General features: G+C 52.2%; 82 protein-coding genes, 8 tRNA genes, 1 other RNA gene and 2 pseudogenes. 79 read left to right on the top strand and 14 right to left on the bottom strand.

Annotated features, from left to right (window positions below; all coding sequences use genetic code 11):
- Nucleotides 1–34: 34 nt before the first annotated feature.
- The 7 genes from JET16_RS24755 to JET16_RS24725 all read left to right on the top strand — a co-directional run bounded on the left by JET16_RS24755 (nucleotide 35) and on the right by JET16_RS24725 (nucleotide 648).
- Nucleotides 35–111 (top strand) — tRNA-Met (locus JET16_RS24755).
- A 10-nt stretch (nucleotides 112–121) separates the two neighbouring features.
- Nucleotides 122–197 (top strand) — tRNA-Val (locus tag JET16_RS24750).
- A 4-nt stretch (nucleotides 198–201) separates the two neighbouring features.
- Nucleotides 202–278, top strand: a tRNA-Met gene (locus JET16_RS24745).
- A 22-nt stretch (nucleotides 279–300) separates the two neighbouring features.
- Nucleotides 301–377, top strand: a tRNA-Asp gene (locus tag JET16_RS24740).
- Nucleotides 378–389: 12 nt separating this feature from the next.
- Nucleotides 390–465 (top strand) — tRNA-Phe (locus tag JET16_RS24735).
- Nucleotides 466–482: 17 nt separating this feature from the next.
- A tRNA-Tyr gene (locus tag JET16_RS24730) sits at nucleotides 483–568 on the top strand.
- A gap of 4 nt (nucleotides 569–572) precedes the next feature.
- Nucleotides 573–648, top strand: a tRNA-Lys gene (locus tag JET16_RS24725).
- A gap of 69 nt (nucleotides 649–717) precedes the next feature.
- Here JET16_RS24725 and JET16_RS24720 read toward each other — a convergent pair.
- Complete coding sequence (locus JET16_RS24720) at nucleotides 718–1,284, bottom strand: beta-class carbonic anhydrase (protein WP_199621589.1); 567 nt, start codon at nucleotides 1,282–1,284, stop codon at nucleotides 718–720.
- Nucleotides 1,285–1,377: 93 nt separating this feature from the next.
- The gene (locus tag JET16_RS24715; RefSeq protein WP_199621587.1) at nucleotides 1,378–2,607 is read right to left on the bottom strand and encodes a nickel-dependent lactate racemase family protein; all 1,230 of its coding nucleotides are present in this window, start codon (nucleotides 2,605–2,607) and stop codon (nucleotides 1,378–1,380) included.
- 94 nt (nucleotides 2,608–2,701) lie between these two features.
- Between JET16_RS24715 and JET16_RS24710 the strand changes: the two genes are divergently transcribed.
- From JET16_RS24710 to JET16_RS24570, 29 genes are all read left to right on the top strand, one after another.
- A complete protein-coding gene (locus tag JET16_RS24710; protein WP_199621604.1) occupies nucleotides 2,702–3,640 on the top strand; it encodes an MraY family glycosyltransferase in 939 nt (312 codons plus the stop codon).
- Between the two features lie 51 nt (nucleotides 3,641–3,691).
- Complete coding sequence (locus JET16_RS24705; protein ID WP_199621584.1) at nucleotides 3,692–4,732, top strand: PucR family transcriptional regulator; 1,041 nt, start codon at nucleotides 3,692–3,694, stop codon at nucleotides 4,730–4,732.
- 90 nt (nucleotides 4,733–4,822) lie between these two features.
- Nucleotides 4,823–5,941: an ABC transporter ATP-binding protein gene (locus JET16_RS24700; RefSeq protein ID WP_199621583.1), complete on the top strand. Its 1,119-nt coding sequence runs from the start codon at nucleotides 4,823–4,825 to the stop codon at nucleotides 5,939–5,941.
- A 325-nt stretch (nucleotides 5,942–6,266) separates the two neighbouring features.
- A complete protein-coding gene (locus JET16_RS24695; RefSeq protein WP_199621582.1) occupies nucleotides 6,267–6,974 on the top strand; it encodes a pirin family protein in 708 nt (235 codons plus the stop codon).
- A 93-nt stretch (nucleotides 6,975–7,067) separates the two neighbouring features.
- Complete coding sequence (gene hprK / locus JET16_RS24690; RefSeq protein WP_199621581.1) at nucleotides 7,068–8,006, top strand: HPr(Ser) kinase/phosphatase; 939 nt, start codon at nucleotides 7,068–7,070, stop codon at nucleotides 8,004–8,006.
- A gap of 10 nt (nucleotides 8,007–8,016) precedes the next feature.
- Nucleotides 8,017–9,057 carry a prolipoprotein diacylglyceryl transferase gene (gene lgt / locus JET16_RS24685; protein ID WP_199621580.1) on the top strand — a complete coding sequence of 347 codons (1,041 nt, stop codon included), beginning with the start codon at nucleotides 8,017–8,019 and terminating at the stop codon, nucleotides 9,055–9,057.
- A complete protein-coding gene (gene ppaX / locus JET16_RS24680) occupies nucleotides 9,035–9,694 on the top strand; it encodes a pyrophosphatase PpaX (RefSeq protein WP_199621578.1) in 660 nt (219 codons plus the stop codon). The genes lgt and ppaX overlap by 23 nt, the downstream gene beginning before the upstream one ends.
- 8 nt (nucleotides 9,695–9,702) lie before the next feature.
- The gene (locus tag JET16_RS24675; protein ID WP_407673189.1) at nucleotides 9,703–10,182 is read left to right on the top strand and encodes an acyltransferase; all 480 of its coding nucleotides are present in this window, start codon (nucleotides 9,703–9,705) and stop codon (nucleotides 10,180–10,182) included.
- A gap of 161 nt (nucleotides 10,183–10,343) precedes the next feature.
- Nucleotides 10,344–11,552: an ATP phosphoribosyltransferase regulatory subunit gene (locus JET16_RS24670; protein ID WP_199621574.1), complete on the top strand. Its 1,209-nt coding sequence runs from the start codon at nucleotides 10,344–10,346 to the stop codon at nucleotides 11,550–11,552.
- Nucleotides 11,553–11,603: 51 nt separating this feature from the next.
- Complete coding sequence (gene hisG / locus JET16_RS24665) at nucleotides 11,604–12,212, top strand: ATP phosphoribosyltransferase (RefSeq protein WP_407673188.1); 609 nt, start codon at nucleotides 11,604–11,606, stop codon at nucleotides 12,210–12,212.
- A 28-nt stretch (nucleotides 12,213–12,240) separates the two neighbouring features.
- On the top strand, nucleotides 12,241–13,530 hold the full coding sequence (gene hisD, locus JET16_RS24660) for a histidinol dehydrogenase (protein ID WP_199621602.1): 1,290 nt from the start codon (nucleotides 12,241–12,243) through the stop codon (nucleotides 13,528–13,530).
- 5 nt (nucleotides 13,531–13,535) lie between these two features.
- Entirely contained in the window at nucleotides 13,536–14,132 is a 597-nt protein-coding gene (gene hisB, locus JET16_RS24655) for an imidazoleglycerol-phosphate dehydratase HisB (protein ID WP_325176775.1), read from the top strand.
- Nucleotides 14,133–14,140: 8 nt separating this feature from the next.
- On the top strand, nucleotides 14,141–14,773 hold the full coding sequence (gene hisH / locus JET16_RS24650) for an imidazole glycerol phosphate synthase subunit HisH (RefSeq protein ID WP_199621570.1): 633 nt from the start codon (nucleotides 14,141–14,143) through the stop codon (nucleotides 14,771–14,773).
- A gap of 6 nt (nucleotides 14,774–14,779) precedes the next feature.
- Nucleotides 14,780–15,544, top strand: a complete 765-nt coding sequence (hisA, locus tag JET16_RS24645; protein WP_199621569.1) for a phosphoribosylformimino-5-aminoimidazole carboxamide ribotide isomerase — start codon at nucleotides 14,780–14,782, stop codon at nucleotides 15,542–15,544.
- A gap of 36 nt (nucleotides 15,545–15,580) precedes the next feature.
- A complete protein-coding gene (hisF, locus tag JET16_RS24640; protein WP_199621568.1) occupies nucleotides 15,581–16,339 on the top strand; it encodes an imidazole glycerol phosphate synthase subunit HisF in 759 nt (252 codons plus the stop codon).
- A complete protein-coding gene (gene hisIE / locus JET16_RS24635; protein ID WP_199621566.1) occupies nucleotides 16,336–17,025 on the top strand; it encodes a bifunctional phosphoribosyl-AMP cyclohydrolase/phosphoribosyl-ATP diphosphatase HisIE in 690 nt (229 codons plus the stop codon). Before hisF ends, hisIE begins: the two co-directional genes overlap by 4 nt.
- 799 nt (nucleotides 17,026–17,824) lie before the next feature.
- A complete protein-coding gene (hisJ, locus tag JET16_RS24630) occupies nucleotides 17,825–18,634 on the top strand; it encodes a histidinol-phosphatase HisJ (RefSeq protein ID WP_199621564.1) in 810 nt (269 codons plus the stop codon).
- A 53-nt stretch (nucleotides 18,635–18,687) separates the two neighbouring features.
- The gene (locus JET16_RS24625; RefSeq protein ID WP_233532220.1) at nucleotides 18,688–19,629 is read left to right on the top strand and encodes a ribose-phosphate diphosphokinase; all 942 of its coding nucleotides are present in this window, start codon (nucleotides 18,688–18,690) and stop codon (nucleotides 19,627–19,629) included.
- Between the two features lie 89 nt (nucleotides 19,630–19,718).
- A complete protein-coding gene (locus tag JET16_RS24620) occupies nucleotides 19,719–21,461 on the top strand; it encodes a tetratricopeptide repeat protein (protein WP_407673187.1) in 1,743 nt (580 codons plus the stop codon).
- Nucleotides 21,462–21,531: 70 nt separating this feature from the next.
- Complete coding sequence (gene trxB, locus JET16_RS24615; protein ID WP_199621562.1) at nucleotides 21,532–22,485, top strand: thioredoxin-disulfide reductase; 954 nt, start codon at nucleotides 21,532–21,534, stop codon at nucleotides 22,483–22,485.
- 165 nt (nucleotides 22,486–22,650) lie between these two features.
- Nucleotides 22,651–22,932 (top strand): hypothetical protein, encoded by a 282-nt coding sequence (locus JET16_RS24610; RefSeq protein ID WP_199621560.1) that lies wholly within the window; start codon nucleotides 22,651–22,653, stop codon nucleotides 22,930–22,932.
- Nucleotides 22,933–22,997: 65 nt separating this feature from the next.
- The gene (locus JET16_RS24605) at nucleotides 22,998–23,330 is read left to right on the top strand and encodes a hypothetical protein (RefSeq protein WP_199621557.1); all 333 of its coding nucleotides are present in this window, start codon (nucleotides 22,998–23,000) and stop codon (nucleotides 23,328–23,330) included.
- 459 nt (nucleotides 23,331–23,789) lie between these two features.
- Nucleotides 23,790–24,746 (top strand): ROK family glucokinase, encoded by a 957-nt coding sequence (locus JET16_RS24600; RefSeq protein ID WP_199621554.1) that lies wholly within the window; start codon nucleotides 23,790–23,792, stop codon nucleotides 24,744–24,746.
- A 40-nt stretch (nucleotides 24,747–24,786) separates the two neighbouring features.
- A complete protein-coding gene (gene rapZ / locus JET16_RS24595) occupies nucleotides 24,787–25,674 on the top strand; it encodes an RNase adapter RapZ (RefSeq protein ID WP_199621552.1) in 888 nt (295 codons plus the stop codon).
- Nucleotides 25,675–25,688: 14 nt separating this feature from the next.
- Complete coding sequence (locus JET16_RS24590) at nucleotides 25,689–26,684, top strand: gluconeogenesis factor YvcK family protein (protein WP_199621550.1); 996 nt, start codon at nucleotides 25,689–25,691, stop codon at nucleotides 26,682–26,684.
- Between the two features lie 6 nt (nucleotides 26,685–26,690).
- Entirely contained in the window at nucleotides 26,691–27,626 is a 936-nt protein-coding gene (gene whiA / locus JET16_RS24585; RefSeq protein ID WP_199621549.1) for a DNA-binding protein WhiA, read from the top strand.
- 101 nt (nucleotides 27,627–27,727) lie between these two features.
- Entirely contained in the window at nucleotides 27,728–27,997 is a 270-nt protein-coding gene (locus JET16_RS24580) for an HPr family phosphocarrier protein (RefSeq protein ID WP_199621548.1), read from the top strand.
- A 174-nt stretch (nucleotides 27,998–28,171) separates the two neighbouring features.
- On the top strand, nucleotides 28,172–28,960 hold the full coding sequence (map, locus tag JET16_RS24575; RefSeq protein ID WP_199621547.1) for a type I methionyl aminopeptidase: 789 nt from the start codon (nucleotides 28,172–28,174) through the stop codon (nucleotides 28,958–28,960).
- Nucleotides 28,961–29,042: 82 nt separating this feature from the next.
- A complete protein-coding gene (locus JET16_RS24570) occupies nucleotides 29,043–29,801 on the top strand; it encodes an SIMPL domain-containing protein (protein ID WP_199621546.1) in 759 nt (252 codons plus the stop codon).
- Nucleotides 29,802–29,912: 111 nt separating this feature from the next.
- Here JET16_RS24570 and clpP read toward each other — a convergent pair whose 3' ends face one another.
- Both clpP and JET16_RS24560 read right to left on the bottom strand, forming a co-directional pair.
- Nucleotides 29,913–30,527: an ATP-dependent Clp endopeptidase proteolytic subunit ClpP gene (gene clpP, locus JET16_RS24565; RefSeq protein WP_267908749.1), complete on the bottom strand. Its 615-nt coding sequence runs from the start codon at nucleotides 30,525–30,527 to the stop codon at nucleotides 29,913–29,915.
- 125 nt (nucleotides 30,528–30,652) lie between these two features.
- Nucleotides 30,653–30,727 (bottom strand) — tRNA-Arg (locus tag JET16_RS24560).
- 295 nt (nucleotides 30,728–31,022) lie between these two features.
- Here JET16_RS24560 and JET16_RS24555 point away from each other — a divergent pair.
- The 13 genes from JET16_RS24555 to JET16_RS24495 all read left to right on the top strand — a co-directional run bounded on the left by JET16_RS24555 (nucleotide 31,023) and on the right by JET16_RS24495 (nucleotide 45,009).
- Nucleotides 31,023–32,072, top strand: coding sequence for a sugar-binding transcriptional regulator (locus JET16_RS24555; protein ID WP_199621541.1), 1,050 nt, complete (start codon nucleotides 31,023–31,025; stop codon nucleotides 32,070–32,072).
- Nucleotides 32,073–32,154: 82 nt separating this feature from the next.
- The gene (gene gap, locus JET16_RS24550) at nucleotides 32,155–33,159 is read left to right on the top strand and encodes a type I glyceraldehyde-3-phosphate dehydrogenase (protein ID WP_199621540.1); all 1,005 of its coding nucleotides are present in this window, start codon (nucleotides 32,155–32,157) and stop codon (nucleotides 33,157–33,159) included.
- Between the two features lie 105 nt (nucleotides 33,160–33,264).
- Entirely contained in the window at nucleotides 33,265–34,452 is a 1,188-nt protein-coding gene (locus JET16_RS24545; RefSeq protein WP_199621538.1) for a phosphoglycerate kinase, read from the top strand.
- A gap of 32 nt (nucleotides 34,453–34,484) precedes the next feature.
- A complete protein-coding gene (gene tpiA, locus JET16_RS24540) occupies nucleotides 34,485–35,246 on the top strand; it encodes a triose-phosphate isomerase (protein ID WP_325176774.1) in 762 nt (253 codons plus the stop codon).
- Nucleotides 35,243–36,793 carry a 2,3-bisphosphoglycerate-independent phosphoglycerate mutase gene (gene gpmI, locus JET16_RS24535; RefSeq protein ID WP_199621535.1) on the top strand — a complete coding sequence of 517 codons (1,551 nt, stop codon included), beginning with the start codon at nucleotides 35,243–35,245 and terminating at the stop codon, nucleotides 36,791–36,793. Before tpiA ends, gpmI begins: the two co-directional genes overlap by 4 nt.
- A gap of 235 nt (nucleotides 36,794–37,028) precedes the next feature.
- Nucleotides 37,029–38,315, top strand: coding sequence for a phosphopyruvate hydratase (gene eno / locus JET16_RS24530; protein ID WP_199621534.1), 1,287 nt, complete (start codon nucleotides 37,029–37,031; stop codon nucleotides 38,313–38,315).
- Nucleotides 38,316–38,354: 39 nt separating this feature from the next.
- Nucleotides 38,355–39,053, top strand: a complete 699-nt coding sequence (locus JET16_RS24525) for a M50 family metallopeptidase (RefSeq protein WP_199621533.1) — start codon at nucleotides 38,355–38,357, stop codon at nucleotides 39,051–39,053.
- A gap of 126 nt (nucleotides 39,054–39,179) precedes the next feature.
- Nucleotides 39,180–39,566, top strand: a complete 387-nt coding sequence (locus JET16_RS24520) for a hypothetical protein (protein ID WP_199621532.1) — start codon at nucleotides 39,180–39,182, stop codon at nucleotides 39,564–39,566.
- A gap of 457 nt (nucleotides 39,567–40,023) precedes the next feature.
- Nucleotides 40,024–40,266, top strand: coding sequence for a preprotein translocase subunit SecG (secG, locus tag JET16_RS24515; RefSeq protein ID WP_325176773.1), 243 nt, complete (start codon nucleotides 40,024–40,026; stop codon nucleotides 40,264–40,266).
- Between the two features lie 256 nt (nucleotides 40,267–40,522).
- On the top strand, nucleotides 40,523–43,138 hold the full coding sequence (gene rnr / locus JET16_RS24510) for a ribonuclease R (protein ID WP_199621526.1): 2,616 nt from the start codon (nucleotides 40,523–40,525) through the stop codon (nucleotides 43,136–43,138).
- A gap of 367 nt (nucleotides 43,139–43,505) precedes the next feature.
- Nucleotides 43,506–43,985, top strand: coding sequence for an SsrA-binding protein SmpB (smpB, locus tag JET16_RS24505; protein ID WP_199621523.1), 480 nt, complete (start codon nucleotides 43,506–43,508; stop codon nucleotides 43,983–43,985).
- A gap of 106 nt (nucleotides 43,986–44,091) precedes the next feature.
- Nucleotides 44,092–44,457: a transfer-messenger RNA gene (ssrA, locus tag JET16_RS24500) on the top strand.
- Nucleotides 44,458–44,805: 348 nt separating this feature from the next.
- Nucleotides 44,806–45,009: a DUF1657 domain-containing protein gene (locus JET16_RS24495; protein WP_199621520.1), complete on the top strand. Its 204-nt coding sequence runs from the start codon at nucleotides 44,806–44,808 to the stop codon at nucleotides 45,007–45,009.
- A 40-nt stretch (nucleotides 45,010–45,049) separates the two neighbouring features.
- Here the strand turns inward: JET16_RS24495 and JET16_RS24490 are convergent, their stop codons facing one another.
- Nucleotides 45,050–45,400, bottom strand: a complete 351-nt coding sequence (locus tag JET16_RS24490; RefSeq protein WP_199621518.1) for a DUF4363 family protein — start codon at nucleotides 45,398–45,400, stop codon at nucleotides 45,050–45,052.
- A 105-nt stretch (nucleotides 45,401–45,505) separates the two neighbouring features.
- Here JET16_RS24490 and JET16_RS24485 point away from each other — a divergent pair, with 105 nt between their 5' ends.
- From JET16_RS24485 to wrbA, 6 genes are all read left to right on the top strand, one after another.
- Nucleotides 45,506–46,369 carry a DUF421 domain-containing protein gene (locus JET16_RS24485; protein WP_199621515.1) on the top strand — a complete coding sequence of 288 codons (864 nt, stop codon included), beginning with the start codon at nucleotides 45,506–45,508 and terminating at the stop codon, nucleotides 46,367–46,369.
- Between the two features lie 320 nt (nucleotides 46,370–46,689).
- Entirely contained in the window at nucleotides 46,690–46,890 is a 201-nt protein-coding gene (locus JET16_RS30975) for a hypothetical protein (protein WP_325176772.1), read from the top strand.
- The gene (locus tag JET16_RS24480) at nucleotides 46,827–47,447 is read left to right on the top strand and encodes a pirin family protein (protein WP_325176771.1); all 621 of its coding nucleotides are present in this window, start codon (nucleotides 46,827–46,829) and stop codon (nucleotides 47,445–47,447) included. Before JET16_RS30975 ends, JET16_RS24480 begins: the two co-directional genes overlap by 64 nt.
- A gap of 40 nt (nucleotides 47,448–47,487) precedes the next feature.
- Nucleotides 47,488–47,937: a MarR family winged helix-turn-helix transcriptional regulator gene (locus JET16_RS24475; RefSeq protein WP_199621512.1), complete on the top strand. Its 450-nt coding sequence runs from the start codon at nucleotides 47,488–47,490 to the stop codon at nucleotides 47,935–47,937.
- Between the two features lie 30 nt (nucleotides 47,938–47,967).
- Nucleotides 47,968–48,324 (top strand): DoxX family protein, encoded by a 357-nt coding sequence (locus tag JET16_RS24470; protein WP_199621507.1) that lies wholly within the window; start codon nucleotides 47,968–47,970, stop codon nucleotides 48,322–48,324.
- Nucleotides 48,325–48,378: 54 nt separating this feature from the next.
- A complete protein-coding gene (wrbA, locus tag JET16_RS24465; protein WP_199621504.1) occupies nucleotides 48,379–49,053 on the top strand; it encodes an NAD(P)H:quinone oxidoreductase in 675 nt (224 codons plus the stop codon).
- A gap of 224 nt (nucleotides 49,054–49,277) precedes the next feature.
- Here wrbA and JET16_RS24460 read toward each other — a convergent pair whose 3' ends face one another.
- The 5 genes from JET16_RS24460 to JET16_RS24440 all read right to left on the bottom strand — a co-directional run bounded on the left by JET16_RS24460 (nucleotide 49,278) and on the right by JET16_RS24440 (nucleotide 53,876).
- The gene (locus JET16_RS24460) at nucleotides 49,278–49,994 is read right to left on the bottom strand and encodes an ABC transporter ATP-binding protein (RefSeq protein WP_199621503.1); all 717 of its coding nucleotides are present in this window, start codon (nucleotides 49,992–49,994) and stop codon (nucleotides 49,278–49,280) included.
- On the bottom strand, nucleotides 49,988–50,758 hold the full coding sequence (locus JET16_RS24455) for an ABC transporter ATP-binding protein (protein ID WP_199621502.1): 771 nt from the start codon (nucleotides 50,756–50,758) through the stop codon (nucleotides 49,988–49,990). Before JET16_RS24455 ends, JET16_RS24460 begins: the two co-directional genes overlap by 7 nt.
- A gap of 2 nt (nucleotides 50,759–50,760) precedes the next feature.
- Nucleotides 50,761–51,729, bottom strand: coding sequence for a branched-chain amino acid ABC transporter permease (locus JET16_RS24450; protein ID WP_199621501.1), 969 nt, complete (start codon nucleotides 51,727–51,729; stop codon nucleotides 50,761–50,763).
- 15 nt (nucleotides 51,730–51,744) lie between these two features.
- A complete protein-coding gene (locus tag JET16_RS24445) occupies nucleotides 51,745–52,608 on the bottom strand; it encodes a branched-chain amino acid ABC transporter permease (RefSeq protein WP_199621500.1) in 864 nt (287 codons plus the stop codon).
- A gap of 107 nt (nucleotides 52,609–52,715) precedes the next feature.
- A complete protein-coding gene (locus JET16_RS24440; protein WP_199621499.1) occupies nucleotides 52,716–53,876 on the bottom strand; it encodes an ABC transporter substrate-binding protein in 1,161 nt (386 codons plus the stop codon).
- A gap of 475 nt (nucleotides 53,877–54,351) precedes the next feature.
- On the opposite strand from JET16_RS24440, the gene JET16_RS24435 reads away from it, so the two are divergent.
- From JET16_RS24435 to JET16_RS24370, 14 genes and pseudogenes are all read left to right on the top strand, one after another.
- Complete coding sequence (locus JET16_RS24435) at nucleotides 54,352–55,557, top strand: ABC transporter substrate-binding protein (RefSeq protein WP_233532208.1); 1,206 nt, start codon at nucleotides 54,352–54,354, stop codon at nucleotides 55,555–55,557.
- Nucleotides 55,554–57,314 carry a sensor histidine kinase gene (locus tag JET16_RS24430; RefSeq protein WP_199621496.1) on the top strand — a complete coding sequence of 587 codons (1,761 nt, stop codon included), beginning with the start codon at nucleotides 55,554–55,556 and terminating at the stop codon, nucleotides 57,312–57,314. Before JET16_RS24435 ends, JET16_RS24430 begins: the two co-directional genes overlap by 4 nt.
- Before the next feature lie 21 nt (nucleotides 57,315–57,335).
- Nucleotides 57,336–58,955 (top strand): response regulator, encoded by a 1,620-nt coding sequence (locus JET16_RS24425; protein WP_199621494.1) that lies wholly within the window; start codon nucleotides 57,336–57,338, stop codon nucleotides 58,953–58,955.
- A gap of 24 nt (nucleotides 58,956–58,979) precedes the next feature.
- Nucleotides 58,980–60,026, top strand: a complete 1,047-nt coding sequence (dctP, locus tag JET16_RS24420; RefSeq protein WP_199621492.1) for a C4-dicarboxylate TRAP transporter substrate-binding protein — start codon at nucleotides 58,980–58,982, stop codon at nucleotides 60,024–60,026.
- Nucleotides 60,027–60,087: 61 nt separating this feature from the next.
- Complete coding sequence (locus JET16_RS24415; RefSeq protein ID WP_199621490.1) at nucleotides 60,088–60,555, top strand: TRAP transporter small permease; 468 nt, start codon at nucleotides 60,088–60,090, stop codon at nucleotides 60,553–60,555.
- Nucleotides 60,556–60,579: 24 nt separating this feature from the next.
- Nucleotides 60,580–61,866: a TRAP transporter large permease gene (locus tag JET16_RS24410; protein WP_199621488.1), complete on the top strand. Its 1,287-nt coding sequence runs from the start codon at nucleotides 60,580–60,582 to the stop codon at nucleotides 61,864–61,866.
- A gap of 65 nt (nucleotides 61,867–61,931) precedes the next feature.
- Nucleotides 61,932–62,143, top strand: a pseudogene (locus JET16_RS24405) (alcohol dehydrogenase); the annotation flags it as partial.
- 134 nt (nucleotides 62,144–62,277) lie between these two features.
- Nucleotides 62,278–63,618, top strand: a complete 1,341-nt coding sequence (locus JET16_RS24400) for an ABC transporter substrate-binding protein (RefSeq protein WP_199621485.1) — start codon at nucleotides 62,278–62,280, stop codon at nucleotides 63,616–63,618.
- Nucleotides 63,619–63,695: 77 nt separating this feature from the next.
- Nucleotides 63,696–64,604, top strand: a complete 909-nt coding sequence (locus JET16_RS24395) for a carbohydrate ABC transporter permease (RefSeq protein WP_199621484.1) — start codon at nucleotides 63,696–63,698, stop codon at nucleotides 64,602–64,604.
- Nucleotide 64,605: 1 nt separating this feature from the next.
- Nucleotides 64,606–65,451 carry a carbohydrate ABC transporter permease gene (locus JET16_RS24390; protein ID WP_199621482.1) on the top strand — a complete coding sequence of 282 codons (846 nt, stop codon included), beginning with the start codon at nucleotides 64,606–64,608 and terminating at the stop codon, nucleotides 65,449–65,451.
- Nucleotides 65,452–65,514: 63 nt separating this feature from the next.
- Nucleotides 65,515–67,263, top strand: a complete 1,749-nt coding sequence (locus JET16_RS24385; protein WP_199621479.1) for a sensor histidine kinase — start codon at nucleotides 65,515–65,517, stop codon at nucleotides 67,261–67,263.
- Entirely contained in the window at nucleotides 67,256–68,845 is a 1,590-nt protein-coding gene (locus tag JET16_RS24380; RefSeq protein WP_199621477.1) for a response regulator transcription factor, read from the top strand. Before JET16_RS24385 ends, JET16_RS24380 begins: the two co-directional genes overlap by 8 nt.
- A gap of 473 nt (nucleotides 68,846–69,318) precedes the next feature.
- Nucleotides 69,319–69,630, top strand: a complete 312-nt coding sequence (locus JET16_RS24375; RefSeq protein WP_199621475.1) for a hypothetical protein — start codon at nucleotides 69,319–69,321, stop codon at nucleotides 69,628–69,630.
- Between the two features lie 82 nt (nucleotides 69,631–69,712).
- Complete coding sequence (locus tag JET16_RS24370; protein ID WP_199621473.1) at nucleotides 69,713–69,808, top strand: sporulation protein YjcZ; 96 nt, start codon at nucleotides 69,713–69,715, stop codon at nucleotides 69,806–69,808.
- 76 nt (nucleotides 69,809–69,884) lie between these two features.
- Here the strand turns inward: JET16_RS24370 and JET16_RS24365 are convergent, their stop codons facing one another.
- Nucleotides 69,885–70,073 carry a hypothetical protein gene (locus JET16_RS24365; protein ID WP_199621471.1) on the bottom strand — a complete coding sequence of 63 codons (189 nt, stop codon included), beginning with the start codon at nucleotides 70,071–70,073 and terminating at the stop codon, nucleotides 69,885–69,887.
- A 345-nt stretch (nucleotides 70,074–70,418) separates the two neighbouring features.
- Between JET16_RS24365 and JET16_RS30970 the strand changes: the two are divergent.
- Both JET16_RS30970 and JET16_RS30965 read left to right on the top strand, forming a co-directional pair.
- Nucleotides 70,419–70,481: pseudogene (locus JET16_RS30970) on the top strand (SEC-C metal-binding domain-containing protein); the annotation flags it as partial.
- A 212-nt stretch (nucleotides 70,482–70,693) separates the two neighbouring features.
- A complete protein-coding gene (locus tag JET16_RS30965) occupies nucleotides 70,694–71,413 on the top strand; it encodes a tetratricopeptide repeat protein (RefSeq protein WP_199621606.1) in 720 nt (239 codons plus the stop codon).
- Nucleotides 71,414–71,425: 12 nt separating this feature from the next.
- Here the strand turns inward: JET16_RS30965 and JET16_RS24350 are convergent, their stop codons facing one another.
- Entirely contained in the window at nucleotides 71,426–71,650 is a 225-nt protein-coding gene (locus JET16_RS24350) for a hypothetical protein (RefSeq protein ID WP_199621468.1), read from the bottom strand.
- Between the two features lie 227 nt (nucleotides 71,651–71,877).
- Between JET16_RS24350 and JET16_RS24345 the strand changes: the two genes are divergently transcribed.
- The 6 genes from JET16_RS24345 to JET16_RS24320 all read left to right on the top strand — a co-directional run bounded on the left by JET16_RS24345 (nucleotide 71,878) and on the right by JET16_RS24320 (nucleotide 80,929).
- Complete coding sequence (locus JET16_RS24345) at nucleotides 71,878–72,834, top strand: ABC transporter permease (protein WP_233532203.1); 957 nt, start codon at nucleotides 71,878–71,880, stop codon at nucleotides 72,832–72,834.
- Between the two features lie 28 nt (nucleotides 72,835–72,862).
- The gene (locus JET16_RS24340) at nucleotides 72,863–73,753 is read left to right on the top strand and encodes a carbohydrate ABC transporter permease (protein WP_199621465.1); all 891 of its coding nucleotides are present in this window, start codon (nucleotides 72,863–72,865) and stop codon (nucleotides 73,751–73,753) included.
- A gap of 135 nt (nucleotides 73,754–73,888) precedes the next feature.
- On the top strand, nucleotides 73,889–75,679 hold the full coding sequence (locus JET16_RS24335; RefSeq protein ID WP_199621462.1) for an extracellular solute-binding protein: 1,791 nt from the start codon (nucleotides 73,889–73,891) through the stop codon (nucleotides 75,677–75,679).
- 114 nt (nucleotides 75,680–75,793) lie between these two features.
- Complete coding sequence (locus JET16_RS24330; RefSeq protein ID WP_199621460.1) at nucleotides 75,794–77,575, top strand: cache domain-containing sensor histidine kinase; 1,782 nt, start codon at nucleotides 75,794–75,796, stop codon at nucleotides 77,573–77,575.
- Between the two features lie 9 nt (nucleotides 77,576–77,584).
- Nucleotides 77,585–79,162, top strand: a complete 1,578-nt coding sequence (locus JET16_RS24325) for a response regulator (protein WP_199621458.1) — start codon at nucleotides 77,585–77,587, stop codon at nucleotides 79,160–79,162.
- A 21-nt stretch (nucleotides 79,163–79,183) separates the two neighbouring features.
- A complete protein-coding gene (locus tag JET16_RS24320) occupies nucleotides 79,184–80,929 on the top strand; it encodes a type 2 periplasmic-binding domain-containing protein (RefSeq protein WP_199621456.1) in 1,746 nt (581 codons plus the stop codon).
- A 416-nt stretch (nucleotides 80,930–81,345) separates the two neighbouring features.
- Here JET16_RS24320 and JET16_RS24315 read toward each other — a convergent pair whose 3' ends face one another.
- Both JET16_RS24315 and JET16_RS24310 read right to left on the bottom strand, forming a co-directional pair.
- Nucleotides 81,346–81,747, bottom strand: a complete 402-nt coding sequence (locus tag JET16_RS24315) for a type II toxin-antitoxin system death-on-curing family toxin (RefSeq protein WP_199621454.1) — start codon at nucleotides 81,745–81,747, stop codon at nucleotides 81,346–81,348.
- Nucleotides 81,748–82,011, bottom strand: coding sequence for an AbrB/MazE/SpoVT family DNA-binding domain-containing protein (locus JET16_RS24310; protein ID WP_199621452.1), 264 nt, complete (start codon nucleotides 82,009–82,011; stop codon nucleotides 81,748–81,750). It abuts the gene before it with no gap.
- Between the two features lie 147 nt (nucleotides 82,012–82,158).
- Between JET16_RS24310 and JET16_RS24305 the strand changes: the two genes are divergently transcribed.
- Both JET16_RS24305 and JET16_RS24300 read left to right on the top strand, forming a co-directional pair.
- Nucleotides 82,159–82,533, top strand: coding sequence for a PH domain-containing protein (locus JET16_RS24305; protein ID WP_199621449.1), 375 nt, complete (start codon nucleotides 82,159–82,161; stop codon nucleotides 82,531–82,533).
- Between the two features lie 282 nt (nucleotides 82,534–82,815).
- Nucleotides 82,816–83,445: a hypothetical protein gene (locus JET16_RS24300; protein ID WP_199621447.1), complete on the top strand. Its 630-nt coding sequence runs from the start codon at nucleotides 82,816–82,818 to the stop codon at nucleotides 83,443–83,445.
- Nucleotides 83,446–83,842: the final 397 nt, after the last annotated feature.

Raw genomic sequence — 83,842 nt, 5'->3', positions numbered from 1 at the left:
CGCCATCTAGTCTTCAGGAACAGCTTTATTCCGTGGCGGCGTAGCTCAGCTGGCTAGAGCGTACGGTTCATACCCGTGAGGTCGGGGGTTCGATCCCCTCCGCCGCTACCAAATTTCATATGGACGCTTAGCTCAGCTGGGAGAGCATCTGCCTTACAAGCAGAGGGTCGGCGGTTCGATCCCGTCAGCGTCCACCATTATCGCGGGGTGGAGCAGTCCGGTAGCTCGTCGGGCTCATAACCCGAAGGTCGCAGGTTCAAGTCCTGCTCCCGCAACCAATTTCTTTTCTCTAAATACTGTGGAGCTGTGGTGTAGAGGCCTAACATGCCTGCCTGTCACGCAGGAGACCGCGGGTTCGAATCCCGTCAGCTCCGCCATTTCTTTTTTTTGGCTTGGTAGCTCAGTCGGTAGAGCAAAGGACTGAAAATCCTTGTGTCGGCGGTTCGATTCCGTCCCAAGCCACCATTACCGCATTGTTTCTTGGGGGATTAGCGAAGTGGCCAAACGCGGGAGACTGTAAATCTCTTCTCTTACGAGTTCGGTGGTTCGAATCCATCATCCCCCACCACTTCGAGCCATTAGCTCAGTCGGTAGAGCACCTGACTTTTAATCAGGGTGTCGAAGGTTCGAGTCCTTCATGGCTCACCATTGATTATGTAAACCAAACGTAAAGCGTTTCTTCGTTAACCCGAAGAAACGCTTTTTCTCTTTTATTTCTTATTTATTTTCGTATCCGCTTGTCAACACATCAAGCTTTCCCGTTCTCGGATCGATGATCATCCCGTGAACGGGAGTTCCTGCGGGCAGCAGCGGATGATTCCGGATAATTTCGACGCTTTTCATTACACCTTGCGTCACATCTTCAAACCCGGTGAGCCAGCGCGACAAATCGATACCTGCGTGGCGCAGCGTATCAATGGTCGTCTGGCTGACACCGCGAGCCCCAGCCTTTCGAATTATGTTTTCGGCATTTAAGCCGGTCATGCCGCATTCGTAATGACCGATAACAAACACTTCTTCCGCCGTCAATTCATACAAAGCGACGAGTATGCTCCGCATTATGTTGCCGAACGGTTGTGTGACGATGGCCCCCGCGTTTCGAATAATTTTCGCGTCGCCGTTGCGCAAATTCATGGCTCTTGGAAGCAGGTCGATTAATCTGGTATCCATGCAGGTCAGAATAACGATCTGCTTGTCCGGAAATTTGTCGGTTATAAATTGCTCATACCCTTTATCGCCGACAAACTTTTCATTATAATTCATAATTTCTTCCAACCGGTTCATGATCGATGATGTCCCTCCTCGTCTACTATCTCCTCGAATTTTACTACAATTTTAAAGGATTCGCACGCCTTTGGAGAGAAAATGAATCGATAATCATACCGGGTAAGTTATGGATCCGCATGGGAGTACGGCCAAAGAGGCTTTACCGTTGCATAATGCGGCTATCTTCTCGTCCAAATTATGTATCGGTTCGAAGCCTAACAACCTTGCGGCAGCATCAGGAATATCCGAGTACAAAAAGACGTTATGCTGTTTGGTCACCTTCACCACATGCTCAATTTTATGCGCTCCGATAACAAACTCTTTGCTCAGCCTCTCCGCCGTCGCTTCAAGATCCCCCATCGTTTCCACCCACAATTGAAACATGCCGTTGCCGAACAGCTCCTGGCAGCGGGCAATCAGTACGATATCTCCTCCGGGTTTTGTGACCGATGCGGCATTTTCCAATGTTTTTACAGCTTGATATAACTGCATGTCCTTCGGGTATCCGCCTGTGGACGCAATCACAACATCGTATTTTTTCGAAACAGGCACCAAGAACATCGATCGGGCCAAATCGGTTCCTTGCCGATGCGCATCCTGTAAATTGCCCGCAACGGCGGCGGCAATTTCGCGGCGATGAGTGACGACTACATTAAATAAAAAATGAATCGGCACAAACTTCAGCACATCGGTCAAATCCTTATGCAGCGGATTGTCGGGGTCGCCCGGGAAGGCTTTGAACCGATGGGACAGCGAATGATGCTGTTCGATGCTGCTGGAGGAAGCGACACCGGGAAACAACGCTTTCGCGCCCCCGGATATGCCGACAAGCCTGTGCGGCTCTATATTGCCTGTTGCAATCCTCAGATCGCCCTGAACTACGCGCTTGTTAATTGCAACCTCGGTACCAAGAGCGGTAGAGCCTACGTACGTGCATTGTTCCGGAAGCGCGCAGTGGTTCTCCACATTCACCCTGTCATACGCCGCACCGGTCAAAAACCGAAGCTCCTCAACCGTTTGCCTTCGATGGAGCCCGAGCGCGACGACGACTGTAATGCGTTCGTCCGCTATACCCCCGGCATTCAGCTCATCCAGCAAATGAGGTAAAAACAGATATGACGGGCATAGTCTGGAAATATCGCTTATCAGAATAACCGCATCCGACTTGCCCCTTGCAATGTCGCGCAGCGGTGCCGAATTTACCGGCTGCCGCAGCGCCCGTTTGATAATTTCATCCGCTAAAAGGAAGGCGGATGCCGGAATGTTATACATAATAGTATCGGTTTGAATCGATTCCGGCAAAGTTATGTCCACAGCTCCGTTACCGTAAGCAAGAAGCAATCCAACCAACTCCTGTCACACAAATTATTTCCGGTATGCGCATATCCAATTCCGGCAACGCTAATCGATACTGGGGGTGGGTTGCTTGCGTTACATGGTAACGCTTTTTACCGCATTGGGAACCGTCTGCAGCCTTGTTCCGCTTGTTCGCGCGATTGCGCTTCACTATGGTTTCGTCGACCGTCCGACCGCAAGAAAAATTCACCGAAGCCCGATTCCGCTTATGGGAGGGATAGCGATCTTCGCCGGATGCATCGCTACTCTGCTTGTCTTTATCGGTTGGACGCCGGTCACCTCCTCGATCTTGGCGGGCGGCTCGATACTTGTACTTACCGGTCTAATCGACGATTGGCATAAGTCAAAGGGCACTGAATTTCCGGTATGGCCCAGAATTATATCTTATGCCGCCGCCGCTGCCGTTCCGCTATGGTTCGGAGTGGAAATCATCGGAGTCAACCGTTGGTTCGGTGACGGGATGTGGCTGTTTCCGGATTGGATCAATGCCGCTTCCACAGTAATTTGGGTTTTCGCTCTTATTAATATGATGAATTTTATCGACGGGGTAGACGGTCTCGCCTCCGGAATATCGGCTATTTCATCCCTAACATTATTCGCTGTGGCGCTGCTGAAAGGGCAAACGCAGTCCGCCGTCGCGGCCGCTGTTGTCGTCGGCGCCGCCTTAGGTTTCTTGATATACAACTTCTATCCGGCGAAAATATTCATGGGGGACGCAGGCGCCACGTTTCTCGGGTACACGCTTGCCGTTGTGGCGGTGGACGGCGCTTTCAAAAGCGCGACCGCGTTGTCTATACTCGTTCCTTTGCTTGCATTGGGCGTACCGATTCTCGACACGGCCATTGTATTTGCCCGAAGGCTGCTGCTTGGCAAAGGGCTGCATACGGCTGACAAGCTTCATACGCACCACAGCCTTATGCACTGGGGGCTGACCCAAACGCAGACGGTATCGTTCTTGTACTTGGTGGGGGCCATATTTTCACTGTTATCCATTCTTTTACTCTTAACCGTTGCGTGACGTGTGCTACAATAAGGAAAAACAGATTCAAGACGCGGAGTTGGACGAAAGATGGATTGGGAGACGCTGAGAGAGCGGTTGGAGAGAATTTTGCAAAGAGAAGTGACAGTGGAGAAAGCGCCGGCGATAACCGGAAAGGATTTCGAACCGCGCGCAAACAAGACGGTGTTTGAAGCAACCAAGGACGTTCGCTTTGTGATTTACGGCTCGTTGACGCACGCGGAAGAGCAGCTTGTTTCCTTGTTGTTTGACCACCAACGCAGCCAAGACCGGAGAGGGAGATCCGGGGCCGGTTTTTCCGAAGAAGAGCGGCAGGCAACTCTGCTGTCGGCGTGGGTGATGGACCGGTTGGAGCAAGGCGATCTGGATGCCGTGCTGCCCGAATCGTTCGCTGCCTGGCCTTCATTAAGCGGCATGAAAATTCCTGTTCTGTTATATGGGGAATATCCTGAACGCCAATACACATCTTACGGCGAGTTAAGAAAGCTGCTGCAATCGTTTTTTGACGAAGAAGTCACTTTAATCCCATTACATAATAAACAGTGGGTAATACTTGGAGATGAAATCTTGCTCGGCGACAAAGGCGAAGAGGAGCTCGAGGTTTCGCTGCAGGATTTCGCTTCGGGCTTGCAGGAGATGTTCTCCAGCGAATGGGTCGGCGAATGCCATGTGGCGATTACTTATCCTGTTCAACCTTCCAAGAAACTCATAGCCGCGATCGTGATGCTGAGGGAAACGATGGAGCTCGGCCGTGCGTATCGATTTTCTTCGAACATCCATATGCCTTGGGAGCTCCGGCTCGAAGCTTTGCTGGACAAGGCTTCCGATAACGCTAAACGGCGCTTTGTGGACGGCGTGTTTAAACGGGCCGAACCGTCTCTGGATGCGGAATTGATCACTACGCTGGACACGTTCTTTTCCGAAAACTGCAACGTCAGCGACACGGCGAAGAAGCTGTATATACACCGGAACACATTGTTGTACCGGCTTGATAAATTCAAGCAGGAAACAGGCTTGGATGTAAGGGACTTCGACCATGCCGTGCTTGTGAAGCTGGCTCTATTATTGTATAAAGTCACAAAGAGGAAATAATATTTTTGTAAACCTTGTGCATAGTCGCCCAGTGGGACAGTGCGTTAAAATGTAAGTATCTCGTTTAACTATGCAGAGGGGGATTTGAACATGGCAGGAGTACGTTTAGAACACATTTACAAGAGGTATCCGGGGTCCGACACTCCATCCGTATCCGACTTCCACTTGGATATTCAAGACAAAGAGTTTCTTGTACTTGTTGGTCCGTCGGGTTGCGGTAAGTCCACGACGCTTCGGATGATCGCCGGCTTGGAGGAAATTTCCGAAGGTAGCTTGTACATCGGCGACCGGCTCGTGAATGACGTCGCACCGAAAGATCGCGATATCGCGATGGTGTTCCAATCTTACGCCCTTTACCCGCATATGAACGTGTATCAGAACATGGCGTTCGGTTTGAAATTGCGTAAATTCAAGAAAGCCGATATCGATAAGCGCGTTCGCGAAGCAGCGAAAATTCTCGACATCGAGCACTTGCTCGAGCGTAAACCGAAGGCGCTTTCCGGCGGTCAGCGCCAGCGTGTCGCCCTCGGCCGCGCGATTGTCCGCGAACCGCAAGTATTCTTGATGGACGAACCGTTGTCCAACCTTGACGCGAAGCTCCGCGTACAGATGCGCGCCGAGATTTCCAAGCTTCACAAGCGCTTGGAAACGACGGTCGTGTACGTTACGCACGACCAGACGGAAGCGATGACGATGGGCAGCCGGATCGTCGTAATGAAGGACGGCCTCATTCAGCAAGCCGCTACTCCGGAAGTCGTTTACAATTCTCCTGTAAATATGTTCGTTGCAGGCTTTATCGGTTCTCCGTCGATGAACTTCCTGAACGGTTCGCTCTCCGAAGAAGCCGGCGACGTTCGGTTCAAGTCGAACAAAGTCAATGTAGTTATCCCGGAAGGAAAAGCGAAAATTTTGCGTGAACGCGGATATATAGGGAAAGAAGTCATTCTCGGCGTTCGTCCGGAAGACATTCACCAAGAGCCGATCTTCTTGGAAGCTTCCCCGAACAGTATCGTCGAGGCGAACATCGAAGTGGCGGAAAACCTCGGTCACGAAATGTTCCTCTACTTGGGCGGAATCGGCAAAGAATCGGCCATCGCCCGCGTCGACGGCCGTGCAGGTCTTAAAGAAGGCCAGAACGTGAAACTCGCTTTCGACATGAACAAAATTCACATCTTCGACAAAGAAACCGAAAAATCCGTATTGTTGTAATAAGCCATAAGGCCTGTCCTCAAGTCATCGCAGATGACTTGAGGACAGGCCTTTTTTTTAACGATTTCTGCCACAACATGTAACGAGTAAATTCTACACCCAGAAAAACTTCCTCTAAATCGCGGTCGCTCATCCTTGAATGTACTTCTCGGCATTCGAAAAGCATTGACCAACCGGTAGATCAGGCGCTACAATTATCTTGAATTTGAGATAATTCCAGAGTAACCGATTGAAGCCGCGCTTAATGGGTCTTAGTTCGCGGCAAAAATACGTTTTTCAGAAACCGGATCATGGTACACTATTATAAAAGAACGGAGGACTGCAAATGATCGCAATATATCCGGCCGAGAGCAGGCATTCCACAAATCACGGATGGCTCAAGAGCAATTTCAGCTTTTCGTTCGCCGATTATTACGACCCCGACAATATGTCATTCGGACCGCTCCGCGTATTTAACGACGATTTCGTGAAGCCGCTGAAGGGTTTCGGCATGCACGGTCACCGGGAGATGGAAATCGTCTCCGTTATATTGAAGGGGCAATTGAAGCATGAGGACAGCATGGGGAATTCGGAAATCATTCGCGAAGGGCAAGTGCAGCGGATGAGCGCCGGCAGAGGGATTATGCACTCGGAAACGAACCCGTCCGCTGAGGAGGAGGTTAATTTCCTGCAGCTGTGGTTCCAGCCCGCCGAACACGGATTGCCGCCTTCCTATGAAACGATTACGTTCAATGCCGACGGGATGAAGAATGCCTTGTTGCCCGTCGTCTCCGGCAGAGGAGGGCGTAAAGACGGCGTGGCCGTCATCCATCAGGATATTACAATGTATTTGTCGGAGCTGGACGCCGGTCACTCTATTGCGTTCGAGCAGGAAGAAGGGCGGCGCATTTATGTGTTCGTCATTGAAGGGGAATTGTTACTCAACGGAGAGAACAAGCTTCGGAAGAGGGATGCCGCCAGAATCGAAGGAACGGCGGGCCTCGCGATATCAAGCGAAAGCGGAGCGAAGCTGATGGTTATCGATTTGCCGTAATTCGTGAAGACAAGTAAAAGGCTGGCGGTTGATTTCATATAGGGTTTCCTATACGATGGAACAAGAATAGTTCGCATGGGAGACGTTGCTACAATGCCGAAAAAAGTGAAAGCCGCCGACTTGGTGCAGCATTTCTCGCTCGAAGTGCTCGCAGGCGAAGACGGGTTAAAGCGGCCCATTAACGTTGCAGATTTGTACCGTCCGGGATTGGAACTGGCGGGATATTTTACTTATTACCCTGAAGAACGCGTTCAATTGATGGGTATGACGGAGCTTACGTTCTTCGAAACGTTGACGGAATCGGTCCGCCGCGAGCGGGCTGCGAAGTTGTGCCGGGAAGAAACGCCTTGCATTCTGATCACAAGGCATCTTGACGTTCCGAAGGAGCTGCTGGAAACGGCCAAAGAAAAAAATATGCCTCTGCTTAGAAGCGGCCTGGCTACGACGATTTTGGCAAGCCGCATCACCGGATTCCTTGAGAATAAACTTGCGCCGAGCACAACGATCCACGGGGTTCTGGTCGATGTATACGGCGTCGGTATGCTTATTACGGGATCGAGCGGAATCGGGAAAAGCGAAACGGCGCTCGAGCTGGTCAAACGCGGCCATCGGTTGATAGCGGACGATGCTGTCGAGATCCGCCAGACGGCGGATAACGACCTGTACGGGAACGCGCCGGATTTGATAAAGCATCTGGTTGAAATTCGCGGACTGGGCATTATTAACGTGATGACGTTGTTCGGCGCGGGCGCAGTCCGAAACTACAAAAAAATTTCAGTCGTCGCGAGGCTGGAAACTTGGCAGCAAGACAAGCAATATGACCGGTTGGGAATAGATGAAGAGACGACCCGCATCATCGATACCGATCTTCCTCTTGTCACGATTCCGGTAAGACCCGGACGAAATCTCGCGGTCATCATTGAGGTGGCGGCGATGAATTACCGGTTGAAACGAATGGGCTACAACGCGGCGCTTCAATTCACGAACCGCTTGACGGAGACCATCGATCACGATTACGACGATATGGAGTAGGGGGGCGTCTATGAATTTCGCTTTTGTATTGGATCCGGTCGCATTCACTCTCGGCCCGCTCACGGTACATTGGTACGGAATCATTTTGGGATCGGCGGCATTGGCCGGGTTGCTGCTTGCGGTCCAGGAAGGCAAGCGGTTCGGTATCGTTCCCGATTTTTTCATGGATCTGCTCCTCCTAGGCGTACCCTCGGCGATTATCGGCGCTCGCCTCTACTATGTGGCGTTCCGTTGGCAGGACTATCAAGATAACATCATAGACGTAATAAAGATTTGGGAAGGCGGCATCGCCATATACGGAGCGCTCATCGGCGCGCTGATAGCAGGATATATATATATCAGGCGCAAAGGATACAGCTTCTTGCGCATAGCCGATATTTGCGCGCCCGGCTTGATCGTCGGACAAGCGATCGGCCGTTGGGGAAATTTTATGAACCAAGAGGCGTACGGCGGTCCGGTGACTGAAGAATTTCTGCGCAGCGGGCTGCATCTGCCGAACTTCATCGTCGAACAAATGTACATCGATGGACTGTTCCGGCACCCTACGTTCCTTTATGAGTCACTATGGAATGTAGCCGGGTTGCTCCTGTTGTTCGTCCTTCGGAGACAAGCTTTTGTGCGGGCGGGCGAAATATTTTTCGGTTATTTTATTTGGTACTCGATCGGCCGCTTCTTCGTGGAAGGATTGCGGACGGATTCGTTGGCTTTTGACGGTCCGGCATGGCTTGACGCATTGCTGGACGCGCTATGGTCTCCAATGCTGCTGTTGGCGCCGCCGGGCAAGATGGATTACGGCAACATCCGAATCTCGCAATTGGTCGCGGTTCTGATCGTGATTGCGGCGATCGCCTTGATTGCGTACAGGCGGGCCAAAGGATACGCAACCGTCAGGTATTCGGATCCGATCGTATCTTCCCGGGCCGCGCCAAGCAGTGAGCCTGCGGCGGCAACGACGCAAGAGAATCGCGGTGCGGAAGCTCCGAACGAAACCGACACGGCACAGCATAAGAAAGAGGAGAATCCGCCTCATGATCCGAACAGTGCTGTTTGATTTGGACGGAACGATATTGGATACGAACGAATTGATCTTTCGATCGTTCGAGTATGTGTGGGAGCGGCTTGATCGCCGCGACATGAACCGCGATAAGCTGGTTCCGTATATGGGAGGCAAGCTGGACGAGATGTTCGGGGAGCTGACCGGGGCGGACGAAGCGGGCGTTGAACTAATGATCCGCCTGTACCGCGAGTTCAACTTGGCGAATCACGACGAGCTGGTGCAGGCGTTTCCGCATGTGGAAGAGGTGCTTCGCGAGCTGCAGCGCGCCGGAATCCGCATGGGCGTCGTAACGACGAAAATTCGCAAGACGTCCGAAATGGGTTTGAAGCTTTGCAAGCTGGACGGTTATATCGAGACGATCGTTTCGCTTGACGACGTGCGGCGGCCGAAGCCGGATCCGGAGCCAGTATTGCAGGCGTTGGAGAAGTTGGGCGCTGAAGCGGCGACAACGTTGATGGTCGGCGACAGTCCCGGAGACGTCCTGTCCGCGAAAGCGGCCGGCGTCGCGACTGCAGTGGTAGGCTGGACGCTGAAAGGCCGGGAAGAGATGAACAAATATGAACCTGACTATTGGATCGGCGATATGAGGGATTTGCTTGGTATCGCCGGCTTGGCGAGGGATGTTCGTTGAGCAGAAGATTGGAGAAGTACCCTGTGCCGGTTGACGGGCAGAATGCATTATGGCAAATATACCGCACGGTGAGCCCTTGGAAGGCCGTGCGGAATTTTATTTTTATCCAATTGTCGCGGTATACTCCGATATTGGGGTTGAAGCGTTGGATATACCGCCGGGTGCTCGGCATGCAAGTCGGTGAGCACAGCGCGTTCGCGCTGATGGTGATGCCCGATGTGTTTTTTCCGGAGCGGATCCGGGTCGGGCGCAATTGCGTGATCGGCTACAATACGACGATACTCGCTCACGAGTATTTGATACGCGAGTACCGGTTGGGCGATGTCGTCATCGGCGACGAGGTGATGATCGGGGCTAACTGCACGATATTGCCCGGTGTCGCGATCGGCGACGGAGCCATCGTCGCGGCCGGGTCCGTCGTTCACCGCGATGTGCCGGCGGGCGCATTCGTGGGCGGGAACCCGTTGCGGGAGTTGGGGCGGTCGTGAAGCGGAACGGTCGGAACGAAAACATAATCGCAAACTCGTGCTGCAATTGGCTTTTCCGGTTGACCTGCCTAACATTACGTGATATATTACGAAAAAACGCTTTTATTTGCTAATTAATTAGCACTTCACAGCATTAAAGCATGCAATAGGGAGGCAGTTCGGTGTCGAAACCGAAAGTGTTTGAAAAACCGATCGGCGTCAAAGATTATTTGCCTGAAGCGGTGGCGCGGCTTCGCCGGATCGAAGCGAACGTGCTGGAATGCATGAGCCGCTGGGGATACCGTGAAATAATGACGCCGACGCTTGAATATTACGATACGGTCGGCGTCGCCAGCGCGACGACCGACAAGAAATTGTTTAAGCTGCTGGATCGTTGGGGCACCACGCTCGTGATGCGCTCGGATATGACCGCGCCGATCGCCCGTGTCGTCGCTTCGCTTCTGCGCGGCGAACCGTTGCCGATAAGGCTTTCCTACCACGCTAACGTGTTTCGTGCCATTGAAGAGGAAGCGGGGAGAAGCGCCGAATTTTACCAGACCGGAGTGGAGCTTGTCGGCGATTCGAGCGCCGAAGCGGATGCGGAAGTGATCGCGTTGTCGATCGCTTGTCTGAAAGCCGCCGGTGTCCGGAAATTCCGGGTGGCGCTCGGACATGTCGGTTTCCTGCACGGATTGTTCCAGGAGACGCTGCCCGGCCGGACGGAAGACCAGGAGGCGCTGAAGGATTGTTTGCTCCGCCGCGACTATGTCGGCTACCGGGAGCAATTGTCCCGTCTTCAGCTGCCGGACGATATGCGTCGGGAGCTTGAAGGAATTCTCCGTCTGCGGGGAGGACAGGAAGTTTGCGGTCAGGCGATGTCCTTGTCCGGTAATACTGTTGCAACGGATGCGATACGGCATTTATGCGAAGTGTGGGATGTGTTGAAGGCGTATGACGCGGTCAGCGACGTGATCATTGATTTGACGATGACCGGCACGTTCAATTATCATACGGGCCTTACTTTTGAAGGGTATGCGTCGGATCTCGGCTTTCCCGTGCTTAACGGAGGCCGGTACGACAATTTATTGGGGCAGTTCGGGCGTCCGGCGCCGGCAACCGGATTTTCGCTGAAAACAAACCGGATTCTTGAATATATAAGCACTAACGGCGTTAATGGCGAACGTCCCCCATACCGGGTGCTGGTCGTCTATATGGCGAAGCATCGCGAGGAAGCGCTTCGTCATGCGAAGGAGCTGCGCTCGCGCCACGATGTGACGGTGACGACGCAGCGGGTGGATGATCGGGAGCTGTTGACAAACATAGAGCTGCACGAAGACGGGACGCAAGAGTGGAACGGCGCCCGATACGAAGATATAGTAATTTTCGGATAACGTGAACGAATGCAAGGGGGTGTTACCGTGAGCGAATTGCTGCGCATTGCGATGCCGAAAGGCCGAATCGTAAAGAAAGCTGCGGAGTTGTTTCAGGAAGCGGGCTTGGGGCTGCCCGACGATATCGACGACTCGCGCAAATATATTATTCCAATCCCCGAAATAGGTATTGAATTGATAATGGCTAAGCCGGTCGATGTGCCGACATTTGTCGAGTACGGCGTAACCGATCTCGGCATCGTCGGCAAAGACGTGCTGGTCGAAGAAAACAGGAATGTTTACGAATTGCTCGACTTAGGTATCGCGCGCTGCCGCATGTCGGTGATCGGGCTGCCGGATTGGAAGCCGACGCTTCATCCGCGCGTAGCGACGAAATACCCGAATGTTGCGTCGAAATACTTCCGCGAGCGGGGACAGCAGGTGGAAGTCATTAAATTGAACGGTTCCATCGAGCTGGCTCCGCTGATCGGACTTGCCGATCGCATCGTGGATATGGTGGAGACGGGCACGACGCTTCGGGAGAACGGCCTTGTCGAGATGGAAACGATGTTTCATATTACGAGCCGCCTCATCGCCAACCGCGTGAGCTTTCGTATGAAGAACGACAAGATTCAATCGTTGTGCGACCGGCTGCAGTCCGTGGTAAGAGTCAAGGTGTAGCGTATAAAGCGTTGGAGGAGGAAAAATGATGCGCATCATCCGGGCGGGCGAGTTTCAATTGGATCGAAGAGTGGATTCGGGCAACTTGGAGGAGCAGCAAACGGCGCGCTCCGTCATTGAACGGGTACGGACCGAAGGCGATGCGGCGGTGTTGGAGTATACAAGGCAGTTCGATCGCGTAGAGTTGACTCCGGATGCGCTGCGCATTTCGCCGGAGGAGCTGCGTGCAGCCTACGACCGCGTGGAACCGGCGTTCGTGGAGGCGCTTCGGGCGGCAGCCGCGAACATAAGGGCGTATCACGAGAAGCAGCGGCGCCAATCTTGGATCGACGTGCAGCACGACGGCACGACGCTTGGACAAATCGTTCGGCCCTTGCGCCGAGTCGGTGTGTACGTTCCCGGAGGGAAGGCGGCTTACCCGTCTTCGGTGATGATGAACATCATTCCGGCATCGGTTGCGGGCGTACGCGAGATAGTAATGGTGACGCCGCCGGCGACGGCAGGACGGGAAGGGATCGACCCGTACATTCTTGTAGCGGCGGCGGAAGCCGGCGTTACCGAAGCGTACCGCGTCGGCGGAGCGCAGGCGATCGCCGCGCTCGCATACGGTACGGAGACGATTCCGGCCGTCGATAAAATCGTCGGGCCGGGCAATATTTACGTCGCGCTGGCGAAGCGGCTCGTATACGGCGTCGTCGACATCGACTCGATCGCGGGACCGAGCGAGATCGTCGTCATCGCCGACGAAGGTGCCAATCCGGCGTATGCGGCGGCGGACTTGCTGTCGCAGGCGGAGCATGACGAGATGGCGTCCGCCGTGCTCATTACGCCGTCGGCGGCGCTCGCGGAGCGTGTGAGCGCGGAAGTGGAGAAGCAGCTTGCGCAGCTGCCCCGGCGCGACATCGCCGCCGAGTCGATCGAGCGGCACGGCGCGATTCTCCTCGTAGATACGTTGGAGGAGGCGTTCGAGGCCAGCAACCGGCTTGCGCCGGAGCATCTGGAGCTGCTGGTGGACAATCCGCTCGATTGGCTCGGCCGCGTCGAGAACGCGGGAGCCGTCTTCCTCGGGCCGTACAGCGCCGAATCGGTCGGAGATTACTTCGCCGGTCCGAACCACGTGCTGCCGACCAGCGGCACGGCGCGGTTTTTCTCGCCGCTTGGCGTCGACACGTTCGTGAAGAGGTCGAGCCTCATTTCGTACACGCGGGAAGCGCTGCTCGCGAACGGAGACAAGATCATGACGCTTGCGCGGCACGAAGGCCTTGAGGGACACGCGCGAGCCATAAGCGTAAGAATGGAATCGAACCGGGGGACGTGAACACGATGAGTGAATTGAAGCGGTCGGCGGGCATTGAACGCAGGACCAATGAGACGGATATAAAGCTGACTTTCGCGATTGACGGTACGGGAGACTCCAAGCTGGAGACTGACGTGCCTTTTCTAAACCATATGCTCGATCTGTTTACGAAGCACGGTCATTTCGATCTTGCTGTCGAGGCGCGCGGCGACGTGGAGATCGACGATCACCATACAGTGGAGGATATCGGCATATGCTTGGGGCAAGCTTTGAAGGAGGCGCTCGGCGACAAGCGCGGCATCAAGCGGTATGCGAACGTGTTCGTGCCTATGGATGAAGCGCTGGCGCAGGTCGTCATCGACATCAGCAACCGCCCGCATTTGGAATACCGCGCGGAATTTCCGTCCGCGAACGTCGGCACGTTCTCCGTAGAGCTGTTCCACGAATTTCTATGGAAGTTCGCTCTGGAGTCGCGAATTACGCTTCACGTCATCGTACATTACGGGCGAAATACTCATCATATGATCGAAGCCGTGTTCAAGGCGCTGGGGCGCGCTTTAGACGAAGCGACGTCCATAGATCCCCGGGTGCAAGGAGTTCCTTCGACGAAAGGAGTGCTCTAACAACGATCATGATCGCAATTATCGATTACGGTATGGGTAATCTCCACAGCGTCAGCAAGGCGGTCGAACGGCTCGGTTGCGAGGCGGTTGTAACGGCGGACCCCAAAGCCATTCTCTCCGCGGACGCTGCGATCCTGCCCGGCGTCGGCGCTTTCGGCGACGCGATGTCCCTCATGCGCGATATGAAGTTGGATGCCGTCGTTAAGGAATATGCTGCTGGCGGCAAGCCGCTGTTGGGCATCTGCCTCGGCATGCAGCTTCTATTCACCGAAAGCGAAGAGCACGGACGCCATGAAGGGCTGAATCTGCTACCCGGCCGCGTGGAGAGATTCCGAGGGGATTTCAAAGTGCCGCATATGGGATGGAACCGGCTTTCTTTTTGCCGGAAGAGCCCGCTGTTTGACGGCTTGGAAGAGGGGTACGTATACTTCGTGCACTCGTACCACGCGAAGCCGGAGCGAGCGGACGATTTGCTCGCGGCGACCGACTATCACCAGCCCGTGACGGCGATCGTCGGGCGGGACAACGTGTTCGGAATGCAGTTCCATCCGGAAAAAAGCGGCGAGCTCGGCATGCGGCTGCTCGGCAATTTTCTGAAGCTTAGCGTGTCGGCCGCACAAACCTCTGCACATAAAGGATAATGGACCGTGAAATTCAGACCTTGTATCGATATTCATCAAGGCAAAGTGAAGCAGATTGTCGGCGAAACGTTGCAGCCGGACCCGAGCCGCGTCGTGGAAAACTTCGTTTCCGGGCATTCGCCGGGCTACTATGCGTCCATGTACCGGGAGGACGGTTTGACCGGCGGCCATATCATCATGTTAGGCGGCGGCAACGAAACGGCGGCGGAAGAAGCGCTGCGCGCCTATCCCGGCGGATTGCAGATCGGCGGCGGCATTAACGCGGACAATGCCGAACACTTTCTGGAGCTCGGCGCTTCGCATGTCATCGTCACTTCATACATCTTTCAAGACGGCAAGCTGAACATGGATCATCTGGACAAGATCGTCTCCAAGGTCGGCAAAAAGCGGCTTGTCATCGATTTGAGCTGCAAGGAGCGGGACGGCAAGTATTATGTGGTGACGAATCAGTGGCGGACATTCAGCGATTTTGAAGTCAACGCCTCGAATATTGCCGAACTCGAAGGGTACTGCGACGAATTCCTCATTCACGCAGTGGACGTGGAGGGCAAGCGCGAGGGCGTGCAGGAAAGGCTCGCCGCCCAATTGGCGGAATGGACGGCAATTCCGACGACATACGCCGGAGGCGCAAGGTCGCTCGCCGACCTCGAACGCTTCCTCAGCATCACGGGCGGCAAGCTCGACATTACGATCGGCAGCGCGCTCGATATTTTCGGCGGGCGGCTCCCGTATCGCGATGTAATTGCATTTTGCCGCTACGGCATGCAGTAGCCGCGGGCGAATCAGCCCAAAGGGGGACTTTTTCCAATGCTAGCTAAACGTATCATCCCGTGTCTGGACGTGAAAGACGGCCGTGTCGTGAAAGGAGTCAACTTCGTCAACCTGCGCGATGCGGGCGATCCCGTCGAATTGGCGGCGCTGTATGACCGCGAAGGCGCCGACGAGCTCGTGTTTCTCGATATATCCGCTTCGCATGAAGGCCGCGCGACGATGGTGGACGTCGTCCGCCAGACGGCCGGCGAAATTACGATCCCGTTCACGGTCGGCGGCGGCATCGCATCCACCGAAGATATGAAGCGTCTGCTCCGAGCCGGAGCGGACAAGACGGCGATCAACACGGCGGCGGTGAAAACTCCGCAGCTTATTACTGAAGGAGCCCGCAAATTCGGCAGCCAGTGCATCGTTGTCGCGATCGACGCCCGGTACAATGCGGAATGGAGCGACTGGGAAGTGTACTCTCACGGCGGACGGAAGCCGACGGGAATTCATGCGGTTGAGTGGGCGAAGGAAGCGGAACGGCTCGGCGCCGGGGAACTGCTGCTCACCTCGATGGATGCCGACGGAACGAAGGACGGCTTCGACTTGCCGCTGACGCGGGCGGTGTCCGAATCGGTCGGCATTCCGGTGATCGCATCGGGCGGCGCGGGACGGGTGGAGCATTTCTCGCAAGTTTTTACGGATGGGAAAGCTGACGCCGGGTTGGCCGCAACCATTTTTCATTATAAAGAAATGACGATTCATGAAGTGAAGGATCATCTAAGGGATAAAGGGGTGGAGGTCCGGTGACGACGATCGCACGCGAGGAGCTGCTGAGCCGCATTCGATGGGACGAACGGGGACTTGTCCCCGCGATCGTTCAGGACGCGAACACGAAAGACGTGCTCATGATGGCGTATATGAATGAACAGTCACTGGGCTTGACGCTTGAGAAGGGCGAGACGGTGTTTTGGAGCCGGTCGCGCGGAGAACTGTGGCACAAGGGCGCGACTTCCGGAAATACGCAGAAGGTTGTTTCCGTGCAGCTCGATTGCGACGGGGATACGCTGCTGATCGAAGCGCTGCCTGCCGGTCCGGCTTGCCATACCGGGGAGTATACCTGTTTCTTCGACGGCATGCAGGTCGGGGAGAAGGGGGAGCGTGCGGGGGCGGCGAATCGTTTTGCCATTATTGAGACGTTGGAGCGCACAATCGCCGAGAGGGAGCATGAGCGACCGGAAGGAGCTTATACGACGTACTTGTTCGACAAGGGCGTGGATAAGATATTGAAGAAGGTCGGCGAAGAAGCGGCGGAGGTCATTATTGCGGCGAAAAACCGCAGCGCCGAGGAGCTGCGGTATGAGGCGAGCGATCTTATATTTCATCTGCTGGTGCTGCTGCGGGAACAGAAGCTTCCGTTGGATGATGTGCTGCAAGAGCTGGAGCGGCGCCATAAGCCGAAAGATAAAGAAAGTTTAAGTTCACTAAAGGATTGAAGTGGCGAGAACTTTCTTTACCAAGAAAAACTTCCTTTAAATCGCGGTCGCTCTTCCTTGAAGGTACTTCGATAGAAGTTTTTCTTCGATCGGAATCTTAACCTTAAGGCCGTGACACGCGGCTTTAAGGTTTTTTTGCTGTCGATAGGGTCGTATGCTACCCCGGCAGCTGCCCCTGCACAAATTATTAGCTGGTACTCAAACGGTGTCCGTGACGCCAAATAGCCGGAGAAAGTCCGGTTACAAGGCACAAAAGTGTATCCGTGACGCCAAATAGCCGGAGAAAGTCCGGTTACAAGGCTCAAAAGAGAGTCCGAGACGCCGAATAGCCGGAGGAAGTCCGGTTACAAGGCGCAAAAGAGAGTCCGTGTCGCCAAATAGCCGGAGAAAGTGCGATTACAAGGCTCAAAAGAGAGTCCGAGACGCCGAATAGCCGGAGGAAGTCCGGTTACAAGGCGCAAAAGAGAGTCCGTGTCGCCAAATAGCCGGAGAAAGTGCGATTACAAGGCTCAAAAGAGAGTCCGAGACGCCGAATAGCCGGAGGAAGTCCGGTTACAAGGCGCAAAAGCGAGTCCGTGACGCCAAATAGCCGGAGAAAGTCCGGTTACAAGGCTCAAAAGTGAGTCCGTGACGCCAAATAGCCGGAGAAAGTCCGGTTACATGGCGCAAAAGCGAGTCCGTGACGCCAAATAGCCGGAGAAAGTGCGATTACAAGGCTCAAAAGTGAGTCCGCGACGCCGAATAACCGGAGGAACTCCGGTTGTAAGACGGAAAATGCACCATAAGGAGGCCCATCAACATGCGCATCGATTATCATACGCATCACGTTCGCTGCGGCCATGCCGAGGGAACGCTTGAGCAATATATTTCGCGAGCCGTCGACATCGGATTGGACCAGATCGGCGTCTCCGATCATATGCCGCTGCTTCACGTCGATCCGGACACGTATTTCCCCGGCATGGCGATGCCGATGGAGGAGCTGCCGAGATATTTCGAGGAAGCTTCGCAGCTAAAGCATAAGTACAGCGGCGTCATCGACATCCGAATTGGCCTCGAAGGCGATTATATCGAAGGATACGAGGAGCAAATCGAGCGGATCGTTACCGGCTATCCCTGGGATTACGTCATCGGGTCGGTACACTTCTTGGGCGAATGGGACATCACGGATTTCCGGCAGCTTTCCGGCTGGGAAGCCCGTCACATCGACGAGGTGTACGAAATATATTACGACGCCGTCCGTAAAGCCGCAAACACGGGCTTCTACACTTACATGGGCCACCTGGACGTCGTGAAGCGGTACGCCCCGTCGAAACCGGAGAGGGACCACACCGACTCGATCGAAGAGACGCTGCGGACGATCCGGGCGAACGATCTTGCGATCGAAATCAACGCGTCCGGGTGGCGAATGACGGTGAACGAATCGTTTCCCAGCCGTGCCGTTCTCGAACGCTGCCGGGCGCTTGGGATCCCCGTTACACTAGGCTCCGACGCCCATCTTCCGGAACGGGTCGGACAGTACCTGGACCGCGCCGCAGCCTTATTGAAAGAGGTAGGGTACGGGGAGTTGGCGACATTTTCGCAAAAGGAACGATTCATGGTACAATTCTAATACATTATCAACCAAGGAGGCCATATCGCGTGAACATACATAGCGATAGAGTGATGGTGTTCAGCGGCTCGTCGAATCCCCGGCTGGCGGCCGCCATGTGCAAGGAGCTCGGGCTGGAGCTTGGCCGGGTGAAAATATCCCGGTTCAAAAGCGGCGAAATATATGTGCATTACGAAGAGTCGATCCGCAACTGCGACGTGTTTTTGGTCCAGTCTTTCTCCGCGCCGATCAACGAACATTTCGTGGAGCTGCTCGTCATGATCGATGCGGCGAAGCGAGCTTCGGCCCGTACCATCAATCTCGTGCTTCCGTATTACGGCTATGCCCGCCAAGAGCGAAAATCCGCGCCGCGCGAACCGATTTCGGCCAAAATGATCGCTGACGTGCTCACCACCGCCGGCGCCAACCGCGTCGTCACCATCGATCTGCATTCGCCTGCGATACAAGGCTTCTTTAATATCCCCGTCGACCATCTGACGGCGCTCGACTTGATCTGCGACGAGCTTCGCAAGCTGGACGTTCCGAATCCGATCGTCGTATCGCCGGACGCCGGCCGCGCGAAGGTGGCGGAGAAGCTTGCCGGCGCGGATTACCTGGATTTGCCTTTCGCCATTATGATCAAGAGGCGTCCGGCGCATAACGAATCGGTCATTACGCACGTGATCGGGGAAGTCGAGAACTGCACGCCGATCGTTATCGAAGATTTGATCGATACGGGTTCGACGATCGTAAACGTAGTCGAAGGGTTGAAGGAGAAGGGTGCCCGCGACGTAATCGTATGCGCCTCGCACCCCGTTTTTTCCGGAGAAGCGCTTAAGCTGTTGGATCATCCGGCGATCCATCGCGTCATGGTGACGGATTCGATCGCGCTTCCGGAAGTGCTCCCTCCGAATATTCAAGTGTTATCGGTCGCTCCGCTTCTTGCCGATGCCGTCCGTATCATTCACGAGGGCGGTTCAATCTCCGTACTGTTCAAAAGCGGCGGTATAACATAGGGCGCGCAAGACTATACGGTTTTACCCGGAACTGTGTTATACTCTTGGTGAAATTTCTTTAGGGTCAAGGACGGAGGTGCCTATCGCACTTGGAAAAGACCAAGCATCTGACACCTAGACGCAAAATCATTCCGCTCCAAATGGATGCCACGTTCTTTTTTGAAAGGGCGGTGCAGTCCTTGGATCGGTATCGTTACGACAAAGCGTTGAAATATTTTCGGCGGGCCGTCGAGTACGAACCCGAAAATCCGGTAAATCATTGCAATATGGCCGGTATTTTGTCCGAAATGGGCAATTACGCGGAATCGAATAATGTGTTGAGGAACGTTATCGACACGGTGGATCCGTCGATGACGGAATGCTATTTCTATATGGCGAACAATTACGCCAACATGGAAGATTTCGAATCGGCAGAGAAGGCGCTTATCCATTATTTGGAGCATGATCCGCACGGGCATTTCCTCGACGAATCCGAGGAAATGATCGAACTGCTCAGCTTCGAATTGGAGCGGCCGATGAAGGTGACGAATATCAAAAGCCGCGAAGGCTGGTTCGAACACGATCGGGCCCGCTCGCTCCTTGAAGAAGGAAAGTTCACGGAAGCGATCAAGCTGCTGGAGAAGCTGGTGAACGCTCATCCGGAATTCTTGGCGGCTCATAATAACTTGGCTTTGGGATACTACTACGTGGGAAGGCTTGAAGATTCGTTCTCGTCGGTGAGAAGGGTATTGGAGTCGGATCCGGGCAACTTGCACGCTTTGTGCAACTTGGCCATCTTTTATCAGCATTCCGGCGACCGGAAAGGCTTGGACGAACTTGTCGGTCTCCTTGACAAAACATACCCTTTCCATCAGGAGCACGTATTTAAGCTCGCTACGACGATGGGGATTCTCGGCCATCACGAAACGGCGTACCGGCACTTCCGCCGATTGTTGAAGAGCGACGCCGGCGGAACAGACCCGTGTCTTTATCACTATGCGGCGGTTTCGTGCTATAACACCCGCAAGTATCCGGAGGCGCACCGTCTTTGGAAGCAAGCGGAGAAGCTCGACCCGGGCTCGGATATACCGAAGTTTTATTTGAGCGTGGTCGACTCCGTATTGAGCGGAACGTCGGATTCCGCATCCGTAACCGTAAGCTATCATTATCATCTGCCGTTCGAAGAGCAGCTTCGCCAGCTGCAGCGGGGGCAAGGCGCGTTTCCGGAACGGCTGCGCAACGACCCGCTGCTTCGCTCTTCGTTCTTCTGGGCGCTTCGCCACGGGGACCGCGATACGAAGCTTCAAGTGATCCAGGCGTACGGCCCGGTCGCCGACTCCGAAGTGGAAGCGGCGCTGCGGGAATTGATCATGCAAAGCGATGAAGACGACTATGTGAAGAAGGTCGCGATATTCGTATTGCGAAGCATGGGAGCGAAGGATCCGTTGGATGCGGTGATCGGCGGCCGCGAGGTGAAATACGATACAGGGGTGTATTCCCCGAATCTCCCGGTCTGGAACGATAGCTGGCAAGGCGTGCTTGATTTGGCGGTCGGCAGAATGTCGAAGCGGTACGACATCATCCAACAGCATGATATGGTGACGCTTTGGGTCGAGTTTTTATCTCGGCTATATCCCGCCGTTCCGAAGATCGGGAAGAAGGAAGGCTGGTCGGGAGCGCTCGAATATTTAACCGCGAAGATGCACCGGCGTCCGATTTCTTATCGAGAAGTGTCCCTTCGGTACGGAGCTTCGATTACAACGATCAGCAAGAACGTGAAGATGATTGACGAAGTATGCGGCCTGCGCCAAAAGATGAGCTCGATCTTCGCCAATTTTCACGAGAACTTGTAGCTCCGTGCGAAGTATTGAAAAATAGTCGTTATTAGTTTAGAATAATTCTAATAAAGAAGGAGGAGAAACTATGCGCAAAGTTATCGTAATCGGAACCGGTCCCGCCGGGTTGACCGCGGCCATCTATTTGGCCCGCGCTAATATGAATCCGCTCATTATCGAAGGTCCGGAGCCGGGCGGACAATTGACCACCACCACCGAGGTGGAGAATTTCCCGGGTTTTCCAGAAGGCATAATGGGACCGGAATTAATGGACAATATGCGCAAGCAAGCGGAACGCTTCGGTGCGGAATTTAAGACGGGCTGGGTGAACGGCGTCGACTTGTCCAAGCGTCCGTTTAAGCTGAGCGTGGAAGGCCAAGGGGAATTGCTGGCGGAGGCGTTGGTTATTTCTACGGGCGCATCCGCGAAATATTTGGGCATCCCGGGGGAGAAAGACAACGTCGGCCGCGGTGTGAGCACTTGCGCGACTTGCGACGGCTTCTTCTTCCGCGGCAAGAAGATCGTCGTCGTGGGCGGCGGCGACTCGGCGATGGAGGAAGCGTCCTTCTTGACGAAGTTCGCGACGCAAGTGACGGTTGTTCACCGCCGCGACGAGCTTCGGGCGTCCAAGATCATGCAGGATCGCGCGCGCGAGAATGAGAAAATCAAGTGGGCGCTCAACCGCACGCCGGTTGAAGTCGTTGCCGGCGAGAAGGGCGTGACCGGCTTGAAAATGCGCAACAACGAGACCGGCGCTGATGAATTGCTTGAGACCGACGGCATCTTCATCGCGATCGGCCATACGCCGAACACCAAGTTTCTCGGCGGTCAAATCGAAACCGATGAGGTCGGATACATTCTCGTTAAGCCCGGCAGCTCCGAGACGAACGTTCCTGGAGTGTTCGCCTGCGGCGACGTGCAGGACAACAAGTATCGCCAAGCGATTACGGCAGCCGGCAGCGGCTGTATGGCGGCGCTCGATTGCGAGCGGTTCTTGGAAGGCAGCCACGCTAGCGAGTGGAGCCAGGCGTTGTCGAAATAATTACGGATAGTTTGCGGATAGTTTGCGGACGCGAAGAACGCGCCGTTCGACTCGAGGGGACTCGGGTCGGGCGGCGTTTTTTAATTGTGGAGTTTCAAGAAATCCTTCAGCTAAAACGCGGTCCGTAAGTGGGTTTCTTATTTTCTAAACATGGGAGGTTTCATGATGAGCGATTTTAATGCGGCGTATGAGAAATGGTTGGCGGACCATAAGTCAAAGAGTGAAGGGGAACGGTTGCGGCGGTTAGAAGAAGGTCACGGGGAGCCGGAGAAGCTGTTTTTGGAAAATGTGTGGTGGCCGGTGGTTGGATCGTTGGATGATCTGCATCCGGAATATGAAGTCGTCGATTTCAAAGGCGGCAAGAGGTACTTGGATTTTGCGTACATACGGAGGTATTACAAGATTGCGTTGGAGATACTCGGTTTCGGCCGCATTGGCGCAATATAACCCGTTGGAAGTTCGGCGACGATTGGATTCGGCATTGCGACCTTGCGAATGACGGCTGGCACATCATGTATTTCGCATACGATTACATAAACGAGAATGAGCAAATTTGCCGGCGGGTCATCCAACAAATGATGGGGCGGTTGTTCGGGATGGGCGGGGATGTTATTGAGCAAATGAAGCTGACTATTCAGGAGGAAAAGGTAGTGCGGCGCATGAAGCAATTTGAATTGGAGACCGTGACTCCGAGAGAGGTGGCGGAATGGACGGGTCTTGAGAAAAAGACAGCGAGGAAGTTGCTTAAGGGACTAGTCGACAAAGAGGTTCTCGCGGCAAGCGACAGATTGGAACGGGTCCGAAAGTACACATTGGAGAAAGACTTGTCTAAATTCATACTATAACCCTAAGAAAAATCGCGGTACTGCTTTCTTGAATGTACTTCGAAGAAGCTTTTCTTATGATAACGGAAATCTTTGTACTTATCTATCAGGCCGGTATAGGTTGCGGTTGGCTTAGTGGAATATCTTGGACTTAATATGCTCGAATTCCGGAAAATTTGATGTGTGCGTCTATATTAAGTACAAAGAATTCCACTAAGTCTAACTATTGATGCAACATTGCTTGCGTTAAGAACATGAAATTCACCTAAGTAAAAATCGCCTCTCGAGGACATGGGGACCGCAAAACAACCGTATCGGCACAACATCACTTTGCCGTATCATTTTACCAATCTTAACCATAATATATGATGCAGGTAAATCGTTACAACCGCTTGATTCGCCGCATAACTTCCTTGACCTCCCGGGTCTGTTGACTTATAGTTGGTACAGAACAACAACGGTAACGAGGTGGAAATCCGCATGTCTCAACGCATATATGTGGGTGTCGATATCGGCGGCACAACGATTAAGCTGGGCATTTGCAGCGAAGAAGGGAAACTTCTTCATACGTATGAGGGTCCTACGGGTGCGGAGAACGGACCGGACGCCGTGCTCGACAACATAGCAACGTATGTCCGTAAAATCATCGCCGATAACAACTTGAATTGGGAAGCGCTGGCCGGCGTCGGCATCGGCATGGCCGGATTTATGGACATTCCCGCAGGGATTATGCGCCATTCTCCCAACTTGCCGGGCTGGAAAAATGTCCCCGTTAAAGCAACGCTTGAGCAAAAGCTTTCAGTACCGGTGAAAATGAACAACGACGCTAACGTGGCGGCGCTCGGCGAAGTGTGGGGCGGCGCAGGCAAAGGCATAGACAACGTCGTCGTATATACGCTTGGAACGGGCGTAGGAGGCGGAATCATTATTCGCGGCCATATTTACGAAGGCTTCTCGGGCATGGCCGGCGAACTTGGCCATGTGCAGGTGGTGCCGGATATGGAAGCGATCCAATGCGGCTGCGGTCAATACGGCTGTGTGGAAACCGTATCTTCAGCGACGGGCATTATCCGGATGGCGAAAGACGCCGTCGAGCGCGGAGACCGGACCAGCCTGTCGGATGCCGGGGAAATTACGGCGAAAGACGTGTTCGACGCGGCGAGGAACGGCGACGAAGTGGCGGTCCGCATTGTGAAGCGCGCGGCTTTTTATCTCGGCAAAGCAATGGCGGCGACCGCGGTCATCGTCAATCCGCAGCGTTTCATCCTTGGCGGAGGCGTGGCGCGGGCAGGCGATATTTTGTTCGACGCGGTACGGGAAGTGTTTACGAAATATACTCCGGAACCGGCTCGGGCATATGTGGATATCGTACCGGCGGAGCTTGGCAACGACGCGGGTGTCGTTGGAGCGGCCGGTTTGCATTTGAGAGCTTTATAAACACCGATTCAACAATAATTAGAACGGAGGCATACGCGACATGGAAGCAGCCCAAACGCCTGCCAAACTCGTCATCATTACCGGCATGTCCGGCGCAGGAAAGACGATAGCGGTTCAGAGCTTGGAAGACCTCGGTTTTTTCTGCGTCGATAATTTGCCCCCGGTTCTGATTCCTAAATTTGCGGAACTGATCGAACAATCCCAGGGAAGGATCGGGAAAGTGGCGCTCGTCATCGATTTGCGCGGGCGCGAGTTCTTCACGGCTTTGTCCGAATCGCTTCATTATATAAAGAACAATTACACGCTCACATATGAAATTTTGTATCTGGACGCGACGGATTCGGTGCTCGTCCAGCGTTACAAAGAGAGCCGCCGCCGCCATCCGCTTGCACCGGGCGGAGCGCCGCTGGAAGGCATCCGCCATGAACGGGTGCTCCTTGAGGAGCTTAAAGGTCTCGCCACTCAAGTGATCGACACCAGCAGTCTGAAGCCTGCCGACTTGAAGGAGCGGATCGCGTCAAGATTCACCGAAACCGGCAATAACGAGCTTTCGTTGAATATTATTTCGTTTGGCTTTAAATACGGAGTGCCGATCGACGCGGATCTCATCTTTGACGTCAGATTTCTTCCGAATCCTCATTATGTCGACCACTTGCGCCCGAATACGGGCAAGGATCAGGATGTATACGACTATGTGATGAAATGGAACGAAACTCAGACGTTCTTGGCGAAGCTGCTTGATATGCTCAATTTCCTTATCCCCCAATACCGGAAAGAAGGCAAGAGCCAAGTCGTTGTCGGAATCGGCTGTACGGGGGGCAAGCACCGCTCGGTAGCCATCGCCGAATATTTAGGCAAAGCGTTCGGCGGGGGCGAAACGGAATCGGTTCGCGTAAGCCATCGCGATTCTGAACGAGATCGGCATTAGAGGAGAGCGAACCGATGGAGAATACGGATATAGCGCACCTCGGAGCAAAGCTCCCGAAGGTGGTCGTCATCGGCGGCGGAACCGGCTTGTCGGTCATGCTGCGCGGTTTGAAACAAAAGCCGATCGATATCACCGCGATTGTGACGGTGGCGGACGACGGCGGAAGCTCGGGACGGCTTCGCGACGAATTGCAGATGCCGCCGCCCGGCGACATCCGCAACGTACTAAGCGCGCTTGCGAACGTCGAGCCGGTTTTAAGCGAAATGCTGCAATACCGATTTTCGTCCGGCACCGGATTAGCAGGGCATACATTGGGAAACCTAATTTTGGCTGCCTTGAAAGATATTTCCGGAGATTTTGTTTCCGGCATTAAAGAGCTTAGCCGCGTGCTTGCAGTCCGCGGGCGTGTGCTTCCCGCCGCGCACGAAGCGATTGTGCTCAAAGCGGAGATGGAAGACGGCACGATTATCGTCGGCGAATCGAAGATCCCGAAAGCCGGCGGACGAATTAAGCGGGTGTTTATCGACACGCCGGGAGTAACGCCGCTGCCGGAGGCGATTGAAGCGATCGGCCAAGCGGATGGAATCGTGTTCGGTCCGGGCAGCTTATATACCAGTATTTTGCCTAATTTGCTTGTTCCCGGCATTCCGGAGGCGATTCGCGCCGCCGGTGCCCCCAAAGTATATATATGCAATGTGATGACGCAGCCCGGCGAAACGGACGGGTACACCGTGAGCGAACATGTCAATGCGCTGGCCGACCATGTAGGGCACGGACTTTTTCAATATGTTATTGTAAATAATAGCGACATCCCAAGGAACGTCCGCAGTTTATACGCAGAGAAGGGTGCGGACGTCGTAAAGCTCGACTTGGAACGCTTGAACGAAATGAACTATCGTATCATCGCCGACGAGCTGGCGCTGTTCCAAGGCGTTCTTCGCCATGACGCCCGTAAATTAAGCGACCATATTTATCGCTTGGTTGAAGACGGGATGAGCAAGAAGAGGTGATCCCGTTTGTCGTTTGCCGCTCAAACGAAAAAGGAATTAACGTTTATCGAAGGGGAAGATTGCTGCACGAAAGCCGAGCTGTCCGCGCTTATCCGCATGAACGGATCCGTTCAAATTACGGGCGGCAAGATCGTCTTGGATATATCGACGGAAAATGCGGCAATCGCAAGACGCATCTTCTCCCTTCTTAAGCAAACGTTCGGAGTGCATGGGGAAGTGCTTGTACGAAAGAAGATGCGGCTTAAGAAAAACAACATATACATGGTTCGGGTCCCGGGACGGGTGGAAGAATTGCTTCGGGAGCTGCACATCATTAAAGAAGGATTTCAATTCACGCCCGGCATCGAGCCGGAGATCGTGAAGAAGGCATGCTGTAAGCGAGCGTACTTGCGCGGCGCTTTCCTGGCCGGAGGGTCTGTCAATAATCCGGAAGGTTCCTCTTATCACTTGGAAATCGCGTCGATGTACGAGGAGCACTGCCGGGCTTTATGCGATCTCGCGAATAAGTTTAAGCTGAACGCCCGCTGTATCGAACGGAAGAAAGGTTACGTTCTTTACATTAAAGAGGGTGAAAAAATTATCGAAATGTTGAGCGTCATCGGGGCGCACCAGGCTCTGCTAAAATTCGAAGACGTGCGAATCATGCGCGATATGCGCAATTCCGTGAACCGGATCGTGAACTGCGAAACGGCTAATTTGAACAAGACGATCGGCGCGGCCGTTCGGCAAATCGAGAATATCAAGCTGCTGGAGGAAGAAGTGGGCTTGGAAAATTTGCCGGACAAACTGAGGGAAGTGGCGGAGATCCGGTTGAAATACCCCGATTTGAACCTGAAGGAGGTTGGGGAAATGTTAAAAGGCAACGTAAGTAAATCGGGAGTAAATCATCGTTTGCGAAAAATCGACGAAATGGCCGACAAATACAGAAATTCATCAAAATAACGGTCAAATGTTGTTCGCATTCTAGTGTCAAGGTTTGAATAATGCTATAATAGGAAAAAACATGAATGATCGTCTTGTGACGTTAGGGGGATATTGGACTCATGACGAAACAGCCAGTGGTCGTCAAATTGAAAACCGGTCTTCACGCCAGACCCGCGGCTCTATTCGTGCAAGAAGCGAATAAATTCTCATCCGAAGTATTTGTCGAGAAGGACGAGAAGAAAGTCAACGCGAAGAGCATTATGGGTATTATGAGCTTAGCGATCAGTTCTGGAACCGAGATTTACATCAGCGCGGACGGTTCTGACGCAGAGCAAGCTGTAACCGCTTTAGTAGCTTTGGTAAGCAAGGAAGAACTAGAGAATCAATAAGAAAAACTTCTTTCGGATTAATTCAAGGAAGAGCGACCGCGATTTTGAGGAAGTTTTTCTTGGTACAGAATGTTTTCGTCACATAATAATTGTATTGAACATAAACATTCTATATCGGAAAGAAGAGCGGCTTCCGGACAAGCGGAAGCTTTTTTCATTCAAGGGAGGTACATTATGATTGTCGGATCCGAAGCGGATATTGAAGGCCTGAAGAAGGCCGGACGCGCGGTGGCGGCAGCGAGGGAAGCGATGTTGCTGGCTGTTCGGCCGGGAATTACGACATTGGAATTGGACCGGGTCGGCGAACGGGTTTTGGCGGAACACGGAGCGGTGTCGGCGCCGCGTAAAGAATATGACTTTCCCGGAGCGACCTGCATCAGCGTCAACCGGTGTGCGGCTCACGGCATACCAAATGCAAGGCCGCTGCAAGAGGGCGATATCGTAAATGTTGACGTGTCGGCGGCGTTGAACGGCTATTATTCGGATACGGGGGCTACGATGGTAGTGGGGACCAGTCCCGGTGCGCATCGGAACGCTAATGTTATGGCTTCCGCTCATATGGAGAAGCTTAAGCTGCTGGCCGCATCCGAAAAGGCGTTATATGCCGCGCTTTCGAAGGCGAAAGCCGGCGCAAAAATAAGCGAGCTCGGAAAAGCGGTGATGAAGGTGGCGAGGGATTCCGGCTACAGCGTCATCCGCAATTTAACGGGACACGGCATCGGGCTCAAGCTTCATGAAGAGCCCGAGCACATCTTCAGCTATCCGGAACCGCGCGACCGGCGCTTGTTGAAGAGAGGCATGGTGCTTGCGATAGAGCCTTTCTTGGCGACAGGCGGCGCTCAGTACGTGGAGGAAGGCGACGACGGTTGGGCGCTGCTGCTGCCGGACGGCGGTTTCGTTTCCCAATTCGAACATACGGTTATCGTGACGGAAAGCGAGCCGATCATTTTAACGAAACTTTGATGAATTTGTCCCGGTCTGCCGGCAACATTTTTCCCCGACATATCGTCTACAAATGTGAAAATCACTGGAGGGAGAATGATATATGTTCGGTGTGAAACGTTGGGTTGCGGCAGCGCTGGCCGGCGCTTTGTTGGCGGCGGCGCCGTTGTACGGTCCTTCGCTGGCGGACACGCTGCGGGGAGGAACGGCAATGGCGGCGGAACAGGTCGAGACGCGGACTATTACGGTAACGGGCCAAGGTAAAATCATGATCCAACCCGATGTCGCGTATGTAAACATCGGAGTGTTCTCAAAGGGCAAGACGGCGAACGAGGCGCAGACGGAGAATGCCAAGTTGTTTGCGGCTGTTGAGAAAGCGCTTATCGAAAAATTCGGCATTGCGAAGAAAGACATTAAGACGAACGGTTTTTACGTGAATCCGGAATACTCTTATCCGGATAAAGGCCAGCCGGTCATTTCCGGTTATACGGCGGATCACTCCATTGTCGTAACGTACCGCAATTTGGATAAGCTGGGCCAGCTGTTGGACGCGGTGTCCAAAGCGGGAGCCAACCGGATGAACGGCATTCAGTTCGGCACGGAGAAGAGCGAGGAGTACGAGCTGCAGGCGATTGAGAAGGCGATGGCGAACGCCGAAGTGAAAGCCGGGGCGATCGCGAAGTATGCGAAACGGTCGTTGAAGGGCGTGCTCAATGTGCAGCAGCACGGTGTGAACAACGATGCGCCTCCTTACTACCCGATGGCGAAGGGTGAGTCGGCGGCCGCCGACGGAGCCTCGACATCGGTGCAGCCGGGCGAATTGGAGTACACGACTTCGGTAACTGTGACATACGAGATGTAACATAAGGCGCTCCTGCCCGGTCGGGTTGGGGCGGTTTTTTTGTTGCAGCTCTTCTTCACAAAAAAAAGCGGCGAATCGCCGGAGCGCTCCACCGCCTTACACCAACAAACGTTACAGTTTCTCGATAACCTTGTCCACGAGACCGTACTCGCGGGCTTCTTCCGCCGTCATGAAATAGTCGCGGTCCGTATCCTTCTCGATGCGCTCGAGCGGCTGACCCGTGCGGTCTGCCAAGATGCGGTTCAACTTATCGCGCATCTTCAAGATGCGTCTCGCGCGGATTTCAATGTCCGTCGCTTGGCCTTCGGCTCCACCGAGCGGCTGGTGGATCATTACTTCTCCGTTCGGCAGGGAGAAACGTTTGCCTTTCGCGCCCGCCGTCAGCAAGAAGGCGCCCATAGACGCCGCCATGCCTACGCAAATTGTTGCGACGTCCGGTTTAATGTACTGCATCGTATCGTAGATTGCCATGCCGGCCGTGATTGAGCCGCCAGGGCTGTTAATGTACAGGGAGATATCTTTTTCCGGATCGTCTGCCGCCAAGAACAACAATTGAGCGATAATGCTGTTCGCAACAACGTCGTTCACCGGCGTTCCCAGGAAAATGATGCGATCCTTCAACAATCGAGAGTAAATATCATAAGCACGCTCGCCGCGGTTCGTTTGCTCCACGACCATAGGAACCAAGTTCATATTCATATTAGTCCATTCCTCCGTTCGCAACATTGTTATTTATTGTTACCAACAACATCATACTCCAATCCGCCTGTAAAGTCAAAGAAGGTCAAACAATGAGTTTTATAGCAAAAAGAGCAACCGATCCATGATCGATTGCTCCAGCTTCATATGTATGGCGCGCTCGCAGGGAATTGAACCCCGATCTCAGGCTCCGGAGGCCTGCGTCATATCCATTGGACCACGAGCGCATAATAATAAGGACAGCGAAGATAAGTATATGATAACGGCGAATAAAAATCAAGTGTTTGCGCACTGCCGAATGATGGGAGCTACGGGCGGAAAATTAGGCATGGAAAAAGGTTGCAACCGCACCCCGATTCAAGTACAATAACTACAGAAATCAATTTTTTTTGCGGCGAGTGGGACTCATTTTGCATGACCGGGACATTTTGAGTCCAGCGGTTTTGTGAAACAGGTTTAGGGACACAATGGAATGTGTTGGCCTTTGCCGATCCATCGTTGACAGCGGTAGGGGTGTTCGCCGTGCGGGCCGTTCTAGAAATACAAAAACTTTTAGCGCCGGATATTGTGGAAACACTAAAGAAGCGCTATACGATCCTCCGCCAAATCCGGTATTCGGGTTTGGTGGGCCGGAGAACGCTGGCATCGGCGTTACATATGACCGAGCGCGTCCTGCGAGCCGAAACCGAGTTTTTGAAAGGGCAAGGGCTTGTCGAGATCGATCCGTCCGGGATGCGCATTAACGATGCCGGTCTGAAGCTTCTCGACGAGATGGAGCCCATGATGAAGGAGTGGTTCGGCCTTACCGAGCTCGAAGACCGGATCGCGGCCGCGTTCGGGCTGTGGCAAGTGGTCGTCGTGCCCGGAGACTGCGACACGGACTTGCTCGCGAAGCGCGAGCTCGGGAGAGCGGGCGCGGCCGCGCTGGCCAAAGCCGCCGCGGCGGACTCGGCGCCCGAAGCCGCCGGCGCAGGCGCCGTCATCGCCGTTACGGGCGGTTCCACCATTGTGGAGGTGGCCCAGCACTTGAGCGCCACCCCCCAGCTGCGCGGAGCATTGTATGTGCCGGCCCGCGGCGGACTGGGAGAGCGCGTCGAGCTGCAGGCCGGCACAATCGCTTCGGCAATGGCGAAGAAGACCGGCGGCGAATACCGGCTGATGCATGTGCCGGACGACGTAAGCGAAGAAGCGGTCCAATCGCTCATGGGCGAGCCGCAAATTCGCGAAGTGGCCGACATCGTACGCCGCGCCCGCATCGTTGTGCACGGTATAGGAGAAGCGCTCGTCATGGCGAGACGCCGGAGGCTGGACGAAGGTACGATCCGCAAGCTGCAGGAAGATGGAGCGGTTGCGGAAGCGTTCGGGTATTACTTTAACCGGGATGGCCTGGTCGTCCACAAGATGCCCACCGTCGGACTTCGTCTCGAGGATATCGAACGGACCGAAACCGTAATCGCGGTTGCGGGAGGAGCAAGCAAGGCGCAATCGATCGCGGCCGTGCTGAAGAACGGCCACGAAGACGTCCTCATCACCGACGAAGCGGCCGCGCAAAACATGTTTAAGTTCTCTTGACGACTGCACGGGCTGCGGCGAAATTCGGCTGCCCGCGGTAGCTGTCTTGAAATAAATCATTTATTATTAGGAGGAAACGACAATGGTGAAAGTAGGCATTAACGGATTTGGCCGCATCGGCCGCAACGTGTTCCGCGCAGCTTTGAACAACCCCGAAGTAGAAATCGTAGCGATTAACGACCTTACGGACGTAAATACTCTTGCGCATCTGCTTAAATACGACACGACTCACGGCAAGCTCGACGCAACGGTCGAAGCGACCGAAGGCGCATTGGTCGTCAACGGCAAGCTGGTGAAAGTATTCTCCGAGCGCGACCCGGGCAACCTGCCTTGGGCAAGCGTAGGCGTAGAAATCGTTATCGAATCGACGGGTATTTTCACGGCGAAAGAGAAAGCGGAAGCTCATCTTAAAGGCGGCGCGAAGAAGGTCATCATCTCCGCTCCGGCAACGAACGAAGATATCACGATCGTAATCGGCGTTAACGAAGACAAGTACAACCCGGCAGAGCATACGGTCATCTCCAACGCATCTTGTACGACGAACTGCTTGGCGCCGTTCGCGAAAGTGCTTAACGATAAGTTCGGTATCGTTAAAGGCATGATGACAACGATTCACTCCTACACGAACGACCAGCAAGTGCTTGACCTGCCGCACAAAGACCTTCGCCGCGCGCGCGCTGCAGCGGAAAACATCATCCCGTCCACAACGGGCGCGGCGAAAGCCGTTTCCTTGGTATTGCCGGAGTTGAAAGGCAAGCTCAACGGTATGTCGTTCCGCGTTCCGACTCCGAACGTATCCGTTACGGACCTCGTGGCAGAGCTTTCCCGCAGCGTAACGGTCGACGAAGTGAACGGAGCGCTCAAAGAAGCGGCGAACGGTCCGCTCAAAGGCATCATGAACTACTCCGATGAGCCGCTCGTATCGAGCGACTACAACGGCGACCCGGCTTCCTCCACGATCGACGCGCTCTCCACGATGGTTGTGGAAGGCAACATGGTCAAGGTCGTGTCCTGGTACGACAACGAGTGGGGCTATTCCAACCGCGTCGTCGACTTGGCCGCATATATCGCAAAGAAGGGTCTTTAATCCGTAAGCATTAGAGCCCGTATACACGGAAGGCGCACCGGTTCTCAATAAACGGGGGCGCCTTTCGGCGGGTTTAAGTACATATAACGGGAGGAGAGCGAAGTCATGGCTTATAACAAAAAAAGCGTGAAAGACATCGACGTATCGGGCAAAAGGGTGTTCGTGCGGGTCGACTTCAACGTGCCGCTTGAAGACGGCAGGATTACCGACGACACGCGGATTCGCGAGACATTGCCGACGATTCGTTACTTGACGGAGAAAGGCGCGAAAGTGATTCTCGCGAGCCACTTGGGGCGTCCGAAAGGACAAGTCGTTGAAGATATGCGTCTGACTCCTGTCGCGGCTCGTTTATCGGAGTTGTTGGGCCGTCCGGTGGTTAAAGCCGACGAAGCGATCGGCGACGCCGTCAAAGCGCAAGTCGACGCTCTCGGCAGCGGCGATGTATTGCTGCTTGAAAATGTCCGCTTCTATCCGGGCGAAGAGAAGAACGATACGGAGTTGGCCAAGGCGTTTGCGTCTCTCGCGGATATTTACGTGAACGACGCTTTCGGCGCGGCGCACCGGGCGCACGCTTCGACGGAAGGCATCGCTCATCACTTGCCGGCGGTATCCGGCCTGCTGATGGAGAAAGAGCTTGCGGTTCTCGGCAAAGCGTTGTCCGACCCGGACCGTCCGTTTACGGCAATTGTCGGCGGAGCGAAGGTGAAAGATAAAATCGACGTCATCAACAACCTGCTCGAGATCGCCGATAACGTCATCATCGGCGGTGGCTTGTCCTATACTTTCTTGAAGGCGCAAGGCTATGAAATCGGCAAATCGCTGGTCGACAACGAGAAACTCGACGTTGCGCTTGGTTTTATCAATAAAGCGAAGTCGAAAGGCATTAACTTCTTGCTGCCGGTCGATATTGTGGTAGCCGATAAGTTCGGCGCCGACGCAAACACGCAAATCGTCGGCGTCGACGGTATCCCGGCTGAATGGGAAGGCATCGATATCGGTCCGAAATCGCGCGAGATATACGCGGAGGCGATCAAATCGTCGAAGCTGGTCGTCTGGAACGGGCCGATGGGCGTGTTCGAGATCGAGCCGTTCTCGCACGGCACGCGGGCGGTGGCGCAAGCTTGCGCCGAAACGTCCGGATACACCGTTATCGGAGGCGGAGACTCGGCGGCTGCGGTGGAGAAGTTCAACCTCGGCGACAAGATGGACCATATCTCCACAGGCGGCGGCGCGTCGCTTGAATTTATGGAAGGCAAGGCGCTTCCGGGCGTTGTGGCTTTGAACGATAAGTAATACATGATCTCTAGATTGGGGAGGCGAAGCAGTTGAGCAGAACACCGATCATAGCGGGCAACTGGAAAATGTTCAAAACGGGCTCCGAGGCCGCGGCGTTCGTAAACGAAGTGAAGCAGGCGGCAGCGAATGTGCAGGGAGTCGAGGCTGTGGTATGCGCCCCGTTCACGGCGCTTCCCGCGCTCGTTGAAGCGGCGAAAGGCACATCGGTCGGAGTCGGAGCGCAGAACATGCATTGGGAAGAGTCCGGAGCTTATACCGGAGAAATTTCGGGACCGATGCTGGTTGATTTGGGCGTGAAGTACGTAATCTTGGGCCACTCGGAGCGCCGGCAATATTTTGCCGAGACGGACGAAACGGTGAACAAGAAGACGCATGCCGCGTTCAAATACGGCTTGACGCCGATCGTTTGCGTCGGCGAGAAGCTTGAGGAGCGCGAAGCGGGGAGCACGAAGGAAGTGTGCCGCGTGCAGACGTTAGCCGCGCTTGAAGGCTTGACGGCGGAGCAAGCCGCAGCGGTTGTCATCGCATACGAACCGATTTGGGCAATCGGCACAGGCAAATCGTCCACCGCCGAAGACGCGAATGAAGTCATCGGCTATATCCGCAGCGTGGCGGCCGATAAGTTCGGCGGCGAAACGGCGGCGAAAATTCGCATTCAGTACGGCGGAAGCGTAAAGCCGGCGAACGTGCGCGAATTTATGTCCGCATCGGACATCGACGGAGCGCTTGTCGGAGGGGCGTCGTTGGAGCCTGCTTCTTATATCGCTCTCGTTGAGGGGGCGCGCGCATGAGCGCTGTCAACGGCAAACGTCCGAAACCGGTAGCGCTGATCATTCTTGACGGATTCGCTTTGCGGGGCGACGACCAGGGCAATGCGGTGGCGCAGGCCAAGAAGCCGAACTTCGACCGGTACTGGAATACGTACCCGCATACGGCCTTGACGGCTTTCGGGGAAGCCGTGGGTTTGCCGGAAGGTCAGATGGGCAACTCCGAAGTCGGCCACTTGAATATCGGAGCCGGCCGCATCGTGTACCAAGACTTGACCCGTATATCAAAGTCGATTCGGGAAGGCGAATTTTTCGGGAACGAAACGATTCTCGGCGCGGTGCGGCATGCGAAACACAACGGCAGGAAGCTGCATCTGTACGGACTTCTTTCCGACGGCGGCGTGCACAGCCATATCGAGCACCTCTTCGCGCTGCTGGAAGTGTGCAAGAAGGAAGAATTGGAGGAAGTGTACATCCATGCCTTCCTCGACGGGCGCGACGTGGCGCCTGACAGCGCGCACAAGTATATGAGCGCGCTGCAAGGGAAAATCGCGGAGATCGGCGTCGGACGCATTGCAACGGTACAAGGGCGCTATTATGCGATGGACCGCGACAAGCGCTGGGAGCGCACCGAGAAATCGTATCGCGCCATGGTATATGGAGAAGGTCCTAAATACACGGACCCGATGAAGGCGATCATCGAATCGCACGAGAAATCGGTATTCGACGAGTTCGTGATGCCGACGGTCATCGTCGGAGAGAACGGCGAACCGGTAGGGCTGGTTGAATCGGGCGATGCGATCGTATTTTTCAATTTCCGCCCGGACCGCGCCATCCAATTGTCGCAAGTATTCACCAACGCGGACTTCCGCGGCTTCGACCGCGGCGAGAAAGCTCCGAAAAATTTGTACTTCGTATGTTTGACGCTCTTTAGCGAGTCGGTGGACGGATACGTCGCTTACAAGCCGAAAGAGCTGGACAACACATATGGAGAAGTGCTGGTGCAGAACGGCTTGAAGCAGCTGCGCATCGCCGAAACGGAGAAGTACCCTCACGTCACGTTCTTCTTCAGCGGCGGACGGGACGTCGAGCTTCCGGGCGAGACGCGCGTGCTGATCAATTCTCCGAAGGTCGCGACATACGACCTGCAGCCGGAGATGAGCGCGTACGAGGTGGCCGAAGCTTGCGTCCGCGAAATCGAGTCCGACAAGCATGACGCGATCGTGCTCAATTTCGCGAATCCCGACATGGTCGGCCACTCAGGCTTGCTCGAACCGACGATTCGCGCGGTGGAAGCGACCGACGACTGCCTCGGCAAAGTGGTGGAAGCCGTTGTGGCCAAAGGCGGCATCGCCGTCATCACGGCCGACCACGGCAACGCCGACGTCGTGACGAACCCCGACGGAACGCGGAACACGGCGCATACGATCAATCCGGTGCCGCTCATCGTCACCCGCGAAGGCTTGTCCTTGCGTGACGACGGAATCCTGGCGGACATCGCGCCGACGCTTCTGCAGCTGCTCGGCCTCAAGCAGCCGCCAGAGATGACGGGCCGCTCGTTGTTGAAGTAGAAGCCGCATAAGGTCAAATAATGACCCTATCGCGGATAATAAGGTGAATTTTCAACCCTATTAATCGTTACAAGGATAAATATTTAACGAATAAGACGGCCAATGGCCGTTATTCTCAAGAATAGCACGCGATTTCAAGCGTTGATTACTTAAATAGGGTCAATTATTGAGCCTATTGCAATAAATAAGGTCAATTATTGAGCTTATTCATAAAAATTGAAGGAGAGTGTACCCCATGACCATCATTACCGACGTTTACGCACGCGAAGTTCTCGATTCCCGCGGAAACCCGACCGTTGAAGTGGAAGTTCACCTTGAATCCGGCGCGAAAGGCCGCGCCATCGTTCCGTCCGGCGCCTCCACAGGCGCTCATGAAGCGGTAGAGCTTCGCGACGGCGACAAGTCCCGTTACCTCGGCAAAGGCGTACAAAAAGCGGTATCCAACGTCAACGACATCATCGCTCCTGAAGTGATCGGCCTCGATGCGCTCGACCAAGTTGCAATCGACAACCGCATGATCGAACTGGACGGAACGCCGAATAAAGGTAAGCTCGGCGCCAACGCGATTCTTGCCGTATCGATGGCGGTTGCCCGCGCTGCGGCCGATGCGCTCAACGTCTCGCTGTACAGCTACCTTGGCGGCTTCAACGCGAAGACGCTCCCGGTTCCAATGATGAACATCTTGAACGGCGGAGCGCATGCGGACAACAACGTCGACGTGCAGGAGTTTATGGTGCTGCCGGTCGGCGCGCCTACATTCCAAGAAGCGGTTCGCGCAGGCGCGGAAGTGTTCCACAGCCTGAAGGCCGTGCTTAAAGAGAAAGGTCTGAACACCGCTGTAGGCGACGAAGGCGGATTCGCTCCCAACCTCGAGTCGAACGAAGAGGCGATCAAGACGATTATCACCGCCATCGAGCGCGCAGGCTACAAGCCGGGTGTGGACATGTTCCTCGGCATGGACGTTGCGTCAACTGAGTTCTTCAAAGACGGAAAGTACCACTTGGAGGGCGAAGGCAAGTCCTTCACGCCGGCGGAATTCGTCGATCTTCTCGCTTCTTGGGTGGAGAAGTACCCGATCATCACGATCGAAGACGGCTGCTCCGAAGACGATTGGGAAGGTTGGAAGCTCCTTACCGATAAACTCGGCGCCAAAGTTCAGCTTGTCGGCGACGACTTGTTCGTAACGAACACGAAGCGCTTGGCCGAAGGTATCGACAAAGGCATCGGCAATTCCATCCTGATCAAAGTGAACCAAATCGGCACCCTTACCGAAACGTTCGACGCGATCGAGATGGCGAAGCGCGCAGGCTACACGGCGGTTATTTCCCACCGTTCCGGCGAATCCGAGGACAGCACGATCGCGGATATTGCTGTGGCTACGAACGCGGGCCAAATCAAGACGGGCGCACCGTCCCGTACCGACCGCGTGGCGAAGTACAACCAGCTTCTGCGCATTGAGGACAATCTCAACGTAGCGGCGCAATATGCCGGCAAGAGCGCGTTCTACAACATAAAAAAATAAAGTATAATTGATTAAAAACGACAAACGGGGGAGTCGCTCGTGGGCAGATGGATCATAACGCTGGCATTTTTGGTGGGATCCTTCGCGCTTACGCAGTGGCTCCCCTTTTCCGAGTATTTCCGCAACATCGACACGATGATCCACGAGTTCGGTCATGCGGCGGCTACGCTGTTCCTTTCCGGCCAAGTGATGTACATTCACCTGTACGAGGATCATAGCGGAGTCACGTCGTCGGCGATCAGGCACGGATGGCAGCTTATTCCCATAGGACTGGCCGGTTACGTGGCCGCATCCCTGTTCACCGTGCTGTTGTTTTACCTGCATCGCCGCGGCTATTACCGGCTCGGGCTGCTGCTCGTTACGGCGGTAGCGGTTGCGAGTCTCATATTGTTCGTCAGAAACGATTACGGCGCGCAATGGCTGCTCGGCTTTATCGGGTTGAACGCGATCGCCATACTTATCCCGATCGGCTTCGCCAGAACGATATATTACTTGTTAATCGCCTTCCTGACATTGGTCGAGTCGGTGCTTAGCGCGTTTACGGTGCTGCTTCTATCTTGGAACAATCCGCCGGCTGCGGGAGACGCCGCAAACTTGGCCGGCGTTACGAGCATACCGGCGGTCGTGTGGGGCGCGTTCTTCTTCATTTTCTCGCTATGGAGCGCAAAGAAGGCGATCGGCTATTTTCTTCCATGGACAGCAAGCAACAACAAATTCAATCGCCAAATAGGCGCTTGAGGCAGCCAAGCGGACCTGCGGGTCCGTTTTTTTTGTACTCTATTCATATGGTTGGCAACCCATTCCCGCGGTCCGTCCGGTACATAAACTGAGGTGAGCGGACTTTTTTTTGAAGGGGGGGTGTCTATGAAAAAGCGCAATAAAGCCTACGTGAAGGGCTTCTTCCCGTTCTCGCCGGGCCAGTATGGGACGTCGCTGCCGGGTCAGTTTCTAAATCAAGCGTTCCAGGGCCTCCGATCCCCCGGAACGACAGGCTCCTCCAATCCGGCCGGCGGAGCGGGAGACATAGATTCTCTGCTGGGAGGACTTGACGGTATGATTTCCACAATGGGGAAGCTGCAAAAGCTAATGAGCATGGTGAAACAAATGAGGCCGATGTTTGAAATGCTCAATTCGCTTGGGCCGGTTCAGTCTTCCGCCCGCAGCTTGCAGCAGCCGGATGCTTTAACAAGGAGCACCGTCCACGGCAAAACCAGGCACAACAACAGCAAGACAAAAAACAGAAGAAGATAAGGCAATCGTCCAATCATCATCTGCCGTCCGGGCATAAGCTATGATTGGCTATGGCCGATAAACAACAATGGGTAATGGAGGTGCGGCACAAATGACAGGTGTTGGCGGCGTAGGAGTCACAACGACTGGCACAATTCTTGTTCTTTTTATCCTATTGGTGATCATTACTCGTACGGTATTCTTCGGATATTAATCGGTAAGTATCACGGAGCGGGGGAGCCGCTTGACATAGGCGGCTCCTTCGTCATTCCGCAGCCTTGTATACGAAATAATGAATAAATACATACAGTCCAAGACAGCCTAGAAAAGAATATCTATATGTGGAGCGGAGGAATTCTGCAATGAGGACCTGGCGGCGGCAGTGGAAAAGGATTGCGTTGTACAGGCAGGTTGCCTTCGCGCAAGAAATGTGGTAAAATGACCTTTACGTGAGCATTTGGCGTTGGAGGTGGAAGTTGTGGAGTTTTGGGAACCGTTTTTCAAAGTACTTCTCATTGTTTTTTCTTTGGCATTGATCGCGATCGTGTTGCTCCAGAAGGGCAAGAGCGCCGGATTGTCCGGGGCTATCACCGGAGGCGCCGAGCATCTCTTCGGCAAGCAGAAGGCGCGCGGATTGGACTTGCTGCTGCAGCGTTTGACGATGGTGCTTGCGGCGGGCTTCTTCATCTTGACGATCGTAGTCGCTTATGTGGTTCGATAGGAATTTTCATACATGAATGAGACGGACATACAGCGGGTCAAACTAAGCCTGCTGTTTTTTATTTTTTTAAACATAAGAATTGATAAATCTTCAGACGTAAGAAGGTTAATTCTAATGTTGCAAGAAAAACTTCCGCTAAAGGACGTACCCGCTTCCTTGAATTACTTCGTTAGAAGTTTTTCTTATGGATACAATGATAAAGAGATGTTGAAACGGACATTTGTACGAGATTGGTCGATTGTCGAGGTGAGAGCTTATGGTTACAAAACAAGAGCTGCTTGAGTTTATGCGCGAAGGCGCGTATAAACCGATGACAGTGGCGGAGCTTACGGTGCAATTCGGAGCCGAGGGCGCGGAAGCGTTCAAAGAGCTGGTTAAGCTTCTCAATGATATGGAGAATGAAGGAGATATTTTGCGCACGCGCACGGAGCGTTACGGAGTGCCGGAGCGGATGAACTTGGTCCGCGGCCGGCTTCATGCGCATCCGAAAGGCTTCGGCTTTCTCATTCCGGAAGACCGGGATCATCCGGATATTTATATTCACGCAAACGATATGAAGGGCGCGATGCAAAACGATATCGTTCTCGGACGCGTTACCGGCCGCGGCGGGCCGAACGGCGGCAAGCTCGAGGGTGAAGTCGTTAGGGTCGTAAAGCGCGCCAATACGGAAATCGTCGGTACGTTCGAAAATCATGAAACGTACGCATTCGTCATTCCCGATGATCGCCGCATTCAGAAGGACATCTTTGTGCCTAGGGAAAAATTCAAGGGTGCGGTATCAGGGCAAAAGGTCGTCGTCAAACTGGTCACGTATCCCGACGGACGGGCGGCGGCGGAAGGCGAAGTGGTGGAAATTCTCGGCCACAAGGACGATCCGGGAGTGGATATTTTGTCCATCATCCGGAAGTTCGGTTTGCCGGAAGCGTTTCCCGAGGAAGTGATGGCGGAGGCCGAAGCGGCTCCGGACACGATTCGTGAAGAAGAGCTCGCCGGACGCCGCGATTTGCGCGACCGCACTATCGTCACGATCGACGGGGAAGATGCGAAGGACCTGGACGATGCGGTGAATGTTGATCTGCTGGAGAACGGCAACTATTTGCTTGGCGTGCACATCGCGGATGTCGGTTATTACGTTCGCGAAGGCTCGGCGCTGGACCGGGAAGCGTTCAACAGGGGGACGTCGGTGTATTTGGTGGACCGGGTCATTCCGATGCTGCCTCACCGCCTGTCGAACGGAATATGTTCATTGAACCCGCAGGTGGACCGGCTTACGATGTCGTGCGACATGGAGATCGATCCGAGCGGGCGCATTGTGCGGCACGATATTTATCCGTCTGTGATCAAGACGGTGGAGCGGATGACGTATTCGAACGTAAGGAAATTGGTGGACGAGGATGCGGAGCCGGAACCGGAACTGGTTTCCCGCTACGACTCGTTAATGCCGATGTTTTTGCGGATGAAAGAGCTTGCGATGATTTTGCGGAACAAAAGGATGCGCCGCGGAGCCATCGACTTCGATTTCAGCGAATCGAAGGTAAAGGTGGACGAGAACGGGAAACCGGTCGACATTGTGAAGAGGCCCCGAACGATCGCCGAGATGATCATAGAGGAGTTCATGCTGGCGGCGAACGAGACGGTGGCGGAGCATTTCCATTGGTTGAAGGTGCCTTTCCTGTATCGTATTCACGAGGATCCCGATCAGGAGAAACTGGCGCACTTCATGCAGTTTATTACGAATTTCGGCTATGTCGTGAAGGGCAAAGGCAATACCGTTCACCCTCGCGCGCTGCAGTCGCTTCTGGAAGAGATCAAGGGGGCGAAAGAGGAGACGGTGATTTCCACCGTCATGCTTCGTTCCATGAAGCAGGCCAAATACGATGCGGAGCCGCTTGGGCACTTCGGCTTGGCCGCGGAGTTTTATTCGCACTTTACGTCGCCGATTCGCCGGTACCCGGACTTGGTCATTCACCGCGTCATTCGCGAGGCGTTAACGGGCGCAGGCTCGCTTGACGAGCATCGGCACGAGCATTTGACGGCGCGGATGCCCGATATCGCGCAGCATTCCTCGGAGCGCGAGCGGCTGGCGGTGGAAGCGGAGCGGGAGACGGACGCTCTCAAGAAAGCCGAGTTTATGTTGGATAAGATCGGCGAAGAATTCGAAGGCATCATATCTTCAGTGACGTCGTTCGGCATGTTCGTCGAGTTGGAAAACACGGTGGAAGGTCTGGTGCGTCTCAGCGATTTGACCGACGACTATTATCACTTCCACGAAATGCAGCTCGCGCTTATCGGCGAACGTACGTCGAAGATATTCCGTATCGGCGACGAAGTGAAGGTTCGCGTGGCGCGCGTGAACGTGGAGGAGCGCACCATCGATTTCGAGATGGTGGATATGAAGTCGCGAGCGGGCGGCAAGGCGAGCTTGATCCGCGGCCCGGAAGCGATTGCGCGCGGCGCGGCCGGCGGCGGCCGGCGCGGGAAGCGGAGCCGCCCGAAGGTGTTCGGCGCGGAGCCGGCTGCAGGCGGCGATCGCGGAGGCCGCGGTAAGCAGCGAGGCGGCGAAGGCGAGTCGGGGGCGGCGTCCGGGTCCGGCAAGAAAGACTTCTGGGGCTTTGCCGCGAAAGGCGGGGAAGCCGGCGGCGGTCGCGGCAAAGGGAAGCCGAAGCGTGCCGGCGGTAAAGCGGGATCCGCCGCCGCAGGCAAGAACAAGCAGCCGAAGGGCGGCAAGCGCGGCAAGAAGGGCGGCCCGGCCGGCGCCCCAGCTCCCGCGCTGCTTGCCGCTGAAGCGGCGATGGAATTGAGCGCGCCGGTTGCGCGCACCGACGGTGCGGGCGGCGGCGGGAAGCGGCGCAAGAAGAAGCGCAAGGACTAGCGGCTGGTCCTTGCGCTTCCACGCTCTTTTGGCGGCGATTACGCTTGGTCGGGGCGGCGGCGTGGTTCGGACCGGCTCGGAGCGATAAGTACCTGACGGGTACTTATTTCCTGACATCAATACGACGCGGACTGGTGTTAAGGGATTCCGAGGGACTTATTTCGGATTTATTGTGCGATTTACGCGGAATCTTCTCCAAATAAGTACTCGAAAAACCCTTATCTTGAGCGCGACGCTCCATTGATCCGGCAATAAGTACTCGAACGTCCCTTATGCTAAAAGCTCGTATCTTCGCCTCCTACTTGATTTCTCGCCATGCAGTTGGTATCATTATAGATCGAACCATTTTTGCATGGAGGGGTACGTCATGGCGAAGAAAAGCGAAGGCAAGCTGCTCGCCCAAAACCGAAAAGCTTCGCATGACTACTTCATTGAGGATCATTACGAAGCGGGAATCGTGCTCACAGGCACCGAGATTAAGTCGCTGCGCACAGGGAAGGCGAACATCTCCGACAGCTTCGCCACGATCCGCAATGGAGAGATGTTCATCCATAACATGCATATTTCGCCGTTCGAGCAGGGCAACCGGTACAACCCGACGGACCCGACCCGCGCGCGCAAGCTGCTCCTGCATAAGAAGGAGATTGCGAAGCTGCTCGGATTGTCGAAGCAGGAAGGCTACACGCTCGTTCCGCTGAAAATATACATCAAGAACGGCTATGCGAAAGTGCTGGTCGGCCTCGCAAAGGGTAAGAAGAACTACGACAAACGCGAGACGGCGGCCAAGAAAGACGCGCAGCGCGACATCCAACGGGCACTCAAGGAACGGCAAAAGGTGGCGCGGTAATCGGATTGGTTCGGTTTCCATGGTTACATTGCGCTGCGGACCCACCACTATCCATCGTTGGCTGCGGCGGGTTCATGGTATAATGATTGTGAACCATTTATAACTTGGGGGCGTTTTTGGATTCGACGGGAATAGTACGAGCATGAGTTGCGGGTAGCGGGGCTGCGTCCGCTTCATCAACGCGAAAGCCATAATAAATGGCAAAGCACAACCTTCTTACGCTGTAGCAGCTTAATAACCTGCACACGTGCTTCTACCTAGCATCGCCCATGTGCTAGGATAGGGGCTCAACTTTAGTGGGATACGCCGCCCGGTCTCCGCCTGGGGTCGGACGGAAGAAGACAATCAGGCTGATCTGGTTCGAAGCCGGTTCCGGGGCGTCGGCCAGATGACCTTAATACCGTAACTACACCCGTAGAAGCTTGTGTGGCGTTATTTTCGGACAGGGGTTCGACTCCCCTCGCCTCCACCATAAAAACACTGACCGCATGAGGTCAGTGTTTTTTAGTGGAGGCAAAGAGGGGAGGCGAAGCCCCAGGGAGGGGTTCGGGTCGCGCGCAGGTCGGCTTGCCGACCGAGCACGTCATTCCAAATCTACCGCTGCGGTTTGCATCGGTGAATTCGCTTCGTCAGCAAGTTCAATCGTGATTTGGAAACTCCCCTCGCCTCCACCATGTAAATCCACAACCGCATGAGGTTGTGGATTTTGCTTTTCTATTACGTGTAGCTTGGGTAGTAAGTAAGTATATAAATGGAAATCATTAGGGAAAATATAAAAAATCAATTTATGAAGAAATAACAACTGCTCATGGAGGTACTAATGACGGTAGGCACGCAAGTTAAGCAGGCATTGGCCAATGCGAAAAGTGTTCAGGCAAGTTTAGAAGTTTTTGCTCTTCAGACACAAGATGAGAAAGCTAAACAAGTCTATGCCAATGCCGCCGAGCAGATGAAAACCTTAATCGAAGGATTGGAATCACGCGTTAAGCAAATCGAACTGGAAGAACCTCAGTATAAGGAGTAAAAACCAAAGACCTTCCGATTGAGAAGGTCTTTTTCCTGTTTCAAAAGTTATAAATGACAGTTAGATAATGTTTAATTTGTAATAACCTAGATTTAGACTCAACTGTATCCCTCTCTTTAATAATTTCAATTAACGTATCAATTTCCCGTTCGATCCCTTGATAGTGCTTTTGACTACCTAATAGCTGCATCTTCCATTTCCGATTTTCATATTCTTTTTTCGTAACTATGAGGGAAGAAAATGCTTCATCCCACTCTTCTTGTTCAATCTGGCTTCTTATCTCCTCCACTTTATTGAATAGTACATCATCCTTCTCCGATTTCATCATGCTGCAAGCCGAGGTAAAGGTTAAAACCATGAACAGCCCCAAAACCGAATAAATTCTTGCCATTTGGAACACTCCTTGGAAATGTCTCCCATTCCATTTCAGTATGTTTACCGTTAGTTTGTCCCATAATGTTAATAAATACAAGTTAGAAGTGAAGGAAGTGAGATCTTGCCCGAGTTTGTAATCATTCTTATCAGGTCAATCAGCGGATATATTTTCCTTTTAATTTTGGCTCGTTTAATGAGAAAGAAGCAAGTTTCACAGCTGACATTTTTTGATTATATCGTAGGTATAAGCATTGGAAGTATAGCGGCAGAGTTGTCATTTAACCCTGATATAAGGATGTCTAATTTCTATATTGGGATGTTTATTTGGGGATTTTTAACGATTCTCATCTCAATTATTTCTCTCAAATCATATCGCTTTCGTATACTCACCGGAGGCAGTCCTACTGTTTTGATTGAGAACGGAAAAATACTTGAAAAGAATTTAAAAAAGGAAAATCTAACGGTAGATGAACTAATGATTTATTTACGAAGAAGTAATGCATTTAACCTATCCGATGTGGAATATGCCGTAATGGAAACAAACGGATTTATTAGTGTCATGAAAAAAAGCGACGCGCAGCCCTTAACGCCCAAAGATATGGGTTTGGTTGTAGAAATGGGACATCACCCGCATCTTGTAATCATCGATGGAAATGTAATGGAAAGAAGTCTGAGCGAATATGGCTATTCCAAAGAATGGCTGTTGGGGGAAATCATGAAGCAGGGAGCTAAGGGATTTTCGGAAGTATTTCTGGCGCAAATTGATTCCAAGGGTAACGTTTATGTCGATCTGTATAATGATGTGCTCAAGATGCCGCAAATCAAACAGAAGATGTTAGCCGCTGCTAACATTAAGAGACTTAAAGCAGACCTGCAAAACTTTTCGCTTCAAACCGGTAATGAAGAAGCCAAAAAAATGTACCAAGGCTATGCCAAACAAATGGATAGGCTTTTTGATGATTTATCCCTCTATTTAAAAGAGTAGAAATGGTTCTAGAAAAAAATGAACATTAATATCAATCATGTGTTTAGGTACTGTTCGGTGAAACGCTCAACCTCCCGGCTGGATTCTGCTCATTACAGATCCAGCTTTTTGTATTCTATAGATCAGCCTTCAACTTGAAGACAAGATGGGGGTTATTTGACGCTTACGCATCTCTATGATGGTTAAAATTTGTCTGAAATATCAGTTGACAAAAACGATATACTAGTGTTAGGATAAATTTATCCTAATGTTAGGATTAATAATATTAGGATATAATTATTAGATATACAAACTTTATTAAAAGCAAAGGAGGGCTACAAATGGAAATTAAAATCATTAAACCACAGGACCAAGCAAAAGGAGAATTTGATGGCGGCAAAATAACAGAACAAAAGCCGATTGGGTTTTCTGGTGAGGGTTCCCTTATTAATCGCCTCGGTCCTTTATTTTACTGGGCATGGCACAATCCAAAGGCGAAGGTGGGATTGGCTTTCACCCTCATAAGGGATTCGAGATATTAAGCTATAACATTAAGGGTAAAGGCCGTCACCAAGATACTCTTGGTACAGATAGCGTAGTTGGTGCTGGCGGTGTTCAAGTCATGCAAGCTGGCTCAGGTATATCCCATGCCGAATCTCTTCTTGAGCCATCAGAAGGCTTTCAAATTTGGTTCGAGCCGTACCTAAATGAAGCCATAAAGCGTCCACCAACTTACAGAAAATACGTGCATGAAGATTTTTCAATCGTTTCCGAGAATGGTGTAACGGTTAAGACGATACTTGGCGAACATTCACCAATCAATATCGTTACAGATGCAAAAATGTATGATGTTCAAATTGCAAATGGTGCAACCTATGCGTATCTTCTCTCACCTAATCGGACACTCGCCGGTTTAGCTATAAGAGGTGACGGTGTGATTGAAGGACAGGAGGTTTCATTTGAGAACAAAGATTTTGTTATTATTCAATCGGAGAAAGATGAAACCATTACCATTCAATCTAAAGGTGAAGAACTTCGGATGCTGCTAATTGAGATTCCAACTCAAGTTGATTATCCGCTGTATCGAAAGCCAAAATAACATTCATAGATCATTCATTCCTTGGAAGGAGGTTGATTTTATGTATCAAGGAGATAAACAAGGCCAGCTTGATTTAAGGCTATTTCGTATTTGGATGAAAGCTTCCAAAGTTCTTTTCGATAATGTTCGTAAGGATATTGACCGTTATGAAATTAATCCTGAGCATTTTATGATTCTTGAACTTCTATATAGCAAGGGACCACATCCAGTACAAAAAATCAGTGAAACTCTTTCAATTCCGAGTGGAAGTATCACTTACGTTGTGGATAAATTGGAAAAAAAGGGTTTTGTAGAAAGGCAACCAAGTCCAACAGACCGCCGTGCTTCGAATGTTGTCTTGACGGAAAAAGGAAATGCACTATTCGATGAAATTTTCCCACAACATGTTGAAACGATATCCAAAAATTTATCTTTTGTAAGTAACGAAGAAAAAGAACAACTCATTGAGTTGCTAAAGAAAATTGGGCTAGGCGCAAAAAATTTACAATAAATATTTCAATAATCATGAGAGGTGGCTAACATGCAGATCACATCCATCGTTTTGCAGGTAATTTTGGCTTTAGGGTTTCTAATGTTTGGTTTGATGAAAATTGTTGGTGCTAAGCAGATGGTTCAGGAATTTCAACGTTATGGTTATTCTCAAGGATTCCGTGTCTTCAGTGGGTTAATCGAAGTGATTGGCGCTGTGGGAATGATTGTGGGAATTTGGAAGCCGCAATTCGCAGCACTCGCAGGTATTCTTCTCGCCGCGACAATGATTGGAGCACTTATCACTCATATCCGGATGAAGGACCCAGTGAAAAACTTGGGAGCACCATTTATATTGCTTATCTTGTCCATTGTTGTGGCAATCATTAATTTGAACTCTTTAGTTTGAACAGGAGCATGCATACATTGATGACAATAAAGGTATTCTTTTGAGGTGAAAGCAATGGGTTTTTTAAATAAATTTTTTGGAAAAACAACCGACAAGGAGACGATACAAATGTCAAATGTAAAATTAGCGATTATTTATTACAGCACGTCCGGAACGAACTATCAATTAGCTCAGTGGGCTGCTGAAGCAGGGAAACAAGCAGGCGCAGAAGTTAAAATTTTCAAAGTTCAAGAACTTGCACCACAATCCGTTATTGAAGGAAATCCTGCTTGGAAAGCTCATGTAGAAGCCACAAAAGATATTCCAGTTGCTACCCCAGACGATATTGTATGGGCGGACGCTATTATTTTTAGCACACCAACCCGTTTCGGAAACGTCGCATCCCAAATCAAGCAATTCTTGGATACTACAGGCGGCATTTGGTTCCAGGGAAAAACTGTGAACAAAGTAGTTAGTGCAATGACTTCTGCTCAAAATGCTCATGGTGGTCAAGAACAAACCATTCTTCAGTTGTACACTACCATGTATCATTGGGGTGCAATTGTTGTTGCACCAGGTTACACAGACCCATCCCTATTTGCAGCAGGTGGAAATCCGTATGGAACCAGCGTTGCTGTTGACCAAAACAATCAAATCGTTGGAGATAAGCAAGCTTATCAAGCCGCTGTTGCTCATCAAACGAAACGTGTAATTACCGTTGCTGAATGGGTTAAAAAAGGAATCCAATAATTACAAAACTGGAGTTTCCTCTTTGCCGACAAAGGATTTGAATGGCAAACAGTCAAAGTTGAATGTGCGATATTAATCAGTAGCCCAATTGTGTAATTACCTGTATTAGAGATGTGGTATTTCACTATGGTAAGGATAGTTTATGTATAAACATATCCACAAAGAAGGGGCTATCCTGAAGCGGTCTGAAAAGACCTGAAGGATAGCCCCAAAGTAAGTATCCCTTAAGCGTGCTTCTTCACGCCAAGGTAAGCTTCCTTGACCTTATCGTTATGAAGCAGCTCCTGCGCATTCCCGTCCAGCACAATCTGTCCGGATTCCAGCACATAGCCGTAATGGGCGATTTTCAGCACCTGGCGGACATTTTGCTCCACAATCAGCACCGTAGTGCCTTCATTGTTGATTTGCTGGATAACCTTGAAAATATCCGCAACGACTAACGGAGCAAGCCCCATCGAAGGCTCGTCCAACAAAAGCAGCTTGGGCCGGGACATGAGCGCCCGCGCAATGGCCAGCATTTGCTGTTGGCCGCCCGACATCGTTCCTGCAAGCTGGCGCACCCTCTCTTTCAAGATCGGAAACCAGGACATCATTTTTTCAATATCCTGCTGGATGCCCGCGCGGTCTTTTCTCCGGTATGCGCCAAGCTCAAGGTTTTCGAGTACGGTCATCGGTCCAAGCACCTGGCGTCCTTCCGGCACCAAGGCAAGCCCCTCCTGCACCAGCTGATGCGGACGGAGACCTTGAACCTGTTTGCCGTTCAGCTCAATCGTTCCGCTTTTTGGGGTGAGCAAACCGGCGATCGTTTTCATTGTTGTCGTTTTACCCGCTCCGTTGGCTCCGATCAACGAGACGATTTTGCCCGCCGGCACTTCGAGAGAAATGCCTTTTAACGCCCGGATGTTTCCATAATAGGTTTCGACGTTGCGTATCGTCAGCATGATTCTTCCTCCTCCTTGCCGAGGTAAGCCTCAATCACATCCGGATGATTTTGAATATATTCCGGCGTTCCTTCCGCAATCTTCACTCCGAAATTGATGCATACGACTTTATCGCACAGGTTCATTACGAGCGGCATATCATGCTCCACCAGCAATACAGTCGTGCCGTTGCTTCGGATTTTCCGGATCAGTTCCATCAGCTGGCGGGTTTCGCTCTCGATCATCCCCGCGGCAGGTTCATCCAACAGCAACAGCTGCGGATTGGCCGCCAAAGCGCGCGCAATCTCAAGGCGGCGCTGCTGGCCGTAAGCAAGTGAGTCCGACCTCGTATCGGCGACCTCGCGAAGTCCCACGAAATCAAGAAGCTCCATCGCCCGCTTCTGCACGAATGCTTCTTCGCGTTTTTGCGCGGGAAGCTTCAGAAGGGAACCCCAGAACCCGGTTTTGGTCACCGTATGCATGCCGACCTTTATATTTTCCAGCGCAGACATGTGCCCGAAAAGACGAATATTTTGGAACGTTCGGGCAATGCCGATGGAAGTGATTTTATGCGGGGGAAGCTTATTTAGGTTTGTTCCGGCAAAAGCAATAGTGCCTGTCGTCGGAGGAAATATCCCGGTAATCATATTAAAGATCGTCGTTTTGCCCGCGCCGTTCGGCCCGATCAACCCGAGAATCTGTCCTTTCTCGACCTGAAAGCTGACATCTGTCAGGGCGGTGATCCCGCCGAACGATTTTCCGATCTGTTTTAATTCCAGCAACATGCCTATATCCCCCTTTCGGTGTCTGAATTTTTAGCGGAAGGGATTTTTTTCGCGTTTTTTCTCAGCATGGCGAACGTGCCGGCGGTGATTATCCCGTGCGGACGAAAAGCCATGACGAGGATCAGCAGGATGCCGTAGAAGAGCATTTTATACTCGGAAAGGATCCGCAGAAATTCCGGCAGCCCGGTCAACAGCGCGGCGCCAAAGAGCGGACCGATGATCACTTCCGAGCCGCCGATAACGGCAAAGGACAATATTTCCACCACGCGATGATAATTGAAATCGTCCGGCGTTATCGCCGTGGTAATGTGGGCATAGAGTCCTCCTGCAAGTCCGGCCAACATGGAACCGATCAAAAATGCCAGCATCTTATAGTAGGCGATGTTGATTCCCATCGCCCGCGCGGCAGTCTCGTCGGCTTTGATGGCGCTGAAAGCTCGTCCTACCCGCGAACGATTTAAGCGAATCTGGCCGCAGAGAATTACAACGAAGAGCAGTATAAGCGCAATCAACGTAGATAAAGTTTTCATTTGCGTTACGGTCATTCCGAACGCGGATGCATTGATGCCGATGGCTTTCTCCAGATCATACATACGGGAGCCGATCGATTTCAAGCCGGTCAAACCGAGCGCTCCGTTCGTAAATTCCAGGTTCAACAGGAATACGCGAACCACTTCCCCGAAACCCAGAGTGGCGATCGCCAGGTAAAGCCCATGCAGCCTCAGGGTCGGATAGCCGACAATTAAAGCGATGATCCCGGTCAAAACGATACTTAGAAGCAAAGCGACAATCAGCGGCAGATCGCCGGATTTCGTTGCCATGGAAGCCGTATAGGCTCCAATGGCCATAAAGCCTGCATGCCCTAAGGATAATTGCCCGGTCGAGAGGGTGACATAAATGCTGATGGCGAGAATCAAATTGAGAAATATAAAGGTAATGACCTGCAGCGTATAAGGATTCAAAAAGTCCATGATTTCACGCCCCCCTTACGCTTTCTGTCCGAACAGGCCCTGCGGACGTACAAGCAGGATGATAATGATCATTCCGAAAGCAACCGCATCTCTCCAGGAGGAATCCCCGTAGGCGACAGCCAGCACTTCCGACATGCCGATAATTACGCCGCAAACCATGGCGCCGGGTATGCTGCCCACTCCGCCAATAATCAAAGCAGCCAACCCTTTAAAACCCAAAGTCAAGCCCATGGTCGGAATCAGCGCGGAATAAGCGATGCCGATCAGCATGCCGGCAACCCCGCCGAGTCCGGAAGCGATCATAACGGTCATATTGATGACCGCATTCGTATTGATCCCCAAAATCCCCGCGGTTTCAATATTTTCCGCAGTCGCTCTCAGGGCTTTGCCCATTTTTGTTTTGCGGATCCAAAATTGAAGAATCGCCATCAAGCAAATCGAAACCCCTATGATGATGAGATCCGCCATTCGAATTTGAACCGGCCCCAGTTGAAATACAGATATGCCTACAGCAGGCACCGGACGGGAATCGGCACCGAAGAAGATATGCGTCAATTCCTCAATCAGAATGGCAAAGCCGATCGTACTGATCAGTGAAGCCAGGTGGGGTACATTTTTTTTGCGAAGCGGCCGCAGCGCGGTATACTCAAGGATCAGGCCCAACAAGCCGGACACGGCTACAGCGATAGGGAATGCCGCCGCTAACGGCAGCCCGGAGTTGACAGCCAGGCTTAAGCCCGCAAGCGAACCGAATATGAAAATTTGGCCGTGCGCCATGTTGATGATGCGAAGCACCCCAAAGATCAGCGTATACCCGATTGCGATCAAAGCATAAGTGCTCCCGACGGTTAAACCGTTGAAAAGCTGCTGCCAAACCATCTATGTTCCTCCCAAAATTATAAATGTCTCAGGAACACAGTTACCCGGGCAGAACCCGGGTAACCTCCAAACTTGCGCCGGAACTTATCAGCCGTCGGCTGCAATGCTTATTCAAATGGAACGAACTTGCCGTCTTTAATCGTAACCACAACCGGTACTGCGACCGGGTTCCGCTTTTCATCGAAGGAAAGCTTTCCGGAAACCCCGTTGAAATCCGCCAGCTTTGCAAGTTCGTCACGGAGCGCATTGCGGTCGTCCGCATTGCCTGTCTTCAATAACGACTGGGCGATAATGTAAAGCCCGTCGTATGCCTGAGCCGCGAATTGGTCCGGTTTCTTGCCGTACTTGGCTTCAAACGCTTTAACGAAATTTTGCACGTTCTCGTCTTGCTTTTCCGGGCTGAATGGAGTCGCTACCACAAGGCCTTCCGCCGCTTCACCGGCAATCTCAACAACCTGGGGATTATTAAAGCCGTTGCCCCCGATAATCGGAACGTTCAAGCCGAGCTCACGGGCTTTCTTTACAATCAGGGAGCCTTCCTTGTAAAGGGTGGATACCAGAATCGCGTCCGGATTGCTCGCTTTGATCTTGGTAAGCTGTGCCGAGAAATCCACATCGCCCGTGGATACTGTTTCTTCTCCGAGAATTTCAAGATTCATTTTTTCCGCAGTCGCCTTCATGGTCTTAAAGCCTGATACGGAGAAATCGTCATTTTTGCAGTAAATAACGGCTACTTTCTTGATGTTGAATTTATTTACAGCCGCTTCTATCGCTTTAGGAACGGCGATGGATTCGGGCAGTGAGTTTCTGAACACATATTCGCCGATATCGTTAATGCCTTCCGCCGTATTGGAAATACCAAAAATAGGCGTTTCCGCATCGTTCGCGATAGGGCCTGCGGCGAACATTTCGCCGGATAACGTCGGTCCGATGACGGCAACAACATTATCCTGGTTAATCAGCTTGTTTGCCGCATTGATTGCGCTTTCTTTTTTGCCCGCGGAATCCTCGATCAGCAATTCAATTTTCAGATTTCCTTTATTGGTTTCGTTCAGTTCTTCCAGTGCGAGCTCCAAGCCTTTCTTTTGAGCTTCCCCGTAAGCAGCGCCGCCACCGGATAAAAATCCGATATAGCCGATCTTTGCCACTTGTTCGCCATTCACTTCAGCTCCGGTTTCCGTTGCAGCCGGCTTCTCTCCGCAGCCTGCCAGCAGCGATATGCCGAGCATTGCGGTTAGGGCGATGCCCATTGCATTTTTAACTTTCATGCTCCATCTCCCTTTGTCGAATGGTGTCACTTCTTAAAGCTTTAAAATAAACTTACAAATTGTTGGGAGTGGTGTCAATGCCGATTTTTTCTGGAAATTTAGCAATTGCCTTATCCGAATCATCACACGGCGGAAAAGGGGAGGCGAAGCCCCAGGTGAGAGGAAAAAATGGTTTCGAAATGGAATGTAATAAAGCAAATGTTTTTTCTTCATGTCGGACACATTGAAACGACTCGATTTGGACCTTGTCCAGTCGAGTTTTTTGAGCCGATACTAGGGAATGTAAAATAAATGTAGATCATTCTTGAATTATTATCATGTTCCATGATCTCTTCTTTATTTACAATGAAATTGCAAGCTGCGAGATGGGGGAATAGCAATGGAATTCATTCGGAGAAGGCGCCTCTCCGCAAGTCTGACTATCGCTCTCATGATACTGGCAACCGCTTGCGCAGTTCCGCGGGAGGAGCAGTCAATGACCTCTCTTCCGTATGCGGAGATGAAATTGACCGTTTATGCATTGACCCATCCCTGGAGCGATACGATCAAATCTTCATTGCCGTCGTTCGAGGCAACCACCGGCATTAAAGTCGACTTTAAGCTTATTACCGAAGAGCAGTTGGCGTACAAGCTTGCCGTTCAATTTTTGGCGGGCTCCGAAACGCCGGATGTGTTCATGTATCGGCCGTATATGGACAAGAGAAGCTTTCACGACAGCGGTTGGACGACGCCGCTTGATCCGTATATCGCGGGAGATGAAGAGTTTGATTTTGCCGATTTTGACAGGGCTTCTATGGAAGCGGTAACAATCGGTCAGCATGTGACTTCCATACCGATCTTCACCGATCAGCAGGTCTTGTATTACAGAAAAGATTTGCTGAAATCGCATGGGCTCGCCGTACCCCAAACGATGGACGAATTATTGGATGCCGCCCGGCAATTGCACGACCCCGGCAATGAATTGTACGGCTTTGTCGCCAGAGGACAGCGCAATGCGCTTGTCACCCCCGTCTCTTCCTTTGTATTCTCCCAAGGCGGAGAATTTATGACAGGCCGTCAAGTGAATACGCCGGAAGCCGTGAAAGGCTTTCATATTTATGCGACGTTACTGAGAGAGTACGGTCCTCCGGGCGTACTGAGCATGTCGTGGCCGCAAGCGTCGGAACTATTCTTGCAGGGGAAGGCGGCCTTCTTCTCGGATACGTCATCCATATACAATTATTCGACAAGACGGGACAAATCGCCGATCGATCAGCATATCGGGTTCGCTCTGTTTCCCGCGGGAGACGCAGGAGCGAGGCCGTACAACGTTACCTCGTGGGCGCTGGCCATCAATTCGAAATCATTGAACAAAGCTGCCGCCTGGGAATTTATCCGTTGGGCAAGCAGCAAGGAAAGCATATTGAAAGCGCATGGCAACGGAGTTCCCGGGCCGAGAAATTCCGTGTGGGCCCATAAGGATGGGATGGGCAGCTTCCCGCAGGACCTCGCTCAAGTCATTCAGCGAACGAGAGAAATCGGCATCAGCCGCAATGTACCGGATGTGACCGATGTTGCGGAAGCGCGGGATGTCATAGGCAGCATCGTGGTCAAAGCGGTGCTTGGAGAAGATATTCAGGCTGCGGCCGATCAAGCGAATGCGGAGCTTCAAGCCATAATTGACAGGGAGCTCAGCCGATGAAACCGGAATATGCGAATTCCATCCATCCCAAAGGCCGCCGCGTCAAACTGAATACGTTCAAAAAAATGATGCTGCTGATCGTCATATTGCTGACGCCGATTGTGATGATGTACAGCTATTTCAATCAGACATCAATCGGCATCGTGGAAGAAGAAATCCGCAGATCGAATTTGAACCGGCTGACTTTCTTCGCCTCGCAAATTGACGAAGTCATCAACCAGCTGTCCGTCTTTTCCATTATTGTGAGCAAGGATCCCGGCATGAAAGAGCTCGGCAATTCGCCCGCTGAACGAACACCGTTCGACCAATTGAAGCTGGAAGAAGCGATTGTCAACAAGCTGAGCTTGTTAAGCGCGACCAGTCATTGGACGAATCGGCTGACGGTTTATTTACCTAAGCTGAAGCAAGCGCTGTCCAGCGATTATGGGGGAGTGTACGATCCCGCCATGCTGCAAGAGCCGCTCTCCACGAATTGGGAATACAACGTCGGAGCAAGCGGAGACGGTTATTTTGCCAAATACATTACCGATCCTCTGAATGCCTATAACGATCCGGAAGAGGCCGAGTTCATTATCGAAGTGAAATTTTCCGCGCAAAATCTGTTGTCGATGATGCAGGATTTCAATCAGAATGGAAACGGCAATTCTTTCTTGTACTTTGCGAACCGACCGCCGGTATACAATCAAGCCTTCTCTAATCCGGCCTTTATCGATGAATTGACAGCCTACCTGGACAGCCAATCGTTGGAGGACTACGGATACGGCATTTTGGAGATTCAGAAGGAGCAATATATTGTCCATTATGCCAAAGCGAAAAGCTTGAACGGCTACATCATCGATTATTTGCCGCTGCAGCAAATTTTAGCGCCCATCGTCAAAAACCGGAATTTATTTTACGGCTCAATCGCCCTTCTGCTGCTGATGAGCGTCATTATCGCTTTGCTGTTGTACCGGCAGGTGCAAATTCCGATTCAATGGCTTGTGCGCGGCGTTCGGGGCATTCAGGAGGGGAAATATTCTTTCCGGCTCAAGTATGATCCGAACAACGAATTTTCTTACCTGTTTTCTCGTTTCAATGAAATGGCCGCGCAAATTCAGGAGCTGATTGAGAAAGTCTATTTGGAAAATATCCGTTTTCGCGAAGCGAAGCTGAAGCAGCTGCAGTCGCAGATCAATCCGCATTTTTTGTACAACTGTCTGTTTTTCATTAAAAATATGATCGGAATGGGAAACAAGCAGGCGGCGACCGAGATGGTGCTGAATATGGCCTCGTTTTACCGGTATATAACCAGGCTGGAGAATACGATGACAACGCTTGGCGAAGAGATCGAGCTTGTGGTGAATTACCTGAATATCCAGAATCTGCGCATGGACTGGTTTCATTATGAGTTGAATATACCGGAGGCGATGAAGCAGCTATCCATTCCCAGATTGACCGTCCAGCCGGTAGTCGAGAACGCCGTCGTTCACGGCATCAGCGCCAGCGATAAGTTCGGGGTGATTACGGTTACGGGCGAGCAGGAAGGACGGCAAAACAGGATCATCATTGAAGACAACGGAGCCGGCATGAGCGCCGAACTATTGCAGCAATTGCGGCAGAAGGTCGCGCAGCCGGCGGACAACGAATCGGGAATCGGCTTATGGAACGTGCATCAGCGCCTTTTTCTTCAGTACAAAGAAAATGGGGGGCTTGTGTTCGAACCGTCTTCGCTGGGAGGTTTGAAGGTGACGATCGTGTGGGAGACAGCAGGCGAATAGCGCCCGGAAGGAGGGATACCGATGTTTCAATTGCTGCTGGTCGACGATGAGACGAGTGTCGTGGAGACGCTTGCCGCCACCATTGCCTGGGAGCAAATCGGGATTTCCAGGGTGTACAAGGCATATTCGGCGGCGGAAGCATTGGATATTCTCAAAGCGAATGCGGTCGACATCGTCATCTCCGATATCCAGATGCGAGGCATGAGCGGTCTTGAACTGGCTGAGCAAATTCATTTGTACTGGGAAAATACGAAGTGCGTGCTGCTGAGCGGTTATGCCGAATTCGACTACGCGCAGAAAGCGATCAAGCATAACATATGCGACTATTTGATAAAGCCGGTCGGAGACGAGCAATTGCTGCAGAGAATCGGCAAGGTCGTCGAACTGATCAAGAAAGAGCAGGCGGAGAAGGACACTTATCATAAAGCGAGGTATGCACTGCGCGACAATTTGCCGAATTTGCGGGAGAAGCTGTTTCACGATCTGCTTCGGGGGAAGCGGATGAGCGGCGAGAAGCTGAATGAAAAGCTTCGCCTGCTCGAATTGTCCCTGCGCGATCAGGATCGGTGCGCGCTGATGCTCATTCGCAATCAAGAGCAACCCGCCGACTATGATTCGTCCGAACTGTCGTTAATAGAATATGCGATCGGCAATTTGGCGGAGGAAACCTTCAAGGCGTATTTCGACTTATGGGTATGCAAGGATGCGCACGATTTTCTCGTTGTGATACTCAAACCTCATGACCGAATCAAGCAGGATAGCGAGCTCCGCTATCACCTGGAGCGGCTTGCCAACCAACTGCAGCTGAATGTCCGCCACTTTCTGAAGGTGCAAATTTCCGTGCTCGTCAGTCAAAAAGGGACGTTCCCGGACGATTTCTCGAGGCTGTATCAGAATGCGCTGTCCTTGTTCCGGAAACGGTTCGGGGATGAGCGGGACTTGCCGATCTATATTGCCGATGAATCGGAGAAGACCGACACCTTTGTGATCCAACAGCTGTATGAGCCGCCGCTGCTTGTGCATTTGCTGGAATCCGGCAATTGGGAATTGGTCAGGCAGCGGTTGGATAACTTGTTCGAGGAATTGGAAGCGGTGTGGCAAGCGTCGCCCGAGCATATTATGGAAGCGTTCTGCACGTTGTTTGCCGCCTTCTCCTTTGTCGCTCACAAAAACGGAACAATGCTCGCTGACCTGATCGGCCGCGAATATGCCAAAGGGCAGCAGCTTGCGCCGACGAAATCCATTCCGGCACTGCGGGAGTGGACGGCGCGCGTTGTGGAGACGATGCAGGAAGCGGCGCGGAATGAGACGAGGAACGCCAGAGTGCTCGCGGTCAAGACGATTCAGGACTATGTGCAAAAAAATTTGACACAGGACATTTCCCTACAGGCGGTATCGGATTATTTGCAGATGCACCCCGCCTACTTGTCGAGAATTTACAAGCTGGAGACCGGCGAAAATTTAAGCGACTATATCTTCAAGCTGAAGATGGGGAGAGCGGCCCATATATTGCGAACGAGCCATATGAAAATTTATGAAGTCAGCATGGAAGTCGGTTACCAGAATCCGAACTACTTTATTAAGGTGTTCAAGAAGCACTTTGGCATGACGCCGCAAGAATATCGGATTGGCGGCAAGTAAAATTGAATTGGGAGGCATTTTCCAATGAATAAGAAAGCATTTACCGCCATTTTCAGTATGATGCTCATCCTGTCTCTCGTATTGGCCGGATGCGGCACGAGAGGGGCGGAAACGAACAACAACCCGTCCGCATCGAACAGCGAGGAGTCGAAGACGGACAACAAAGTATACACGATGAAAGTGTCTTATGAGAACAATCCCGGCGAACCGGTCGACGAAGCCGTTAACGAATGGAAGAGGTTAGCCGAGGAGCAAAGCGGCGGCAGGCTGACGCTGGAGCTATATCCAAGCTCCCAGCTTGGAGCGAAGAAGGACGTCATTGAGCTGATGAAAACGGGGACGAATGTCATTGCTATTGCCGATGCCAGCTTCCTGGCTGATTATGTTCCTGATTTCGGCATCTTGGCCGCCCCTTATTTGGCCGATGATTTCGAAAAATTGTTCAAGGCGACGCAAAGCGACTGGTTCAAAGACCTGGAGCAGCAGCTGCAAGGCAAAGGCTTGCATATCGTAACCACGAAGTGGAACTATGGCGTCCGCCATCTGCTTACCAAAAATGCGGTAGCCAGTCCCGCCGACCTGAACGGGCTGAAGATTCGCGTTCCGAACGCGGATATGTCGATTAAGGCATTCGAAGCTATGGGCGCTACACCGACCCCGATGCCGCTTGGCGAAGTCTACCCGGCTCTGTCGCAAGGTGTCGTGCATGGGGCGGAAAATCCTCTGCCCGTCTTGTACGGAGCGAAGCTGCACGAACAAGCGAAGCATCTGTCGCTGACCGGGCATCAGATTGTTGTGTCGCAGTGGCTTGCGGGAAGTTATATCGAGACGCTGCCGGAGGACCTGATGCAAATTTTGAAGGAGACAGGCGATAAAGCCGGTGAGGTGATGAATGAGATCGTCAAGAATGCTGACGAAGATATGATCAAGAAGATGGAACAGGAAGGCGTTACCGTATCGGAGGTTGACCGTGAATTGTTCCGCGAGGCGGCCAAAGGGGTCTATGATCAATTCCCTGAATGGAGCCCCGGCTTATACGATAAAGTCCAGGAAATCATTAACGGAAATTAAGTTGAACAGGCGGGTTCCTTGCGCGGGAGCCCGCTGTTTCCCGGGAATGGAGGGAATCGCGATGATCGATTGGCTGAAAAAAGCGATACTGAAGGCGGACGACCGGATCGCTTCGCTCATGGCTGTGCTTATCGTGTCGATTACGGTATGGGGCGTTTTTACGAGATTTGTTCTTAACCAGCCGCTGAAATGGATGGAAGAAGGCGCGCTTTCTTTATTTGTCTGGCTTACGTTTATCGGAGCGAGCTCGGTCATGAAGAATGACGGCCATGTCAGTATCGACTTGTTGTTGGAGAAAGCTCCGGAGCGCTTTCGCAAGGTGCTGCTTTTGATCAAATATGTGGTGATGCTGGCGGCGGTGATCCTTATCTTTGTTGTGCTCGGTTTTCAACTGTCCGTGAATGCAGGGGATAAAATTTTGCCTATCTTGAAAATTCCGTACAGCTATATTGATTTTGCCGTTCCACTTGGAGGCTTGCTGGCGTTAATCCATTTGATTCGGCTTATTGTTCGGACTTTAAAGAGTTAAAATGGAAGGGGGCTTGAGCCGCTTATGGAATTGCTGATTGTTGTAGCTGTGCTGTTAATATTGTTTTTTCTCGGAGTTCCTGTTGCTTTCTCGATCATGTTAAGCACCCTTTTATATTTTGCCGTCGCCACGGATGTGTCGTGGACGATTCTGGTGCAAAGAATGGTGAGCGGGGTGGAGTCGATTCCGCTGTTGGCGGTTCTGTTTTTTGTGGCTGCCGGCATCCTGATGAATTATACAGGCATTTCCAAGCGTATGATTGCATTTTCCGAAGTCGTCACCGGACATCTGCCCGGGGGGCTTGCCCAGGTCAATATTTTATTATCCACGTTGATGGGCGGCTTGTCCGGCTCGAATTTGGCCGATGCGGCGATGCAATCCAAGATGCTCGTTCCCGAAATGGTCAAGAAAGGATACTCCAGAGGGTTCTCCACAGCGGTTACTGCCGCAGGTTCTCTCATTACCCCGATTATCCCGCCAGGAATTGCGATGATTATCTATGGCTATGTAGGCAATGTATCGATCGGAAAACTATTTATGGCTGGTGTCGTGCCGGGTATTCTGCTGTGTATTCTTATGATGATTACCGTGCATATCATCTCCAAGAGAAGAGGGTATTTGCCCGAGCGGGCGAGAATGGCGCGGCCGAAGGAAATATTGAGCGCGTCGAAACCGGCGGTTCTTGCGTTTATACTGCCTGTAGCGATTATCGGAGGCATTCGCATCGGCGCGTTCACACCGACTGAAGCGGGCGCTGTCGCCGTCGTGTTCGCTCTGTTTCTCGGGGTCGTTTTATATCGGGAAATGACATGGGCAAACTTGAAAGCGTCCGTTATTGAAACGGTAAGATCGACCGCCTCCATCATGCTCATCATTGCCGCCGCGTCGGGGCTGGGCTGGGTACTGACATGGGAACGCATCCCCCAGCAGGCGACGGAATGGGTCACCGGATTGGTCAGCGAACCGCTGTTGTTTTTGCTGCTGATCAACCTGTTTCTACTCGTCGTGGGTATGTTTATGGAAGGCAACGTGACGATGATTATTTTGGTCCCGTTGCTGATGCCGATGATTCAGGCATATGGGATTGACCCGGTTCATTTCGGGATCGTCTTCATATTGAATTTGTCCATCGGTACGCTGACCCCTCCGCTTGGAACCATCATGTTTACGACTTGCTCTATCACGGGCTGCAAGTTCGACGAATTCATTAAAGAAGTGATTCCGTTCTGGATTACGCTCATTATTGCTTTATTGCTTCTGACGTTCATCCCGGCGATCACGCTGTGGCTTCCAAGATTACTAATGTCATGAGACAATGCATCCAATAGGTGAATGTAGTTCAACTTATATAGATCAATAATAGATGGGAGATGCACATGAAAGGAATCAGTTGCGAAAAACCGGACCGGCTGGCACGGATAGAATGCTCTGAGCCCGCTTACGTTCATGGAGAAGCGATTGTACGTATCCGCAGGATCGGGATTTGCGGCACGGATCTTCATGCTATGGCGGCATGCGGGAGCGAATTTCGGTTCCGATTACACATCTGGTTCGGGCCGATGGATTGACGTTGGATCAAACAGCCATTTCACCGCAACATGAACATATCGGATATTAATAGAAAAATGTCGGTTTTTCAGATTAAAAGCGATATGATTAAGAGCGATAATTAAAAATGTAAACGCTATCATAGTCATTTTGATGAATGAGGGGGAACTAAGCGTGAAAAAAGTACTAGCCATGATTCTAACTCTGACGCTGATCGGAGCAATCGTCGGTTGTAGCAGCGGAGGCGGCAATAATGATGCAACAACGCCTGCCGGCGGCGATTCCGCTGCCAAACCTGCGGAAACCGCCGAAGAAAGCAAGGAGCCCGTGAAGCTGCGAATTACCTGGTGGGGAGGACAATCCCGCCATGATTACACCCTGAAAGTCATCGAAATGTACGAAAAGGAAAACCCCCACGTCAAGATTGAACCGGAATATTCTTCATGGACCGACTACTGGAAGAAGCTCGCTCCCCAGGCGGCGGCCAATCAATTGCCTGACATCATTCAGATGGATTACGCTTACTTGGCCCAATTCGGCGAGCGAAACCAATTGCTTGATCTCACGCCATACACGAAGGATGGCCTGCTAAATGTAGAAGATGTTAGTAAAAACGTTCTCAACGCCGGCAATTTGAACGGAAAGCTGTATGCGATGAACCTCGGCGTCAATGCGATGGGACCGAGCGTTGATATGGAAATGATAAAACAAGCCGGCATCACGGATGTGAAGCAAGATTGGACATGGGACGATCTGGATTCGATTGCCGCGAAGCTGAAGGCGAACGGGAAAATGCTGGGCAGCTTCGGGCTTGATCATGACGGCATGTTCGGATACTATCTGCGCACACTGGGCCAAACTCTGTACAGCAAGGACGGAACCGCTCTCGGCTATTCCGACGACCAGGCGTTCATCGATTTTTATAACCGCTATCTGAAATGGTATGAGAACGGATATGTACCGACGTGGGACAAAGAATTGCAGCGGAAAGGGACACCGGAGGACGATGAGTTGTCGCTCGGCAACGCGGCGGTTGCGTTCCTCTGGTCGAACCAGTATATCGCCCTCAGCGATGCCGCGAAACGTCCGCTTGAGCTTCGTCCGATGCCGGGGCCGAATCAGAATAAAGGCCTGTACCTGAAGCCGAGCATGTTCTTCTCCGTGGCGGCAAGCTCCGAGCAGAAGGAAGAAGCGGTCAAATTCATCGACTATTGGACCAATAACATCGAAGCGAACAAGGTCATCATGGGCGAGCGCGGCGTGCCGGTTTCGTCCAAGGTGAAGGATGCGCTCAAGCCGTTGCTCACCGACAAAGAGAAGGCAATCTTCGACTATATCGACTGGGTGGAGAAAAACAGCAGTCCGTTGGATCCGCCGAATCCGGTCGGCGCCCCGCAGGTGAGACAACTATTGCGCGATTTGACCGAGAAAATGCTGTACAAGAAAATATCGGTGGAGGAAGCCGCCGCCAAATTCCGCAAAGATGCGAACGATATTTTGGTGAGCAACAAGTAATTCGCGATCGGACCGGTTCCAGCTGGAGCCGGTCCTCTTATACCTACGCATACCAAATGAGCGGGGAGCTGAACCCAATGAAGCTGCATGCATGGAAGGACAATAACCATCTGGTCGGCTATATATTCGCCGCTCCTTTTATCCTGGGCTTTCTCATCTTCACTTTATACCCGATCGCATCGTCCTTCTATTATTCGTTTACCGATTACAACTTGATGGATCCGCCCCGTTGGATCGGGTTTGGCAACTATTCCAAAATGCTGCACGATGACGATAAAATCTTCAAATCGCTGGAGGTTACGTTTATTTATGTGTTCGGCAGCGTTCCGTTTCGGCTTGCCTTCGCTCTCATGGTCGCGCTGATGCTGAACACGGCCTCGAAGGCCGTCAGGTTTTACCGATCCGCTTACTATCTGCCTTCGCTGATCGGCGGCAGCGTTGCCGTCTCGATCATGTGGTCGCAAATTTTCGGTGAGAAAGGACTGCTGAACTCAGTGCTCGGCTTGATCGGCATTCATGCGAACACGAACTGGATCGGCAATCCCGACAGCGCGCTGTGGACGCTGGTTGCTCTCTCCGTATGGCAATTCGGTTCTTCAATGCTGATCTTCCTGGCGGGGCTCAAGAACATTCCGGCTACCTATTACGAGGCGGCTAGCGTGGACGGCGCCAATGCTCCGCGCCGGTTTTTCAAGATCACACTGCCGCTGCTGAGCCCGATTATCCTGTTTAACCTGATCATGCAGACCATCTCGGCATTTATGACCTTTACGCCGGCCTATATCATCTCCAGGGGCGAAGGAGGGCCGCTCGACAGCACGCTGCTGTATTCGCTGTATTTGTACCGGAGGGCGTTCCAGTTTTTCGAGATGGGCTATGCTTCCGCTATGGCTTGGGTCATACTGCTCATCATCGGATTGATTACGCTGGCGATTTTCAAAACCTCGTCGCTCTGGGTTCACTACGAGTCGAAAGGGGAGAGATGAGATGATCGTGAATCGGAAATTCACAAATGCGACACTGTATCATCTGCTGGTCGGTGGGCTGGCCTTTCTCATGCTCTACCCGGTGTTTTGGCTCATCGCCAGCTCCTTGAAGCCGAATGCGGAAATATTTGCAAACGCGTATTCTCTTATTCCGAGCCGAATCGAATGGAGCAATTACGTAACCGGCTGGAAAGGGTTCGGGAACATGACGTTCACCACTTTTTTTAAGAATTCGATTATAATTTCCATCCTATCCACGGTCGGGGCCGTCTGTTCGTCGGCAGTCGTCGCTTATGCGCTGGCGCGGATTCCGTTCTTCGGCCGCACCTTCTGGTTCGGCTGCGTGATGATGGTGATGATGCTGCCGACCGATGTAACGACCGTCCCGCAGTACGTCATGTTCACCAAGCTGGGCTGGGTGTCGACGTTCAAGCCGATCATCGTGCCAAGTTATTTCGGTTTTCCGTTCTTTATCTTCTTGATCATGCAATTCATCCGTACGATTCCGCATGAGCTTGACGAAGCGGCCAAGATCGACGGCTGCAGCAAATTCGGCATTTTCTTCAAGGTCATTCTGCCGCTGATTATCCCGGCGCTGATGACGTCCGCGATTTTTTCGTTCTACTGGAGGTGGGATGATTTCATTACCCCGCTTTTGTATTTGAATAAACCGGAGATGTACCCGGTATCGCTTGCCCTCAAGATGTTCCTGGATGCCGATTCGCTCAACAACTGGGGAGGCTTGTTCGCCATGTCCACTTTGTCGTTGGTGCCGATCCTGATCGTCTTTTTCACGTTTCAAAAGTATATCGTTGAAGGGATCAGCACAAGCGGCTTGAAAGGATAGCGTGGTAGGGCATCGCAAGCGGTGATATACTGGGGAAAAAGGCTTGGCCGGAAAGGATATCCCATGACATCCGTATTTTCCACCAGATTCAGGTTGAGCGATCTGCGAATCAGGCATAAGGTGTTTGCTTTGATATCGCTCATCATGGCGGTCGGGTTCGCCGTTACTTACGCGGCACTTTCCTACGCATATGCCACATATGACAAGCAATTGTACCAGAAATCGTCGCAAGTGCTTCATTTATCATCCGCAGCGATCGAGAGCGAGCTAAAGAAGGTCGAGCAGCTTTCGTACAACGTCGCGACAGATGAGGGACTCCAACACGATTTGATCGGGCTTCGAGAATCCGTATCCGATTACGATAATATTCTGTTTTCGGTCGATATCATGGACCGGTTGATCAAACACGCCGGTAACGAGAAGTACATTGCATCCATCCGGATTATCAACAACCGCGGCAGGGAATTCCTCGCCGGGCAAGAGGAACCGATCCCGCTTGATAAGCTGGAGCATATTCGCCGGGAATCGGCCAAAGTAATGGGAGGGTTGCGCTGGATATATCCGGACCAGGAGAACGATAAGCTGATCGCAGCCCGGATGATCCGCTCCTACAAAAATTTTGATCTGAGACCGATCGGCACTTTGATTATTCAAGTCCGGTTGGATGAGATTGTCGACGACATCCTGCTGGGGACGGACTTGAAAACCAGCGAGCTTCATATTGTCGCCGAAGGAACGTCGGTCTATCCGGCCGGCGACCAAGTTGAAGGGATCGCCGGTTTTGACGGCTATAATGGAAAGGGATATGAGATACTCAAGACCAAGGAAGCGTTATTTTTGTCTTATTTTCAATCCGTGACCTACCGATGGATGTATTATTCGGTCATTCCGTTCGACCAAATTTTTAACCGGATTGTTTGGATGAAACAGGTGCTGCTGATCGGTTTTGCCGCCAGCCTTGTGTTGTTATTTGCCGTCTCCATTCGTTTTGCGCAAGGGATCACGCGGCCGATTGAGGATTTAATCGAGCGAATGAAGCAGGTACAGAGGGGTAACTATTCGTTGACCGAAATGGAAGCGCTTCCGATGGACGAGGTCGGGAAGCTGCATCGGGCGTTCCGCATGATGATTCAGGAAATCGACGAACTGATTCACGAAAACTATGAGAAGCAGCTTCTCATCCGGGAGACGCAATTCAAGGCGCTGCAGGCGCAAATCAACCCTCATTTTCTATACAATACGCTGGATTCCGTGATCTGGCTGGCCAAAGTAAACGGTCAGAAGCAAATCTCTGAAATCATCGAGGCGCTTGGGCAATTGTTCCGCAGCTCCATTTCGCTGAAGGAAACCCTGATCACGCTTGGGGAGGAGCTCGACATTGTCCGCAATTACGTCACGATCCAGAAGTTTCGGTTTCGGGAACGGCTGAATTTCGAAATGCGGGTCGACGAACGCTATTACAGCTGCCTTATTCCGAAAATGGCGCTGCAGCCCTTGGTGGAAAATGCCATACACTATGCGCTTGAGCCCTCGGATGAACCGTCCTTTATCCGGCTATATTCCATTGCGGGGCACAAGCGGCTAACGCTTATCCTCGAGGACAACGGACCGGGCATGGATGAAGACCTGCTCGTCAAAGTGCGCAGAGGGGAGGCCCGCACCCGCGGACAGGGCATCGGTTTGACGAACATCCGGGAGCGGCTGGAGATCGCATTCGGCGACTCATACGGGCTTCGCATCGAGAGCGAAAACGGAGCCGGAACCCGAGTGTATGTGGACATTCCGATGGAAATGAGGGAGAAGCATGCATAAAGTCATTATTGTAGACGATGAAGAGCTCATCCTCGAAGGCCTTACGAAAATCGTCGACTGGGCGGCTGCGGGAATGACGCTTGTCGGCCAAGCCCGCAACGGAGTTGAGGCTTTTGATCTCATTGTGCGGGAACAGCCGGACATTGTCATTACGGATATCAGGATGCCGCGGATGGACGGTCTGCAGCTCGCCGTCAAAGTAGCCGAAACGTATCCGCAGATTGCGATTATTATGCTCTCCGGATTCAACGAGTTCGAGTACGCCCAGACTGCGATGCGTCACGGCGTTAAGCATTATTTGCTAAAGCCCTGCAACGAGCGCAAGATCACTGAAGCGCTGCTCGAGGTCGCGGCGGAGCTGAAACGAAACGAACATAAGGAGCAATTCGTCCGATCCGTTAAAGAGGAGCTGACGAAAGTGCTGCCCCACGTGAAGCAGCAGGTGCTGAAGGAATTCCTCACCAACAAAACGTACGGAAACAAAGACTGGGAATACTACCGGAATCTATTCGATCTGAACCTGGAAAACAAACGGGTTCGATTGCTCTTGTTTCAATTGGAGAGCGCTTTCGAATTCGAACATATCTTTGCGGTGAAAAATATAGCCGAGGAATTATTGTCAAGGCCGGTGCTGAGCACCACCGTTGGCGAGCATGTGCTGATCGTCGTCGAAGACGACGGGGAGCTTGCCGGTTTGCAGGAGTTCATCTACAAGATTCGCTGTACGTTCCGGGAATACTATAAAATCGATCTGACGATCGCCTTGAGCGAGCCCGGCGAGATGACGGAGGCGCGGAAGCTGTACAAGCAGACGCTGGAGTGCCTCAAGCACCGGTTTTATTTGGGCGAGGGCAGTCTGATCACCGGTCACGACATTTCCGATGCGCAAGGGCTCGACTGCAAGGAATTTGCCTTTGACGACGAAGATTTAATCCTGCAGATCAAAACCGGACGCTGGAGTGATGCCGCACAGGCGATTGACCGCTACTTCGAGCAGCTCGGCGAGCTGCGATTGGACATCCAGAACGCCAAGTCGTATGTGATTGAGTTGTATATGGCGGTTATTCGACTGGGAGACGCGAGCGAACAGAAGAAATACATGGAGAAGCTCGTCGCTTTAATCGATCTCGACACGCTGCAGGCGATCAAGGCCTTCTTCAAATCGGTAGCCGAAAGCATCGCCAATCGGCAGTACGAGAGCCGGAAGAATAAGTATTCGGCGATCGTTTCCAAAGTGATCGGCATTGTGGAGGAACAGCTCGGGAATCCGGATCTTTCCTTGAACTGGGTGGCTCAGCGAATGTTATACATGAATCCTGATTACCTGGGTAAGCTGTTCAAACGGGAAACCGGCGAGAAATTTTCCAATTATGTTGTCCGGCGAAGAGTCGCTCAGGCGATCGAATGGATGCGGGAAAACGAGGATATCAAAGTTTTCGAGCTGGCTGAACGGCTCGGGTACGGAGACTATCCGCAAAATTTCAGCCAGGTGTTCAAGAAATACACCGGAAGCTCGCCTACCGAATACATCAAGGATCTGCCAATGAATATAGGGATTGCGTGCAAAAGAACAAAATCGTAATCGAAGGTGACACGAAAGCATCGTGCGTACAGAAACTGTACGCACGATTTTTATTTAGATATAAGAAAGTATAAGTTTCACATCTATACTTGGCTTATATTTCAACGGTAAACGGCGCCGACCTCGAAGAGGACGGCGAAGCCGTTTATCCTTGACGAGTGAACAGCAATTCCGGCGTTACAGCTTCCGTTATAAGGAAGTACCAGCTTCGCGCGAAGTGAGACAGGAGTGTTTGTTTCACAATGAAACACGGTGGTTCACGGATGAACTACGTGGTGCCGAAGTGAAACAGGAGGCGGGTAAACAGATGTGCTTGTTTCACATTGAACACGGTGGTTCACGGATGAACGACGTGGTGCCGAAGTGAAACAGGAGGCGGGTAAACAGATGTGCTTGTTTCACATTGAACACGGTGGTTCACGGATGAACGACGTGGTGCCGAAGTGAAACAGGAGGAGGTTAAAAAGGAGTGCTTGTTTCACATTGAAACACGGTGGGTCACGGATGAACTACGTGGTGCCGAAGTGAAACAAGAGGAGGTTAAACAGATGTGCTTGTTTCACATTGAAACACGGTGGTTCACGGATGAACTACGTGGTGCCGAAGTGAAACAAGAGGTGATTAAATGGGAGTGCTTGTTTCACATTGAAACACGGTGGTTCACGGATGAACCACGTTGTGCCGAAGTGAGACAGGAGGCGGTTGTGCTTCTACTTAACGCGGTCTTTGCTTCTTTGAATTGTAGAGGTTTTCTTACTTCGCGCCAAAAGTCGGTTGCATCATGAAATAAAACCAGCCGGTGGCGAAACCATACAAAGGTGAAGGCATTTATATAATATCGTATGTTGATCAGTGGGAGGGATGACAATGGGAGCAGTAGGTTACGGCTTCACTTCTACTGCGGTTATTTTAGTCCTGTATATCTTGTTGGTTATCGTGTTGAGAACATTCTGGGTAGTGTAACAGAACAGCCGTCCGGTGAGCACGACAAAGAACCATAGCCTGGCAAGAGCGCCTTGGTTCTTTGTTTTTTGCTGTGTTATGTGGTCAGAAGCGTGATTGCAAGCAAGTCGTACAAGACAAGCGGCAATATGACGTTGTAATACGGATTGTAGCACGGATAGAAAAACCGCTGATATCCCGCCGGCTGCCGGATGCCCAGATGAAGGACTCCTCCTTCGGCGCCGAGAATGACACCTTCGTAAACATGGCCGTCGATCGTCTGCACCCGGACATGTTTGTTCAGAAGTAATCACGCAGGATTGGCTCGATCAAGCTTTCGCTCCGATCAGAAGATATACTAAGGGAGAAGTTGAGACTGTCGATTAATCAGGAATAACATACTTTGTCGCTATAGGGCCGCGCGCTAAAGAAGCGGGCGGCGGAGGTGCCGGGCAAGCTTTATGCGCGCACCGGAGTCCGGCAGGAAGAGCTCGAGTCGATCCGTTCACAGCTGCAAATGCTACTGCGCAAAATCGACGAAGCGGTACAGACGTAACCGGCCGGCTATGTTCAATTAATTGAAATCACATTTTATAATGGCGGAACCAATCATGATTCTTGGGAGGATTACATGAAAGTCGGCAGAAACGACCCTTGCCCTTGCGGCAGCGGAGCAAAATACAAGAAGTGTTGTATCCCGAAATATGACCAACCGATTCCCAAACCGATTGACGCATTTGAGGATTTCGAGAGCTTTGCGGCACGTGCTTGGACGCCTGAGAAGCTGGAGGCTATGACGGAAACCGAGATTTTGGTTGAACTGAACGAATTAGGCATTATAACGGATAAGGCGCAATTTAATAATGAAGTGGAAGGATATATCAGCGTTGACGAGATCAGCGACAAGTGGATGAGAACTGTATCGCGAAAGCTCACGTCCTTGATGAAGATTTTCTTATGCTTGCTGCACAGGAGCTTTGGAACAGGTGGCTTCCGGATAAATTCTCCTTGCACCGATTGGAAGATATGCTTGAAGATTATTTGGATAATGATCCGGATCAAAGAATATTGGAGCGTTTTTTGGCGATATGGACCGCAATCAGAGAACATGTTCTCATTCCTTACAAGTGCCTGTCTTTTGATCAGTTTGAGGAGAAAACCGATTTTCCCTATGCTATGGATGCGGTTTTCTTCGATACGATACCCGATATGGTTAACGAGTGCCGGAACCGGCAGGAGGAAGATCCGGAAAGTTGGGATCGTTTAATCATGTTATATCGGGATATGATGGAGCATTTAACCGACATGCAAGAGGAAAATAAATTGAACCTGCGCCGCTCGTACGCGGAAGCGCACTTTTATAAAGGCGATACCAATACCGCCGATGAGCTCTTTAAGAAATTGATTGAAGAGCATCCCGATTGGGTATGGGGATATATCGGATGGGGGGACTTGTACAATCCCCGGTTTTCCGATTCGCCGGCAGGCGATAAGGACGAAGCGTTGCGCTTGTATCGTTTGGGATTGGACAAGGTTTCGTCCGATAGGGCCATATTGGAGGACCGGATCGAGGAACTGACTAACCGGTTGAGATCGTGCAAAAGGGGGAATTTCCCCCTTTTTTAATTTGAGATCAGCTCACGATTCCCGCGAAGCTGTATAGCCTACACGATAGCAATCGTAAGCAAGCTGCGTGAGCAGGTGCTCGACATTTTTTTCCGAGATCGGACCGACGGCTTGCAGCTTCATGCACTCGTCCATCGCTTTCCCGATATAAAAGTCCAGCACTTCATCCGAATCAGTGGCTTCCACGCTCGCCGTGGCATCTTGCAATTCGTTTTGCACTTCCTCGATGTTATCCATTTGTACCATCCTCATTTCCACATGTGATTTAGACGATTTTCAACGATTCGATGTCTATAACCCTTCCTAATAACACCTAAAAGTTTTCGTTGCCATAAGGAAAATTATTCAACCGCAACTCCGTGGTTTTTCAAAACTGAAATGGTTTTTTGATATATCGAGTCGTACTACCTCCGTCCTATAATGTGTTTGTGGTCGAGTTGTGATCAAAACAAAGGGGGAGAACGATGACTATCACCAGAAGCAAAGCGACCAACGCCTCCGTTTTTGGAGAGCGGTTTCAAATCAGGGACAAGTACAAGCTCTTTCTCATGGCGCTCCCGTTTCTGATATTGGCGTTTGTGTTTTCGTATTTACCGCTCTACGGCTGGATCTACGCATTCTACGATTACCGGCCGGGGATCCCGCTAAAGGATAGCGAATATATGGGGTTCTATTGGTTCACTTCCATGTTCTCGAACGAGATTCGGCAGCAGGAAATATTGCGCGTGATGACCAACACGTTCGCTATGAGCTCGCTGAGTATATTGACATCCGTATTGCCGGTCATCTTCGCCGTCTTCCTGACCGAGATCCGAAGCTCTTTATTCAAGAGAATAGTGCAAACGCTTACGACCGTACCTAACTTTATCAGCTGGGTACTTGTATATTCGTTCGCGTTCATGCTGTTCTCGGTAGATAACGGATTCGTAAACAACCTCTTGTTGAGCTTGGGCTGGATCGACCGCCCGATGAACATCCTCGCATCGGCCGACCATACGTGGTTGAAGATGACGATGTGGGAGGTTTGGAAGACGCTCGGCTGGGGCGCGATCATGTATATCGCGGCCATTACAAGCATCGACCAGGAGCTGTACGAAGCCGCCAGAGTGGATGGGGCAGGACGGTACCGCTTGATGTGGCATGTGACCGTTCCCGGAATTATGCCTACGTACTTCGTGCTCCTGCTCTTATCGATCGCGAATTTCATCAACATGGGATTCGATCAATTCTATGTATTCTCGAATGCAATCAACATGAGCAGCATCGAAGTGCTTGACTTGTACGTGTACAACATCGGAATGTTGAATTCCAACTTCTCGTTCGCTACCGCTGTCAGCCTGCTGAAATCGATCGTCAGCGTCGTCTTGCTGTTCGCTGCCAACCTTCTTTCGAAACTGATTCGCGGCGAAAACATCATTTAAACATCCTGGTGCAAGGAGGAGATCGGCTATGACGCTTAAGGAAAGGTTCTCGCTGTTTCACGTCGTGAATTATACGTTTTTCACCTTATTCACTTTGATTTGCGTGTTTCCGTTCTACTACTTATTTATCAATACGATCAGCAACAACGACTTAAGCAGCAGAGGGCTCGTGCTGTTTTACCCGATCGGGATCCATTTCACGAATTATATGGACGTGTTCAAGCTGCCCGGCCTGGGTACGGCGGCGCTTGTGTCGCTCGGCCGTACAGTGATCGGTACGGCGTTGACCGTCCTCGCTTCCGCGTTCCTTGGCTTCCTGTTTACGAAGAACGAGATGTGGGGCCGAAAATTTTGGTACCGATTCCTGATCGTAACGATGTACTTCAACGCCGGGCTCATTCCGTGGTATCTCACGATGCTGAATCTCGGGCTGGTGAACAATTTTCTCGCCTACATTTTGCCTGGGATCGTGTCGCCGTTCTTTATCATTCTCGTGAAGACATTCGTCGAGTCGACGCCGGCCGCGCTGCAGGAATCCGCTCAAATCGACGGTGCGGGTCACCTGGTCATCTTTGCGAAAATTATATTCCCGTTAATTACGCCGATTCTGGCCACAATCACCATATTCTCGGCAGTCTGGCAATGGAACGAATTTAGAGATACGCTGTTTCTGGTTACCGAGCAACGGCTGTTCTCACTGCAGTTTATCCTGTACCGCTATATGAATGAGGCGACTTCCTTGGCGCAGCTTATGCAGCAAACGGCCGGTTCCGCCAACATGGACTTGGCCAACAAGGCCACGCCGACATCGATTCGGACGACCGTGTCGATGATCGTCGTCGCGCCGATTTTGCTGGTGTATCCGTTCTTCCAGCGCTATTTTGTGAGAGGGATTATGATCGGCGCCGTGAAGGGATAATCCGCTTGAGTCAGTAAGAATACGATCCAGTGGAAGGAGGTGAACCCGTTCATTCTCGTAAGGGCTTTCAAAATATTGTGAAGGAAAAAAGGGTCGTCAAATTCGGCAAGTAATCAAAGGGAGGAACACATGACAATGATTAGAGGAAAAATGCGTTCGGCACTCGCCCTGCTATTAATCGCGATCTTCGTATTTACTACGGCGTGCAGCGGCGGAGGCGCAAGCCCTGCGGAGCAGGGAGGATCGTCGGAAGGGAACACACCGGAACAAACGTCGGATAACGGCGGCGGCACGGAGGCGGAGTCCAAGGAAGAGATTACGATTACGGTATTCTCCATGCTGGCGAACTATGCCGGCGAGCAGCCGGGCTGGTTCGCAAAGATGATCAAGGATAAGTTCAACATCAAGCTGAACATCATCGCATCCAACCTGGCGGGCGGCCAGCAAAAGATCGCAACGATGATGGCGGGAGGCGACTTGGGCGATCTGGTCGTGTTCGGCAGCAACGGCAAAGATTATCAAGACGCCATTAAAGCCGGATTGCTGCTGGATTGGAACAAGGACGGACTGCTCGAGAAAAACGGACCAGACATCTTAAAGAACGCAGGGCAAGCGGTGGAAGCGAACAAGAAGCAGTTCGGCGGCGGCACGGCCGTTTATGGGATAGGCCACGATGTCGGCATCGGCGAAGGCCCATCCGAAGGCACGACGATGACGTTCGGCCCGGATCTTCGTTGGGACTTGTACCAGAAGCTCGGCAGCCCGGAGATCAAGACGCTGGACGACTATTTGCCGGTTCTCAAGAAAATGCAAGAGCTGGAGCCGAAGAGCGATTCCGGCCGTCCGACGTACGGCTTCTCGTTGTGGTCCGACTGGGACGGCAACTACATGACTCTCGCCAAGGTCATCGCGCAGCTCCACGGTTATCAGGAAGGCGACGGCTTCAATCCCGCAGGCCTCACCCTCACCTCCGTGAACAGCGACGAATGGCAGGGATTGTTGGATGAGAACGGATACTACTTCAAAGGGTTGAAGTTCTACTTCGATGCGAACCAGATGGGCTTGCTCGATCCGGATTCGTTGACGCAGAAGTTCTCCGACGCGTCGAACAAGGTTAAGGACGGCCAAGTTTTGTTCTCCCTCTTCCCTTGGATGGATAACGTATATAACACGCCGGAACATACGGCGGCTGGCAAAGGCTTCGCGCTGGTGCCGTTCGCCGATGAGAAGATCGTGTCTTACGGTATGAATCCGTACGGCGGAAACCGCGTATGGGCGATCGGTTCGAAAGCGAAGGATCCGGCGCGCGTAATGGAATTTCTGAATTGGCTCTATACTCCGGAGGGTATCTTGGAAGCCAACTACGGCCCGAAAGGGCTGGCATGGGATATCGACGACAAAGGCAAGCCTTACGTGACCGAGTACGGCTGGAAGGCGCTGCCCGCGAACGCCGAACCGGTGCCGGAGGAGTACGGCGGCGGTACGTTCAAGGACGGCATGAACCAAATCAACAACACGACGCTGAAAATGTCCACGATCAATCCGGAAACCGAAGAACCGTACGATTACAACCTGTGGACGTCGACGCTGAACCACGATCCGGACCCGGTGACCAAGAGCTGGCGCGAAGCGATGGGCGTGATGACGCCGAAGGAATATTTCGAGAAGAACAATAAGATGGCCGTGATGAAAGCTATCTTTACGGGATCGGCTCCGGCTACGCCGCCTGCCGATATTCAACAGAAGACCAGCGAGATCGGCAAAGTCATCAAGGAATACTCCTGGAAGATGGTTTTCGCGAAGAACGAAGACGAGTATAACAAATTGAAGGCAGAGTTGATCTCGAAAGCGAAAGGCCTCGGATATGACGACGTTGTGAAATACAATGTCGATGAAACGACGAAGACCGTGTTCCCTAACAATTAATGACACCAATTCCCATACCGGTTTTAAGCCGGTATGGGAATTTTTGGCATGTCGGCCGGTTGCGGACTCGTGATAGAATGAGAAATAACTAAGTACGAGCTGGAGAGTGTATGCGTGCGTTTTCTGGAAAAATGGAGCCTCAGCGTCGTCTCGAAGTTCGTCCTGACCTTTCTGTCGATACTCACCGCTTCCATGGCGCTTATGGGAATGATTCTCTACTATCAGGCATCCCATGCGGCTATCGAGCAAGGAAGAATATTGATGAACCAGAACGTCCAGCAGATTAAAAACAACATCCTTCAGAAAGTGAACATGGTGCAAAATGTATCGCAAGTGATCGCCTTCGACCCGAAGATTCAAAGCTTCCTGGGAAACGCGTTCCTCAACGAACCGTATCAGCTGGAGGAATACCGGGATACGATCGCGCCGATTCTGGATAATTTGAGGCGCCAGAATACGTATATTCATTCCATCCGCATCTATATGGCGAACGATTCGATCCCTGAATTATACGACGGTTTCTATCATATGACCAGGCTGTCGGCGAATCTGCGATATGCTCCGTTCATTAACGATCCTCGTCTCACTTCGGCCTGGCACGGTCTGCATCAGGAGCAAGCGGTGATCGTTCTTCCGGGCTCGAGCCCGAACGCCAATGTATTTTCGTATAATCGGAAAATTTTCTCCAGCAAATATACGGATATGGTCGGCATGATCGAAATCGAGGTGGAGCGGAACGTGCTCTTTGAATCGCTCCATACGTCCGCGGCCCCGTATTCCGGAGACATCTACATTGTCGATCAAGGGGGGCATGTCGTTTCCGAAACCCGCCGCCCCGATGCGGGACAATCGCTGCGGGCGCTTGGGCTGCGGAACGTTCCGTCCGAAGGCAATATGAACGAAGTGACGGATGTAAACGGCGTACGCTCGATCGTCATCTCCACTCCGCTGGAAGGGCCGGGCTTGCGGGTGGTGGGCGTGTTTCCGGTCCGTCCGTTCATCTCTGCCATGGAGCATTCCCAGATACGGATATTCGGCGTACTGGCGGCGGCCTTGGCGCTGCTGAGCGTAATTGTATATTTTATGACGAACGCGCTGCTGCGGAGAATGAAGGTATTGCTGAGCGCAATGAAATCCGTCAGAGAAGGCAACTTGAACGTCTCCGTTCCGGTCGTCTCCAACGACGAATTCGCGCAGATGTCGATGAGCTTTAATCTGATGACCGGTCGGATTCACGATCTGGTTGAAACCGTTTACAAGAGCCGTATTTTGGAGAAAGAAGCGGAGCTTCGCGCTTTGGAGTCGCATATAAATCCGCATTTCTTATACAACACGCTGGCTACGATCGCTTGGGTCGGCCGCAAGGCGAAATCCCCGGAGGTCGTCCGTTTAGCCAATTCGCTCGCCAAGTTTTACCGTCTCGTGTTGAACAAGGGGGACTCGTCCATTCTCGTGCAAGATGAAGTCGAGATGGTCCGCGTGTACGCCGATATCCAAAAATTCCGATTCGAAGGCTTGTTCGATATTGTGTTCGATGTGGACGAGGCGTTGCTGCTTTACCGTATTCCGAAAAATATTTTGCAGCCGCTGGTGGAGAACGCGCTGACCCACGGGATCGAACCGAAGCGGGGTCATGGGACGATCATTTTGCGGATGCGTATGGACACGGCGGGGGACGGGGTCGTTCTGCAGGTGATCGATGACGGAGTGGGTATGGACGAGGAACGGGTGCAGGCGCTGCTCGGCGGGCAAATAAAGAGTACGAGCGGGAGCGGGTATGCCGTCAAAAATATTATCGAGCGGTTAAACGGTTATTACGAGCATCGAGCGGCGTTTGACGTGTTCAGCCGGCCGGGAGTCGGAACCGTAGTTACCATCAAGCTTCCGAAGGAGTGATTAGTCGGGATGTACTCCTTGCTGATTGTCGAAGACGAGCGTTGGGAAAGGGAAGGTTTGGCCGAATTGTGGGACTGGCGCGAGCTCGGCATCGAGATAGCAGGCACCGCGGCAGACGGTGCGGACGGGTACGAGAAAGCGATGCTGCTGCAGCCGGATATTATCATAACGGACATACGCATGCCCGGCATGTCCGGATTGGAGATGGCCAAGAGCATCCGCACCAGGAACCCGGACGTGCGCATCGTCGTGTTGACCGGGTACGGCGATTTCGAATATATGCGGGAAGCGATCACCTTGAGCGCCGATGACTATGTGTTGAAGCCGATCGAGGAAGAGGAGCTGCGGCAGACGATGATCCGCGTCGTTAAGAAGTGCGATGAGATCGGCGCGCGGCGGCTCGAGGAGTCGCGTCTGCTGCAGCGGCTGCAGCTCGGCGAACGGATCGCTGCGGAGAAGCTGTTATTGGACTTGTTGTCGGGCAGGGGAGGAGATTTGGAGGAGCTCGCCGCCGAACTGCTGGGTCTGGATGCCGGCATGAACGCACCGGGATATGCGGTAATGGCGGTCGTTCCTCGCGAGACCGTGCCCGGCGAGGCGGTACGCCGCACGGCAGGGGCGGGCGCCTATATCGTCGGCTGCGATGATTTCGCGGGCGGGTTCACCGTCGTGCTGCCGGTGGGAGCGAACGGCGACGCCGATGTCGGTGAAGAGCCGAAACAGTTGGCCGAACGCTTGCTGGCGGCGTGGGACGAGATGTCTTCATCGCTCCCGACCGTCGGAGTCGCTGCGCCGGCGCTGTCGTTGGTCCAGCTTAAGGACGCGTACCGGCAAGCGGTGGAAGCCGCCGGATACGGCGTCTTCTATGGAATAGGCGGAGCGGTCGTCTGGGAGGACGCCGCGGAGGGGCGGCGGCGTTTCGGAGAGCTCTCCCACGATTTTCACTCGCAGTGGCAGGAGCTGTCACGCCAGCTGCGTATGCATGTGTTGGCTTTGCAGCCTTCGGCGGTTAAAGATATGTTGGAGCGGATGTTCGGTCTCGTTCGGATGCATCCCGGGGCCGGGAAAGAGTACATTACGGCGCTTATCAACGTACTGCTGATCGAGTTATCGATGTTGGACGATGACCGGCAGCCGGACGGGAAGCCGGGAGACCGGGAGTTATTGGCGCTGAACCGGCTCGACGAGATTCAAGGTCGCGTTCAGGAATATGCCGCACGTCTGATGGAGCGGCTGGATTCAAAGCGAAACCGCAAGGACGATTACATCGCGGAAAAGACGATCCGGTTGATCGAAGAAAAATACGGTTCGAAAGAGCTTAGCCTGACGATGCTTGCGGAAGAGGCGTTCGTCTCGCCGAACCATCTCGGCGTATTGTTCAAGAAGGCTACGGGCGTGACGGTGCACCAGTATATTACGGAAGTCCGCATGCGGAAGGCGGAAGAGATGCTTCGCCTGACTAAACGGAAGGTTTCGGAAGTGGCTGAGCGGATCGGGATGGCCAATCATTCGTACTTCTGCACCGTATTCAAACAAAAGCACGGCATGTCCCCGGGAGAATATCAGGAGCTTATGCAGCGGCGGTAATGGGAGGAGGAGCGGAAGAAGATGAGAAAGGGAGCGTTTCCCGTCGGCATCGGGACAATAATGGCTGTTGCCGCATTGATTGTATTGCTATCGGCCATCTTCGGAAGCGCCGGCCCCGAACCGTGGGAACAAGCCGGCTTTGCTCGGGAGATAACGGCGTCTTCGCACGATCCGGAGCCGTCCTCCGCCGGAGCCGGAGAGGCTCCGCCGCTTTCGGCGAGCGGCGGCTTATCTTGGAGGCAGGACACGTCGCCGTTTACATTCACGCAGTATTTCTACGGCAATTGGGCAACGAATTATTTGTGGAGGGGCCAGTACGCGATGAAGCTGGTCACCGAGAAGACGGGCGTCACAATCGACCGCAAGCTGGCGGTGGGCAGCGACGAGGACTATTTGAATATGATCATCGCCACCGGCGATTTGCCGGATACTCTCATGCTCGATTGGAACAATCCGGCGGTAGCCAAGCTAATCGACAACGGTCTCGTGTATTCGATGAACGAGTTGATCGATCAATACGCGCCCGGGTTTTGGCGGATGCTCGATCCCGAGATGGTTCAGTACCATTCGATTGACGGTAAGCTGTGGTACTTGCCCAATTTTTACGAGCAGAAGGACCGGCTGACGAACGGAAAGCCGATCGTCTCGATCCGCCCTTGGTTTATCCGCCGGGATATTTACGAAAATCTCGGCCGCCCGAGGATCGAGACGACGGACGAGTTAAAGCAGATCCTGGGGGAAATCAAGACGGAGTATCCTTTACTATATCCGTTGGGAGTCGATTTCTTCGATGTGGCGAAAAACGGATTCGGCGGAAGCATGTCGATGTACTATTTGATTTATTCATTCTCGCCGTATTTACAAGAGGAGCGAATCCGGGACGACGCTCAGGAAGTGCTCTATCCTATGCGCAACCCGGGGTTTATTGAAGCGTTTCGCTATATGAATTCGTTGTATCGGGAAGGCATCCTGGATCCGAAGTTTCTGATTACAAAGCAAGAGCAATACCAAGAAGGCATGTACCGCGCGGAATATGCCGCCGCATCGCAATTTTTGAACGGCATGTACACGCAGTTTAATCCGACCATTAAAGATACGGCGGGAGAAGACAAAACTTACGTCGTGTTGGACGGGCTGAAGGCCCGTGACAGAGAGCCCCGCTACCCGGCTTCCCGGCTGCTCGGCTGGCAAGGCTTCTTCATTACTAAGAAAGCCGCACGCCCCGACCGGATCATCCGATTCGCGGAGTATGCGTGGTCGGACGAGGGCCAGATGGACTTAATGTTCGGCAAGGAAGGCGAAACGTACGAATTTGTGGACGGTCTCCCTCAATATATGCCGGAAGTCCGCGAGCTGATGAACGAGGACTATATCGCTTGGCAGCAAAAATATGGATTCGAGGCGTCCACCTTGCTATGGCGTGCCGGAGAGTTGTGGGATAGGGCGGATTTGCGGGAGATGATCCTTTCCCGCCCGGATGAGTACAATGCCGCGATGAAGCTGTCCCGGTTCAACTACGACGATTACGCGCTCGGAATGGAAAATTTGGAGCCCGACGGCTCCACGCCGGAAGGCGTCATCAATACGAAAATCAAGGATTTGTGGAACAAGGCGATTACCCACTTGATCATGGCGTCCTCCGACGAGGAGTTCGATAAGATATACAGGCAATTTATCGAACAGATGGATGAGGCAGGCGCGAAGCGGGTGGAGAAAGAGATGTACCGCCGGCATTTGATCGATTTGAAAAAGAAGGGGATTGGGTAGCGGCGGATTGTACAAACGGGGGTAAGTCGAGATACTCATTGCCAATGCGCTTTTGCGCGATTTAATTCTGCTTGCAGATGGTTATGCCTTATAGTTTATGTATAGAGGAATGGCGGTTTGGAAGGGTGCCGTACTTAGAGCGTGTGCTTGATGGCAATCTGGCGTAGTTCGGCTTTATCTTGGATAAGTTCCGCCAAACCGCAAGGGAAATGGACTTGCAAGAGTCACAAACCGCTTACTTGTCATGGGGCAAAGGTCCGAAACGATCGTTACAATTCTCGAAATCCGGCGCACCTCATGTGGAAAGGCGATATTCGACACATTTTGTCAGAAAGAAGACGCCTTCCTCATGTGTAAGTGAAGAAATGAAAGAAAGTTGACCTTGAAAACCCGACCTCACGGGGGTCGGGTTATTGCTATACTTTATTATCGATACAATGCGTTCGGATCATCGAAGAGAGCTCTTGAAAAGAGTACTTATGATTAACCATATCCACGGTAAAATCTTCAGCGACCTCCCGGTCCATTTCAAAGCTGTATCCGTTCAACTTCAGGAAGATGACAAGAGCGGCAAAAGCAGTTCTTTTGTAAGCGTTTTGGAACGGAGGATTCTGCCCTAACGATTCAAAGAGTGCCACGGCTTTTTCGAAAACGGTCGGATACTCGTCATCGCCAAAGGCCGATGAGCGGGGGCGCCAAACCGCAGATTCCAACATACCGCTGTCCTTGACACCTATGTGTTGCCCGGGGCTATATTTCTGGATCACAGCTACATTAATGGCGATGACCTCTTGTACGGATAAATAGCGAATAACCATTTAACGATCCTTCAAGCCCTTGAGGGTTTCATCATATTGTTCCATGACTTCCGACAGGGTCTCCAAGAAGTCGGGGCCGATACCGGAAGGCAATTCCACTTTATATGCTTTGCGAATAACGATTTCTCCATCCGATTTTCTTACATCAATATGCACGGTATCGCCAAGCTCAAGACCGATTTGTTTCAAGGCTTCCGTCATCGTAATACCGAGACTGTTTCCGAATTTTGTCACCTTACGTTCCATCTCCGTCACCTTGCCCATAGAATTCCCCTCCTTATTATACTATTCAATTGTTATAACAATTATACGTACAAACTGTCTGATAAAAAAGGTGTATGCAAGGAAAGAAACAGAAAATTTCCGAATATGTTGAATACCATGGAATGTTAATCTTAGGGGGCCAACCAAATGTCAGCAAACCAAAGCATTTTAGAATGGACCTTGGTGTCGGAGTGTCCCGTCCCGCAGGATGTTAACGCCATTTTAGTGGATGGGGAAGCAGCGGTTGCCGCATATAAAACGTTTCGGGACACCGCTATTTTCACCAATAAAAGGTTGATTGTGAGAGATGCGCAAGGCCTTACTGGAAAAAAAGTGGAGATATACTCCCTGCCTTACTCCTCCATTAATATGTGGTCGACGGAGAACGCCGGCGGGTTCCTTGATTTTAATGCGGAGGTAGAATTATGGACTCGGGCGGGTCGTATCAAGGTGAAATTGCAAAAAGGGGTGGATATCCGCAAGTTTGATAAGCTCATCGCCAACGCCCTCTTGCGGGATTAAGCGGCAATAAGCTTGAAAACCCGACCTTACCGGTCGGGTTTTTGCCGTTGCAAGCGACTGAAGACGATCTCTGAATATTTAACAAAAAAGACGGAAAATTAAATCGAAATTCTTTCATGAAAATAACTATAATTAGAATTGAAAGCGCATTCATAGATTCCAAGAAGAGCCGCGAAATATCCGAACACAAGGAGGTGAAGAAACTGAACATAATGCGGTAATACATGATGTCTTTCACTCTTGTTGAAGAAGACATGGTCCATCAATACGAGGAGGTATTTTATGAAAAAAGTATTGCTTACCGCGCTAACTGTCGTATTATGTTTGTCTTTTACGTTTGGCGGTTTAGCATCCGCGTCAACGCCAACCGTCTACAAATTTAATTTTGGCGCAGGACCTCAAGGGCCGGGTTATATTGGAGTGAGCGCTGCTGAAGCATATGCTTCCGAGAAAGGGTACGGCTTTAACACGCCTCAAGACGTAGTGAATGTCGCAGCATCCGGAACAGGCGTGGGCAGCTCGGCCGTACAGTTTCTAAAATACGGGGTAACGAGCGCAAACACATTCAATGTTGATTTGGATAGGGGACTTTACCGGGTTCAGGTCATGTTAGGAGATACCTCGAGGTCGAGCGTAGCGGCGGAAGGCGTCTACCAACTATTAAATTTGACGGGAATCAATCCGGAAGATTCCTTCCTGATTCCCATCACGGACGGACAATTAAATCTCATTGTAACTGCGGGCAGAGAGGGCCAGCCTCATACACTATCCGCCCTCATCATTACGAAAGTGTCGAAGGATCCTACCATGCCCAGGACGGTATGGATCGGCGGAGATTCGACGGTATGCAACTACTATCCCAAGATGCCGATGAACTCGTCGGTTGGGGACAAATCATGCCGGAACTTGTGAATCCGGAAACCTTTCAGGTTAGAAATATGGCTTCTGCCGGACAAATTGCAAAAGGCTTCTTGGAAGGCGGTTCGCTGGATACCATCCTGAAATACAGTGAACCTCCCCTACTTACTTGCTATCGCAAGTTGAAGTCGGGGCTTCTTACCATGCAACATCTTCCATTCACCAACGTAGATGCGGGTTTGCCGCGTCTACTCCATATACCATATATGGGGTGTCATTGAAGTGCCTATAGTAAGCAACATGTGTTCTCTAACACATGGGGCGGTCCGGCCCATCTACTACTTCATGCTTAAGCAATCCGTAGATACTTTGTCTTCGTGTCCACATCGAAATGCCGGATCTCCCCATAGAGCGCCTTGCTCAGAATATTCCTTGCACCATGTATATCCCG

The sequence above is a fragment of the Paenibacillus alkalitolerans genome (genome assembly GCF_016482785.1).
GTDB classification, from domain to species: Bacteria; Bacillota; Bacilli; order Paenibacillales; family YIM-B00363; genus Paenibacillus_AE; species Paenibacillus_AE alkalitolerans.
Note: the sequence above shows the minus strand (reverse complement) of the source record. Positions and strands in the feature narration are given on the sequence as shown.

Coding starts and splice junctions, on each gene's coding strand:
- JET16_RS24720 (WP_199621589.1), bottom strand. CDS start 1,284: ATGAACCGGTTGGAAGAAATTATGAATTATAATGAAAAGTTTGTCGGC.
- JET16_RS24710 (WP_199621604.1), top strand. CDS start 2,702: ATGGTAACGCTTTTTACCGCATTGGGAACCGTCTGCAGCCTTGTTCCG.
- JET16_RS24705 (WP_199621584.1), top strand. CDS start 3,692: ATGGATTGGGAGACGCTGAGAGAGCGGTTGGAGAGAATTTTGCAAAGA.
- JET16_RS24700 (WP_199621583.1), top strand. CDS start 4,823: ATGGCAGGAGTACGTTTAGAACACATTTACAAGAGGTATCCGGGGTCC.
- JET16_RS24695 (WP_199621582.1), top strand. CDS start 6,267: ATGATCGCAATATATCCGGCCGAGAGCAGGCATTCCACAAATCACGGA.
- hprK (WP_199621581.1), top strand. CDS start 7,068: ATGCCGAAAAAAGTGAAAGCCGCCGACTTGGTGCAGCATTTCTCGCTC.
- lgt (WP_199621580.1), top strand. CDS start 8,017: ATGAATTTCGCTTTTGTATTGGATCCGGTCGCATTCACTCTCGGCCCG.
- ppaX (WP_199621578.1), top strand. CDS start 9,035: ATGATCCGAACAGTGCTGTTTGATTTGGACGGAACGATATTGGATACG.
- hisG (WP_407673188.1), top strand. CDS start 11,604: ATGCCGAAAGGCCGAATCGTAAAGAAAGCTGCGGAGTTGTTTCAGGAA.
- hisD (WP_199621602.1), top strand. CDS start 12,241: ATGCGCATCATCCGGGCGGGCGAGTTTCAATTGGATCGAAGAGTGGAT.
- hisB (WP_325176775.1), top strand. CDS start 13,536: ATGAGTGAATTGAAGCGGTCGGCGGGCATTGAACGCAGGACCAATGAG.
- hisH (WP_199621570.1), top strand. CDS start 14,141: ATGATCGCAATTATCGATTACGGTATGGGTAATCTCCACAGCGTCAGC.
- hisF (WP_199621568.1), top strand. CDS start 15,581: ATGCTAGCTAAACGTATCATCCCGTGTCTGGACGTGAAAGACGGCCGT.
- hisJ (WP_199621564.1), top strand. CDS start 17,825: ATGCGCATCGATTATCATACGCATCACGTTCGCTGCGGCCATGCCGAG.
- JET16_RS24625 (WP_233532220.1), top strand. CDS start 18,688: ATGGTGTTCAGCGGCTCGTCGAATCCCCGGCTGGCGGCCGCCATGTGC.
- trxB (WP_199621562.1), top strand. CDS start 21,532: ATGCGCAAAGTTATCGTAATCGGAACCGGTCCCGCCGGGTTGACCGCG.
- JET16_RS24610 (WP_199621560.1), top strand. CDS start 22,651: ATGAGCGATTTTAATGCGGCGTATGAGAAATGGTTGGCGGACCATAAG.
- JET16_RS24605 (WP_199621557.1), top strand. CDS start 22,998: ATGTATTTCGCATACGATTACATAAACGAGAATGAGCAAATTTGCCGG.
- JET16_RS24600 (WP_199621554.1), top strand. CDS start 23,790: ATGTCTCAACGCATATATGTGGGTGTCGATATCGGCGGCACAACGATT.
- rapZ (WP_199621552.1), top strand. CDS start 24,787: ATGGAAGCAGCCCAAACGCCTGCCAAACTCGTCATCATTACCGGCATG.
- JET16_RS24590 (WP_199621550.1), top strand. CDS start 25,689: ATGGAGAATACGGATATAGCGCACCTCGGAGCAAAGCTCCCGAAGGTG.
- JET16_RS24580 (WP_199621548.1), top strand. CDS start 27,728: ATGACGAAACAGCCAGTGGTCGTCAAATTGAAAACCGGTCTTCACGCC.
- map (WP_199621547.1), top strand. CDS start 28,172: ATGATTGTCGGATCCGAAGCGGATATTGAAGGCCTGAAGAAGGCCGGA.
- JET16_RS24570 (WP_199621546.1), top strand. CDS start 29,043: ATGTTCGGTGTGAAACGTTGGGTTGCGGCAGCGCTGGCCGGCGCTTTG.
- clpP (WP_267908749.1), bottom strand. CDS start 30,527: ATGTTGCGAACGGAGGAATGGACTAATATGAATATGAACTTGGTTCCT.
- gap (WP_199621540.1), top strand. CDS start 32,155: ATGGTGAAAGTAGGCATTAACGGATTTGGCCGCATCGGCCGCAACGTG.
- JET16_RS24545 (WP_199621538.1), top strand. CDS start 33,265: ATGGCTTATAACAAAAAAAGCGTGAAAGACATCGACGTATCGGGCAAA.
- gpmI (WP_199621535.1), top strand. CDS start 35,243: ATGAGCGCTGTCAACGGCAAACGTCCGAAACCGGTAGCGCTGATCATT.
- eno (WP_199621534.1), top strand. CDS start 37,029: ATGACCATCATTACCGACGTTTACGCACGCGAAGTTCTCGATTCCCGC.
- JET16_RS24520 (WP_199621532.1), top strand. CDS start 39,180: ATGAAAAAGCGCAATAAAGCCTACGTGAAGGGCTTCTTCCCGTTCTCG.
- rnr (WP_199621526.1), top strand. CDS start 40,523: ATGGTTACAAAACAAGAGCTGCTTGAGTTTATGCGCGAAGGCGCGTAT.
- smpB (WP_199621523.1), top strand. CDS start 43,506: ATGGCGAAGAAAAGCGAAGGCAAGCTGCTCGCCCAAAACCGAAAAGCT.
- JET16_RS24495 (WP_199621520.1), top strand. CDS start 44,806: ATGACGGTAGGCACGCAAGTTAAGCAGGCATTGGCCAATGCGAAAAGT.
- JET16_RS24490 (WP_199621518.1), bottom strand. CDS start 45,400: ATGGCAAGAATTTATTCGGTTTTGGGGCTGTTCATGGTTTTAACCTTT.
- JET16_RS30975 (WP_325176772.1), top strand. CDS start 46,690: ATGGAAATTAAAATCATTAAACCACAGGACCAAGCAAAAGGAGAATTT.
- JET16_RS24480 (WP_325176771.1), top strand. CDS start 46,827: ATGGCACAATCCAAAGGCGAAGGTGGGATTGGCTTTCACCCTCATAAG.
- JET16_RS24475 (WP_199621512.1), top strand. CDS start 47,488: ATGTATCAAGGAGATAAACAAGGCCAGCTTGATTTAAGGCTATTTCGT.
- JET16_RS24470 (WP_199621507.1), top strand. CDS start 47,968: ATGCAGATCACATCCATCGTTTTGCAGGTAATTTTGGCTTTAGGGTTT.
- wrbA (WP_199621504.1), top strand. CDS start 48,379: ATGGGTTTTTTAAATAAATTTTTTGGAAAAACAACCGACAAGGAGACG.
- JET16_RS24460 (WP_199621503.1), bottom strand. CDS start 49,994: ATGCTGACGATACGCAACGTCGAAACCTATTATGGAAACATCCGGGCG.
- JET16_RS24455 (WP_199621502.1), bottom strand. CDS start 50,758: ATGTTGCTGGAATTAAAACAGATCGGAAAATCGTTCGGCGGGATCACC.
- JET16_RS24450 (WP_199621501.1), bottom strand. CDS start 51,729: ATGGACTTTTTGAATCCTTATACGCTGCAGGTCATTACCTTTATATTT.
- JET16_RS24445 (WP_199621500.1), bottom strand. CDS start 52,608: ATGGTTTGGCAGCAGCTTTTCAACGGTTTAACCGTCGGGAGCACTTAT.
- JET16_RS24440 (WP_199621499.1), bottom strand. CDS start 53,876: ATGAAAGTTAAAAATGCAATGGGCATCGCCCTAACCGCAATGCTCGGC.
- JET16_RS24435 (WP_233532208.1), top strand. CDS start 54,352: ATGACCTCTCTTCCGTATGCGGAGATGAAATTGACCGTTTATGCATTG.
- JET16_RS24430 (WP_199621496.1), top strand. CDS start 55,554: ATGAAACCGGAATATGCGAATTCCATCCATCCCAAAGGCCGCCGCGTC.
- JET16_RS24425 (WP_199621494.1), top strand. CDS start 57,336: ATGTTTCAATTGCTGCTGGTCGACGATGAGACGAGTGTCGTGGAGACG.
- dctP (WP_199621492.1), top strand. CDS start 58,980: ATGAATAAGAAAGCATTTACCGCCATTTTCAGTATGATGCTCATCCTG.
- JET16_RS24415 (WP_199621490.1), top strand. CDS start 60,088: ATGATCGATTGGCTGAAAAAAGCGATACTGAAGGCGGACGACCGGATC.
- JET16_RS24410 (WP_199621488.1), top strand. CDS start 60,580: ATGGAATTGCTGATTGTTGTAGCTGTGCTGTTAATATTGTTTTTTCTC.
- JET16_RS24395 (WP_199621484.1), top strand. CDS start 63,696: ATGAAGCTGCATGCATGGAAGGACAATAACCATCTGGTCGGCTATATA.
- JET16_RS24390 (WP_199621482.1), top strand. CDS start 64,606: ATGATCGTGAATCGGAAATTCACAAATGCGACACTGTATCATCTGCTG.
- JET16_RS24385 (WP_199621479.1), top strand. CDS start 65,515: ATGACATCCGTATTTTCCACCAGATTCAGGTTGAGCGATCTGCGAATC.
- JET16_RS24380 (WP_199621477.1), top strand. CDS start 67,256: ATGCATAAAGTCATTATTGTAGACGATGAAGAGCTCATCCTCGAAGGC.
- JET16_RS24370 (WP_199621473.1), top strand. CDS start 69,713: ATGGGAGCAGTAGGTTACGGCTTCACTTCTACTGCGGTTATTTTAGTC.
- JET16_RS24350 (WP_199621468.1), bottom strand. CDS start 71,650: ATGGATAACATCGAGGAAGTGCAAAACGAATTGCAAGATGCCACGGCG.
- JET16_RS24345 (WP_233532203.1), top strand. CDS start 71,878: ATGACTATCACCAGAAGCAAAGCGACCAACGCCTCCGTTTTTGGAGAG.
- JET16_RS24340 (WP_199621465.1), top strand. CDS start 72,863: ATGACGCTTAAGGAAAGGTTCTCGCTGTTTCACGTCGTGAATTATACG.
- JET16_RS24335 (WP_199621462.1), top strand. CDS start 73,889: ATGATTAGAGGAAAAATGCGTTCGGCACTCGCCCTGCTATTAATCGCG.
- JET16_RS24325 (WP_199621458.1), top strand. CDS start 77,585: ATGTACTCCTTGCTGATTGTCGAAGACGAGCGTTGGGAAAGGGAAGGT.
- JET16_RS24320 (WP_199621456.1), top strand. CDS start 79,184: ATGAGAAAGGGAGCGTTTCCCGTCGGCATCGGGACAATAATGGCTGTT.
- JET16_RS24315 (WP_199621454.1), bottom strand. CDS start 81,747: ATGGTTATTCGCTATTTATCCGTACAAGAGGTCATCGCCATTAATGTA.
- JET16_RS24310 (WP_199621452.1), bottom strand. CDS start 82,011: ATGGGCAAGGTGACGGAGATGGAACGTAAGGTGACAAAATTCGGAAAC.
- JET16_RS24305 (WP_199621449.1), top strand. CDS start 82,159: ATGTCAGCAAACCAAAGCATTTTAGAATGGACCTTGGTGTCGGAGTGT.
- JET16_RS24300 (WP_199621447.1), top strand. CDS start 82,816: ATGAAAAAAGTATTGCTTACCGCGCTAACTGTCGTATTATGTTTGTCT.